We start from the raw sequence: 110,101 nt of genomic DNA, 5'->3' as shown, positions 1-110,101 counted from the left end.
GCGGCCGACGAGTCGGTACGCCGTCGCGGCCGTCAGGAGCGTCGTCACGAGCAGCGCCGTCGCCGACGCGAGAACGACGCTCAAGAGGAGATACCAGCCCTCGGGGCCGACCACGGGGTAGGACTGCGTGCCGGCGACGGGCCCGATCAACTCGAAGACGCGCACGAGATAGCCGAGGCCGGCGAGGACCACGCCGGCGACGGCGCCGATGGTCGCGTTGCGCCGCACCCGCAGGGCGTCGAGCAGGCCGGCCACCGGCGGCCGGTCGGGTGTGTCGTCGCTCACGCTCGGCTCATCGGGACCGACCGCCAAAGCCTCGTCGTTGTGTGTCGGTACGCGGGCGTTCGGTCTGGTGTCGCTCCCGACCGAATCGCTCAAAGGGGATGAGTTCGTGGGTCGAACAATGACTTCGGTGGGAAGCGCGGACGCGTCGCCGGGAACGACCGACACCGGCCGTCTCGAAGTCGGCGAGACACGGGACGGGAGTACGTTCGGGCTGCCGGTCGCGGTCGTGGAGGGCGCCCGCGATGGGAAGACGCTCTATATCCAGGCGGCCAGTGACGGCGACGAGCTCAACGGCGTCGGCGTGGTGCAACGCGTCGTTCCGCGCCTCGACCCCGACGAACTCGCCGGCACGGTGATCGTCGTCGGCATCGTCAACTACCACGCCTTCCAGGTGGCCGAACACCGCAACCCCATCGACGATACGAAGATGAATCGGGCGTACCCCGGCGACGAAACCGGCACGTCGAGCGAGCGCATCGCCGCCGCGACCTACGATGTCGCCCGGAACGCCGACCTCATTCTCGACCTCCATCAGGGATCGACCAGTCGGATGATCGACGAGGTACGGGTGCGGTGTGGCCGCCGACACCGCCTCCACTCCGAGTGTCTGGACCTCGCGAAGACGTTCGGCTGTGGCCACATCCTCGACCAGAAGGGGCCGGACGGCCAACTCGCCCGCGTCGCGCCCGCCGACGGCACGCCCGCCATCGATCCCGAACTCGGCGGTGCCGTCGGGTGGGACGAGGAGAGCATCGCCACCGGCGTCGAAGGCGTGTTCAACGTGTTGCAGGGGTACGGCTTCCTCGACGGTGATCCCGACATCACGGACCAGACGCGCGCCAAGTCGTTCGACCAGTACGGCTCGCCGGTCGGCGGCCTCGTCCGGTTCAAACACGACCTCGGCGACCGGGTGAGCGCCGACGAGATCCTGTTCGAGGTGACCGACACCTTCGGCGAACTGAAGGCCCGGGTCACCGCCGACAACGACGGCATCTTCTGGCGGAGTCGCCGCCTCCCGCAGGTCGCAAGCGGGGAGTACGTCTGCTCCGTCGGCAAGAACGTGGACACCTACTGATGCGGTTTATTGTAAGTCAGAGGGATTATCGGAACGGTCGATAGATTCTCGCCGACCCGTCACGGCGAGAATCTATAGTGACTGCCGATAATTCCTATCAGTACCGGTTGCTCCCCGAACAGTCTTTGCGATCCACCGGTAGACAGTTACAATAATCCGCATGATGTCCGCCTCGCTCATCTGCCCCCGGTGCGGGGAAACGTTCGACGACCGCTGGCGATGTCCCTGCGGCGCGCCGCTCGAGTTCGCCACCACGCCCCTGCCGACCGGTCCGCCGCCCGCGTTCGCGTCGTTCGACTCCCGGCGCGGGATCGGTGCCTTCGATGATTTCCTGCCAGTCCCGCCGCTCGTCACCCTCGGCGAGGGGTTCACGCCGCTGCTCGACGCCCCCGACTGGGACGCGTCGTTCAAACTGGAGTACGTCTCGCCGACGGGGAGTTTCAAGGACCGCGGCGCGGCGGCCGTCATCTCGCGGGCGCTCGAACTCGGCGTCGACCGCGTGATCGAGGACTCGTCGGGCAACGCCGGCGCGGCCATCGCCGCCTACGCCGCCCGCGCGGGTCTCGACGCCGACATCTACGTCCCGGCGTCGGTCACGGCGGCGAAACGGCGAGCCATCGAGGCGACGGGGGCCACGGCCGTTCAGGTCGAGGGCGACCGCGAGGCGGTGGCCGCGGCCTGCCGACAGGCAGTCCAGGACGGCGAGGGCTGGTACGCCAGCCACGCCTGGAACCCCGCCTTCTTCGCCGGGACGGCGACCTTCGGCATCGAACTCGCCGCCCAGCGCGACTGGTCGGTGCCCGACGCCCTCGTCCTCCCCCTCGGCCACGGCACGCTCTTTCTCGGCGCGTACCGCGGCTTTCGCGCGCTCCGCGATGCAGGCTGGACGGACGCGATGCCCCGCCTGCTCGCGGTACAGGCGGCGGGCTACGCCCCCGTCGCGACCGCGCGGGGCGACGGCGACGACGGATCGAACGACCTCGCGGACGGCATCCAGATCCGCGACCCCGTTCGCCGCGACGCCATCGACGCGGCTATCGACGAAACCGACGGCGACGCCATCTCGGTGTCGGCCGACGCCGTCGCCCGCGCCCGTGACGACCTCCAACGCCGCGGCTTCCAGGTCGAACCGACGGCCGCGGCCGCGCCGGCCGGACTCCGCATCTACCGCGAGCGGGGCGTCCTCGACGCCGACGCCGACGCCGACGTGGTCCTCCCGCTGACTGGCGACGCGAAATAAGTACGCTTACCGCTCGGGATGGGTCGGCGCGTCGAACCCGCCGCGAACGAGCGGTTTGGCGATATGCCGGCGGGCACACGGCGGCACCTCGTACCATCCGGGGTCGAGTTCGCGGTCGAGTTCGCGGTCGACACGCCCCGGTGCGCTCGTTCCGCAGTCACGGCACCGGTATCCCTGGTCGCGCCCGGCGCTTTTCATCGATCGCTCGCAGTCGGGACAGGCCGGCACGACGCGTTCGGTCGTCACGTGGTCTCGCAGCGCGAACTTTTCGAGTTTGAGCGTTCCTTGACTCACCTCGCCACAGACCGTCACCCGGTCGCCGGGCCGGAGCGCCCGCACCCGGTCGCGGAAGCGCTTGGTCGGTTCGAACGCCACGCAGGGGAGCGTCGCGTCGTCATCGCGGAGCGTCAGGTGGACGTGCCCGCCCGCGCGGGTCTCGGGGGGGTCGTCGACGGCGCCGTCGACGCGATACGCCCGGTCGTCGCGCACTGTCTCGACCGGCCCCTGCTGGAGGTGGGCGTCGGTCCCCTGGTTGGTGAGATACGTCACCTCGCGCTCGACGGGTTCGCTCTCGATGGCTGCCGCCACCGATCGGACCGTCTCGGCGTCGTCGCCGCGGATGCCGTAGAGGATGGGGCCGGGCGCCGACGGCACGCAGACGAGTTCGTCCTCCGCGCGGTCGACCGTATCCCAGGCGTCTGGATAGGCCGCCTCGGCCGCTGCGAAGACACTCTCGCGGTCGACTTTCCGCGGCGTCCCGCACCGGTCGAGTTCGCGGTACACGATGTGTTCGTAGGTCCAGTCGTCGAACGCCCGGGCGGCGCCGATGGCCGCGAGGGCACCGACACGCCCCCGGCCGCCGTCCCACCCGCGATGCCGGTAGCCCTGGCGCTCGAGACACGTCACTGCCTCGTCGGGGTCGAGGCGGTCGTGGAGCGCCCGACGGGCGAAGTCGACGACCGGGTCGGCCACCGTCTCTGCCGTCGCGTCGGCGACGACCACGCCCGGACTCGTTCGCGGGTCGTCGACGACGGCGAATTGCTCGATTTCGGCGGCGGCGAGGTCGAACGCCCGGGCGGGATCGAGATCCGTTTCGATACACAGCGCTGCGTTGCCGCGCGTCTTGAACTCGACGGCAGGGTTGAGCCGGACGAGGCGCCGTCGCTCGACGGTGCCGCCGCCGGCCGCGATGGCGTCGGCGACGCGGGCCGCCACGTACGTCGTACACATTCCCCGGTCGCGGGAGTCGGTGTCGTCGATGCCGACGAGCGTCACGAGCGCCTTACGCCCACGACGAGGAAAGCGGTTTCGCGTCGCCGGCGCAGCGGGTCGTTGGTCCAATCGCCGGACGGGGAGCGGATCACCGACGCAACCTATATATGTCGCGGAACGCTTACGTTTGGGTATGTCACGGTCAGCACTGGTCGGAAACATCACTGCGATGCTTCAGGACGCGGACTTCGCGGTGAGCGACCGGTGTTCGATTCGGCCGAAGAGTTTCGACCTTGCGGCGCGGCGCGGTGACGACCTCCTGTTGGTGAAGATCCTCGCCAACGTCGACAGTCTCGACGCCGAAACCGGCATGGAGATGCGACGGCTCGGCTCGTATCTGTCGGCGACACCGCTGGTCATCGGCCTTCGAACTCGGGACGAGGAACTCAAACCCGAGGTGGTGTATTTCCGCCACGGCGTGCCGGTCATCAACCCCGATACCGCGTTCGACCAGTTCGTCGAAAACGTCCCGCCGCTCATCTACGCGGCGCCCGGCGGTCTCTACGTCAACATCGACGGCGACCTGTTGGCGGACGAGCGCGAGGAACGCGGCTGGAGTCTGGGCCGTCTCGCGACCGAACTCGGCGTCTCGCGGCGCACCGTCTCGAAATATGAGGACGGGATGAACGCCAGCATCGAGGTGGCGGTCAAACTTGAGGACCTGTTCGACCAGCCCTTCAGCGACCCCGTCGACGTGTTGAACGGGGCCGAGTCGGTCCGCGAGGCCGACCCCACCCCCGAGGACCCCGCGGTCGACCCAGACGAGGACCACGTCCTCGCGGTGCTCGCCCGCGTCGGCTTCACCGTCCATCCGACGACGCGCGCGCCCTTCACTGCCGTCAGCGAGGACGGCGACCGCGGCTCCGAGAGCCTGCTCACGGGGCACTCCGCGTTCACCAGCAGCGCGGAGAAACGCGCCCGCATCATGTCCTCGCTCGGCAGGGTGACGCGCACCCGTTCGGTGTACGTCACCGAAGAGCGTGAGAAACGCGATTCGGTCGCGGGCACTGCCCTGATCAGCGAGGACGAACTCTCCTCGTTGCGCGACGCCGACGACCTTCGGGACCTCATCCTCGAACGGGCCCAGTCGCCCGCCGAGAGCTAGTTATAGAGCTTATCCGGAGTCATGATGGATCCGCACCGGCCCGATCCGGCGCGAATCTATCGACCGTTCCGATAATCCCTAATTCTCGGCGCGAGCGCCGTACGTCTCTTCCAGATACTCGACGATGTCGTCGCTTTCCGGCATCCCCTCGACGCCGTGTTCCGTGTCGACGAGCACCGGCACACCGGTCTGGCCGCTCACTTCTTCGACTTCCGTCCGTTCGTCGTGTGATCGCGGTACTTCGTGGGAGACGTAGTCGAGGCCGAGGTCGTCCAGTTTCGTCTTCACTTTCGCGCAGTACGGACAGCTTGGCAGTTCGTAGAGTTCGAGTGTCATCGAATCCCGCTACGCGCTCCGCGAACTTGAGGGCGGCGGGGCTGTGCGTGGCTATGCCGCGAGCGTTCGCGTCCGCACGACGTAGTACAGCACGAACGCGGCCGCGAGCACCCAGTGCCCGGGGCGCACGTCCGCCCATTCGCCCCGTGCGGCCTTCACGATGGGGTAGGTGACGATGCCCGCCGCGATGCCCGTCGCGATGGAGTAGGTGAGCGGCATCACGAGGATGGTCATTCCCGCCGGAATCGCGTAGGAGAGATCGTCCCACGCGATGTCGACGACGTTGCTCAGCATCACGACGCCGATGACGACGAGCGCGATATGGGAGGCGTAGAGGGGGATGGCCGCCGCCAGCGGGACGACGGCGAGCGACGCCAGAAAGAGGAGCGCGACCACGAGCGCGGTCATGCCGGTCCGGCCGCCTTCCTCGACGCCCGTCGCCGACTCGATGTAGGTGGTGACCGTCGAGGTGCCGAGCATTCCGCCCACGGTGGTCCCGATAGCGTCGGCCATCAGCGGCTTGTCGATGTCGGGGAGGTTCCCCTTGTCGTCGAGAAAGCCCGCGACCTGGGCAACGCCCGTGAGCGTCCCTGCGGTGTCGAAGAAGTCGACGAAGAAGAACGTGAACACGACGAGCGCGAAGGTGAACGCCTCGATGTCGGCGAAGCCGGTGACGAACGCCCCCGCGAGCGGGGTGATGTCGTAGGTGGCGTTCGCGCCGCCGGCGACCAGTTGCGACGCCGCGTCGCTCCCGACCAGCCCCGAGTTAGCGACGACCCAGCCGAGCGCCGTCGTACCGAGGATGCCGATGATGATTGATCCACGAACCCCCCGCGCGTACAGCGCGAAGGTGAAAAACAGGCCGACGGCAGAGACGATGGCGACCGGATCGGAGGCCACCGGTCCCAACTGGACGAGCGTTTCGGGGTCGTCGACGACGATGCGCATCGCCTGCAGGCCGATGACGGCCAGGAACAGGCCGATACCGGTCCCGACGGCGAATTTGACGGGTTCGGGGAACACCCGGATGATATACTCCCGGGCGCCGATGGCGGTGAGAGCGATGAAGATGACGCCCTCGACGACGACGGCCGCGAGCGCCGTCTGCCAGGAGATGCCGAGCGCGCCCACGACGGTGAACGCGAAGAAGGCGTTGAGACCGAGGCCGGGCGCCTGTCCGAACGGTCGGTTCGCGTACAGCGCCATGATGAGCGTCGCCGTCGCCGCCGCGATGATAGTGACGACGGCGAGCATCGAGACGACTTCGCCGTGGCCGTAGCCCGACACCACGATTCCGGGTTTCTCGCCCGGAATCCCGGCGAGGATGCTCGGGTTCACCACGACGATGTACGACATCGTCAGGAACGTGGTGAGTCCCGCGAGCACTTCCGTTCGGAGGTCGGTCCCATGCTCCTCGAACTCGAAAAAGTCCGCTAGCGAGTCACGTAAGGCCATATATGACTGAGCATATCCGCGAAACGCAACTTAACAGTTGGCATGGCGAGTTCACTCGTCCGCGAGCAGGTCGTCCGCCGTGAGCAGCGCCTCGAGTTCGATGCCCGCCTCGGCCAGGCGCTCTCGGGCCCCTTCCTGGCGGTCCACGACGACGAGCACCCGGTCGACGACGGCGCCCGCCTCCCGGAGTGCCCCGACCGCTTCGAGCGCGCTCTTCCCCGTCGTGGCGATGTCTTCGAGGACGATCACGTGCTCGCCCTCGTCGAGTCGGCCCTCGATGCGGTTACCGGTGCCGTACTCCTTGGCCTGCTTTCGCGCGATGACGTAGGGGCGGCCGGTTTCGGCGCTCGTGACCGCGACCAGCGGCACCGCGCCGAGGGCGACTCCCGCGAGTTTCGCGTCGCCGACGCGGTCGGCGAAGGCCGCCGCGATGAGGCGCAGACACTGCGGGTCGGTCTCGAACAGGTATTTGTCCACGTAGTAGTCGCTCGTGCCGCCGTGGGAGAGTTCGAACTCGCCGAACTTCACTGCGTCCGCGGCCCGGAGCGCCTCGATGAGTTCCTGATTCGCCATTAGCGTGTTCGCCGCCGGGAACGACCATAAACGGGACGGTCCGCGCTCACCAGGGTTCGGTCTTCAGCCCAAGGAGGTATGCGCCGGCGTTGGTGACGACGTGCAACAGCGGCGTGGCGACGAGGACGACGACCAGCCGCGCGGGCGTGAACGTCGACAGCGTCCACGACGGCGCGAGGAGAAGCGTGAGGAGGAGCGCGCCGCCGACGAAATCCAGTTGATCGAGTCCCGGCACGGCAGCGCCGCGTTCGCGGCCGATGCGCCGTTTGAGTAGCGAGGCGCCGATGTCGCCGAGCATCGCTCCGAGCGCGAGGCCGACCGCAGCCCGCAGCGGAAAGGACGGCAGGGACACGCCGAAAGCCGTCGCGACGCTCGGCCGGACGGCGTTGAGAACGAGGGCGAGTGCGACGCCCGCGAGCGTGCCCGCGGCCGTGCCCCGCCACGTCTTGCCGTCGCCGAGGAGGCGCCGCCCGCCGACCGTCCGGCCGGCGTCGATGGGGCGGCCGCCGCCGGCGAGCACCGCGACGTTGTTCGGAACGTACGCCGGCAGCATCGCCCAGAGCGCGCCCGCGACGAGCGAGATGACCATACGACGAGTAGATACACGGGGCGTGTTAATAGTGCGTATTCGCGCCACGGAAGGTGTTCCCGTGTCGATCCGCGCGGCTCCCACCGTCCGTCGCGGTGGGTGAACACGCTGAAGGTCCCGGCCCTCGTCCATCTCGACAATGTCCTCGTGGAGACGCGACATCGCAAGCGGGCTGGTGGTCCTCGTCCCGATCCTCGTCACGCTCGTCGTCCTCAACTGGCTCTACTCCCGGGTGGCGGACCTTCCCATCATCGACACGCTTCCGCCCTACTACGGAGTGCCAGTGGCGCTCGTGGTGTTCGTCATGCTGGTGTTGTCGGTGGGGTATCTGATGCGCACCACGGCCGGGCGACTGGTCGAGCGCGGCCTCGACAGCGCGATGAACCGCGTCCCGCTGATCCGCATCCTCTACAACGCGTCGAAACTCGCCGTCGAGACGGCGCTGACGGGTACCGAAGACCTCCAGAAACCGGTTCGGCTGGAGACCTGGCCTGGCATCCGCATGACCGCGTTCAAAACGGGCAAGACCACGCCCGACGGGCAGGACGTCCTGTTCATGCCGACCGCGCCCAACATCACCACGGGGTTCGTCATCGAAGTCGATCCCGACCGCATCGAAGAGACGGGCGAGAGCGTCGAGGAGGCGCTGACGCGCATCCTCAGCGCCGGCTTCGCGGAAGAAGAGACCGGCGCCGTCGACATCGCGGTCGCGGCGGAAGGCGACGGTGGCGGCGCGGACGACGACGGCGACGACGCGCCGTGAGACCTCAGTCGGACTGTTGGAAGTCAGCTCCGGCGATCACCGCTCCCGTGGGCGGCGACCGACGGGACACCGTTACAACGGCCCGTCTCACTCCATCCCGACGAACTCGAACCACTCGGGGTGGTCGTCGGTCCGGCGTTCGACCAGGTCGAAGAAGGCCTGCTGGATCTCAGTCGTCACGGGGCCGCGCGTTCCCTCACCGACGACGACGTTGTCGACCTTGCGGATGGGGGTGACTTCGGCCGCCGTGCCGGAGAAGAACAGTTCGTCCGCGGTGTTGAGTTCGCCGCGGCTGATGCTGACGTCGTCGTGGACGGTGTAGCCCAGTTCGCGGGCCAGCGTGATGACGGTGTCGCGGGTGATGCCGCCGAGGATGCCCTCGGCGAGCCCCGGGGTGTAGATTTCGCCGTCGCGGACGAGAAACAGGTTCTCGCCGGGGCCTTCGGCGACGTTGCCTTGCTCGTTGAGCAGCAGGGCCTCGACGTAGCCCTCGCGTTCGGCCTCCAGGCTCGCCAGCACGCTGTTGACGTAGGGGCCGGCCGTCTTGGCGTTGGTCGGGATCTGGGAGGAGGAGTACTTTCGCCACGACGAAACGGTGACCTCGACGCCCTTCTCGAGGGCGTCTTCGCCCAGGTACGCACCCCAGGGCCAGACGGCGATGGCGACCTGTTCCGGGCAGCTCTCGGGGTTCAGGCCGAGCATATCGTAGCCGTAGTAGGCGACGGGGCGAATGTAACAGGAGGGCAGGTCCTGCCGGCGAATGAGTTCCTTCGTCGCCGCCGTCAGTTCCTCCTTCTCGAAGGGGATATCGAGGTTGTAGGGCTTGCCCGAGTTGTAGAACCGATCCAGATGCTCGTCCCAGCGGAAGATCGCCGGCCCCTCTTCGGTGTCGTAACAGCGAACGCCCTCGAAGATCCCCGTTCCGTAGTGGAGTCCGTGTGTGAGCACGTGGATCTGGGCGTCGTCCCAGTCCACGAACTCGCCGTCCATCCATATCGTATCCACATCCATCTCGTCGAATCCCATACGCTAAATCCGGGAGGAACCACCTAAAAGGGTAAGGATCCGGGCGAATTCGTCGCCGAACGGCGAACCGACCTTTTGCTGCGGTCGGCGCCTTCGGCGCCTCCCTGACAAAAGCTCGATCAAAAGCCTGCGACCCTCCCGGCGGTCGGCTCTTTCCCTGCTCGCTCACTCCGTTCGCTCGCGGCGGGTATATCCTCTGTACTGCCCGATTAGAGCCATGCACGCCCTCCTTCGTCGAGGATTTCATCGGGAGCCGCTACCGCCGGATGCGCTCCCGTTGCACCGCCTTTTCGTCGCCCTCCGCGCGCTCCCGCAGGCGCTCGATCCGCGCGGTCATCGGCGGATGCGACGCCAGCAGATCGGTCCCCAGCCGCTCTTCCTCGCCGTGGATCACCAGCCGAGACAGGAGTCCCCCGGGCGTCGTCGCGCGGTTGATCTTCTCCAGTGCGCTCGCCAGCGCCAGCGGCCGGCCGGTCAGTCGCGCCGCGGTCCCGTCGGCGGCGAACTCCCGGTGACGGGAGTACGCTTGGACCACTGCCAACAGGCCGAACAGACAGACGACGACCAGGCTCGTCACCGCGGCGTCGGCGACGCGGGCCGCCCGGTGGACGGTCCCGGGATCACCGCCCCGAGCCAGCGCGAGGGCGCGAGCGACGCCGACGACGAGCAGGGCGACCGGCAGGAGAACGAGCCAGACGAGGCCCGTCAGGATGCGGACGAGGCTGTAGCCAAGCGTCTTCACCAGACTGTCCCACCGCTGCAGGTGCGCGAGTTCGTGGGCGACGATGGCCTCCAGTTCCGGCGCCGTCAGCAGGCGAAACAGCGACCGGTCGAGCACCACGTCGCCGTCGCGGGCGCCGCCCAGGGCGAGCGCGTTCGGTTGGTTCATCGACGCGACCAGCAGTCGCGGCGACTCGACGCCCAGCCGCTCGGCGAGGTCGTCGACGCGGCGGTGCAGGCGCGGCGCCGCTCGCCGAGGCAGTTCGACCGCGTCGAGCGCGAACCGGAGCCGCGCCGTTCCCACCCGATAGCTCGCGTAGCCGAACACGACCGCGAGGCCGACGACGACGACGGCGGTCGTGAGGGTGGCAGGGCGCTGTGCCCACAGCAGGAGGAGCGCGCGATAGGTGACGAAGGCGAGCGCGGCGTAGACGAACAGAGTGAGCACGGCGACGGCGCTCCACAGGAGCGGTCCGGCCCGACCCACGGTTACGTGATGTCGGTGACAGTGCCGACGCCCTTGCTCCGCCCCTCGCGGAAGACGAACCGCTGGCCTTCCTCGACCAGATACGGCCGGAACTTGAACTCGACGGTCGTGGTGCCGTGGTCGCCGGGCAGGAGGTGGCCGTCCTCGGGCCGGAAGATGGCCGCCTCGCTGACGGTCTCCAGATGCACGACGGGTTCGTAGCCCGTCCCGATGCGCGTCGGATGGTTGAGCACGACGACATCGGCCTCGAACTCGCGGACGGGCGTGGGGTCGGCGTCGGCGGGCAGGAGCACCATCCCCCGTTCCACCTCGGCCTCGTCGACCCCCTTGAGCGCGATGCCGACGATGCGGCCCGCCTCCGCGCGGTCGACGCGGTGGTAATGCATCTCGATGGAGCGAACCTCCACCTCGCGAAAGGAGCCGTCGGGCATCGGGCCGAGCAGGAGGTCGTCGCCCGCCTCGACGGTGCCGGAGTTGACGGTGCCGGAGGCGACGGCGCCGACGCCCGTCACCGCGTACGTGCGATCGATGTACATCCGGAAGTCGCCGTCGCCGCCGTTGGTCTTGGGCAGGCGCTCGAACAGGTCGTCGAGGGCGTCGAGCCCCGTTCCCGTGACGGCGCTGGTCTGCAGGATCGGCACCACGTCGCCGATCTCCTCGGCGGCCGCGTTCACGCCGTGGCGCTCGATGCGGAGCGGCGTCTCCTCGACGTCGCGCAGGAGACGCTCGACGGCGCGTTCGACCTCCTGAACCCGCTCGTCGCTCACCAGATCCGTCTTCGTGATGGCGACCATCGTCGGGAGTTCGGTCGCGAGCAGGATGCCGAGATGTTCGCGCGTCGTCTCGGTCGGGCCGTCGTCTGCGGCGACGGTCAACAGCCCGTAGTCGAGTTTCTGGCCGACCAGTCCCCGGATCGTCGTCCGAAGCCACGGTTCGTGGCCGACGGTGTCGACGAACGACACCAGCCGGTCGGCCTCCTCGACGACCCGTGCGCGGTCGGTCTTGCGGTGGGGGTTGTCCAGGTGGACCGCGCCGTCGCCGTCGAAGCCGTAGACGGCGTAGGAGAGGTCCGCCGAGAGTCCGCGTTCCACCTCGTGGGGTTGGACGTCGAGATACGAGCGGGTCCCGCCCTCGCCGTCGTCGGCCTGGCCGGTGACGAGCGTGCCGACCAGCGTGCTCTTGCCGTGGTCGACGTGGCCCGCGGTGCCGACGACGATGTGGGAGTCGTCGGTGTCGAGGATCGACCCCTCGCGCACGGTGGCGACGCCGACCAGTCCGTCCTCGTCGACGCCCCACGTCTCCACGTCTTCGATATGAGCGCCGGCCTCCTCGGCGAGCAAGGAGAGCACGTCCATCGTCTCGGAGAACGCCGACGCGGAGATGCCGGCCACGCGGCCGTCGTCCGTGACGCCGACGACGTACGTCGCCTCGCCGTCGCCCGAGAGCACGCGGTGGCGCAACTGGGCAGCCAGGCTCTCCATGCGGCCGTCGACCAGGTGGACGTCACGCGAGAGACGTTCCTTGAACTCGATCGGCCCACCTTCCTCTTCGCCACGGTCCAGGGCCTCCTGCAGTACGGCCCGGTCGGCGGTCATGGGGCGTGTTAGGCCGTGACCTGCCAAAACGCTTTCCGTCGTGTGGGTATAGTTGTCACAGTGTTCGTAGCCTGGCAGCGGTCACTCCTGTAGGCGCTCGTACGCCCGGTTCACCCGCTTGAACGCCTCCTCGTCGCCCCCGTCGGCGTCGGGATGGACGTCCTTGACTTTCGCGCGGTACGCTCGCCGTACCGCTTCCTCGCCCGCATCGGAGTCGAGATCCAGCGTCTCGTAGGCCTCGCGTCGAGTCAGCACCGAGTCGCGCGTGCCCGCGCTCCGCTCTCTGGTTCGAGATCCCGTGCCGCCGGCCGTCGCGCCGAATCCGCCCGGCGCCCGTCGCTCTCGGGACGAGGCCCGCCGCGTCCGTCCCGTCCGTCGAGTCGTTCGCCGGGCCCGGTCCGCTAACCGTCCCGTCGCGTGTTGCCACATGATGTACGATGTCGCCCCGAAGGGGAGCGCGAGGAACAGCAGGAATAGCTGGCGGGCGAACGCGAGCACCACCAGTACGACGGTGATGCCGGCGAACACGGCCGACAGCCCAAACACGAGTCGGTCCCGGTCCACGGTCTCCCTCCGTCGTCCACGACTGTAACTCTGATCGTCGGTTCGGTGGGGTGAGTCGCGACTGGTGGAACGCCCGAAGTATCTCGCCCGGACGCTCAAGGCATCGCGCCCCCTACACCAACTATGAGCGTCGCTGGCGTGTGCCAAGTGTGTGAGAACGCAGTCGCCCGCCACACCTGCGACAACTGCGGGGCACTCGTCTGCACCGAGCATTACGACCGCGCGACGGGGCTGTGTTCACACTGCGCGTCCGAGACGCGCCACGGGTCGGACGGCCCGCCCTACCGGTACTGATTGAGGCGTTTCTTGAGCCGTTTGGCCGCCTCGCCTGCGGCGCCGAAGTAGGCGTCCTCACCATCGGGGGCGTCTTCGCCCGCGAAGATGATTCCCCGCGAGGAGTTGACGAGGCCGACGCCGTCGGCGAGGCCGTACTCGACGGCCGCTTCGGCGTCCCCGCCCTGGGCACCCACGCCGGGGACGAGGAAGGGGATGTCCGGCACCTCGGCCCGCAACGCTTCGAGTTCTTCCGGCGCCGTCGCGCCGACGACGAGGCCGACGTTGCCGTGTTCGTTCCAGAGGTCGGCCAGCGCTGCGACCCGTCGGTACAAGGGTTCGCCCGTCTCCAGTTCGAGGTCCTGCAGGTCGGCCCCGCCCGGGTTCGACGTGCGACAGAGGACGAACACGCCCGCCTCCTCGCGCGAGAGAAAGGGGTCGAGCGAGTCCCGGCCCATGTAGGGATTCACCGTGATGGCGTCGACGGTGTCGAGCAGTTCCGCGTACTGGCGCGAGGTGTTGCCGATGTCGGCGCGTTTGGCGTCGAGGAGAACGGGCACGTCCTTCCCGTGGGCGTAGGCCACCGTCTCCCGGAGCGCCCCCCAGCCGTTGGCGTCCTCGTAGAACGCGGCGTTCGGCTTGTAGCAGGCGGCGTGTTCGTGGGTCGCGTCGATGATCCGGCGGTTGAACGCCCACCGTGGCAGGTCGCGGTCGGAAAGGAACTCCGGGAGTCGGTCCGGGTCGGCATCCAGACCCACCGACACGACGCTGTCGACCCGGTCGATGCGCTCGCGCAAGCGGTCGAAGAAGGCGGTCATGGACGGAGTCGGCGGGGCGAGACCTTAAATTCCGTCGTACACCACGTCGCCGTCGACGACGGTCAGCGCCACGTCGATGTCGGCGATGGCGTCCGGCTGCTGCCACGGCGACCGTTCTACGGCGACTAGATCGGCGCATTTGCCCGGTTCGACCGTGCCCAGTCTGTCCTCGTCGAAGCCCGCGTACGCGCTCCCCAGCGTGTACGCCCGCAGCGCCTCGGTCACGTCCAGCCGCTGGGCCGCCGTTGGCGCGGTGACCGCCTGGTGGACGCCGTAGAGTGGATCGAGCGGCATGCAGTCGCTGCCGAACGCGAGGTGGACGCCCGCGTCGGCGAGTCGGCGCAGGCGGTTCGTCTTCGTCCGTCGGTCGCCCAGTCGGTCGGCGTAGAGCCCCGACTCGCCCGCCCAGCGGTGGAAGTTCGGCTGAACCGACGCGACGACGCCGGTCTCGGCGAGGCGGTCGGTGGCGTCGTCGCTCGCGAGCTCCGCGTGTTCGATTCGGTGGCGGGCCGTGCCCGGATCCTCCCGCTCCGCGAACGCCCCGGTGACGATGTCGACGGCCTCGTCGCCGATGGCGTGAGCGGCGACCTGGAACCCCGACGACTCGGCCCGGTCGAGTAGGTCCCGGAACGCGTCGGGGTCGACCGTCCACGCGCCCCGTTCGTCGGGCGCGTCGGCGTAGGGTTCGCTGAGTCGGGCCGTCCTCCCGCCGAGGCTTCCGTCGGTGTACGTCTTGATTGCGCCCACGTCGACCATCCCGCCGCCGTGGTTCGTGCGCAGTCCCGTCTCCTGCAGGGCGGCGAGGTGGTCGGCCCAGTAGTTGAGCCGAACCCGGAGCGTGAGGTCGCCGTCCGTGTCGAGGTCGCGGTAGACGGCCGGCGCCCGGGAGCGCCGCACCATGTCGTGGACGCCCGTCACGCCGCGCTCGTTGGCGTGACGCTGGGCCGCTCGGAGCAGGTCGTCCAGCTGCGACCGCGAGGGAGAGAGCGCGTCGAGGAGTGCCTCGGCTGCGGCCTCCACGACGACGCCCGTCGGTTCGCCGGCCTCGCGCCGCACGTCGGACTCGGGCAACGCGCCGCCGAACCGCTCCAGCGCGGTCGAGTCGAGCGAGGCGACGTGCAGGTCCTCGCGGACGGCGACCACCGGGCCTGCGGCGTCGACGGCGTCCAGCGCGTCCCGGGTGAGATAGCGCCGGTCGTCCCACGCGCTCTCGTCGTAGCCGAAGCCGAGGACGGGTTCGCCCGCCTCCACGGCGTCGGCGCGGGCCCGCAGTCGGCCGAGCGCCTCGTCGCGACTCGTCGCCTCCGAGAGGTCGGCGTGAACGCGCTTCCGACCGAGCAGTTCGAGGTGAGTGTGGGCGTCGACGAATCCGGGGAGGACGACCCGACCCCCCAGGTCGACCGTCCGCGTCCCGACGCCCGCCAGGAAGTCGAGTTCGTAGGCGTCGCCGACGCGGACGATCCGGCCGTCGCGGACGGCGACCGCCTCGTGGGTCTCGTCGGGGCGGGCGAGCGTATGTACCTCCGCGTTCGTCAACAGGAGGTCGGCGGCCTCGGTCATGTCGAATGCCCCGGCGTCGAGCGCGTTAATGGTTGCGAGCGTCCCGCAGTCGCCGCACGCCCCGCGCCCACCCGTTACGGCGTGTAGTAGTACTCGCCCTGCCGTTTCTGCTTGCGGTCGAGCTGGCTGTCGGGCTTGTTGATGCGGGGACGTCCGGTCCGCTCGTCGCGGCGGAACGTGATGTCGAGGTCCGCGAGGAAGTCGTTCATGCCCGAGCGCATGCCCTGTGGTGTCGAGGCGTGGCCGTGTTCGGCGGGTTCGCCGTCGAAGACCATCAGGCGGTCGGCGAGCAGGTCGATCATGTAGATGTCGTGGTCGATGACCATCGCCGTGGCGTCGTGGTTCTCGGCGTAGCGCCGGATGGCCGTCGTGGCCTGCACCCGCTGTTCGACGTCGAGGTGGGCCGAGGGTTCGTCGAGCAGGTAGAGGTCGGCCTCCTCCGAGAGGCAGGCCGCGATGGCGACGCGCTGGCGCTCCCCGCCCGAGAGGTCCGTCAACTGCTGTTCCATGATGCGCTCCAGTTGGAGCGGCTGGGCGATTTCGGTGTTCCAGAACGAGGTGCCGAAGTCGTCGGTGATCGAGGAGAGGAACGTGTCGACGCGCATCGGCTGGTCGACTTCGACGTACTGCGGCTTGTACGCGATATCCAGGCTGAAGTCGAGTTCGCCCTCGTCGGGTTCGAGCGACCCGGCGAACAGTTTCGCCAGCGTCGACTTCCCGATACCGTTCGGGCCGACGACGCCCAGGACTTCGCTCTCGTAGATGGTGCCGCCCTCGACGTCGAGCGAGAACTCGCCTTCGCCGTAGGATTTGGTCAGATCGGGATAGTCGACGAGCGGTGTCCCCGTCGTGGACTCCCGTGGCGCGTGCTCCTCGAACGTGATCTCGTTCGGGCGGATGCGCATGTTTTCGTTGTCGAGGTAGCCCTGGAGATACTCGTTGATGCCGTTGCGAACGGATTTGGGGTCGGTGATGACGCCGTAGGCACCGGGCTCACCGTAGGCGACGTGAAGCGTATCGGCGAGCAGGTCGAGGACGGCCAGGTCGTGTTCGACGACGAGCATCGAGCGGTCCTCATCCTCGGCGAGTTCGCGCACGAGGCGCGCGGCGGTCACGCGCTGGCCGATGTCGAGGTAGGGCGTGATTTCGTCGAGGAAGTAGAAGTCGGCGTCGCGGGCGAGCGTCGCCGCGAGCGCCACGCGCTGGAGTTCACCGCCCGACAGCGTGTCGATGGGCTGGTCGATGACCGGCCGGATCGAGAGGCGGTCGATGAGGTTGTCGACGACGCCGCGCTCGTCGGTCCTCTCCAGCAACGCCCGGGTCTTCCCGTCGAACTGGTCGGGGATGCGGTCGATGTACTGCGGTTTGCGGGCGACGCTCACCTCGCCTTCCTTCAGGCGTTCGAGGTAGTTCTGGAGCGCCGTGCCGCGGTAGCGGTCGAGGACCGCTTCCCAGTTGGGGTCGGTGTCGTAGTTGCCTAGGTTGGGCAGGATTTCGCCGGCCAGGATGTGGACGGCCGTGGATTTCCCGATGCCGTTCGGACCGAGCATCCCCGTGACCGTGCCGGATTCGGGCACCGGCAGGCCGTACAGCGAGAACGCGTTCTCGCCATAGCGGTGGATGGGTTCGTCCTCCAACTCCTGAGGGAGGTTGATGATCTCGATGGCGTCGAAGGGGCATTTCTCGACGCAGATGCCGCAGGTTTCGCCCAGACAGAGCTCCTCGGAGATGCTGATCTGCTCGGGGCCGCCCTCGTAGAGGTCGGGATCGTCGTGGCGCTCCTCCAGCGTGACGATACACTCCTCTCCCGTGCGATTCGGGGGGCAGAAGTTCGCACACTCGTAGTTACAGCGGTCGGGTTGACACCGATCGAGGTCGACGACCGCGATACTGTCCCGGGCCATGATCAGAGGGACGCGCCGGTAGTGAGCAGGATGGCGAACGAGACGAACCAGAGCGAGAACGTCATAAACGCCACGTAGAGGTGGTCTTTCGCGCCGAACTCCGATACGTCGACGCCGACGGCCTTCAGCAGGGGGTACTGGCCGGCGATGGCCGCGACCAGGAACGCGAGCGTCCGCACGCTGCTCGCTGCCTCCGGGCCAGTCCCGACGACGGCGGCGGAGACGACCGCCGCGGCGACGCCGGCGAGACAGGCCAGCGTGGTGACCGTCACCCCGCGAACGTGCCCCGTGAGACCGGTTTGCGTTTCCGTAGCCATACACGACTCTCCGGCACCGGACATGAAAAGGGGTTCGATACGACCAACCCCGTGTCGGTGAAGATTTATGCCGGTGGCCCCGTTCGATCAACGTGATGGCTGGAACTGAAGAGGAGGGTCTGGACGACCTTCCCCCGAGCGCGAAACTGGTTTTCAAGGTCCTCGAATACAACGGGTCACTGACCCAGAAGGGGATCGTGGAGGAGTCGATGCTGTCGGCTCGAACCGTCCGATACGCGCTCGAACGACTCGAGGATATCGGCGTCGTCGACGAGGATGTCTACTTCGCCGACGCACGACAGAACCTCTACCAGCTCGACGAGGCCGCGGTGGCAAAACAGAAAGGCGACACCGACGCGCCCTGCGTCGAGTGCGACTAGGCCGGAACGACGGTGATCCGCTTTTTGTGGTCGATGGCGTCTTCGAGTTCGTCAGCGATGGCGCTCCCGCGTGACACCTGGATCTCGCCGCCGCGACCCACCGTCGCGGTGAAGAGGTAGTCGCCGTCCGCGCGCACTTCGACCGTCTCGCCGATGTCGACGCTGTCGGCCACGTCGATGACGACGTGCCGCGAGGTGACTTCGGGCGTCACGACGGTTTCCTGTGCGGGTCTGGCGCCGCCCGTCTCGCCGCCACTGTCACCGCTACCGCTACCGCCGCCCCCCGGCTTCTCGTCGAGCGTGCGCACGTCGATGCTGAGGCCGAGTCGCTCCTCGACGTCGCTGATGCGGCCGCCGCCCTTGCCGATGACGTAGGAGATGTCGTCTTCCTCGACGTAGACGACGGCCTCGTTCTGGCCCTTGAGTTCGACTTCGACGTGGCCGCGCGCGATCGAGCGAATCTCGCGTTCGACCTCCTTGCGCGCGAGGCGGGAGACGCCCGTCTCGCTCTCCTCGCCGTCCTCGTCGAGGGGAACGGTGACGACCTGCCGGTTGAAGGTGTAGATTTCGTAGGCGGGCTTGCCGGTCTCGAAGTCGGCGATCTGGATGACCGGGCGGGCGAGGTCCTCGGCGGTGAGGCCCTCGGGCACCTTCACCTGCGTCGTCACGTCGTAGACGGTCTCGACGCGGCCGGCCTCGATGTAGATGACCGTGTCGACCACCTGCGGGATCATGCCGAGTTCGACGCGGCCGACGAGTCGCTGGAGGGCGTCGATGGCGCGGGTGGCGTGGACGACGCCGACCATGCCGACGCCGGCGAGGCGCATGTCGGCGAACACCTCGAAGTCGTCGGTCTTGCGCACCTCGTCGTAGATGGTGTAGTCCGGTCGGACCAGCAGCAGCGAGTCGGCCGTCTTGGCCATGTCGCCGCCGAGGGCGGTGTACTGTGTGATGTCCGGCCCGACCTGCAGGTCGCGCGGTTTCTCCATCGTCTTCACCGCGTTGTCGTGACTGGAGAGGAACTCCGCGACGGCCTGGGCGAACGTGGACTTCCCGGCGCCGGGCGCGCCGGAGATGAGCACGCCACGCTGGCGTTCGAGCAGGCGGTCTTTGAGTTCGTCCGCGAACTCGTAGTCGTCGAGTTCGGTCTTGACGATGGGACGGACGGCGGTGATCTCGAACCCGTCGGCGAAAGGCGGCCGGGCGATGGCGATGCGGTACGACCGGAACTGGACGATGGTCATTCCCGGTTCGTCGAGTTCGATGAAGCCGTCCGGACTCGCCCGCGCCGTCTCCTTGACGTCGTGGGCGAACTCCTTCATCTCCGCTTCCGTGGTCACCTCGTCGCCGATGACCTGGTAATGCATGTCGCCGATGTCGCCACGCTTGGCCTTCGGCTTCGACCCGGCGCGGAGGTGGACGCTCATCGTCGTCTCGTCGAAGAAGGACTCGATTTCGAGGCCCTCGGCGTCGCGCCCGCGGGGTTCAACGTACTCGACATCGAGACCCTTCGCCCGACTCACTTCGGCCTGCACCACGTCGCTCGTCAGGAGCGTCGCGTCGAGATCCGAGGCCACGTCGCGGACGATGGCGTCGATCTCGCCCTCGTCGGCCTCGCGTTTCTGCCCGGCACTCGGGCGCTCGCCGTAGTAGTCGATGGAGATGTCGCCGGTCTCGGCGAGTTCGACGAGGCGCTGTAACTCCTCGATGCCCTCCCAGCCGGTGTCGTGGCCCTCGTTGGCCTGCCATTCGAGTTCGCCAACGACGGCCTCGGGGACGGTGATCGTCGCCCCCTCGTAGATCCCCGATTCGACGCGCTCGGAGACGCGTCCGTCGATAACCGCACTCGTATCGGGTACGATGTTCATATCCAAATTCGGGGGGCGAGACGGAAAAGGGTATTCAACTGATTGTCACGGGAGCGGCCTGCCTGGTGCGGATAGCCGGTGGACGGCGGCGTGGTCTGTCCCGTATAAATCGCTCCCGTGAATCGCCAAGACGGATCGGCAACTCACCGGAAGACAGTTACAATACTCCGTATCACGTGGACGCGCCCATGAGCGACGTGGTGGCGCTGACTCGCCGTCTGGTATCGATTCCGAGCCACGAGGACGAGCGCGACGCGGGCGACGCCGTGGCGTCGTGGCTCCGCGAGGAGACGGACGCGACCGTCCACCGTGATTCGGGCGGCAACGTCATCGCGCGGCGCGGCGACGGCCCCCGATCGCTCGCCCTCGTCGGTCACCACGACGTGGTGCCACCGGCCGACGAGCAGGTCGACGGCGACGGCTACGTAGTCGAGGAGCGCGACGGCCGTCTCTACGGCCGCGGTACCGCGGACATGAAGGGGAGTCTGGCGGCCGCGATGGTAGCGTTTCGTGACGCCGCGTTCGACGAGCGGACGCCCGCCGGCGTCGACCCGGTCGACGAACTCGTCTTCGCCTCGTTCGTCGGCGAGGAGCAGGGCGGCGTCGGCGCTCGGGCCGCCATCGACGAGGGTTTCGCCCCCGACTTCGCCGTCGTCGGCGAGGGGTCGACCGGCTACTCCGTGCCGGGCGTGACCGATGTCGCCGTCGCCCACATGGGCCGTCGCGGGAGCACGCTCGTCGCCAGCGGCGAGGGCGCCCACGCGAGCGAACCCGAGGCGGGCGACAACGCGGTGTATCGGGCGTGTGACGCGGTCGATATCGTCCGCGAGATGGACGCGCCCGAGACGACGGTCCTCGGCCAACACCTTGACGGCACCGTCTCCGTCACCGAAATCGAGGGCGGATCGGCGTGGAACGTCGTGCCCGACCGCTGTACCGTCACTGTCGACGAGCGCACCGTTCCGGGCGAGCGCGCGCCGCTCGAACGCACCGAATCGGTCGAGGATGTCGAGTGGGAGGTCGATCAGGACTTGCCGCCGATGGCGTGTGACGACGCAGCCTTCGCCGACGCGGTGCTCGCGGCGGCACGAGAATCGCAGGATGGGACGCCCGAACGGGTGGCCAAACCCCACGCGACCGACGCGGGGTGGCTGGCGGCGGCGGGGACGACGTGTGTCGTCTGTGGCGCCGCCGAACCCGGCGAGGCCCACACCGAGCACGAGAGCGTCAGTATCGACGTGCTGGAGCGGTGCGAACGGCTCTACCGGCGGGCCGCCGAATCACTCGTCCGGTAGTTCGTTCCGGAGGTCCTCGATTTCGGCTTCCAGTGCTGCGATGCGCTCCTCGTCCGCGTTTCGACCGTCCATGAACTGGTAGACGACGAGCGCGACGAACGCCGGGAGTGCGAGCCACAGGCCGAACATGAAGACGATGACGAGCAGTTCGGGCAGGCCGGGTATCTGTAGCGGGACCATACGCCCGCATCGGTCGGTGGGCGGATAGAGATGGGGGTGTCACCCGTCATCCAGGCGAATCACGCGGTCCGCCGCCGACCGGAAGGCGTCGAGGGTCCGCCGCTCGGCCCGCGAGACGGCGTCGTCGCCCACGATTTCGTCCGCCTCCAGCGCGTTCAGGACGGCCATCTCGGCGTCGGCACAGTAGTCGAGCAGGTGCGTCGGGTCGGCGTCCGCGTGCTGGAACGGGATGGTGGCGTCGTTGACGAAGACGGCCCGCGGCGCGTCGGGCGCGGCGTCGAACAGGGTGTCGGCACGGCGGGCGTTGTCGGCGGCGAGTTCGACCGCCTCGGACGGCGAGTCGGCCGTCGTCCGCGGTGCGTGGGCGTCGAGGACACCCTGCCACGCGTCGGCCGGCGGCGTGAGAAAGCGGTCGAGACGGCCGCCGAGAATCCGGCCGTCGCGCTCGAGTTCGGGAGCGAACTCGAGGATGGCGACGCCCGCTGTCCCCTCGTGCTCCACCCACGACTGCAACGCCTCGGCGGTCAGTCGGGTCTTGCCGGCGTTCGACGGCCCGACGACGAGCGTCGTGCCCGCAAGGGGAACGGAGGGGTCGCTCACGACCCGTTCAGACGAGTTCCTCCGCGACGTATTTCACGCCCAGCCCCGCCATCGCGATGCCGAGTGCGATGGCGAACGCGAGCACGGCGCCGGGCAGCGGGTCGATGCTGGCGAGTCCGGCCATGTTTCCGGCAAGCGGGTCGACGCCATCGGGCACCTGTTCGCGGACGAAGTTGGCGGCGAGGTAGACCGTGACGCCCAAAAGCGCCACGCCGCCGACGTTGGCGAGCGTGGAGTTCCGGTCGGGAACGGCGTCGGAGTTCAGCAGGTAGAGCACGATGGCGATGGCGAAGGGCGTGCCGACGGTGCCGAGCGCGAGGACGAGGACGAGTTGGCCCAGCACGGCGCCGCCGATGAACGCCCCTGGGGCGGACAGGAGGGCGACGACGACGAGCAGGCCGCGGTAGCGGGAGTCGTCGATGGTCGTTCCCCAGCCGAGTTTGTCGGCCAGGAGGAAGGGCGGGACGATGGTGTTGCCGCCGAGCGTCGAGACGGCCGCGCCCCAGAGACCGAGCAGGAACAGCCACTTGGCGTTGGCGCCGACCAGCGGGCCGAGCGCTTGCGCCGCGCCGACGGCCGTCAGGGTGTTGTCGGGCGTGAGAACGCTCGCGGTCACGAGGAAGATGGCAAGGCTGTAGATCCCGAACGCGACGAGCATCGACGCGCCGATGTCGAACGTCGCGGTGTCGTAATCGTCACGGGTCCAGCCACGCGAGCGCATCGTGTAGGACTGCATCGTGATGAGCGTGATGTGGACCGCGCCGCCGAGGATGCCGGCGGCGACCAGTGCGCCGCCGGAGGGGATGCTCGGCACGAGGCCGGCGACGGCCGCGCCGTAGTCGACGGGGACGACGAACAGGCTGGCGACGAACGCGACGACGACCAGCGAGACGAGGAGTTTCGCGGCCAGTTCGAGGAAGCGATAGCCACGCCCCGCCAGGCCGACGGCGAGGATGAGCGCCCAGGCGACGCCCCAGACGCGCGCGTCGACGCCCGTCACCGTCGCCGACACCGTCGCGACGGTCTTCATGATGACGAGCTGGGCGACGCCGGACGCGATCACGGCGTCGGCGACCAGGAGCCACGCCCAGGTTTCGCCGAGGTGGTCCTCGACCACGGCGACGATGCCCCGCTCGGTCAGCAGGCCGAGCCGCATCGATAGATACTGGACGAGTGCGCCGGCGCCCGCCGAGAGCACGACCACCCAGAGGAGACTGTAGCCGAACAGCGCGCCCCCAGTCACCAGGCTGGCGATGGTCGCCGGTCCGGCCGCGATGGCCCCAGCGACCCACGACGGTCCCATCTCGGAGAAATACGCCTCGAATCGCGCGGTGAGACTCGGCGCCGAGCCACCCGCGTTCGTATCGGTCATGCCCACCGGTCGACGCCTCGCCCTCAAAGGTGTTACCACTCCGTGGTAGGATCCGGTGGCGCGCACCAGCGGCCCCGCACGGACGACACCCGTATTACGGCGCGGGTCCACGTCCGGCTATGAGCGATACGCCGGCCACGTACGACGACTTGCTCGACCGCATCGGACGGATCACCACCGTCTCGAACGCCTCGGACCTGCTCTCCTGGGATCAGCAGGTGATGATGCCCGAGGAGGGAACCCCCGCTCGCTCGCGCCAGCTATCGGCGCTGTCGGCGGTCCACCACGACCTGCTCACCGCCGACGAACTCGACGACCTCCTCGATACACTGGCGGCCACGGACCTCGACGACGACCAGGCGGCCGTCGTCCGCGAGGTGCGTCGCGAACAGGAGCGCGCGGTGCGCGTGCCGACGGACTTGGTCGAACGCATCTCTGCGGCGTCCTCGGAGGCCCTGCCCGCGTGGCGTGACGCGAAGGAGAACGACGACTTCGACGCCTTCGCGCCCCATCTCGAAGAACACCTCGCGCTCAAGCGGGCGTATGCGGACCACATCGACCCGGACCGCGACCCCTACGCCGTGCTGTTCGAGGAGTACGAACCCTGCCTCCCCCTCTCGCACGCCGAGGACGTGCTGACCACGCTCCGCGAGGCGGTCGTCCCCCTCGTCGACGACATCCGCGCCGCCGACGCCGACTTGGCGACGGACGCCTTCGCCGGCACCTACGACACCGACCGCCAGGAGGCGCTGATGCGGGACGCGCTCGACACTCTCGGCTACCCCTGGGAGCGCAGCCGTCTCGACGTCGCTCCGCACCCGTTCTCGACGGGGACGACCTACGACGCCCGCATCACCACCCGTTACGACGAGAGCGATCCGATCGACGCCCTGCTCTCGACGGTCCACGAGTTCGGCCACGCCACCTACACGCTCGGTCTGCCCGACGACGCCTACGGGACGCCGCTGGGGGAAGCGCGGGACCTCTCCGTGCACGAGTCCCAGTCTCGGCTCTGGGAGAACCACGTCGGCCGCTCGCAGGCCTTCTGGGAGGGGTTCCTCCCCCGCGTCGTCGACCACTTCCCCGCGCTCGGCACCGTGAGCGCCGCCGAGGCCTACGAGGCGGTCAACGCCGTCGACCCGACGAACCTGATCCGGGTCGAGGCCGACGAACTCACCTACCACCTGCATATCGTCCTCCGGTTCGAAATCGAACGCGACCTGGTGCGCGGTGACCTCGACGTGAGCGAGGTGCCCGCCGTCTGGAACGACAAGATGGAGTCGTATCTCGGCGTGCGCCCCGAGACGGACGCCGAGGGCTGCCTGCAGGACATCCACTGGTCCCACGGCAGTTTCGGCTACTTCCCCACGTACTCCCTGGGGAGCGTCATCGCCGCACAGCTGTTCGACGCCGCCGCACGCGACATCGACGGCCTCACCGACCACGTTCGGCGCGGCGAGTTCGACCCGCTCCACGAGTGGTTGACCGACCGCATCCACCGTCACGGCAAGCGCTACGAGACGAACGAACTCGTTCGCCGCGCGACCGGCGAGGACGTCGCGGCCGACGCCTTCGTCGACTACGCGACGGCGAAATACGGCGCGCTGTACGACCTGTAGCTTCGCCGTTCGTGTGAGACTTACCCACACCGGTACGCCTAAGTAGTGGTATGCCATACCATGGCGTGTATGGCAGCAGGACCCAGCGAACACGACGACGAACTGTTCGACCAGTTCCTCGAGACCAACGGTCACGAGACGACACCGGTACGCTGGGAGCGTTCCTATAACAAGTTGCAGTGCCCGGACTGTGGAGCACTCCACGACGAATCCGCGACCGACTGCTCGGTCTGCGGCTGGGACCCGGAGTCGGCCGCGTAGGCCGACGCCCGTACAGGGCAAGATTCAGGGTTCCTCGGGGCGTGTAAGGCATTGATGAGCAACGACGCCACGGTCACCCGTCTTTTCGGCGGCCCCGGGAGCGGGAAGACCACTGCCCTCCTCGACCGCGTTGACGAACTACTCGAAGAGGACGACGTGAGTATTCGCGATATTCTGGTCGTCTCCTACACCCGCGCCGCGGCCGCCGAGGTTCGCGAACGCCTGGCCGAGCGCCTCGATAAGTCCCCCCGTGCGCTCAAGGGGAACGTCTGTACGATGCACGCGAAGGCGTACGAACTCCTCGACCTCTCGCGTGGCGACGTCGTCGGTGAGGACGACAAGGAGGCGTTCTGCGAGGAGTACGGCGTCGAGTACGAGGACGAGTACGGCGGTGCCGGCCGCCGCACCGCCCGGTCGACGACGCTCGGCAACAAGATCATCGCCACCAGCCAGTGGCTCCAGCGCACCCAGCGCGATGTCGCCGACTGGTACGACGTCCCCTTCCAGTGGGACGTGGAGGAAGTGCGTCTGCCCCCGGAGATCGACCCCGAGGCCCAGGAAGGGAACAAGTACACGCCGACTTGGCCCACCGGCGACGAACGGATCGACGTGCCGGCGGTCATCCGCGCCTGGCGGTCGTACAAGGGCGAACACGGCCTGGTCGGCTTCGCGGACATGCTCGAACGGGTGGCCCAGCGCTCGCTCGTCCCCCACGTCGACTACCTCGTCATCGACGAGTTCCAGGACATCACTACCCTCCAGTACGATGTCTTCGAGGAGTGGAAACCCCACATGGAGGGCGTGCTGATCGCCGGCGACGACGACCAGGTCGTCTACGCGTGGCAGGGTGCCGACCCCAACATCCTGCTCGATGCGGACGTCGACGAGGACGTGGTGTTGCCCAACTCCTATCGCCTCCCCTCGCGCATCCTCAACGTCGTCAACCGGGAGATCCGCCACATCGACAAGCGCCAGGAGAAAGACCTCAACCCGCGCAAGGAGGGTGGCGTCGTCGAAGGTATCCAGAGTCCGTCGATGTTCGAAGTGGTGCGGAACGTCCAGCACACCGTCGACACCACCGACGAGACGGTGATGATCCTCTTTCGCGCCCGCTACCAGATGTTCCAGTTCATCGACGACTTCCTCCCGAAGGGCATCCCCTTCTCCGCGATGACGGACCAGCGGATGTGGACCGACCGCCTCACCCAGTACGTCCGCGCCATCGAGAAACTGGACGCCGACGACCCCATCACCGGGTTGGAGGCGCGCCGCCTCGCCGACATGCTCCAGGATTCGGCGTTCGGGACGAACGACCGCGACGACTTCTACGACTACCTCGACGACCGCGAGGAAGAGGCGGATGTCGACGACATCGCCCAACTCGAGGTGCCGCCGGCGGCCGTCATCGACCACGCGCCGTTCCTGCCCGGTGTCGAGTCCGCGGGAGACATGGTGCGCAAGGTAACGAGCTTCCAGCGCAACTCCGTCGACGCCTACTTCGACGCCGACTACCACGGGATGGATCCGAGTCGCGTCCGCGTCGGCACCATCCACTCCGCGAAGGGTCGCGAGGCCGATCACGTCTTCGTCTGTACGGACCTCACGGAGAAGGTGGTCGAGCAGATGGCCGCGAGCGTCGACGATCCGACCGCCGTTGAGGGCGTCGAGGAGTTCACCGCCCACACAAGTCCCGTCCCGATTCTCACCGACAACGAACGCCGCGTGTTCTACGTCGGCATGAGTCGGGCACGCGAACGGCTGGTGCTGCTGGAGAACCTCATCGGCGGCGCGCCGACCCTGCCGGTCAGCGTCCTCCTCCACAACGAACTCCGCGACGAAGACGTCGAGGAGATGCTGGAGGAGGCTCAGGCGACGCCGGTTCCTGAACCGTGACCGCCGGTGCGGCGGCCGAACCGGCGCTCGCGGCCGCCAGCGCGGGCGTCGTCGCCGTCGCGACCCGTCTCGCGGACGCGACGGTGACTGACGACCGTCTCCACGACGCCGAGAGCGACCCGCTCACGGCGGCCGACCTCGAACGCGTCGCCGACGCGGCCGTCGCTCGACACGGCGGCGACGCCGCCGACACGACGGTCGAACCCGCTGGGACGCTCCGGGCGGGCACGCCCATCATGGTCTCTCTCACGCCCCGCGTCGACGGGGTGACTACGCCCCTCTCGCGCACGTTCGTCGTGGACGGCGCGGGTGGCTGGGAACGGCGCGCGGCCGTCGCGGTGGGGATGGCCCACGACGCCGTCCGGCGGGTCGTCGAACCCACCCTGCCGGCGCGGCGGGTCGTCGAGGAGGCCGTCGCCGAACTCGGTGCGTACGGACTGACGGCCGCGGGCGACGTGGCGCGGGGGGTTCGCGTGGCCGACGGGGATCCGCCCGACTTCTCCACGGACGATTCGCTCGCCGCCGGGCAGGTGTTCGCGCTCGCGCCGACGGCGACGGCCCCGGCCCCGGACCACGGCCACGTCCGCATCGGCACGTGTTACGCCGTCACGGAATCCGGCTGTCGCGTTCTCGACGCGACGCCGACATCCCTGTCGCCGGTGGCGTACTAGTTCTCCTCGTCCGGGTCTTTCACCGCGCGGCCGACCACGCGCTCCGCGATGGCCCCCGGCAGATCAGCGGGCGTCGTGAGCCGTCGGGGCAGGACGACCATCAACACCGCGACGACGACGAGGCCCGTCCCGAGCGCCGTCTGCCCGGCGAGCAGCGTCTCGATGCCGAACAGGCCGACCGGGATGGCGAAAATCAGCGTCGCCGCGAGGCCGACGGTCTCTAGAATGCCGAGTCGCATCGGCCGTCAGTACGGGTCGCCCGCCCATATCGTCTTCGTCCGGCAGATCCGTTCGCGACGCGTGCGGCGTATCGGAACCCCTTACTCCGGCGACCGCCAACGAGCGGTATGTTCACGGGCATCGTCGAGCAGACGGGCACGGTCGTGGCCGTCGAGGAGAGCGCCGACGGCCGACGGCTTCGCGTGCGCCACGAGTTCGATGCGGTCGACCACGGGCAGTCCATCAGCGTCAGCGGCGTCTGTCTCACCGTCGAACGCCACGCCGATGACTGGTTCGAGGTGTTTCTCGCGGAGGAGACGGTCGCGAAGACGTATCTCGGCACGGTCGACGGTGGCGACGAGGTCAATCTGGAGCGGGCGATGCCCGCCGACGGCCGGTTCGACGGCCACATCGTCCAGGGCCACGTCGACGGCGTGGCGACCGTCGACGCCATCGAACGCGTCGGCGACGACTGGCGTTTTACCTTCGCCCTCCCGGACGACCTGCGGCAGTACGTCGTCGCCAAGGGGTCCATCGCGCTCGACGGCATCAGCCTCACCGTGGCCGAACTCGACGACGACGCGGGGACCGTGTCGGTCGCCATCATCCCGACCACGTACGATCTGACGACGCTCTCGGCGAAATCGCCCAGCGATCCGGTTCACGTCGAGGTCGACGTGGTGGCGAAATACGTCGAGCGGCTGGTCTGATAGGGGCAGATACTCCCCGGATCGTTCTATCGAGAACTCCGTTACGCCTACTCGAACTCGGTCGACTCGACGTCGAACGACGACTCGTCGCGCTCCTCGGCCGCGTGGGCCTGGCGATACGCCGTGCTGTACCGCCGGATCTTTCCGACGAGCAGCAGGCCGAAGATCCCGTCGTAGAGCAGGACGTACACCAGGAAGGCGGGGAGCTGCGACAGGCCGGTCGCGAACGCGATCAGTCCCGTTCCGATGCCGACGGTGGCGTTGTAGGTGGCGTGGATGAGCGCGGCGACGAGGAGGCCCTTGATGACGATCGGGCCACGATTTTGCGGGTTGAACTTCGCCAGGCCGAGATAATACCCCGCGAACGCGGAGTAGATGACGTGTCCCGGGCCAGCGAGCGCGCGGATGGCGGTGATGCCCCCCCCGGCACCGATGAGACCGAGGCCGGCCGTCGTCGCCGTCGGCGCGTCCAGGTTCTGCGTGATGTAGAGGGCGTTCTCGATGGTGGCGAAGCCGAGTCCGGCGACGGCGCCGTACACCGCGCCGTCGACGACCGCCTCGAAACTCTCAGTGCCGTACGCGTACAGGCGCACCGCGAGCAGTTTCACCGTCTCCTCGACGGGGCCGACGACGAGGTAGAAAAAGAGGATGGTGCCGACGAAGCCGAGCGTGGAGAAGACGCCTTTCAACGCGGAGTTGAGCACCGCCGCGAAGTTGGCCGTCAGGACGCCGAGGAGGAAGGTCGCGACGAGCAGGGAGAGGGGTTCGTTGCTCGTGATGTCGGAGCGGCGGACGTAGATGGCGAGGCCGAGCGCCGGGAGTGCCGAGAGAAGCGTCAGCGCCCCGATCTGTGGGTCGGTCAGGGCGCTCAACCCGCCGATGCCGACCAGGATGAGCAACGCGACTACGACGATGAACAGTCGCGCCGAGGCGACCAGCACGCGATAGATTCCGGACGCGATGCCGTCGATGACACCGCGGCGCTCCCAGGTAGCGATGTCGTAGAGGTCGACAGCGTCGTCGGCGCGTTTCTCGACCGGGTCCCGTCTACGCGACATGAACGTGGGGTGGGTGGCCAGCGATTAAGTTCTTGGCCCGACCGGAACGCCTCGCCCCGGCATTCCGTCCCCACTCGGTCTCTTTTTATAGCTCTGTCCGGTCCTCTCATCCATGTACGATTTCGTCGTGGTCGGCGTCGGGCCGGCGGGCGCCCGTTTTGCCCGTCGGGCGGCCGAGTCCGGGTACGACGTGCTCGCCCTGGAGAAGGGGACGGTCGGAACGCCGCTCGCCTGTTCCGGCCACGTCAGCACCGACATCTGGGACTACGTCCCCGGAGACGCGAAAGCCGCCCTCCTCCAGAACCGGGTGTACGGCGCGAACTTCCGCCTCGGCGGGCCGGACTCCCGAGCCTACCCCTTCTACAAGTCCGAAGAGGTGTCGAACGTCATCGACCGGGTCGAACTCGACCGCATCCTCGCCGACGCCGCGCGGGCGGCGGGCGCCGACGTGCGCGAGGGACACACCGTCACTGGCCTCGAGGAACACGCGGATGGCGTGACGGTGACCGCCAGCACGGAGGGGGAGACCCGAACGTTCGAGGCGCGGCTGGTCGCCGGCTGTGACGGCCCCGTCTCGCGAGTACGCCGAGAGGTCGGACTCCCCGACTCCGACGAGCGCCTCCACGGCGTCCTCGCGTTCGCCGACGACGCCGACCACGGTGACTTCGTCGACGTCCACCTGACGGTGCCGCGCTTTTTCGCCTGGCGCATCCCCCGGGGCGAGGCGGGCGTGGAGTACGGCCTCGCGGCGCCGCCGGGTACCGACGTGACCGAGCGGTTCGACCGCTTGCTCGACGACTACGGCGCCGACACGGGGCGGGTCTGCTCCGGCGCCATTCCCATCGGCCCGCCGGACACCGTGACGAGCGACCGGGCCTTTCTCATCGGCGACGCCGCCGCCCAGACCAAGCCCTTCACCGGCGGCGGCATCCTCTACGGGATGACGGCGGCCGACCGAGCCGCCGAGACCATCGATCCCACACGGCCGTCGACCCTTTCCGACTACGAACGGGCGTGGCGTGACGACCTCTCCCGGGAGATTCGACTGGGCCACATGATACGGCGAGCCTACTCGCTCCCAGCGCCGATCCAGCGCCTCGGCCTGCGCGCCCTCGACGGCGAGATCGGCGTCCACATGGACCGTCCCAGTTCCTTCCTGTCGATCGAGCACCTCCGCGCGCTCGTCTCGGGATGGGTCGACAGCGACGACGCCAAGCGCCCCGACGGACGCGACGACGCGCCGCCGGGGAGCGCCGACGGCGACCGCGGTCAGTCGTAACGCGGGACGCGCGCCGACCGGCCGCTCCCTTCCACGAACGGCAGGGTGGTGACGCTGGCGTCGATGTCCGTCCCGTCGACGCGCACGGCGAGTTCGGTCGCCGCTGTCGTGCTGTCGACGTACGCCATCGCGATGGGTCGCGAGAGCGACGGGCTCTCGGCGCCGCGGGTCACCTCGCCCACGGCGTCGTCGCCGTCGAACACCGCCGCGCCGGGCGCGGGGACGGCATCGAGCGTCAGGCCGACGAGACGCTTGCTCGGTCGCCCTTTGTTTTCGACGCGGGAGACGACCTCCTGGCCGACGTAACACCCCTTGTCGAAATCGAGGGCGTTGCGCACGCCGGCGACGTTCGGAATCCGGCCTTCGAGTTCCGACTCGAACAGCGGTGTGCCGGCTTCGAGCGTCAGCGTGTTCCACGTCCGGTGCCCGACGGGCGTCGTTGGCGTGCCGCGAGTGAGCAGCGAGTCGAACACGTCCACGGCGTCGTCGCTGGCACACACGATTTCGTAGCCCGTCTCGCCCGTCGGCTCGTCCGTCGCGATGGCGGTCACGCCGGCGTCGGCGATGGCGCCCCGAACGAAGGTGAGCGACGCCTCCGGTATTTCAGCGCCCGCAAGCAGCGTCCCGGCCGTCTCCGTCGCGTTGGGGCCGTGGACGCCGAAGACGGCGAACTCCGCCGAGGCATCGCGAACGGTAACGTCTTGGATGAACACCTTGTCGCTCCAGTCCTCGGCGAGGGGTTCGGCGCGGTCGGGTGGCGTGAAACAGAGCAGTCGCTCACCCGCGTTGTAGACGTAGAGGTCGGTCTCGATGCCGCCCTGGGCGTCGAGCAGGAGGGCGTAACAGCCCTCGCCGTCGGCCTCGGGTACGCGGTTCGAGACGGTGTTGTCGACGAAGCCGACGGCGTCGGACCCCTCCACGACGACGACGCCGTAGGCCATCTCGATGACGCCGACGCCGTTGCGGATCGCGAGGTGCGTCCGCTCGGGGCGACCGTAGTGAGCGACGATCTCTCGGCCGCTCCGCGTCTCGAACTCGGCGCCGTAGTCGGCGTGGAGACCCCGTGTCATCGACGGGACTACGCGGGCGGTGGGAAAAAGGGACGCGGTCGCGGCGGGGGCAACCGGACCGTTTTGTTCCAGTGGTCGGCGACTACCGGTGAACGGTACCCTCCGTCTCATACGGATCGTTGTAACTGTGTACCGGTTGTTCGCCGAGACGGGCCGGCGGATCGGCGGTGCTGACTCACAAGAACCGTCTCAGAGACCGAGGCGCTCGCGCACCGCGTCGAAGAGGCTCTCGTCCTCGTCCGGCGCCTCTCCGGGGTCGGGAACCACGCGGTCGTCCGGGAGCACGACCGTCCGCCCGTCTTCCGTCTCGACCGAGATGAGCGAATCCGATTTCAGTTCCGAGAGCGCGTCCTCCAGCGTGTCGATATCGACGTCGGCGGCCGCCCGGAGTTCGAAGACGGTCATCCCCTCGCTACCCCGGTCGACCAGCGCATCGAGGATGTCCACCTCCACGTCCTCGCGGTCCCGGAACTCCCGTTTGGCCTTCATAGGCGGGGGTAACGGCCGCGGACGGTTTACCTGTACCGCCCGGCCGTGGCCGCGTCGGACGTGCGTCTGACGGACGCTTTTGGTGTAGCGGTCCCCTACCTTCGCGCAATGGGACTCAGGTGCCTGCTGGGACACGAATACGCGAACCGCGAGGTGGAGCGTGAGCGGGAGGAACGCGGCAATGAGGTGGTCGTAACCTACCGGACCGTCGAAACCTGTGATCGCTGTGGGGAACGCCGGACCGTCAGCGAGAACAAGGAAGTGCGACCCGTGCGGACCTCCGAGGAAGAGTCGGTGTCGACGGGTCTCGGCGGCGGTGGCGTGACGCCCGACCCCGGTGACGGATCGCCGGACGAAACCGCCGCGGCCGACGCCGAGAGCGACACGCCGGGCGACGCGACCGCCGACGCACCGTCGCCCGACGCGACCGCCGATGCCGCGCAATCACCCGATGCTGTCACCGCTTCCGAGACCGATCCTGTCGCCGCCGAGGGCGATGCCCCGGTCGAGACGGACGACGGCGTCGACGACGCGATCATCCTTGACGACTCGGACGACGCCGAACCGGAGCGCTCCCGCGGCGAGTGGCCTGACGCGGATGTCGAGGACGCCGAAGCGGCCGCCGACACGGCGGAGACGGCGCCGAGTGCTGACGCCGACACCGTCGACGACGGCGCCACGGTCGTCAGCGACGACGACGACTGGCCCACGCCCGACGGGACGGACGAGGGGTTCGACGCCGAGGCGGCCGACGGCACTCCGGCCGATGTCGACTTCGGCGGCGGCCTGGCGCCGGAGTCGGCGGGCGACGCGGAGGCCGACACCGCGGCCACGAACGGGGCCGCGGCCGACGGCCAGGCGGCGGGTAAGCAGTTCGTCGCCGCCGAGACGGTCGAACGCGTCGGCGACGACAGCGCTGGCGAGACGGAGTTTTTCTGTCCGAACTGCGAGTACGTCCGCACCGCCGGCGAGTCGTCGATGCGTGCGGGCGACATCTGCCCCGAGTGTCACGAGGGGTATATCGCCGAACGCGAGCGGTGACACTGCCGGCGATCCCTGTCTCACGATAGTCGCCACTCCGAGTGGCGACCAGCGGTATCGACGGACAGCCAGACGTATGCGTCGCGTCCCCCGACTCCGAGGACGAAACTCGTAAACCGTCGCCTTCCGAAGCGGTGGCCATGAAGGAGTACAAGATGCGTCGCGGGGAAACCTTAGACGAGAACGCCCCCGATCTCGAGGGCACTATCGAGGAGTATTTCGGCCCGGTGACCGGAACCGAGGAGTATGAGGGCAACGACCTCTACGTCGTCGGGGACCCTGACAATCCCGTCTTCGAACGCATCGTCGCCGGCGCCGCCGAATACAGCGGGAAGAAGGACCGCCTCGCGGTCCACTTCGAAGAGAAAGACGCCGCGCAGGTCATCGAGGAGGGCAACGCCGATGCCGCCGAGGACGCGGTCAGCGCGAAAAACGACTTCCTGCTCGAAGTGACGAAGCGGGACGCCAAATCCCGCCGTGACTCCATGAAACGGTCCGTCGAGGACGACCCCGACGACGTGCCGTCGGCCTAGAGCGCCTCGGGAATCCACCCGCCGTCTACTTCGACGTTCTCCCCGCTCACGTAGTCGCTGTCGGCGTCGAGGAAGAAAAAGAGCACCTGCCGCAGATCCGCGAATGAGGCCCATCGGCCACGCGGCGCCTCCGCCGGGAACTCGTCGGAGTTTTCGACCACGTACGGCGAGATGCAGTTGACGGTGATGCCGTCCTCGTTCGTGTCGTTCGCGAGCATCCGCGTGAACATGATGACGCCCGTCTTGGCCACGAGATAGGGGAAGTTCTTCGGGTAGACGAGCGCCTTCTCCGTGCCCGCGTAGCCGATGTTGACGATGCGGCCGTCCCCCGCCTCGCGCATCTCGGGCAACGCCCGCTTCGAGCAGAGATACGTGCCGTTGAAGTTCGTGTCTAGCACGCGGTTCCACGTCTCGACATCGATATCCTCCCAGTGTTTGGGTGCGAAATCGCCCACGTTGTTGACGAGCACGTCGACGGTGCCGAGGTCGGCCTCGACGGCGTCGAACATCGCGTCGACCTCGTCGGGGTCGGTCACGTCGCCCTGCACCGTCGTCGCCTCGCCGCTCGTCTCGCGAGCGACCGCGGCCGTCGCGCGGGCGGCCTCCTCGCTCGTGTGGTAGTGGACGGCGACCGACGCCCCCGCCTCCGCCATCGAGAGGGCGAGTTCGCGGCCGATGCCCGTCGCGCTCCCCGTCACCAGCGCGACGCGGTCGGAGAGGTCGGTAGTGAGCATACCGTGCTCTCGGAGCGCCCGCGCAAAGAGATGGGTGGTCCGGGACCGAGCGTATAACTGCCGCGGCGACGAACACGGATCGATGGCGACGTATCTCGGTGTCGACCTCGGGGCGACATCGGTTCGAGCGGTCGTCGGCGACCGCGCCGGCAACGTGGTGGGCACGCACCGCGCCGCGACGCCGCGGACGGCGAGCGGGGCCGCGGTCACCGAGGCCGTCGTCGACGCGGCCCGCGAGGCATGTGCCGACGCGGGCGTCGCGCCCGAGTCGGTCGCCGCGGCGGGCGTCGGCGCGGTCGGACCGATCGACCCCGCGGAGGGGGCGGCGGTCGCCCCCGCGAACCTGCCCGCCGGCGTCGGTCGCATCCCGCTCACCGGACCGCTCGAAACCCTGTGTGCGACCGGGCGCGTCTTCCTCCACAACGACGCCACGGCCGGCGCCATCGGCGAGCGCTTTTTCGCCGACGCGCCCGAGGATATGGTGTATCTCACGCTTTCGACGGGTATCGGTGCGGGGGCGGTCGTCGACGGGGCCGTGCTGTCCGGCTGGAACGGCAACGCGGGGGAGGTAGGCCACGTCACCGTCGACCCCGACGGACAGCGACCCTGTGGCTGTGGCGGTGCGGGTCACTGGGAGGCGTACTGCGCTGGCGCGAACATCCCGGACTACGCCCGTTCTCTCCACGCGGGCGAGCCGACGGCGCTCCCGCTTGACGACGATGATTTTTCCACCGCCGACGTGTTCGCCCACGCCGAGACCGACGATCTCGCCGCTCGCGCCGTCGAGCGCATCGCTCGCTGGAACGCCATCGGCGTCGCGACGGTCGTCCACGTCTACGCGCCGCAGACGGTGGTCGTCGGCGGCGGCGTCGCGAGACACAACGCCGATGGTGTGCTCGAACCGCTCCGCGAGCGACTTCCCGAGCGGGTGACGACCGACGTTCCGACGGTCCGCCTGACCGACCACGGCGACGACGCCGTCGTTCTCGGGGCGCTGGCGAGCGCGATAACCGGTGGGACGGGCGACCGCCGGAACTGACGCACAACGGCCGTCTCAGACCGCGTTCTCCAGGCTCGACGCGATGGCGCGGGCTTTCTCCGCCAGCGCCGGTGAGACGTAGCCAACGTCGACCGCGGCGTCGAGTTCGTCGTCGTCGACGCGGCGCACCTCACCCGACGGGCCCTTCACCACGTCGACGTGGAGGTCGACGTAGCGGACGGCGTCCGGGAAACATTCGACGGGCGTGCAGACGTTGACGTAGGTCCCCTTGCGCTCGCCGTCCTCGTCGCGGTAAACGGTCGGATACCACCACCGGCCTTCGCGGAGTTTCGTGATGGCGACATCGCCGTCCTCGCGGTCGACGGGAAGGGCGTCGTAGGTGCCGCCAGCCGTCATCTCGCGGCGGACGGTCAGCGTGCCGTCGGCGCCGCGGTCGATCACCTCCGCCCGGCCGAGGACGATGCGCCGTCCGTCGGGTTTGCCGTGATCGAGACGAACGTGGTCGCCCACGTCGGGGCCGAACGTCTCCGTCACCGCCTCGAAGGGGAACTCCGACGAGCCGGCCTGGAGCGCCTCCGCGAAGTCGACGGCGCGACTCGCCTCGCTCGATGCCGCCTTGATGCGGTGGTGGCCAGTCATCGTCTCGGTCACGCGCCGACGGTCTTCGTCCAGCGCAAAGCGGGATTCGCGGCCGAACCAGACCCAGGTCGTCGCCGTCGGCGCCGCCAGTCGCCGCGTCGGCTCGACCGGTTCGTCGAGCGTCACTTCGATGTCGGCCACTTCGTCTACGGCCCGTTCCAGCGCCGCCGCGAGCGTATCCATGTCCGCGTCGGTCGCCGTCTCCGTCCACCGCAACCCCCACCCGTCGGGCACGTCGACGCCGAGGAGGTCGGTCATGCCGGCGAGTTCGCGCCCGGCGGCGTCGTCGCGGGTGTCGACGGTCACGCCCGAGCCGCCGTGGACGAGCGTCGCGGGACCGGCCCGCATCTCGATGTCGGTGTCGAGGACCGGCCGGCGGTTGGCCCACGGGGGCATCGACGCCGCGACTCGAACCCGGACTCGATCGCCGACCTCGACGTGCGTGTCGACGTTGTCGTAGGGGAGAAAGCCGTCGCCGTCGCCGAGGTCACACACGGCGCCCCGGCCGAGCGTCTCGGTGACCCGTGCATCGAAGAGGGCCCCCTCCGGGGCCGGCGACGGCCACGCGAACGCGTCGCGGGCGACCGTCGTGAGTCGGTCGACGGCCGTCGGCACCGCGTCCGGGTCGCCGCCGACGCGCACGCCCTGTCGGTCGTCGCTCGTCTCGATGTCGATGTCGGCCGGGCCGGTCGAGAGGGCCGCGTCGAATCGCTCGCGGATGGGTGGCGACGCGTCGACGACGCGGTGGTCGGCGTCCAGAAATCGGCGCGTGAGCGCTGTCGTGTAGATGCCGCGGATGCGGACGTTCATGCGGGTCGACCCGCGTCGTGGGCGGCGGGACCAGTCGGGGGTTCGACGTACATCATACCCGGGGTTGGGCCCCGGGGGATTTTATTGCGACGGAGACGGCTAGTCGTCGCTCGCGGCTTTCGCGGGTTTCTTCCGGTCGTCGCGTGGGCCCGCGAGATCCACGTCCGGCAGCAGGTCGCGCAGATAGCGCCCGGTGTGGGAGCCGTCCTCGCGGGCGACCGCTTCGGGCGTCCCCGTCGCGACGAGTTCGCCGCCGCCGTCGCCGCCCTCCGGACCGAGGTCGACGACGTGGTCGGCGTTTTTCACTAGGTCGAGTTCGTGTTCGATGACGACCACCGTGTTGCCGGCGTCGGCGAGGCGGTGGAGCACCTCGATCAACTTGCGCTCGTCCTCGGAGTGGAGGCCAGTGGTGGGTTCGTCGAGCAAGTAGAGCGTCTCGCCCGAGTCCTTCTTGCCCAACTCTTCGGCGAGTTTGACGCGCTGGGCCTCGCCGCCCGAGAGCGTCGTCGAGGGCTGGCCGAGTTTCATGTAGCCCAGGCCGACGTCCTTGAGCAGCTGGAGTCGGCGGCGGATGCCGGGGTTCGCCTCGAAGAACTCCAGGGCTTCGTCGACTTCCATCTCCAGTACGTCCGCGATGGTCGCGCCCTTGAACGTCACGTCGAGGGTTTCGTCGTTGTAGCGGTCGCCCCCACACTCCTCGCAGGGGACGTGTACGTCCGAGAGGAAGTTCATCTCGATTTTGACCGTGCCCTGGCCCCCGCACTCCTCGCAGCGGCCGCCCTTGACGTTGAACGAGAAGCGACCCTTCTCGTAGCCGCGCTGGTTCGCCAGCTTCGTCTCCGCAAAGAGTTCGCGGACGTGGTCGAAGACGCCGGTGTAGGTGGCGGGGTTCGAGCGCGGGGTGCGCCCGATGGGCGACTGGTCGATGAGGCGCACCGTCTCGATAGCGTCGTCCCCTTCGATGGCGTCGTGATCACCGGGGTCGACCGAGGTGTTGTCGTTCATCTCGCGCGCCAGGCCCTTGTAAAGCACGTCGTGCATCAGGGTGGACTTCCCCGATCCAGAGACGCCCGTGATGGCGACGAACTGGCCGATGGGGATGGCCACGTCGAGATCTTTGAGGTTGTGCTGGCGCGCGCCGCGGACGACGAGTTCGCCGTCGTCGGTGTCGCGGCGGTCGTCGGGCACCGGGATTTCGGTGCGCCCCGCGAGATAGTCGCCGGTGACCGACTCGTCGCTCGCGACGATGTCCTCGAAGTCGCCCTGGGCGACCACCTCGCCGCCGCGCCGGCCCGGCCCGGGCCCCATGTCGATGATGTTGTCCGCGCGGCGCATCGTCTCCTCGTCGTGTTCGACGACGAGGAGGGTGTTGCCCAGGTCACGGAGGCCCTCCAGCGTGTCGAGCAGGCGGTCGTTGTCCCGCTGGTGGAGGCCGATGGAGGGCTCGTCGAGGACGTAGAGCACGCCCACGAGGCCGGACCCCACCTGCGTCGCCAGGCGGATGCGCTGGGACTCGCCGCCCGAGAGCGTCGACGCCTCGCGGTCGAGGGTGAGGTAGTCGAGGCCGACCTCCTGCATGAAGCCCAGACGGGCGCGGATCTCCTTCAGAATCTCCTCGGCGATGGTGCGTTCGCGCTCCGTGAGCGACGCCTCCAGCCCCTCGAAGTGGGCGAGCGCGTCGGCGATACTCATGCGACTCACTTCGGTGATCGAGGTGCCGTCGACGCGGACGCCTCGCGAGGCGGGTTTGAGGCGCGTGCCGTCACAGGCCGGGCAGGTGGTGACGGCCATGAACTCCTCGATGTGCTCGCGCGTGTTCTCCGAGTCCGTCTCGACGTGGCGGCGTTCGAGGTTGCCGATGACCCCCTCGAACGGCTGTTCTTTCCGGCGTACGCCGTTTTTGGTCGTCCACTTGAACAGCACTTCTTCGTCGGTGCCGTGAAGGAAGGCGTCCTGCACCTCGTCGTCCAACTCCTCGAACGGTGTGTCCAGGGAGACGCCGAAATGCCGCGCCATCGAGTCGAGTTGGCGCTGGTAGTACGACCGATTGTAACTCCAGGGCTCGAAGACGTTCTTTAGCGGTTTGCTCGGGTCCTGCACTACGAGGCTCGGGTCGACCTCCTTCGTGTTGCCGATGCCCTCACACTCCGGACAGGCGCCGTGCGGGCTGTTGAAGGAGAAACTACGCGTCTCGATTTCGGGCATGTCGATGCCGCAGTGCGTACACGCCAGGTCCTCGGAGAACTCGACGACGAGGCGGTCGGGGGCGTCGTCGTCTTCCGCGTCGCCGTCGGCCAGGTCGCCCGTCGACCGGGCGGTCGCCCCGCCGAGCTCGACGCCGGCGGGCGGATCGGGGAGGACGACCTTGAGGACGCCGCCCGCCTCTTCGAGCGCCGTCTCGACGGAGTCCGTGATGCGAGAGCGGGCGTCGGGGTCGATGCGCACCCGGTCGACCACCACGTCGATGGTGTGGTCGTAGTTCTCGTCCAGTTCGGGGCGGTTCATCGTGAGGTCGTACGGTTCGCCGTCGACCTCGACGCGGCTGTAGCCCTGGCTCACCAGGTCGTCGAAGCGGTCCTCGAAAGCGCCTTTCTGGTCGCGGACGATGGGCGCACAGAGCTTGGCCCGCGTCCCCTCGGGGAGTTCGAGGAGGCGACGCACCATCTGTCCGGCGCTCTGCTCGCCCACCTCGCGGCCACACTCCGGGCAGTGTGGCGTGCCGACGCGGGCGTACAGCAAGCGCAGATAGTCGTGGAGTTCGGTGACGGTACCGACCGTCGACCGGGGGTTGTTGGCGGCGTTCTTCTGGTCGATGGAGATGGCCGGTGAGAGCCCTTCGACGCTCTCGACCTGCGGTTTGTCCATCTGACCGAGAAAGTTGCGGGCGTACGCGGAGAGGGATTCGATGTAGCGGCGCTGCCCCTCGGCGTACACCGTCTCGAACGCGAGCGACGATTTGCCCGACCCGGAGAGGCCGGTGACGACGCTGAACTCCTCGCGGGGAATGCGGACGTCGAGGTCCTTGAGGTTGTGTTCCTCGGCCCCGCGAACCTCGATGTAGTCCTTGCTCATCTACGCCCGACTGGGGGCTTGACCGCTGAAACCCTGTCGGTTTCGGGGGTATCGTAACTGTCGATAGATTCTCACCGACTCGGGTGAGACTCGCTGCTGGCTTCCGATACCCTCTCAGGACAGCTTCTCTCGGCTGATCTTCACGCCCGTCGGCACGATGATGATCTGGTCGTCGCCTTTCTGCACCACGTCGCCGTCGACTTCGCGCGCCACCTGCCGGAGGTCCTCGAGGATGCGGTCGACCACGTTGTCGCTCGGACTCATTCGCGTGATGTCCGCGATGACGAGGTCGCCGTCGTAGACGGCGTCTTTGATCGCCATGGCGTCACGCTGTTCGCTGATTTCGGCGATGTGGACCTGCATGCTCGCTTCGGCCCGCGCCGTATCGAAATCGTCCAGGTTCAGTTCGACGTAGTCGTCAGTGCTGTGCGTGCCGCCCCCGCCGAGGATCTTGCTCATGATGCCCATACTATCTACAGCGACCACCGTCTCATTAGTTCTTACGTCAGACATCCGCCCTGTGCGACGCCGGTGAGCGGGCTTTTCAGGATCGCCCCCGTGGAGCCACCGTGACCTACAGTCTCTGTGTCCGTGAGCAGGTCGCTGGCGCCGACGCGCCGCGGTTCGGCGTTGCCGCCGCGACGCGGCTCCCGGCGGTGGGAAGCGTCTGCCCGCACGTGAGCGAGCAGGGTGCCGTTGCGACCGCCGGCGTCACCGACGCCGACCTCGGTCTGCGGTCCCTCGCCGACCTCGCGGCGGGGCGGCGCATCGACGACGTGGTGGCGACCCGCGCCGCCGACGCGCCGACCCTCCAGATTCACGGCGTCGACGCTCACGCCACGGCGGCCCACACCGGCGCCGACTGCCGGCCGGTCGCGACTCACGCCTCGGGGGATGGCTACAGCGTCGCGGGCACGTCGCTCGCCGACGACGAAGTCCTTGCCGCCCTCGCTCAGGGCTACCGCGACAACGAACGCGACGCCCCGCTCGTCCGCCGTCTGATCACGGCGCTCGCGGCCGCGGAGCGGGCGGGCGGCGATCGACGGACCGATCTCCCGGTGGGGAGCGCCGCCGTCGTCGTGACGACGCCCGGCTCCGAGCCGGAGCCGCTCTATCACGATCTCCGCGTCGACGCGAACGAGTCGCCGGTGGCGGAGCTGCGAGAGACGTACCGGCGCGCGAAACACGGCTACGAGGCCGCGCTCGACCGCTATCAGACCGAAAACTCGTAGAGGTCGTCGCCGACGTGGTGGACCGACTCCACGACTTTGCCCGAGTCACCGACCATGTCGTCGCCGGGTTCGCGCGCGCGACCGACCGCCAGCGCCTTGTCATGGGTCTCTTCGACGATGACGACTAAGTCGCCGGGATCGATATCCTCGTCGGCGTCGACGATGCCCGGGCGCATCACGTCCGCGCCGTCGCTCACGAACTGGACGGCGCCGGCGTCGACGGTGACGACCCGTCGTTCCGGCGGGTAGGCGTTGGCCCCGCGAACCGTCAGGAACGGCTCGCCCTCGAAGACGAAGACGGCCGGGACGCCGTCGACGAGCACCAGATCGAACTCCGTCCCCACGAGGTCGACGCGCTCGTAGGTGTCGCCGTCGAGGTCGACGCCCAGCGCCTCGGCGAGCGTCGTCTCCAACTCCCGTATTTCGTCGCTCCGCAGGTGGTGGCGTGATTTGACCTCCATACTGGTGGCGTGGGACCGCTCGGCGGATAAGTCGCCCGGATGGACCGCCAACCGCGACCGGAACAAACGCTAAGTGGGCGTGGTACCTGCTGTCGGACATGTGGCGCTCGGGACCGGATGGCTCCGGGGATGAAACGACGGTCGTCTGCATCGCGTGCGGTGGATCGCTCCCCCGCGCCGACGCTCGCGAGTACGACAAGGAAGGCGACCGCTGGAGCCGTCGCGGCAAGGACTTCGAACACCTCTGTAAGGAGTGTTACCGCGGTCTCTGTCACCAGCCACGCGACGACCTCGAAGCCATGCTCGTCGACATCGCGGACGACGACATCTCGCAGGAGGCGTTTCTGAAACGCTACTACGGCGCCGTCGAGGAACGCGACGAATCGCGAGAGGAGCCGGAGTCCTGAGACGGCGGTGCCCTCGGTGCCTCCGCCGCCGACCGCTGCATCCCTCGCGACGCTTTAACACGCAGCGTCTCGTGAGCCCCAGCGTGTCCCGAAACGACTACGAAGCCGAATGGATCGCCAGTCGCGAGGCCATCGCCGCCGTGTTGAGTGGCGTGGCTGACGGACTGCTCACCGGCGCCATCCAGTTGGGCGAGGGGGCGGACGCCATCACCGTCGACGCGCCCGCCGAGGCGACCTTCGAAATCGAGTTCGAGACCGACGCCGACGGGTCGAGCCTGGAACTCGAACTGGAGTGGCCAACGGACGGGGATTCCGAAGCGACGACCGAGGCAGCGGCGTCACCGGACGAGGAGGCGGCAGAGACGGCCTCCACACCGGCGACGACGCCGGACGGGGAGGCGTCGGATGCAGCCCAAGTCCCGGACGAAGAGGTCGCGAATGCAGCCCCAGCGCCGGGGGGTGCGGCCGACGGGTCGCAGTCGCTTGCCCGGTTCGAGGTCTTCCGTGACCGGAGCGGGGAGTGGCGCTGGCGACTCCGCCACCGCAACGGCAACGTATCGCTACCTCCGGTGAGGGGTACAGCCGCAAACACAACGCGTGGAAGGGACTCCGGAGCGTGATGGCGAACTCGTCGAACGCGGAGATCGTCAACGAGCCGTCCGGCTGACTGACCCGACCCAACCATCGCGCCGGCGTTCACAAGCCCTATACGGCTTCGCGTCGCCGCCCGACACGTCTAACTACCCGTCACGTGTAGTGTACGCCATGACGAACGACGCGGAGGCGCAGGCCCAGGCCGGGACGGCCGAGGGCCAAGGTCCGGTCGAGGTTTCGCCGGCCGAAGCGCGCCAGTTGCAGGAGAAGCGCGAGGAACTGTTCGAGGAGTTCGAGATTCGCGACGAGTTTCCCCCGGAGGTGCTCCGGGAGGCACGCGAACGAACTGAGGGCGTCCAGCAGGAGATCGAGGACGAACTCGACGAGCGTCGCGACCTGCGGGATCTGACGGCCTGGACGACCGACCCTATCGACGCGCAGGACTTCGACGACGCTATCAGCGTCCGCGAGGAGGACGACGCCTACCGCATCTGGGTCCACATCGCCGACGTGACCCATTACGTCCACCCCGACTCCACGATGTGGGAGGAGGCCGTCGAGCGCGGGAACACCGTCTATCTCCCGTCCTACACCATCCACATGCTTCCGCCGACGCTCGCGGAGACGGTGTGTTCGCTCGTGCCCGACGAGGACCGTCTCGCCCACACCGTCGAGATGGAACTCGACCCCGAGACGCTCTCCTTCGAGACCATCGACATCTACAAATCCGTCATTCGGAGCGACGAGCGCCTCACCTACAGTCAGTGTGAGAAGCGTCTCGAGGACCCCGAGGCGCCGCTGCACGAGGAGAACACCCTCGCGTTCGAACTCGCCGACCGGATGCACGAACAGCGTAAGGAGGACGGCTCGCTCGTTCTCAACCCCCGACGGGACCGCGCTCACACCATCATCGAGGAATGCATGCTAAAGGCCAACAAGGCCGTCACGCACGAACTGATGTGGAACCGCGGCGTCGAAGCGATGTACCGCGTCCACCCACAGCCGACCCCGGACCAGTGGAACGACGCCCTCCGCGAGATTCAGGAGCTCAACGGCGTCTCCATCCCCTCCGACAAGTGGGACGACCCCCGGAAGGCCGTCAACGGCGCGCTCGAAACCGCGCCCGACCGGATGCTCTCGAAGATTCAGCGCGCCGTGTTGAAGGTGATGCCCCGCGCGAAGTACATGAACGACCCCTTCGGCGGTCACCACGCCCTCAACTTCGACATCTACGGCCATTTCACCTCGCCGATCCGGCGGCTCTCCGACCTGATCAACCACTGGATCGTCCACGAGAACGACGTGCCCGAGGACTTGATCGCGCTCTGTGACCGCGCCTCGGACCGGCAGAAGGACGGGGAGACCGTCGAACGCCTGTATAAAGGGTTCATGGAGGAGATCGGTCTCGATCCCTACGCGGTGAACAACCGCGGTATCGTCACTGTCGACGAGGACGGGACGGTGCTGGACGAGAACGGACTGCCGCCCGAAGAGGACTGACCGCGGTCATCACGTCGGGGACGGTTTGGGGCCACCTTTTACTCCCTCCGTCCGTGCCCTCCGGTATGTCTCGGACCATCGAAGTGAGCGACGACCTGGCCGACAGACTCGAAGACCACCGTGCCGAGGACGAAACCGTCGAGGAACTCATCGAGGAACTCGTGAACATCTACGAGCAGGAAGGCCGGTTCACTGATCGCGGGCTCTAGCCACCTACCGTGCCGGGGGTCGCTCCGTCCGACCCTGCGGGAGGCTTACGGGCTCTCCGCGCTCGTGGGGGCGATAGCCGCGCTGCTCGTCGTCGTCTTTTTTGAGTACCCATCGGCGGCGCACGTCGCCTTGCTGCGAGCGGTCGCGATCGGACTCGCTATGGGCTACGTCGCGGTGATGGTCGTCCGCTGGTGTCGACTCGACGCGTAGAAAGGGAGACGGCCCATCGTGGCCGCGGACTCTCCCAGTGGTGGAAGGGGTCCCAGTGGGACGATGGTACAGGGAGTGTTCGGGACCCATCCCCACGGACGTGTGGGGGTGTTGAATAGTTCATGACTGGTGACAATATTTTCGAGCGGTGGGAGCGGATTCGCGGGGAGCGAAGCGTGGGGGGCATCGAGTGTACCTGCTGGGCGGGAGTCTCCTTTGTTGGCGACGGCTCGGCCGAAGGCTTATCGTCGATGTCGGCCCCATCTCACGGTAATGGCGAGCGCGACGCGTGGCCACGACGAAGCGGCGGGCGTCGTCTTCACCAAAGAAGACGACGGGGGTATCACCGCTACGGACCTCGAAACGGAGCTGACCCGCGGTGGCAACACCCGTGCTGCGGCGCTCGCACAACTCGCCGAGGTTCTCGCACTTCACGAAGGCGGCGGCGAGAGGATCTCCGATCCGGACACCTTCCTGCGGGACGAACTCGGTATCGAGCCGAGCGACGAAGAACGAGAACTCCCCGACTTCCTGCAGTAGTCGATGGGTCAGACGACATTTTCCGGCCGTGAGATCATTGCTGTCCTGCGAATATTCTGAACGAGGCGCTATACCGGCGCCTAACCGGATAGTTCGGAACGGCCCGCAGTTAAATGGACTCGCGGGGTCCCCACGAGCGCAGCGAGTGGGGGCACGCGAGGGAACGAGACGAACGAAGTGAGTCGAGTGGACTCGCGGGGATTTGAACCACGCCGAGACGGTCCTGCTCGCTTCGCTGCGCGGGCTGCGACTCGTCTACTTCAATCCCGCTCGCCATTCTCGCTCCCTCGAAAAACTCGGTCGCTCCGATGGACTCGCGGGGATTTGAACCCCGGGCCTCTTCCTTGCGAAGGAAGCGATCTACCGCTGATCTACGAGCCCGCAGTTAGATACAGCCGACGGGCACACTTGTACCCTTCTGTTCGCGACGGAAAAGCGTGGAACGCCTTAGCGCCGTGTCGAAGGCCGGACGATGCCCGTCAGTCTTCGAGGACGATCTCGATACTGACGTCGTTCGGCACCTGGATGCGCATGAGCTGGCGAAGCGCGCGTTCGTCGGCGTCGATGTCGATCAGACGCTTGTGGACGCGCATCTCCCAGTGCTCCCAGGTCGCGGTCCCCTCACCGTCGGGGGACTTCCGGGACGGGACTTCTAGGGTCTTGGTCGGCAGCGGGATCGGCCCACTGAGGTTGACCCCCGTCTTGCCCGCGATGTCGCGGACTTCGTCGCAGATGTCGTCGAGGTCCTCGGGGCTCGTACCCGCCAGGCGGACGCGTGCTTGCTGCATCTATCGCTCGTTGACCGAGAGCACTTTGCCGGCCGCGATGGTCTGACCCATGTCACGGATGGCGAAGCTCCCGAGTTCCGGAATCTCCGAGGACGGCTCGATGCTGAGCGGCTTCTGCGGTCGCACCGTCACGACAGCCGCGTCGCCGGACTTGATGAAGTCCGGATTCTCCTCGGCGACTTCCCCGCTGGCGGGGTCGAGCTTCTGGTCGATGGACTCGATGGTACACGCGACCTGCGCCGTGTGGGCGTGGAAGACCGGCGTGTAGCCCGCCGTGATGACGCTCGGGTGCTGCATGACGACGACCTGTGCCTGGAACGTCTCGGCGACCGACGGCGGGTCGTCGGCCGGGCCACAGACGTCGCCACGGCGGATGTCGTCCTTGCCGACGCCACGGACGTTGAACCCGACGTTGTCGCCGGGGCCCGCGGAGTCGACTTCCTCGTGGTGCATCTCGATGGTCTTGACCTCGCCACCGACATCAGACGGCTGGAAGCTGACGTTGTCGCCGGCGTGCATCGTCCCGGTTTCGAGACGGCCGACCGGGACCGTCCCGATGCCGGAGATGGTGTACACGTCCTGAATCGGCAGGCGGAGCGGCGCGTCCGTCGGCGGCTCCGTCGCCGGCAGGTCGTTCAGGGATTCGAGCAGCGTCGGCCCGTCGAACCAGTCCATGTTGCCGGACTTCTCGGCGACGTTGTCGCCCTCGAAGGCCGAAATCGGGATGAAGGACGCGTCCTCCGTTCCGAACTGGACCTGCTTGAGGAGCTTCTTGACTTCACCGACGACTTCCTCGTAGGTGTCCTCGCTGTAGTCGACGATGTCCATCTTGTTGACGCCGATGATCAGTTCGTTGATCCCGAGCGTCCGCGCGAGGAAGACGTGCTCTCGCGTCTGGGGCGCGACGCCGTCGTCGGCCGCGACGACGAGCACCGCGTTGTCGGCCTGGGAGGCCCCCGTGATCATGTTCTTCACGAAGTCACGGTGACCCGGACAGTCGACGATGGTGAAGTAGTATTCGTCCGTGTCGAACTCTTGGTGGGCGATGTCGATGGTGACACCACGCTCTCGCTCCTCGGCGAGGTTGTCCATCACGTAGGCGAACTCGAAGCCGCCCTTGCCCTTCTCCTCTGCTTCTTCGCGGTACTGTTCGATGACGTGCTCCGGTACGGACCCCGTTTCGAACAGGAGTCGCCCGACGAGCGTGCTCTTGCCGTGGTCGACGTGGCCGATAATGGCCAGATTCTGGTGCGGTTTGTCACTCATGGTGGAATCACGCGCTAAGGCGCTTGGTGAGGAATAATTCGCTTGATTCACCTAAAACCATTTCGATACGCGTTACAGAGCATCCCCGCGCCGTCCGGGGGTTTGTGAGAGGTCACCGCACGGTCACCCCCGTCGAGCGGGCGGCCGCTACTCTAGGCGCCCGACGTCCGAGAGGATGGCCGTCGCGGTCTCGGGGCCGCCGGCCCCCCGTCCGCTGAGGTGCAACTGTCCGGCGTTGACCGTCTCGAACTGGACGATGTTTCGCGTGCCCGTGACCGAGAGGGCGTCGTGCTTCGGGACGAGCCGCGGGCCGACCCGGACGCCGTCGGCGGTCGCCTCGCCGATCAGGCGAACCGTCCGGCCGTCTTCGGCCGCCAGATCCAGCGCGCTCGCGGGGATGTCGCGGATGCCCTCGACTCGCGCATCGTCGAGGCTGTACACTTGGTCTCCGTCGCTGAGCACGTTCGCCAGGATGACGAACTTCAGCGCCGCGTCGGTCCCCTCGACGTCGAAGGCGGGGTCCGCCTCGGCGACGCCCAGGTCCTGGGCCTCGGCGAGGACGTGTTCGTACCCCAGCCCCTCCGCAGCCATCCGCGAGAGGATGAAGTTCGCCGTGCCGTTGAGGACGCCGCGGGCCGCCGTGATCTGATTCGGCCCGAAGTCGCTGATGGTCGAGAGGATGGGGATAGCGCCGCCGACAGCCGCCTCGAACTGCACTGCCCCCTCGCTCTCGCGTTCGAGTGCCATCAGGTCGGCGTACCGCTCGGCGACCGGCCCCTTGTTCGCCAGGACGACGTGGCGGTCCCGCTCCAGCGCCGCCTTGACGTGTGAGAACCCGGGTTCGGCGTCGCCGAGCGTCGTCGGCGTCGCCTCCACGAGGACGTCGTAGTCGGCCGCGAGGGCGTCCGCCGGGTCGCCGTCGCCGACGACGCCCTCCCGGTCCTTGCGCTCGAACACCGCGTCGGCGTCGAGGCCGTTCGGATCGACGGCCGCCGAACTGGAGTCGGCGACTGCCGTCACGCGATGCCCGTACTCCGGCGCGAGTTCGACGACGGAACGACCAACTGCGCCGACGCCGATGACGGCGAGTCGAAGGCTCATTCCGCCACCTCCAGGAGGGGTTCGATCACGTCGAGGTCTTTCTCCTCGGCGATGTCGCGGACGTGGGCGAACACCTCGTCGGTGCGCCCGGTTCGCGTCGCCAGTCGCAGGCGGGCGCTCGACGCGCCGTCGCGTCCTTCCGGCGCCGACAGCGACAGGTCCGCGAGCGTCGCGTCGGTACTCGATTCGATGCGTCGGAGCGTATCCGACAAGTCGGTATCGACGATGTCGCCGACCAGTAGGAGCGCCATCTCCTCACCGAATCGCTCGGCACCGGCTTGGATGACGTTCACGCCCTCGTCGCGGAGCGCCTCCACGATGGTGTCAAAGCGGTCCGGCGGACACTCCACGTCCACCTCGACCGGGATGTGACCACGTGGCGTGAGGTTCCCCCGCTCGTGGAATATCGAGAGCAGGTTGCCGCCGTTGTCGGCGATGGGACGCAGCGCCGACAGCAGTTCGCCCGGCTTGTCCTGTAGCTCAAGCCGTATAGTGTGGGTCTGGGGGCGCTCACCGCCGTCGGTGCGCTCCTCCTCGAGTTCGTCGGTGGTGACGGCGTCGTCAGCCATTCAGGCCGTCACCCCCGCGGCACGACCCGTCGGAATAATTGTGATCGGCGACGGGGAGGGGCCGCGGGGTAGCTCCGTGCCGACACGTCGACTGTCGGTAGTCGTGCCGCGAGGCATACCATACACTGTGGAAAGAAGGTATATGATTGCATCGGTCGTCGCTCGCACCGAACGCTCGGTCACTTCGCGGATGTCCATCACGGCGTGCGGGAGAACGTCTGCGGAAACGGAGCCGCGCCGGGTTAGATGTAGTCGACCGACGGCGGCAGTTCCAGCTTCATGCCCTTGCGCTCGCGGATCTCTTTGATCTTCTCCGGCTGGAGGTTGTCAGCGAGCACGCGGAAGCCGGCGTTCTCGGTGTTCCAGGAGGCACGGCCTTCCGTGGCGCTCCGGATGTCCGAGGAGAAGCCGATCATCTCTTCGACGGGCGCGATGCCCTCGATGACCATGAGGTCGCCCTCCTGGTACATGTCGTCGACGCGGCCACGGCGGCCCTGGATCTCGCCAGACGCCGCACCCATGTGTTCCGAGGGAACGTCGATGCGGACGTTCTGGACGGGTTCGAGCAGGCGGATCTCGCCGTCGATCAGCGCGCGGTGGACGGCCTCTCGGACGGCGGGGATGACCTGTGCCGGGCCACGGTGGATGGTGTCTTCGTGCAGACGCGCGTCGTGCAGGCGGATGAGTGCGCCCTGGACGGGTTCGGCCGCCAGCGGGCCGTCGTCGAGCGCCTCTTCCAGCCCTTCGACGACGAGTTCCATCGTCTCGTTCAGGTGCTGAATCCCCTTCGTGTCGTCGATGAGGATGTTGGTCCCGTGGATCTGCTCGACGTTCTGGGAGGTGTCCTTGTCCATGCCGGCCTCCTGCAGCGCCTCACGGCGCTCCAGTTCGGGCATGTCCATCGAGACGTTCCCCATCTGGATCTCGTCGACGATGTCCTCGTCGAGGGGATCGACCGTGATGTAGAACTTGTTGTGGCGGTTCGGCGAGACACCCTCGACTTCCTGTGAGGATTGCTGCGGGGCCTCGCGGTAGACGACGATGGGTTCGCCGGTGTTGATCGGGATGCCCTGATTGCGCTCGATGCGCTGCCCGATGACTTCGAGGTGGAGTTCACCCTGCCCGGAGATGAGGTGCTCGCCCGTCTCCTCGTTGATCTCGATCTGGATGGTCGGGTCTTCCTTGGCGACCTGCTGGAGCGTCTCGATGAGTTTCGGCAGGTCGTCCATGTTCTTCGCCTCGACGCTTTTCGTGATGACGGGCTCCGAGATGTGCTCGATGGACTCGAACGGCGTCATCTCGACGCTCGACACGGTGGAGCCGGCGATGGCGTCCTTGAGACCGGTGACGGCGGCGATGTTGCCGGCGGGCACGCGGTCCACTTCCTCGCGCTCGCCACCCATGTAGATGCCGACGCTCTGGATGCGATTCTTGCCGGCCGTCCCGGAGACGTAGAGTTCCTGGCCCTTCTCGATGGTGCCGGAGAAGACACGTCCAGCGGCGATTTCGCCCGCGTGGGGGTCGACGCCGATGTCGGTAACCATCATGACGACTTCGCCGTCCTCGTCGACCAGTCGCATCGTGTCGGCGATGTCGGAGTCCGCGTCGCCACGCCAGATGCGCGGGACACGGCGGGGCTGGGCGTCGACGGGGTTCGGGAAGTGCTCACAGACCATGTCGAGCACGACGTCCGAGAGCGGCGTCCGCTCGTGGAGTTCCTGGCGCTTGTCCGCGCGCTCGAGGTCGATGATGTCGCCGAAGTCCATGCCCGTCCGCTGCATCGAGGGCATCGAGACGCCCCACTTGTACAGCGCGGATCCGAACCCGACGGTGCCGCCTTCGACGGAAACCGTCCAGTCCTCGTCGATGTCCTCCATCTCCTCGGTCATGCCACGGATGAGTTCGTTCACGTCGTGGATGACCGAGAGGAGTCGCTCCTGCATCTCCTCGGGGCCTTCCTGCAGTTCCGAGATGAGGCGGTCGACCTTGTTGATGAACAGCGTCGGCTTGACGCCCTCGCGGAGCGCCTGCCGGAGCACCGTCTCCGTCTGGGGCATCGCGCCCTCGACGGCGTCGACGACCACCAGCGCGCCGTCGACGGCGCGCATCGCTCGGGTCACGTCGCCACCGAAGTCGACGTGGCCCGGCGTGTCGATGAGGTTGATGAGGTGGTTGTCGCCCTCGTACTCGTGCGTCATCGAGACGTTCGCGGCGTCGATGGTGATGCCGCGTTCCTGCTCGTCCTGTTCCGTGTCCATCGCGAGCTGTTCGCCCGCGGTGTCCTGCGAGATCATCCCTGCCCCGGCCAGCAGGTTGTCCGTCAGCGTCGTCTTGCCGTGATCGACGTGAGCGGCGATGGCGATGTTCCGGATGTTCTCCGGTTTGTCCATCAATCGCTCACATTCTTGTACGATCTTCTTTCGTCGGCCCATTACTGACGTGTACCGCCAGGAGGGTCAAAAGGGTAGTGTTTTGCCGGAGGCGAAACCGCCGATTTCCGGCGGCTGGTGCCGTGTGGTACGCGATACCACGACTGTGGCGTCGATCCTGACGGACCACAACCGTCTTACGCGCTTGCACCGTGGTAATGATAAGCATGGATGTTCGCGTACAGGGCGGTGCCCCACCGGATCCGTTTCTCAGCGCCGCCGATCTGCTGTCGACGGAACACGACCTCGACCGTCCGGTCCGCGTTCAGGTTCGGGACGACCCCGACGAACGGACCTGGGTCGCTCACTACGACGACCACCACGTCCTCAACATCTCCCGCCAGGCTGCGACGAGCGCGATGGCCCGCGAACTCGCCCTCCACGAACTCGCGCACATGGCCCGCTACGAGGAGGGCCACGCCTCTCACACCCAGTCGACCGACGAGGCGCTCTTTCTCGCGCTCTCCGGCCAGAGCGTCGAACGCCGCAAACTCACTCATTGCTATCAGATCGCCAACCACATGCGCGACATCTACGCCGACGACATCACGCTCTCGGTCGCGCCGGCCGCGAAACTCGTCCAGTTTCTCGAATCCCAACTCGCGGCCGCCGTCGCCGACACGCCCGACGCGGACACCCGCCCAACCGACCCCAACTCCCGCCGAGTCTCGGTCGGTGCCGACCCCGACATCACCGCCGTCAACGCCGCCTTCGCCCTCGGCCTCGCTGAACGGCACGGTCTCATCGACGCCGACCACCGCCTGTACGATCTGGGGCGAGCCGCCGCGGCCGACGCGCCCGATGTCGGTCTCGACACGTTCAAACGCCAGTTCCGCTCGCTGGCCGAGGAGCCAACTGAGAGCGACTTCCGGCGTGACCTCGTCGCCGTGACGCGGGCCTACGCCATCGACGATCGGCAGGCGGCCGACTAGCGACCCGCCGCTGCCGATTCGAACACGCTCACCACGTCCCCGCGGTCCATCCGCCGCGGGTTCGCCGCGATGTTGTGCGCGGAGTGTTCGAACGCGATGTCCGCGAACCGCTCGAACGTCGCCCGATCGAACTCGCCGTAGGCCGCGATGCTCGTCGGCACGTCGACGTCGGACAACAGGTCGAAGACGGCGTCGACGCTCCGCGACGCGAACGCCCGCGTCGACTCGCCGGGGCGACGCTCGGCGCCCAGCAGGGACGCGACGCCGGCGAACCGCTCGATTTCGGCGGGCACGTTGTACGCCATCACGTGCGGGAGCAACACGCCGTTCGCCAGCCCGTGACCCAGGTCACACTCCATCCCCAGCGGATAAGTGAGCGCGTGAACCGCCCCCAGCCCCGAGTTGATGAACGCCTGGCCGGCGAGCGTGGCCGCGAGACTCATCCGGGCGCGGGCCGCGTCGTTGTGCTCCCCCTGTGCGACGGCCGGCCGGAGGTTCTCGGCGACGAGTTCGACCGCCCGCCGAGCCAGCGTGTCCGTGTACGGCGTGCGGTCGAGACTCACGTAGCTCTCCACGGCGTGTGTCAGTGCGTCCAGTCCCGTCGCCGCCGCGACGCTCGGTGGCATCGTCTTCGTCAGGTCGGGATCGACCGCCGCCAGGTCCGCGAACAGGTGCGGCGAGAACGCGACCTTTTTCGCCCCGCCGTCGCGATCGTCGGCGAACACGCCGACATCGGTGACTTCGCTCCCCGTCCCCGCCGTCGTCGGCACGAGAGCTAATGGGACGCTCCGGCCGGAGACGTTGTCCCGCCCGAGCAGTTCGCGCGGCGACTCGTCGGCCGTCGCGGCGGTGGCCGCGAGCTTGGCCGTATCCATCGAACTCCCGCCGCCGACGCCGACGACGAGGACGTCGCCCGCGTCGCGGATTCGCGCCGCTGCGGACTCGACCATCGAGAGCTTCGGTTCCGGCACGACGCCGTCGTACACCGCCACGTCCAGCCCCGCCGCTTCGAGGCGGGCGCGTGGCGCGTCGATGACGCCACTCGACGACAGATGGTCGTCCGTGACGAGCAGTGCGGTGTCGGCAGCGTGATCCGTCGCGAAGGATTCGAGGGCTGCGACGGCGCCCGTGCCGTATTCGACGTGGCCGGGGCTCCGAACTGTATGCGTGTCGGCGAGCGAACCGGGAGCAGACATAGTCCCCCGCTCGCCCGGCACCGACGTAGGTGTTTGGGGAAAAAGGACGTTACCGCGCGGCGGCGGCGACCCGCTCGGCTTCCTCTTTCTGGTTGATGGCGTACGCGCCGACATCGTAGTCGGCGGCGCCGGTCAGCTGCGTCGCGAGCGCCTCGGCGGCGCTGTTCGGCGTCTTGTAGGAGCCACGCTGGGTCCCCTCGGCGAGGAACTTCAGCGCCTGGTCGACGCGGCGCTGGGGCGCCACGTCGACGGCCTGCGGGACGGAGATACCGCCGTATTTCAGGCGGACGGTCTCTTCACGCGGGGCGGCGTTCTCGACGGCCGTGACGAGCACCTGCACCGGGTTCTCGTCGGTCTGCTCGTGGACGAGCTCGAAGGCCTCGCGCACGATGCGCGTCGTCTGCTGTTTCTTGCCCGTGTTCTCGTCCGTCTGCATCAGGCGGTTGATGAGCCGCTCGACGATCGAGATTTCGCTCTTCTGGAACTGCTTCGATGCGTGGCGACCCATCGTGTTCGCGATGGGCGTCACGTTGATGTAGCGCTTGGTGCTCGGGTCCGAATACGCGATGTCGTCGGTCTCCCAGACGCCGAAGAGGAGCGCGTCGGTCTCCTGCTCTTCGCTCCCGGCGGGGGCGTCGGGTTCGGGGGTGTCACTCTCGGACATTATCGGACGGGTTTCTCCGCGTTACCGCGCACGAGTTCGATGAGCGACACGCCGTTGACCTTCTCGACCTTGTAGTTCACACCGGAGAGGTCGCCCATCGCACGACCCTTCGCGCCACCGATGCCGGCGATGGTGACCTCGTCGTGCTCGTCGATGAAGGAAATCGCACCGTCACCGGGACAGAACGCCGTCACCTGCTTGCCGTTCTTGATGAGCTGGACCCGGACGCACTTCCGGATCGCGGAGTTGGGCTGTTTCGCTTCGATACCGACCTTCTCCAGGACGATGCCCCGAGCCTGGGGCGCGCCCTCGAGCGGGTCCGACTTCTTCCGGAGACCGCGCTCGCGTCGCGCGTACTCCGAGTCGGACCACCGTCGGGTCTGGCGGTCCTTCTTGAGTTTGCGGGCCGCATACTTGCCGTTCGCCATAGTGCAACTTCGTTCCCGGCGGAGCTACTTAAGCCTCCCTCTTCGGACTCGACGAGACCGTCTCAGAACGCGTTAGGGCCCCCGCTAATCCGATCTGAGCGACTTTCCCCCACTGAGCGGCGCCCGGAGAATGGCGCTGAGCCCCGAAGGACCGCCGAGAGCGCGTGAGAGGCGGTTCCCTCTGCAGAAGGCTTATTCCGTCGCCGCCGGGACCGCTGGCTATGGTCTCCCGCCGCCGCGCTCTCGTCCTCCTCGGTAGCGCGCTGCCCGCCGCTCTGACCGGCTGTCTGTTCGGTGGCTCCGGATCCGACACATCCGACTCGCCGCCGACCGTCTCGAACCGCCCCGTCGACGCCACGGGGTCGATCCCCCAGTATCAGGTCGACGCCGCCAACGCCGGCCGCCTCGCCGGGTCGGCGCCGTCCGATCCCTCCGTCGCCTGGCGCCGGACGCCCGCCCGCTACGACGCCGCCCAACCCGTCATCGACGACGGGACGGCCTACGTCGCCTTCGACGGCGACCTGGTGAACCTCGCCCTCGCCGACGGCGACACGAGGTGGACGGTCGACGCCGGCCACGCCTCCGAGTCCGCACCGGCCGTCCACGACGGCGTCGTCTACGCGACGGTCTGGAACGGCGGCGACTCCGTCCCCCGCGGCCTGATCGCCGTCGATGCCGACACCGGCGACGTGCGCTGGCGCGCCCTGACCGACAACGACGTGAACGCCGCCCCCACGCCCACCGACGACGCCGTCTTCGTCGGTGGCGGCTACGAGAACGAGGAGGTCGCCGCGGTCAACCACGACGGCACCGTCAGATGGCGACGCACTCTCGGCGAGTACGCGGCCGCGCCGGCCGTCGCCGACGGCCGCGCGATTTACGCCACGGGCGAGTCGGCGTCGGTCGTCGCCTGCGACACCGACACCGGCGAGACCGTCTGGGAACGGTCGGTCGACGACCGAACCCTCGCCGCCCCGACCGTGGTCGAGGATCGCGTCATCGTTGCCGACGCCACGGGAACCGTCCGTGCGCTCGACCCCGCGACCGGCGACGTGCAGTGGGACGCTACGGTCGACGGCCGTGTCCGCCACTCAGTTGCCGTCGATGCGGCAGACGCCGGTGATGTCGCCGTTGCTCATGACGGCGGCGTCACGGCGCTCACGCCGGCAGGGGACGAGCGGTGGTCGACGGCGCTCGACGGCACGCCGACTGCGCCGGTCCTGACCGCGGACGCACTCCTCGTCGGAGCCGGGCGCGATGTGGTCGCGCTCGCCCGCGACGGTGGGAGCGAGCGCTGGCGCGTGACGACGCGCGAGCGCACCGACACGGATGTCGTTCTGCAAGGAGTGACGGGATCGCCGGTCGCCGTCGACGGGGCCGTCATCGTCGCGACGCAGGCCGGCGATGTCTACGCGCTCGACGACGCGTAATCAGGTCAACTGCACGTCGTCGACGTCGTAATGCCGCTCCGCGAGGCGGCGCGCCGTCTCGATATTTCGGCCGTCGCGGCCGATGGCGGCCCCGCGGTCCGCCTCGGGCACTTCGGCGTAGGCGATCCGGTCGCCCTGGTCGCTGATCGTGACGTGTTGGACCGCGGCCGGCGCGAGCGCGTTCGCGACGAACGCCTCCGGCGTGTCCGCGTCCTCGACGAGTTCGACCGTCCGACTGAGCGACTCCTCGACCGCCTGAACGCGGCGGCCGTCCGGGCCGACCGCCTGTCCCATCTCGCCGGCCGCGACCAGGAAGACGACCCGGTCGTCGTCCTCGAAGACCAGACAGTCGCGGGCCGTCGCGCCCGTCTCGTCCTCGAATCGGGCGATGTATCGGCGGTCACGATCCGACAGGGTGACACGCATCTAGTCGTCCGAAGCCTGGCCCACGTCGGGGCTGAACGACCCCATCCGGAGGTCGACGTCGCCGGTGCCGAGCGCGACCGGCTTGCCGACGATGACGTTCTCGATGACGCCGTCCAGACGGTCACGCTCGCCGTGGATGGCGGCGTCGAGCAGGTGGTTCACCGTCACCTCGAACGCGGCGCGGGCGAGCACCGACTCCTTCGACCCCGAGATGCCGTGGCGGCCGATGGATTCGATGGTGCCGCGGTTCGTCATGATGTCCGCAACCAGCATCAGGTGGCGGACGTTCACGTCGTCGAGGCCCTGTTCTTCGAGGGTGTCCATCGTCTCGTTGATGATGGCCTCGCGGGCCGCCTCGACGCCGAGGTTGCGGTAGATCTCGTGGATGTTGTTACACGTGGTTCGCGAGGCGTCGACGCCCTCGATTTCGATCACGTCGCCGAAGGCCGATCCCTCGGTGTAGAGGACGAACTCCTCCTCGCCGTCGTCCAGCGTCTCCTTGCGGATGACGACGCGGGAGACCTCTTCGATCCCCTTGAAGACGACTTCGCGAAGCTCCTCCACGAGCTGGAGCAGTTCGCGGTAGCTCGGCTCCGAGGGGCCGAACTCGATCAGCGTGCCGTCGCGGCGGGTCTGGACGCCGAGAGCGTCCTCGATGGTCTCCGCGATCTGGCTCGCGATGTCGCCGACGTTGCCGACCGTCGGCCACCGCTCCAGCAGCGTCTCCTCGTTGAGGTCGACCTGCACCAGCATGTCCGCGACGTTCGTCGAGACGTCACCCAGCGAGAGGATCTTCGTCGACTCGATCGACCATACGACCTCGTGTGCGCGGTCGCGGTCGGTCGCGTGCTCCTCGTCGAGATACACCGTCATCATCGGCGTATCGGGGGTCTTCCGCGCGTCGACCAGTTCGATCAGGCGCGGTAGTCCCTGGGTCACGTCGATCTCGGCGACACCGGCGTAGTGGAACGTGTTCATCGTCATCTGCGTTCCGGGTTCGCCGATGGACTGTGCCGACACCGTGCCGACGGGGTCGAGGGGGTCGACGCGCGTGTCGATATACTGCGACTCCGTCGCCTGAGCGATGTCGTCCGCCTGCTCGACCGTCACCGGACCCCGCTCCTCGATGGTCTCGTAGATGTCGGTCTTCAGCCGCTTGGGGAGTTCCGTATCCTCGACGACGGCTTCGATGTCCTCCGTGACGTGTTCGTAGTCGGCGTCAGTCATCGGATTCCACCTCCATGCCCTGGGCCTTGTTCAGGCCGGGCCCGGCGTACTCCGAGAGGTTGGTCGGCGGCTCTTCGCGCCCGAGGAACCGCTCTTTGTCGATCTCCGAGTCGAACTCGGCCTCGATGACGCGGTCCGCGATCCCTTCGACGTCGATGGGACTCTCGTCGTTCGAGGACACCTTCACCGGACTGGTGCCGTCCTCGCCGTACTCGAACTGGACGATGGTGTCCGACGTGTCGCGGACAGTGCCGTCGTACTGCGCTTCGAGTTCGGAGAGGGCGTTGATGAGCCGGCGCTGCAGGTAGCCGGACTTCGAGGTTCGGACGGCCGTGTCGACCAGGCCCTCGCGGCCACCCATCGCGTGGAAGAAGAACTCCCGGGGCGTGAGCCCGCCACGGTAGGAGTTCTCGACGAAGCCGTGTGCCTCCGCGGAGAGGTCGTTCGGCTCGTAGTGGCTCAGGGTGCGATCCTCGTAGCCGCGGTTGATCCGCTCGCCGCGGACTGCCTGCTGCCCGACACAGCCGGCCATCTGGGTCAGATTGAGCATCGACCCACGGGCGCCGGAGCGGGCCATGATGACCGCCGGGTTGTCCTCGCTGAAGTGATCCTCAGCGATCTCACCCGCGCTGTCACGCGCTTTGCCGAGCGTCTGCATGATCTTCATCTCCAGCGTCTCGTCGACGGTCCGACCCGGCAGGGATTCGAGTTCGCCCGCCTCGTAGGTCTCGATGAGGTCGTCGATGCGCTCGTAGGCGCCGTCGATGGCCTCGTCGACCATCTCGTTTGCCTCGTCCGGGATCGACTCGTCGTCGATACCGAGCGAGAAGCCGAAGTGCATGATGGCGCGCATCGCCAGCGCCGCCACTTCGTTGACGAACACGCGAGCGCGCGTCTTGGAGTACACCTTGGTCAGCGTGTCGACGATTTCGCCGCCGAACGCGCCGACCGCGTCCTCGTCGACGGTGCCCGAGATGAGCTGGCCGTCCTCGATGACGACGGTGTCGCCCGCCGAGGACGTGAACTCCAGGTTGAGGTCGTCGGGCAGGAGTTCGGAGAAGACCGTCCGGCCGGTCCAGTAGGGTTCGCCGTCCTCCTCCCCGTCGGGTTCGGGCAGTTCGTCGACGCTCGTCGCGCGAAGCAGGTCGAGCGCCTGCGTCTCGGTGAACTGCGGGTTCTCGTGGGTCAGCAGGTAGGTTCCGCTGATGTGGTCCTGGATGGCGCCGATGATGTTCTCCCCGAACCGGGGGCTGAGCATCTGTTCTTGCACGCGCATCAGGACGCGCGCTTCGGCACGGGCCTCCTCGTTCTGGAGGGCGTGCATGTTCATCTCGTCGCCGTCGAAGTCAGCGTTGTACGGCGGACAGACCGTCGTGTTCAGCCGGAACGTCTTATACGGCATCACAACCACTTCGTGGGCCATGATGGACATCCGGTGGAGGGACGGCTGGCGATTGAAGATGACGATGTCGCCGTCGACGAGGTGGCGGTTGACCTCCCACCCCTCCTCGACTTTCGTCGCGAGCTCCTCGCAGTTCTTCTCGGTCACCTTCAGGCGACGCCCGTCCGGCCGGCGCACGTAGTTCGCGCCCGGATGGCCCTCGGGACCGTTCGCGACGTACTGTCGCGCCTCGTCGACGTTGCGCTCGGTGACGTTCAGCGTCTGGGTCATCTCCTTGGCGACCCGGTCGGGGACACCGACCTCGTTCAGCGAGAGGGTCGGGTCGGGACTGATGACCGTCCGTGCCGAGAAGTTGACGCGCTTCCCGGACAGGGAGCCACGGAAGCGTCCTTCCTTGCCTTTCAGTCGCTGGGAGAGCGTCTTCAGCGGGCGGCCGGAGCGGTGTCGCGCCGGCGGCGTCCCCGAAATCTCGTTGTCGATGAACGTGGTGACGTGGTACTGTAGCAGTTCCCAGAGGTCCTCGATGATGAGCTGGGGCGCACCGGCTTCGCGGTTCTCCATGAACCGCTGGTTGATGCGGATGATGTCGACCAGCTTGTGGGTCAGGTCGTCCTCGGACCGCTGGCCGTTGTCGAGCGTGATAGAGGGCCGTGCGGTCACCGGCGGCACCGGCAGCACGGTCAGGATCATCCACTCGGGCCGCGAGCGCGAGGGGTCGATACCGAGGACTTCGATGTCCTCGTCGGGGATGTCCTCGAACCAGTCGCGGATGTCCGAGGGCATCAGCTTGTTCATGTCCTCCTCGGTCAGGTCGATGCCGAGGACCTTCTCGATCTTCTTCCGCGTCTCGCTTTTCGGCCGGAACTCGCCCGCCATGATGTCGTTGATGCGGTCGAGGTCGACGCCGACGGCTTCGGCGAGTTCCTGGGGACTGGTCCCCTCGTCGTCCTCGTCGGGATCGGGCTGCATCGCTTCCGCGATGAGCTCCGAGTACTCGCCCGAGAGCACGTCCTGCACCTCGTAGTAGGTGGTCGGTTTCTCGTGTTTGATGTCGTGCATCACGCCGTCGCAGTCCGGATGCGGGCAGTAGTTCTGCTTGCGCGCCTGCCGGACCGCGGCCTTCAGCACGTCGTTGGGGTCCTCGCCGAGTTCCTCCGCGCGAACCAGGTTCTCCTGGTACTCATCGCGTTCCTCTTCGGTGAGTGCGAGCCGTCCGCACTCCCGACACGTCGAGCGGAGTAGCCGCCGGATGAGCTTCGTGAAGCCGACGTGGATGACGGGCGCCGCGAGTTCGATGTGGCCGAAGTGGCCGTTACACGATCCGGAGTGCTGACCGCAGGTCCGACACTCCAGCCCGGGGTCGATGACGCCCAGACGCGGGTCCATCAACCCCATGTCGATCGGGTAGCCGTCGTCGTCGTAGGTGTCCGCAGTGATGACCTTCGTCGCGGACATGTCGCGATACGTCTCCGGGTCCATCAACCCGAACTGAATGCCGCCGATCTCCTTTGGTGTCTGCATTGACATGGTTATACTGCGTCCTCGAGTTCCAGTCGCGGTCGGATGCCGAGCGCGATCATCTCGTCGAGGAGGAGTTTGAACGCGTAACTCACCTCGAGTTCGTGGATGTCGTCCTCGTCGCCGGTGACGGGGTCGTACACCCGGCGCTGGTCGACGTCTTCGACGGCGACCATGCCCGTTTCGGCACTGATGTAGACGTTCTCGCGGTCCGAGGAGTCGAGCAGGCGCTCTTTCAGCGCCATCGCCGCCCCGTGACCGATCAGCACCTCACGCTCCATCTCGCCCACGCGGAGGCCACCCTCACGGGCGCGCCCCTCGGTGGGCTGGCGGGTGAGCACCTGCACCGGCCCGCGGGAGCGGGCGTGCAGTTTGTTGCTCACCATGTGGTAGAGTTTGTGATAGAAGATGGTGCCGACGAAGATTTCGGCCTCGATCTTCTCCCCGGTCACGCCGGAGTACATCACTTCCTTGCCGGAGGACTCGAAGCCGTTCTCTTCGAGTGCGCCCCGGAGTTCGTCTTCGTCTTCGCCCTGGAAGGCCGTCCCGTCGACGCGCCGGCCCTCGATGGAGCCGACCTTGCCGCCCAGCATCTCCAGCACGTGGCCCACCGTCATCCGCGACGGGAGGGCGTGTGGGTTGAGCACCAGGTCCGGCACGACGCCTTCCTGCGTGAACGGCATATCTTCCTGGGGCGCCAGGTGACCGATGACACCCTTCTGGCCGTGGCGGGACGCGAACTTGTCCCCGAGTTCGGGGATTCGCTCGTCGCGCACGCTCACTTTCGAGAGCTTCGAGCCGTCCTCGCCTTCCATCAGCGTGACCGTGTCGACGACGCCGTCCTCGCCGGACCGCATCGTGACGCTCGTCTCGCGGCGCTTCTGGGGCGACAGGCCGCCCATATCGTCCTGCTCTTCGAGGAACCGGGGCGGGCTGGTCTTGCCCAGCAGCACCGAGTTCTCGTCGACTTTCGTCTCCGGGTTGACGAGGCCGTCCTCGTCCAGATGGGTGTAGGCGTCCTCACCGCGGGCGCCGCGCACGTCCTGACTCGGCACCTCGAAGCGGTCCTCCTGACCGCCCGGATATCGGCGTTCCTCGCCCTCGTAGGTCCGAAAGAAGTGAGAGCGGGCGAGCGCGCGGTCGACCGACCCCTTGTTCATCACCAAGGCGTCCTCGATGTTGAACCCCTCGTAGCTCATGACGGCGACGACGAAGTTCTGTGCGGCGGGTCGCTCGTCGAAGCCGATCTGCTCGGTGGTCTGGGTCTTGACCATCGCGAGCTGGGGGTAATGCATCAGGTGCTGGCGCGTGTCGGGGCGGATGCGGTAGTTCGCCGCCGGCAGCCCGAGCGACTGCTTCATCATCCCCGCGCCCATCGTAATCCGGGGCGACGCGTTGTGTTCGGGGTACGGAATCATCCCGGCGCCGATGCCGAAGATGAGCTGCGGGTCGATTTCGAGGTGGGTGTGGCGCTCGTTGAGTTCGTCCTCGTCGACGGCGACGTAGATGTCCTCCTCCTCCTCGGCGTCGATGAACTCGATGTAGCCGCGGTCGACGAGCTGTTCGAAGCTGAGTTCGTCATCCTCGACCGCCTCGATCTCCTCGTCGGAGACGAGTGGTTCGCCGTCCTCGACGACGATCAGCGGGCGGCGAGCGCGCCCCGCGTCCGCGTTGATGATAACCTCTCGCGTGCGCTCCTTGATGGAGACGTTCACCATGTCGCTGACGTCGCCGCGACGCCGCGCTTCGCGGATCTGTTCTGCGAGCTGTTCGGGGTCGGGGTGGGTACCGACCAGACTGCCGTTGACGTATACTTTCGCCTCGCGTGCCTGAGCCATGTTAATCCGCCATCGAGTCGACGCCTTCGATTCCGGGGATCCCCTCGACCCCCATCGACGCCAGTTCGCGTTTGAGTCCCTGTTCGTCCTCCACGTTCTGGGAGAGCTCCATCGCCTGCGCGAAGTTCTTCACCAGGCCACAGTTCGGCCCCTCCGGCGTTTCGGAGGGACAGATGCGACCCCACTGGGTCGCGTGGAGGTCCCGCGCCTCGAAGTGGGGCTGGGAGCGGGAGAGCGGGCTTCGCAGCCGTCGCAGGTGCGAGAGCACGCCCATGTAGTCCGTCCGGTCGACCAACTGGGAGACGCCGGACCGGCCGCCCACCCAGTTCCCCGTCGCGATGGGGTGTTCGAGCCGCTCGGTCAGCACGTCGGAGCGAACCACCGTGTTGACCGTCAGCTGACGGTTGCGCATGTTCGCGCGTTCGAGCTGGTATTTCACGTCGCGGGCCAGCTTGTTGAGCGCCGTCCGGAACAGGTCACGCATCAGGTCGCCGCTGACCTTCAGGCGCTTGTTCGCGTAGTGGTCCTTGTCGTCGGCTTCGCGGCGTTCGAGGGCGAGTTCGAAACACGCCTCGGCCATCCGGCAGAGATAGTAGGCCTTGTTGATGCGGACTTCCTCTTCCTCGACGCCTTCCTCGTGGAGATGCGGCAGGAGATAGCGATCGATGACGTAGTTGGCGCGTTTGAGCTGGTAGTTCTTCCCCTGGCCGCCGGCGACGCGTTTGCCGAGCGTCTCGATGGCCTCTTCCTCCGTCTGGACCTCGGCCATCTCCAGGTTCTCCAGCATGAACTTCACGATCTCGGGGTCGTCACTGACCCGGTGGACGATCTCCTCGTCGGATTCGAGCCCCAGTGCGCGGACCAGCGTCACGAAGTCGACGCTGCCCGACACCGAGGGGAACGAAACTTCGAGGATCCCCTCGCGGTTGCGCTCACAGAGGACGAGCGCGCGGTACCCACGACGCTGCGAGAACGTCTTGGCGACCTGGATCTCGTCGCCGTATTTGGTGTCGTACTCCGCGAGGATCTTGTTCGGCGCGAGGTCCTCGCTCGTCATCAGCACCCGCTCGGAGCCGTTGACGATGAAGTAGCCACCGGGGTCGACGGGGTCCTCGCCGATGTCGATAAGCTCCTCGCGGGTCAGATCGCCGATGTTACACTTGTGCGATCCGACCATGATCGGCATCCGACCCACCTTCGTCTCGGTGGAGTCGACGACGACTTCCTCTTCCTCTTCGCCGCCGCGGACGATGGCCATCTCCATGAACACCGGCGCGGCGTACGTGATGTTGCGTAGGCGTGCTTCCTGCGGGTAGAGGAGCTCCTCGCTCCCGTCGGCCTCGCGGACGCGCGGCGTCTCGACGCGCACGTCGCCGAGTTCGACGAAGACCGGTTCCTGCCCCTCTTTGTCACCGATGTCCGTCTCGATCCGCTCTTTCTCGTCGACGACTTCCTGCATCCCCCGGTCGAGGAAGGCGTTGAACGAGCGGAAGTGGTGCTCTGCGAGTCGTTCCTGCGAGAAATACTCCCGTGAAATGGTGCGTCGGCTCTCTCGGTTCATTCGACCACCAGTCGGTATACGGTTGCTTGATCCGTGGTGCGCGAGTCGCGGACGATCTCGACGACGTCGCCCCGTTCGGCCTCGTCGGGGAGCGCCGGATCGCTCACCTTGATCTTCGGCAGATTCGTTTTGCTGACGTTGTACTCCGCCAGTACCTCATCGACGCGCTCCGGGTCGTCGAGGACTGTATGCTCCGGAACCAGTTCGTGTTGGCTTACGTCTACCATGGATGTTCGGGTGGAGAAGTTATCACGAGATACTACGGCGCCCTTGTCGACCCATCCATTTAACGCTTGCCAAAGAGCCGCGACGCGACGCTAATCGACCCGCCAAAACCGCCGGCGGGAGCGGATCGGTACGGGTTGCCACACGCTCTCCCAGTACAAAGCCGTTTCGGCGACCCCACCACGCTACACCCACCCACGGCGCCGCCATATGGTAAGTCTTATTCCCATGACCCCGGTTTGTGTAGATGCGTTGGCCCGGATGGTGTAGTGGCCCATCATACGACCCTGTCACGGTCGTGACGCGGGTTCAAATCCCGCTCCGGGCGTTCTTCCGTCTTCTACGCCACGAGCGGGGAGCATAGCGACGAGCGAGTGATCGAAGACGGCGATCGTCGCACGGGAGTTCGAACCCGGGAGTGACGCGTCGCGGAACGACCGTGGTTCACATCCCGCAAGTCCGTCCTCTCGTAACGCACCTGCGGGGACTCCCTGCTCCACTGACTCGTTCCGTCGGCCTCGCCTGTTTCAAGATGACGAGGAGTCCCCCGCATCCATATCCCGATGTCTCGCGGGGATCGTCCGCGAATCCGGCTGAGTCGCGTTCAGGAGCGCCACGTACAGCCGTTGGCTCCGCTGGAGCCACCCCAGTTCGACCGCGACGTGGCCGACGACGAACAGGCCGAGCAACGCCCAGTGAGCGGCCGACATTTCCATCGGTGCGTGGACCAGCGGAACGTCATGCATCAGCCCCGACACCGCGTTGTAACACAGCGCGTAGAGCGCGATCGCGGGGAGCGCGACCACCGGCAACCCGAACAGGCGGACCAGCGGCGAGAGCGACCGGTCGGCGAGCACCTGCGACGCGCCCTGGAACAGGGCGATGACGACGACGACGGTCAGGAAGATGCCCGTACTCGTGGGATCGAGCCCTTTACCGGAGAGGATGGCGAAAACGGCGCCGCCGGCGATGGCCGTCACGAGCGCGACCGCCCGTGGACCGAGGTCGATGCCGTCGTGGTTCGTGGTCGTTGGCACCGTCGCCTCGACCTGCGACCCGGTCGACAGGAACAGGTACGCCTTGTAGAAGCCGTGGACGATCAGATGCGTAACGGCGGCGGCGAAAAAGCCGAGGCCGCACTGGAGGATCATGAATCCCATCTGCGCGATCGTGGAGCAGCCGAGCCGGCCCTTGTAGGTCGGCTGGACCAGCATCATCGCCTGCGCGACGAGCGAGCTACTCACGCCGGCGACGACGATCAGGAGCATGAGATTCGTCTCGCCCGCGAAGAGGGGGGCGAACCGACTCAGGAGGACGCCGCCCGCGTTGACGAACCCGGCGTGCATCAGCGCTGACGACGGCGTCGGCGCGGTCATCGAGGAGAGGAGCCACCGATGGAAGGGCAGGAGCGCCGACTGGACGAACGCCGCGGCGAGGACGAACCCCGTGGCGAGTACCGATGGCGCCGCGGAGACCGCGTCGAGCCCCTCGACCACGCCCGTGATCGTCGTCGCGTTCGTTTCGACGACGAGGAGTGACACGCCGACGGACAGCAGCACGCTCCCGGCGAGGAAATACCGCCGTGCGATCCGCCCTGCTTCAGTGGCTTGCTCCCACCGCTCGACGTGCCCGATCAGCCTGGCCATGACGAGTCCCATCGCCGTCCACGCCCCGAGAAAGAGCGCGACGTGGTTCGCGGCCGTCATCACTAGCACGGCGACGGTGAACAGGAGGATCCGGCCGAAAAACCGAGCCTGGTGCCGGTCTGCTGCCATATATCGACGGGAGAAGCTCTGAACGATACCGCTGAAAAACGTCACGGCGATCCACATGACCTGTGCCAGTCCGTCGACGTGGAGCACGCCTCCCTCGGTCGGTCCGAAGTCGCCCAACCCGACACCGGCGACGACGAGGATGAACAGCGTCCACGTCAGGTACGTCGACACAGCGGGGACGACATCTATCCAAGATCTGTGTTCTACCATGCGATTTTGGAGGACGAATATTGTCTATTTGGGATAAGTATTCTGTATACATCCGAAGAGTAGTGATATAATACCTAAAACGTCTATTTTTATCGAACCGAGTATGTAACGCGGCTTCGCCGATGTCTCTCCACCACTCGCCGCTCCTCTCTGTATTCACTTTGTTTTAGGAATACGCCATACTTCAGTACATATGTAGGGAAGAATTAAGAATAGAGTCGAGAGAAGTCCACGCATCTGCGGAGAAAACGACTATGGGTGCATTCGATTCGGTGACGGTTCGAGCCAAGATCGACAGTGCGGCCGAACGCATCGGCCGGGTGTGGCCGCTGTACTCCGATGTCGGCGCGAATCCGCTCTCCGGATTCGAAGACCGCCCGTTCCACCGCGCGGTCACGGAAGCCGAGGCGCTGTTCGACGGTCGCGGCTATCCGACGCCGGAACAGTTTCGGACTGCCTGGGAGGACGGGCGGATCGACCCGGAGATACTGCGGGCGGTGCTCGACGCCCACGGGATCACTGACGATCCGCAGACCCTCCTCGACCGGATGGCGTCGACGACCGAATCACGAGGCCGCGAGTACGACGAGACGCTCAACCGACTGCTCGCGAAGTGGTTGGCGGCGTTTCTCGATCAGGGACAGGCGACGTGGCCGATGCCGAACCGTGAGCGTGGTTTCTACGAATCGTGGCGGGCGGTGGCACCGTACGACACGGAGGTTCCGGCGTCGGTGACGCCGGTCGCGTCACGCTACCACGAACGGTTGGACGACCTCCCCGAGACGGCGTCGGAGGCGGTGTACGCCGTTCTGAGCGACTACTCCGAAGCGGAGTGGGACGCCATCTTCGAGTATCATCTGGCCGCGCTGCCCGGATGGGTCGGATTCATCAAGCAGCGCATGGACGACGAGGTCAACCTCTGGCAGGAGCAGCACCCCGTGACGCTGCTCGATTACGTCGCCGTTCGGCTGGTTCTGGCGAAACATCTGGACACGCCGATCAAGCCCGACGCGATGGCGGTCGACACCCGGACGGACGACCCCGTTCTGGCGGAACTCTGGTTGACCGCGTGGGAACGAAGCTATCGACAGACCCTGGTAGACGAGATACAGCAGGCGATGCCGGTGTCGGCGGACGAGACGCCCGATCCGGACGCCCAACTCGTCTTCTGTATCGACACGCGTTCGGAGATCATCCGCCGTCATCTCGAGCGTACGGGGCCGTACGAGACGTACGGCTACGGCGGGTTCTTCGGTATTCCCATGGAGTACCAGCCGTACGACTCGAAGACCCGCACCGAATCCTGTCCGGTGATGGTCGACCCGACCCACCGCATCACCGAGCGACCGCGGACCGACCGGCGTGACGACGCGACGGCCTACGACCGATGGTCCCGCCTCTCGCGCTCGGGGACGAAACTCCTGAAGTCGCTCAAAAACGACGTGGCGGCGGCGTTCGGATTCGTCGAGGCGTCCGGCGGCCTGTTCGGCGCGGCACTTGCCTCTCGGACGCTGCTTCCGGCCGGTGTTCGCACGCTCCGGGAGCGACTCACGCCGCCGCGACCGGCGTCGTTCTGTACGCCGACCGCCGACGCGGCGGACACCGACCGGGACGGCATGTCGACCGACCGGAAGGTCTTCTACGCGGAGGCAGCGTTCGATCTGATGGGCTGGACGGAGTTCGCTCCCGTCGTCGTCATCACGGGGCATCAGAGTCAGACTGCCAACAATCCCTACGAGTCGAGCATCGACTGCGGGGCCTGTGCGGGTAGTCCCGGGACACCCAACGCCCGGACGCTCGCATCGATCTGTAACGACTCCGAGGTGCGCGCTCGCCTCCGCGAGTCCGGCATCGACATCCCGTCGGAAACGGTGTTCATCCCCGCCGAACACAACACTACGTCCGACGATGTCACTCTCTTCACCGACGGCGTGGACCTTTCCGAGACCCACCGAGCCGTGATCCGGCGTCTGCGTGACAACCTCGACAGCGCCCAGGCCGCAGCGACCGAGGAACGACTCCGGACGATGGGCGTCGACGACGTGGCTGACAGCGTCCGCGCGGCGGAGACACGGACGGCCGATTGGGCTCAACCCCGCCCCGAAATCGGCCTCTCGGGTAACGCCGGCTTCGTCATCGGCCCCCGCCGACTCACGGACGCCGTCGACCTCGACGGACGCTGTTTCCTGCACTCGTACGACTGGACCACCGATCCGGACGGTGACGCCCTCGAAAACATCATGTCGGGGCCGATGATCGTCTGTCAGATGATCAGCGCGCAGTACTACTTCTCGACGGTCGACAACGAGGTCTACGGCAGTGGCTCCAAGACCACGCACAACGCGGTCGGCAACCTCGGCGTGGTGCAGGGCAACGGCGGCGACCTGCTGATGGGACTCCCCTTCCAATCGCTGTACGACGACGACGCCACCCCGTATCACGCCCCGCTCCGCCTCTCCGTGGTGATTCACGCGCCGATCCAGCGAGTCACGGCGATCCTGGCCGACGACGAACGACTCGCCGGCCTGTTCGACAACGATTGGCTGGCGCTGACGGTGCTCGACCCGGAGCAACAGGGGCGAGCGTTCCAGTACCAGGAAGATCTCGACTGGGCGCCGACGCCGGTACCGTCCGACGAGTCGTCTACTCCGACTACGGGCGGAGAGCGCTCCGTCTCGTCGCCCGGGAACGTTTAGACTCTCGGCGGCCAACGGTCGCGTATGGGCGATCCCGCCTGCTACCTCGACTACTGTCCCGAGTGTGCGGCCCCGGTCCCCGTGGTCGACGGCGAGTGCCCCGACTGTGGCACGTCGCTGGACGACTGACGGGCGCTCACCCGTGGGTCGGCTCCGTGATCCGGCGTCTCCCGTTCCCGCACCTGTATACCGTGTACCGACTCCGTCACGTCGTCGACGACGACGGCCGCACCGGGATCGCTCGGCAGTCGTTCTCTGAGCGACCCGGAGAGATACGTGGGCGTCGCTGCGGCCAGTCCTTCGATATCCTCGTCGGCGGTCAACCGGTGGGCGAGCAACAGATCGGCTTGAGAAACTGTCACCGGCGGGAGCGCACGCGGGCGCTGCGTGGCGACGACGAGCGAGACGCCGGGCGACCGTCCTCGTGTCACCACCGTCTCGAGGGCCGGTTCCGCGACGCCGCCGACGAACGCGTGTGCCTCGTCGATCAGGAGCCACGGCAACCGGGGCGGATCCTCCTCCACACAGGTTTCGTACAGCCCCGCCGCGACGGCCCGAACCAGCACGGCAGTCGCCCGGTCGTCGAGTCCCGCGCAGTCGAGAACGGTCGCTTGGGTGGACAGTAACGCGTCAGCGTCGAGTCCGGCGGCGTCGAACACGCCCCACGAATCCGCGAGATGAAGGTGGTTCCGCGCGGCGCGACGCACGTCGGCGTCCGCACCGGAATCGTGGACGTACGTCGTCATCGCGCCGAGGGACGACGCGTGGCTTGCTGCCTCCCATAGCAAGGCGCCGACGGGGTCCGTCGACGAGAGATCGAACAGTTCCGGCCACGACGCTGGCGGCAGGGTGTCGGCGGGAACCGTCGGCGCCTCGACGACGGTAGCGGGGACCGCCCCGTCCGTCGCGGCAAGACCACCGAACTCGCCCATTGGGTCGACGATCACGGGGGCGACGCCGGCAGTGCGGGCGGCATCCTCCGCGAGGACGCCGAGCGTGTGGGATTTGCCGTAGCCGCGCTTTCCGACGACGACCGCTGCGTGGGGGTGTTCGAGATCGAGTCCGACCGCCGCTCCGTCGCTCCCGTCGGCGGCGCGATATGCGCCGAGGTGGACGGCCGGTCCTGTCTCGTCGGTGCGTCCGAGTACGTGCACGGCGGGGCTGGCCGCGGCTTGCGATATAAACCTGGATCCGGAGGTTCAAGTACGGACACGGCGCCAGGCCGGCCCATGTTCGATGCGTTCCGATCCGACACCCGCGCCATCGAAGGACTGCCGATCAGGTTGGTCATCGCGCTCGTCATCGGCGTCGCCAGCCTGAGCGTGATGATGAACATGCTGACCGGTATTCAGGGCCTATCGACGACGGAACTCGACGTTCGTCCGGAACCCGAAGTGATCGGCCCCGGCGAGCAGTCCATCGAGCTGACCGTCGTCGGCGCCGACGGGTCGTCGGTCGCGGACGCAACGGTACTCGTGAAAGCCGGGAGTGCCGACCTCGACGGCGTTCGCTCCGCGACGACCGATGAGGACGGGACGGTCACCGTCTCGCTCTCGCCGGCGTTACGGCCGAATCAGGACGAAGGAACGCTGTTGATAACCGTCAAGCCGCCCGCTGGGAGCGGATACGTCGACCGCCGCGGCAACGCCAAGGTGCTGGTCGTCCGCGGGGGCTAGCGCTGCCGGTCCCAGTCGATCCAGTCTTGCTCCCACCCGGTCGGGGCGAAATAGCCCTGCTGGGCGAACTCGCGGTCCTCGCGCTCGGTGCGGTTGCGCGTGACCCCGCCGGCCTGTTCGCCCTCGACGAGCAACGGCGCGAGCGTCGTCGTCCCGAACTCGTCGACGATCGTATACCCTCGGCCGTCCGGTTCCACGGCGACGAGCGTCTGCTCGGGCGTCCCCATCGGCAACACGAGGCGGCCATCGGGCACGAGCTGGTCGACGAGCGCGGCCGGTGGCTCGACCGCCGCCGCCTCGACGAGGATGCGGTCGAAGGGGGCGTACTCCGGCAGCCCCTCCGCGCCGTCGCGTCGGTCGACGAGTACCCCTTCGTATCCTGCGGTCCCCAGATTCCGACGGGCGTCGAGAACCACGCGGCGCGAGATGTCGACGGCGTGGACGCGGCGCTCCCCGACGAGTTCGGCCAGGAGCGCGGCCGTATAGCCGACGCCCGCGCCGATCACGAGCACGGTGTCGTCCTCCTCGACGGCGAGGGCTTCGAGCAGGCGAGCCACGGTTCGGGGGGCGAGCACCACGGTCCCGGCGTGTTCGCTCGACCGGTTGTCGTAGGGCCGGTCCTCGACGAAGGCGTGTCGTGGGACCGACCGCATCGCCGTGCCCAGCGACTCGTCGAGGCTGCCGAGGGCGTGTTCGAGGCCATCGACCATGTCCTCGCGCAGTACCGCGGGATCCATAGCCGGGGCTTGGCGCTGATACGTATAAATGATGCGCGCATGCCGAACGGCCGACCGTTTCATACGGTTTATTCTAAGTCAGTACCGGTGGGTCGCTGCCCCGTCTTGGCGACCCACCGGTAGACAGTTACAACAATCCGTATCAGTCGTCCACGCCCGTCGCCCGCATCGGGACGAACCGGACGCTCCCGTGCCTCTCCCGTTCGACGCTGCCGTCGGCCCGCCGCGTCAGGCGCAGTAGTTCCTGCTGGCCGCGGCCGACGGGAGCGACGACGGTCCCGCCCGGCCGCACCTGTTCGGTAATCGCTTCCGGAACCGTCTCGGGAGCGCAGGTCAGATACGCGCCGTCGTACGGCGCGTGCGCGGCCCATCCCTCGTGGCCGTCGCCGACGCAGACGCGCACGTCGTAGCCGAGTCGCGCGAACCGCGCCCGGGCGGCGCGCGCCAGTTCGGGTTCCGCCTCGACGCTGAACACCGTCCCCTCGTCGAGCGGTTCGCTCGTCACGGCGGCGTGGTAGCCACACCCCGTTCCGATCTCTAGAATATCGTCGTCGGGAGCCGGTGCGAGCAGGTCGGTCATCACTGCCACCATATGCGGCGCGCTGATGGTCTGTCCCGCACCGATCGGCAGCGGCCGGTCGCGGTACGCGGCCTCGCGGCGCGGGTCCGGGACGAACGCGTGGCGCGGCACGGCGCGCATGGCGCGTTCGGTCGCCGGGCGGTCGATGTAGCCGCGCTCGATCAGACGGTCGACGAGCGCCGCGCGGGCGTCGTCGAACCCCGTGTTCGGATCGGAGGCCATTCCCTGCTCACCACGCCGACCACGCGGTCGAGGTGACGTCCCGGGCGTACACCCGCTTGGTGTCTTTCGCGAACACCATGTCGCCGTCCTTGTCGAACTTGTCGAATCGGTAGCTGTCGACGTCGCTACGGATCTGCACGCCGGTGATCTCGAACTCCTCGTCGGCGAACTCGGCCGTCTCGCCCACCGTGAACTCGTAGTCGCCCGGGACCGACACCGCGATGCTCCGGGAGGCGTCTTTCGTCCCGTCGTTCGGGTGCACGGTCACGTTGACGCGAACGTTATCCACGGCGCGCGTCCAGATGGTTTCGATGTCCTCGATGGTCGCCTCGTCGACGCGACGGTCCCCGTCGAGTTCGATAGACGTGACCCGCACCTGCATGAGGGCGTCGGCGGTGTCGACGACGAACTCGTCGCCCGTTTCGATCGTCTCCTCGACGGGAGCGTCGACAGTCGCGGCCAGCGATTCGTCGCCCTGCGAGACGATGACATCGACGGTCGTTTCGCGCGGCGGGTCGTACCGTTCCTTGTGGACGTGGTCACACTCCGTACAGCGGACGGTGAGCTGTCCGCCGGGTTTCAGTACTTCGTGGACGGTCGTCCCCGCGTCCGAACACGAGGGACAGGCGAGTGCGACGCGGTCGCCCGCGTCGGGTCCGGAATGAGTCATGTCCGCCTCTAACCGGTCAGGCGATAAAAACCCGTGTTTCGACGCGTCGAGCGGTGTGTGAGGGTGGCACGCGGCCGTCCGACGGCCGATGGCCACTCAGTCTCGGTCGACCGTCGGGAGGTCTACGACCTTCCCGTCTCGCGGCCTTACGTCCGCTCGACTGTTGGGAGATTGACGATCTCCCCATCCGCGTGGACAGTCGGCTCTCGAATGATCCCGTCGAGGTGCAGCGGTGCTTCGGTGTCGCCGCCGATGCTCGCGTCGTCGCCGATGGCGACGTGGACGGTTCCCGCCGCCTTCTCGTCCAAGAGGACGGAGCCGACGAGTTCGGTCACGCCGACGTTCGTCCCAATGCCGAGTTCGGCGAGGTTGGCGGCGTCGCGTCCCACCTGTTCTCGGCCCGCCTCGACCTGTTCCCGAACGCCGTCGTCGGAGATGTCGGTCACGTAGCCGTCTTCGACCTCGAACCGAATCGGGTCGTCAAGCAGGCCGTGGGGCATCATCGTCCCGTCGACGACGTACGTCCCGTCGGCTGTCTCGGGGCTGACGAACACCTCGCCCGCGGGCAGGTTCGAGAAGTCGCCGGCGTCGTGGACCATGCCGGTGTCGGTGTGCCACTCTCGGTCCCCGGGTTCGACGGTGAGATCGGTTCCGGCGGGGGTCGTCACCCGAATCGTCTCCGCACCAGCGACCTGTCCGAGGACATCCTGACAGTGGCGCTCGATGGCTGCGTAGTCCGCGTCGAGCCCCGCGATCATCACGTCCTCGGTGATGCCGGGGAGGGTCGCGGCGCGGGCGCCGGCGTCGGTCGCACGCTTGCGGGCACGCGTATGACTCAAACTCTTGGTCGTCGGGGCGAGCACGACGTCGGCCTCGGCCATCGCCGCCGCGACGGGCGCGGGCGGCTCCGTCCCGTGCTGTTCGCCCGGCGGATAGCGCAGGAGGACGGCGTCGTCGGTCACGTCGCTCGCCACGTCGTAGAGCGTCTCGCCGATCGGGAGGCGCTCGTCGTCGGTGACGACCGCACAGGACTCCCCGGATTCGAGCGCCATGCACTGGTGGACCGCCGTCTCGGCGGCCTCGCGAAGCGCGTCTGACATGGGTGGGGAGAGGGCCCCGTTTGGGTTAGCCCTTCCCCTCCGTGGCGCCTCGCTCGAAACGATTATGCCCGTCCACCGTCGACTCCGCGATATGACACAGGTCGGCGTCAACGGGTACGGAACCATCGGCAAACGCGTCGCGGACGCGGTCGAGGCCCAGCCGGACATGGACCTCGTCGGCGTCGCCAAGACTCGGCCGAACTTCGAGGCCGAGACGGCCGTCCGGAAGGGCTATCCGCTCTATGCGGCCATCCCGGAGCGCGCCGACCAGTTCGCCGAAGCGGGTATCGATGTCGCCGGCGACGTCGCGGACCTGGTCGCCGCATCCGACATCGTCGTCGACTGTACGCCCTCCGGCATCGGCGCCGAAAACAGCGCCCTCTACGCCGAACACGACACGCCCGCCATCTTCCAGGGCGGCGAGGACGCCGACGTGGCGGACGTGAGTTTCAACGCCCGCGCCAACTACGACGAGGCCGTCGGCGCCGACTCCGCCCGCGTCGTCTCGTGTAACACCACCGGCCTCTCACGCATCCTCGCGCCCCTGGGGGAGGCCTACGGCGTCGAGAAAGCGCGCGTCACGCTGGTTCGACGCGGCGGCGACCCCGGCCAGACCGGCCGCGGCCCCATCGACGACATCCTCCCCGACCCGGTGACCATCCCCTCCCATCACGGCCCCGATGTCAACACCGTCTTCCCAGATCTCGACATCGACACGCTCGGGATGAAGGTGCCGGCGACGCTGATGCACACCCACAGCGTCAACGTGACCCTCGAATCCGAGGCGGACGCCGCGGAGGTCCTCGACCGCTTCGCCGACGAGAGCCGCCTCTTCTGTATACCATCCGACGCCGACATCGACGGCGCCGGGAAACTCAAGGAGTTCGCCGACGACGTCGGCCGCCCGCGCGGTGACCTCTGGGAGAACTGCATCTGGGCCGAGTCGGTCACCGTCGAGGGACGCGACCTCTATCTCTTCCAGGCCATCCACCAGGAGAGCGACGTGGTGCCGGAGAACGTCGACGCCGTCCGAGCGCTTCGCGGCGACGCCGACGGGGCCGAGAGCGTCGCGACCACCAACGACGCGCTCGGCGTCGGCCTGGACTACTAAGCGGGAGCCCCGTTCCGGCGACGCGCCGCCTTACCGGAACTGCAAGGGAACAGCCCCGTGCTTTAGCGCGGGGAGGATGTCAAAGCACTTCGATCGCCGGCAGCGACTGCCCGGTGAGCGCGCGGACGTAGGCGCCGCCCGCGATGGAGACGTGTGAGAAGTAGTCCTCGTCGAGGCCGTACAGTTCGATGGCACGAGAGGTGTCGCCCCCGCCGACGACCGAGAAGCAGTCCGTGGTTGCGATGGTTTCTAGGACGCCGACCGTGCCGTCGGCGAAGCGCTCGTCTTCGAAGACGCCGAGCGCACCTTTCACGAACACGGCCGCCGACTCCTCGATGACGCTCCCGTACCGGTCGACGGTGAGCGAGCCAACGTCGAGAAACGGCTGTTCTTTTTCGACGTCTTCGACGGGGAACTCCACGCGCTCCCCGTCGCGTTCGCCGGCCAGATCCGAGGGCAGACGGATGCGGTCACCACGCTCTTCGAGCAGTTCTCGAATGCGTTCCTCGTTTCGCTCCCACTGGTGATCGTACAGTTCGGTCCCGCCGACGTCGTAGCCGACGTCGTAGCCCGCCGCGCGCAAGAAGAGTTCGCCGACGATCCCCCCGAGCAGGTAGGTGTCGATGGCCTCGTCGAGCGCGGTCATGACGTCGATGACGTCCGTCGCCTTCGCGCCGCCGAGTACCATCGTCACCGGGCCGTCAAACTCCCGGCTGGCGATGCTGGTGTTGGCCTCGTACTCCGCTTCCATGACGCGCCCGGCGTAGGAGGGGAGCACGAGCGGGAAGCCGACGAGCGACGCGTGCGAACGGTGGGCCGCCGAGTAGGCGTCGTTGACGTAGCAGTCGAACTCCGGGGCGAGCGCCCGGACGAACTCGCTTTCGGCGTGTTCCTCCGGCGGCTTTTCGGGCAGTTCGTCGTCGGTCATGCGGACGTTCTCCAGAAGGAGCACCTCGCTGGTGTCGACCGATCGGATGGCGTCGATGGCCGCCGATCCGTACACGTCGTCGACGAACTCGACGGGGGTGCCGACGTGTTCCGCGAGAATATCGGCGTGTTGCTCGAGCGAGACGAAGGAGTCCCGCCCCGGTCGGCCCTGATGGGCCATGACGACGACACGGTGCCCGGCGTCGACCAGTTCGCGGATGGTCCGAGCGTGGCGAGAGAACCGCCGGTTGTCCTTGACGATGCCGTCCTCGACCGGGGAGTTCAGATCCACCCGGACGAGGACGCGTTTCCCGGACCCGATGTCGTCGAGCGTCTTGAACATATGCCTCGTCTCCCCGATAGCGAGTCGAGTATTTCAAACGGGCGATTCCCCACCGGTCGTGAGGGTGTGTGGCGCGGTCAGAAAGCTTTTGCCCGGGAGCGGCGTACGGCCGCGTATGAGAGGCGACGACCGCGACGACCCGTTCGGCGACATCTTCGACGAGATCGAACGGATGATGAACGAGATGACCGGTCCCGGCGCCGGCACCGGCCCCGTCGGCGACGGCTCCGGGTTCACCACCGAGACCCACGTCGATGTCTACGAACACGACGAGCAGGTGCGTCTCGTCGCCGACCTTCCGGGCGTGGAGAAAGACGCCATCGAGCTGAAATGCGACGGCAAGACCCTCACGATCAGCGCGTCTTCGCCCCACCGCGAGTACGACGAGCGCGTCCGCCTCCCCACGCGCGTCGACGAACACTCCGCATCGGCGAGTTTCAACAACGGCATCCTCGAGGTCACGATGGACAAGATCGACGACTCCGCCGCCATCGACGTCGAATAACGCCGCTCACACGCGTTTCTCCGCCGTCTCCCGAATCAGCGCCGCGAGTCGATCGTAAAAATCGGAGACGTACTTCGTCTCCGTGTCGACCGTCGGGCGAGCGTTCGTCTCCGCGACGACCGTGCGGTCCTCGGTCACGAGGAGGTCGACGCCCAGATACGCCACGTCGAGCGCCGATGCAGCTTGTTCTGCGAGTTCCCGGAGCTCCGATGGGAGGCTGATCCCTCGGGCGTCGGCGCCGCGGTGGACGTTGTGTTTCCAGCGCCCCGCTGCCCGGTCCTCGTCCGAGAGGCGGCGCTCGACCGCGCCGGCGTAGTCGCCGTCGACGACCATCACCCGGTAGTCGCGAGCGTCGGGCAGGTACTCCTGGAGGAGAAAGGTCTTGTCGCCCGTCGCGCGGTAGTCGTGGATCAGATCGAGGTAGTCCGCGACTCCGAGCAGGGAGTCGATATCGGACGCTTTCGCCACGCCGACGCCCCGCGTCGTCGCGTTCGGCTTGACGACGACGGGCCAGGCGAACTCCTCGACGGCGGCGACGAGGTCGGCCTCGTCGACGGGGCTCGACACCATCGTCGTCTTCGGCACCGGCAGCCCGGCGGCCGCGAGCGTCGCGATGACGCCCCCCTTGTTGCGCGAGGTCCGAACGGCGTCCCGGCCGTTCACCCAGTCCAGATCGTGCCGCGCCGACAGCGCGGTTCCCTCGGGGGTGCGCGACGGGAAGACGTAGCCGACGTCGAAGCGCTCGGCGGGCGGCGTCGTGAGGTCGATCGTTCGCCCCTCGGTTGCGAGGTGACCGACCTCGATGCCGCGCTCGCCGAGCGGTTCACGCAGGCGGTCGAACGTCTCGGCCTGGGTCGTCACGGCGAGACGGAGCATACGCTCGCTGGGGGTGGATCGGGGAAAAATGCGTGGGTACGTCGCCCGCCGAAGGCTGGGAGCTGACTTATAGGGCGTATCGTAACCGTCCAGAGATCCCGGTGGGTCGTCCCGGCGAGAATCTCCGACGACTTCCGAGAACCCCTATTACGCGACCAGCAACTGCTCGCCTTTCTCGACGACGATGCGGCACGGCGGCGAGATCTTGTTGTACGAGCGGCGGAAGGCGTCTTTCACCGTGTCGGCGTCCTCGGGGTTGCAGTAGCAGGTGAAGACGGTCTCGTTGGTGTTGATGCGGGCGGCGGTGCCGACCGGCTTGCCGAACGCCTGACGCATGCCGTCGGAGACGCGGTCCGCACCCGCGCCGGTCGCCTGCTTGTTCTCCCGGATGACCTGGTGGGGGAACTTCCGGAGCACCATCTTGTAGTTCTCCTCACCGATCTCCTTCAGGAGACGGCGGTTGGCCGACAGGCGCGAGGCTTCGAGGGCGCCGTGACGAATCTGACACTCTTCCTCGACTTCGAGGCTGATGTGGACCGGGTAGTCCTGGGGGCCAGTCTGCAGGTTGCCCATGTTGTGCTGTGCGATCTTCGAGCCGGGAACGCCCGTGATGTACTCACGCCGGGTGTACGACGGCTTGTCGATCTCCCGGTACATGGAGGCGGGTTTATCTGTCATGGTTACTTGTCAAAGCCGACGCCGAGGCGGCGAATAAAGCCTTCGATGCCGTACGGCCCCGTCAGCACCCGTCTCGACGGGGTGCAGCCTGCGAACCTATCCCGTGCTTTTCATCCCCGCCGCGATGCCTTTGACCGTCAGCCGGAGCGTTCGCTCTTCGGACGGCGTCCGGTCGTCGCGGGCGAGCAACCGCGTCTGCAGGTGGTTCAGCGGGTCGATGTAGGGGTTGCGACGGTCGAGGCTCTCCTGTAACCACTCCCGTCGGAGCAGGTCCTCGCGATCGGTGATCGTCAACACGAGTTCGCGCGCCCGCTCGTACTCGCCACGGATGCGCGGGAAGAACCGCTCGCGGGCCTCCGCGGGGGCGAGGTCGGCGTACTGGGCCGCGATCTCCATATCCGTCCGCGCGATCGACTGCGCCGCGTTGTCGAGGGTGGTCTTGAAGAAGGGCCACCGCTCGTACATCATTCGGAGCGTCTCCATCGATCCGCCGTCGTCGAGGTAGGCGTCGATGCCGGTCGCCAGGCCGTACCACCCCGGGATGATACACCGCGACTGCGTCCACGAGAACACCCACGGAATCGCCCGAAGGTCCTCCACGGTGCGCTCGCCCGACCGCGACGCGGGCCGCGATCCGAGGTTGAGGTCCTCGATGACCGTGATCGGCGTCGCCGTCTCGAAGTAGGGGATGAAGCCCTCGGTGTCGAGCAGGTCCCGATACTCGGTTCGGGCGGCCGCCGCCATCGTCTCCATCGCGCCCGTCCAGGTGTCGGGCGTCGGTCTGACCGGCCCGACCATCGACTGGTAGCGGGCGCGTGTCTGCGCGTCGAGCATCCGTTCCAGGTGGCGCTCGGCGATGCGCGGGTTGCCGTATTTCTCGGCGATGGCCTCGCCCTGTTCGGTGAACTTGATCTCGCCCGTCACCGTCTCGATGGGCAGGGCCAGCATCGCCTCGTGCATCGGCCCGCCACCCCGCGAGATGGACCCGCCGCGGCCGTGGAACAGGCGCATCTGCACGCCGAACTCGTCGGTGATGCGGGCGAGACGGCGCTGGTTCCGGTAGAGGTCCCAGTTGGCCGCCAAGAACCCGTTCTCCTTGTTCGAGTCGGAGTAACCCAGCATGATCTCCTGGGTGTCCTCGCGGCAGTCGAGCGCCGCCGCGTACGCCTCGTTCTCGAACAGCGTGCCCATGATGCGCCGGGCGCCGTCGAGGGCGCGTTCGGTCTCCAGCAGGGGGACCACGTCGAGGCCGCTGTATTCGGGCAGGGAGACGACGCCCGCCTGGTCGGCCAGAAACAGCACTTCGAGGACGTGACTCGGCTCCTCGGTCATGCTGATGCAGTACGTGTCGATGGCGTCGGCGCCGAACTCCCGCTGCCAGTCGCGAAGCGCCGCGAACCGCTCGCAGACGCGCTCGGCGGTGTCGCTCACGTCACCAGGGGCCTCGAGGTCGGCCACCGGCGCGTCCTGCATGATCGCATCGGTGAGCACGTCGATTCGTTCGTCTTCGTCGAGGTCGCGGTACGCGACGCCCTGTGCTTCGAGCAGTTCGCCGACTGCCTCGGTGTGGTTCTGCTGGTGGTCCCGCAGGTCGAGGCTCGCCAGCGCGAAGCCGAACGTGTCCACCGTGCGAATCAGGGGTGCGACGTAGGCGTCCGCGACGGATTCGGCGTCGTTGCGGCGGAGACTCTCGTCGATGGCTTCGAGATCGGCGACGAGTTCGTCGGCGTCGTCGTAGCCACCGGGACGGACGTCGCCAATCCGTTCCAGACGCTCGCGCATCAGCCGCAGTTTCTGCCGGTAGAGTTCGTGTGGGTACCGCTCTTCGGCCTCGGCGGCCACGTCGGGGAAGCGGTCCCGGTCGGCGAGCAGCGACTCCTCGAACCGCTCCCCGGGATCGATCCAGGCGGCGTCCTGGCTGAGGATGCCCGACAGGCGCTTGCATTCGTCCCGGTATTTCGAGAGGACGACCGACCGCTGGCGTTCGAGCGTGTCGGTCGTCACGTCGACCGTGACGGCGGGGTTGCCGTCCCGGTCACTCCCTGCCCACGACCGGAACTCGAACAGCTTGGGCACGTCGACGTCGGGGTACTCCTGCCCGAGCGTCTCCTCTAAATCGGCGTACACGTCGCCGACGACGTCGAAGAGCGTGTTCTCCAGATACCACTGGACGTTCCGTGCCTCGTCTTCGGGCTCCGGCGGGCGGTCGCGGACCTGTGGCGTCTGCCAGAGGCTCGTGACTTCGGCTTCCAGTTGGTCCCACGACTTCCGGCGCTCGCGGTCGGTCAACCGGCGCTCGTCGAGCGATTCCAGGAGCGTGGTGATCGTCCGCAATTTCGCCTTGATGGTCTTGCGGTGGGCCTCCGTCGGGTGGGCGGTGAACGTCGGCTGAATGTGGACGTCGTCGAGGACGCGCTGGACCGTTTCGGCGTCGGCGTCCTCCTCGACGAGCGACGCGACCGTCTCGGTCTGGCTGTCTTCGAGCGTCCCTTCCTGTGACCGCCGGCGGATGGCGCGCACCCGCTCGCGCTCCTCCGCGAGGTTGATGAGTTCGAAATAGACGGTGAACGCGCGAGCGGTCGCTCCCTCGAGGTCGGAGTCGAGCGAGTCGAGCGCCGTCCGGAGCGAGTCGCGAGACGGCGCCTCCCCCTCGCGGTAATCGATCGCTGCCGTGCGGAGTGCTTCGACCGCGTCGAACGCCGCCGTCGACGACTGTGCCTCCAGTACGTCCCCGAGGAGTTCCCCGAGTTCGCGGACGTCCTGGCGGATCGTCCGTTGGTGTAGATCCATTTCCTCGGTGTACTGCCACGGCGTACATCAAACGTCCGGATGGTGCAGAGTTGGCGACGGCCGGTCGGAATTACTGGTCGCCGTCCGGCGGCCGTCCCGTCGTCGGATCGAGCGCGACGAACTCCAGGTCCTCGCGGTCGAGCAGCGTCGCCGCCCGGTCGGTGACCGAGGGGGCGACGAGGATGCCCCGGATGGGCTGTCCGTCGCCGAGTTCCCGTCCCAGCGCGTCGACGTAGCGCCGGAGTTGCCCCACGGCGTCGGGGCCGACGCGCCGCCGCTTCAACTCCACGACGACGGGCGTTCCCTCGCTGTCCTCGCCGAAGATGTCCATCGGCCCGGCCGCCGTCTCGCGTTCGGTCGCCAGCGGTTCGAAGCCGGGTTCGATCCGCTCCGGGTGGTCGACGACGTGGTCTTTGAGGTCGGCCTCGCTTCCCTGGAGGTCGAGTTCGTCGGGGTCGGTCACGTCGTACGCCGCGAGGTGGTGGACACGATCGAACCGCACGTCGAGGAGTTCGTCGGGCGAGCGTCGCACGCTCCGCACCCGCAGGCGACCGTCGCGGACGCTGGCGAAGTGGTCACACCCCGGCGGCTGCCAGTTGACCGGGGTGCGTTTCTCGTCCGTATGGACCAGCGCCGAACCGTCGGGTTTGAGCACGAGCAGTCGGTCGCCGGGGCCGAGGCTGCTCGACGCCCGACCGTCGTATTCGACGGTACACCGTCCGAAGACAGTGATGAGGTCGCCTCGCTGGAAGGCGGTTTCGAGCTGCGCGAGGGCGTCCCGATGGGCGGGGCGATGGAGCGTGGTGACCGTCATCGGTCGTCGTCGACCGTAGGCCGTCGGCGTACAAAAGGCACGCGTCACGCGGGCCAAAAGCACAAATAGCGGCCGCCCGTCTACCCGGCCGAATGGGGCTGTTCGAACTCATCGCCGCGGTCGACGCGGCGGAGAAGACGCTGACGGTGTTCAACCCCGAAGCGGGCGTTCCGGCCGCGCTCCGCGACCATTTCGCCGACCGCAATCTCCGCATCGAACGGGCAGACGCCGCGGCCGGTCCCAGCAACTACGCGGTGTTGAGCCGCGACGACGAGTTTCTCGCCGCCATCGACGTGAGCGATGTCCTCGCGCCCGCCCGCGGTGTCGAGCCAGGATTCACCCCCGAGACGTACGAGGCGGTGCTCGACGAGCTCGACGAGACGATGTTCACCTCCTACGACACCGAGCGGATGATCGCCGCCTCGAAGGAGATCGAGGACCGCGCCTGGCGGAGTGCGGCCGGCGAACTCCACGCCGGCTTCCAGACCTGTGCGCGGTTCGCCTCCCAGGCCGATGTCTACGATCACCTCGCCGACCGCGGCGAGCTCGACGTCCACGTCTACGCCCGTCCGGAGGGTCGCGACGCCCTCTCCCCGTCGCCCGAACCCACGTTTCACCTCTCGACGGCCACGGAGATCCGCGACTCGTGGTTCGTCGCCTACGACGGCGACGGCCTCGACGCCGCGAAATGTGCCCTGCTGGCCGAGGAGCGCCAGGAAGGCTCGTTTTACGGGTTCTGGACCTACGACCCCGGGACGGTCGACGACCTGCTCGACCACCTCCGTTCCACCTACGCGGTGCCGGAAGCCGACGGTACGGCCGCTGACGGCGGCTGACGCGCCGATTTCGGTCTCGCCCCACGCCGAAGGATTTTAGCGGGGGCTAACCAGTGGCGGTGTATGGACGAGACTGACGACGACGTTGCCGACCGCATTCTCGAAGATATCACAGTTGTCGATCTGACGACGTTCGTCACCGGCGGGTTCGCGACGCTGATGCTCGCCAACCAGGGCGCGGAGGTCATCAAGGTCGAGCGCCCGAACGTCGGCGACGACAACCGCCACTCTGGACCGCCCTTCGTCGAACCGAACCCCGACTACGACGGCCCGGGAAAGACGGCCGCCGAGAACGGCGAGTCGCCCTACTTCTGGACGATCAACTACGACAAGCTGAGCGTGGAGTTCAACCTCAAGACCGAGGCCGGATTGGAGGCGCTGTACGACCTGGTCGCGGAGGCCGACGTGGTCGTCGAGAACTTCCGCCCCGGCACGGCAGAGCGCCTCGATGTCGGCTACGGCGACCTCCGCGAGGTGAACGAGGACATCGTCTACTGCTCCATCTCGGCGTTCGGCGAGACGGGTCCCTGGAGTGACCGCCCCGGCTACGACCTGCTCGTGCAGGGAACGAGCGGCATCATGTCGGTCACGGGACCGGAGGACGGCGACCCCGTGAAAGTCGGGCTTCCCCAGACCGACCTCATTACGGCGATGTGGGCGGCCTTCGGCATCGTCGGATCGCTGTTTCGGCGAGAACTCACCGGCGAGGGCGACCGAATCGAGATCGGGATGCACGACGCCTCGCTCCCGTGGCTCACCAAACAGGCCGGCAAGGCGTTCGTCGGCGAAGAGCCCGAGCGCATGGGAACCAAAGACCCCGTGCTCGCGCCGTATCAGTCGTTCTCGACGGCCGACGGCTACCTCAACGTCGGCTGTGGCAACCAGAAACTCTGGGAAGAACTCTGCGTGGCGATCGACCGCGAGGACCTCCTCGAGGACGACCGCTTCGAGTCCAACCCCGACCGGGTGGAGCACATGGACGAACTCGAAGCGGAACTCGAAGCCGTGTTCCGCGACCGGCCGACCGAGGAGTGGGTCGACCTGCTCGCGGAGGAACACGGCCTGCCCGTCGCGCCGCTCTATGACGTGCCGACCGCCCTCGACAACGAGCAGACGGCGGCCCGCGACGTGATCCGCGAGATCGAACACCCCGCGCTCGGCACCGTCCCCGTCATCGAGCATCCGCTCAACTACGAACACGCCGAGGCGGGCTTCTCGGGCGCGCCGCCGCTGCTCGGCGAAGATACGGAGGCGATCCTCGGCGAACTCGGCTACAGCGAGGACGAGATTGCGGCGATGCGCGCCGACGGCGCGATTCCGGGCGAGCGGTAGTTAGAGTCGCGTACGGAGGTCAGCCGCGACGGCTTCTGTCGTCGACTCGCCGCCCAGATCCGGCGTTCGGGGCGCGTCGCCGTCGGCCAGCTGTTCGGCAACGGCGTCCCACAGCGCCTCCGCGGCCGCGGGTTCACCCAGTTCGTCGAACATGAGCGACCCAGAGAGCACCGTCGCCAGCGGGTTGGCGACGCCCTCGCCCGTGATGTCGAAGGCGCTGCCGTGGACAGGTTCGAACAGCGCCGGGTGGTCGCCGCCGGGATCGATGTTCGCCGACGGCGCAAGCCCCATGCTCCCCGTGACGATGGCGCCGATGTCGGTGAGGATGTCGCCGAAGAGGTTCGAACAGACGACGACGTCGAACTCGTCGGGCCGGCGGATGAAGTCCATGCTCGCGGCGTCGACCAGCAGGCGTTCCACCTCTACGTCGGGGTACTCCACGCTCACCTCCCGCACGATGTCGTCCCAGAAGACCATGCTGTGGGCTTGCGCGTTGGACTTGGTGATGTTCGTGAGGTGCCCGTCGCGTTCGCTCGCGGCCTCGAACGCCGCCCGGACGACGCGCTCGGTGCCGCGGCGGGTGAACACCGCGCTCTGAACCGCCACCTCGTTGTCGAATCCTTTGTGCTCGCGCCCGCCCACGTTGGCGTACTCGCCCTCGGTGTTCTCTCGGAACACCAGGATGTCGATGTCGCCGCCGGAGTAGTCCTGAAGGGGGCTCTCGACACCCTCGAACAGCACGGCCGGTCGCTTACAGACCGACTGATCGAAGCCCTTGCGGATCGGCAAGAGGAGCCCGTTGAGCGTGACGTGGTCCGGCACGTCGGGGTGCCCCACTGCGCCGAGCAGAATGGCATCGGCACGCCGCAGTTCGTCCAGGCCGTCCTCGGGCATCATCGCTCCGTCGGCGAGATAGCGGTCGGTGCCCCAGTCGTAGCGGGTGGTTTCGATGTCGAAGCCGTGGGCTACCGCGGCGTCTTCCAGTACGGGCAGGGTGGCCTCTACGACCGCCGGTCCGATCCCGTCGCCCGGGATGAGCGAGATGTCGTACGACATGCTCGGTGGATCGAGAGGCGCATACAAAAATGTACGATACTCACCAGCGACTCCGGCCCGGCCCGCGGCGGCGACCACCGGAGTAACTCCGACGCCGTATCAGGGCGGCGCATCGGCCGCGGGGTTCGGATCGCTCCCGTCGGGACGGAGTCGGCGGAGATACGGGTCGTCGACGTGGTGCCCGTCGAGCTGGCTCGCCATCCGCGAGAGCTCTTCCTCGAACGCCGTGTACGTCGGATCGTTCCGCAGCATGCTGCACGACTTCGACTCCAGCAACGCGGCACGCTTCGAGAGGTTCACGACGTACCCCTCGACCGCCTCACAGAGCGTCTCGCGCTGCAGGAGTGCCCGAATGAGGCCGACGAACTCCTCGCATTCGACCGGTTTGGTGAGGTAGGCGTCGATCTCCAGCTCGACGATTCGAACGTCCGGTTCCGCCGCCGTCACGAAGGCAACCCGCGGACGCGTCTGCCGGTCACACAGCGTCTCGAGGACTTCGTCGCCCGAGAGCCGGGGCATATGCCGGTCGAGTATCGCCACGTCGACGGCGCCGTCCTCACAGTGCGACAACGCCTCCGCGCCGCAGCTGGCTCGGACGAGTTCGACATCCATCCCCTCGAGCCACGCGCTGTAGAGGTCGAGCAGCCCCGGTTCGTCGTCCGCGAGCAACACCCGTGGCGGCGAGTCCACTAGCGTCCACCACCGCGGTTCGACCTGTCGCCGTTGTCGGAGTTGCCGTTGCCGTTGCCGTTGGGATCGCCGCTACTGCCGGCGTTATCGCCGTCATTCGAGCCACCGCCGCCCGCGTTGCCGCTGTCGTCGGCGTTCCCTCGATCGTCCGGGCTATTCCCATTTCCCGAACCAGCACCGTCGGACCCGCTGTCGGCACCGTCGCTCGCTCCTCGGTCGCCGGACTCACCGTCGCCGTCGGCGCCGTTTCCTGGGGTGTCGTCCGTCTCGTTGGCTCCGGCGTCAGATGGTGGCCCGCGTGTTGATCGGTTGGCCGACTGGGTCCCCGCGTCGGCGGGTGGACCACGTGTTGATCGATTGCTCGCGTTTGCAGACCGGTCGGTCGACTGGTTGCGCGCAGTCGCGGGCGGGCCGGCGTTCACCGGGATGTCAGCAGGACGTTCGGACTGGCCGGCCGTCGCCGATGCGTTTCGCGGGCCGCGATTGGCGGGCGGGCCGGCGATCTGTCGGGCGAGCGCTGCGACCTCTGGGCCCTGCAGTTCGTTCGTTTCGTTCCGCAACCGATCGAGTTCGGTGCGGTTCACGCCTCGCGCTTCGAGCGCCGCCTCGGGGAGGTCACGGGCGACCCGTTCGTTGGAATCGATCTGATTCCGAACCGTGCGGAGTTCGGCGCTCGTGACCGCCATTCGGGCGTGATACTCTCCCGTGGAAATATTCCCGGACTGATACGCCTCGCGGAGCCGTTCCTGACGCTCTCGGAGCGTCTGTAACCGATCCCGGATGTCGTTGACTTCCGTCGCGACGACGGCCGCCTTCGACGCGTTCGACCGCGCTCGCGAGACGCGGGCCTCGAACGTCCGTTCTTCGAGTTCGCCGTCGATTTCGGCGCCCTGCACACCGACGACGCCGGCCAGCCGTTGACCGGGTGCGAGCGACTCGTTACTGGCCGACTCGTTGCCTCCCGCTTCGGCTGTCGCCGTGGTCTGCGGCGCCACGCCCGCCCGATCCGTCGTCAGGGCCGACACCGGCGCCGCTACCATCCCGACCGCAACGGCGACGACGAGCGCGAACACGACGACGTCCGGAACCTCTCGATTCATCTCGATTTTCGCTATGAGAGTGAGCCCAATAAACTACGACGAACCTGAAGGTCGATTAATCCGGATTAAACGGGGTTTGGTCCGGTGCGACCGGCTACCGCCCGCTGATTTGGTGCCGGAACGGTCAGTCGGTCGTCTCGTCCTCGTCGGGGAGTTTCAGCACGTTCTCGCGGCCGAGACGGAACCCTTCGAGTTTCCCCTCATCACGCAGGTCGCGGACGATCTGACTCGTTCGTGCCTCCGTCCAGTCGAACGCCTCGACGATCTCCTGTTGTTTCACCCGACCACCCTGATCCCGGACGAACTGGACGACCCGTTCCTCGTTGCTCAGGAGGTCCTCCCGGGTGGCGGTCGTCTGACCCTCGGCCGCGGTCTCACCCCCGGTGGCGGTCGTCTGACCCTCGGCCGAGGGAGCCGCAGTTCCCTGCTTCCGCTCGCCGCGGAAGCGGTCGCGATAGGTCCAGGCCGCGGTGACGAGCAGCGCAATGGCGAGTCCTGCCCCGAGCAGGGGGAGTGCCGACCCGCTGTCGTCGGACGGCGGGGTCGTAGTGTCGCCGCCCCCGTTGCCGCCGGCGACCGTCGTGCCCGCAGCGCTCGGCTGGAGGACGACGCTCGGCTCACCGGAGACGAAACTCGTCTCGGCGCCACGCCAGACCACGGCTTCGGACCGCCGCTCGTCGGGTTCGGGCCGTACCTCGGTCGGCGTATACCCGCTCGGCCACTCGATGACGAGGCGCGTGCGGTCATCGAGGAAGATGCCCTCGATGGCGTCGCCGATCCGGAGGGTGTCGTCCTGGACTGCGGCGAAGCCATCCCACTGGAAGGTGTAGGTGACGACGCCGTACTGCGGCGGGGTACGCGTCTCGGCCTGGACGTCGAACTCGCTGGCGCTCATCTCCCGGCCCGTCGCGTTCTCGGCCGAACTGACCGTCGAGCGCATCCGCGTGGCGAACCGGTCGGAGTAGTTCGACGGGTTCGCCTCGATGTCGCTCTGCAACGACTCGAACGCGTCGGTGGTGTTCTCGTCGTCGAGTCGCGTCCAGTACTGGACCGTCCAGTTCGAACTGCCGTCGGGCTGCACCGAGACGATGAGCCGAACCGAGTCGGTTTCGACCCCCTGCTGGTGGACCGGTCCCGACGCGAGCTGTGCCGGCGACGACGCCGGTGTCGACAGCACGGCACCAGCTCCCGGAACGACCGCCGACAGGATCAACACGGCGGCGACGATGGCGACGAAGCGGCCGGACGAGCGCTCCCACATCTGCGTGGCCATTGTTTCCCTCCCGTCGTAGATAGGTCTTGCCGCTTGGATCGACCGCTCCCACCCTCCGTCCATCACCGATAAATATCAGGTCGTAATACGCGTACGCATGGACTCGTCAGTGACGCCGAGCCAGCACCCGATCGAGGAGGACACCCTGTGAGCCGCCGTCGTGCGCCCGTCTCCCCGCCCGTCGCGCTCACCGTCGCCGGCAGCGACTCCGGGGGCGGGGCGGGGATCCAGGCCGACCTCAAGACGATGGGGGCCCACGGCGTCTTCGGCACGTCCGTCGTCACGGCCGTCACGGCTCAGAACACCCTCGGTGTCGACCGATCACACGTCTTGCCGATCGAAGAGATCGGTGCCCAGTACGACGCCGTCGCGTCGGATTTCGACCTCGGCGCGGTGAAAACGGGCATGCTCGCGACCGAGCCTGTTATCGACCTCGTCACTGACCGTCTCGCCGCTGTCGACGCGCCGGTCGTCGTCGATCCAGTGATGGTGGCCGCGAGCGGCGACCGCCTGCTCGATCCGGCGGCCGAGGACGCCTACGCCTCGCTGATCGAGGCGTCGACACTCGTCACGCCCAACGCCGACGAGGCGGCGGTGTTGACGGGCATCGACCCCGACGACCCAGAGCGCGCCCGCGCGGCCGGGGAAGCCCTGGTGGAGATGGGCGCCGACGCCGCCCTCGTCACAGGCGGTCACGTCGGTAGCGACACCGTCACGGACACGCTGGTGAGCGAGACGGACGACGAGGCTGGCGTCGACACCCGCGTTCGCACCTTCGAACACGCGCGCATCGACACCGACGCGACCCACGGCTCCGGCTGTACCCTTTCGAGCGCTATCGCGAGCCATCTGGCCCACGGCGAAACCCTCGGCTACGCCGTCGAGGCGGGCACGGCGTTCATGGAGCGGGCGGTGCGGTACAGTCTCGATGTCGGCGCGGGGCCGGGATCGGTCCACCATCTCGCCGCCCTGCGCGAGGCCGCCGACCGCCACCGGACGATGACCGACGTGGCGACGGTCGTCGAGGCCTTCGTCGACCGCGACGTCTCCCGACTCGTTCCCGAGGTCGGGATGAACGTCGTCGGCGCGACGGCCTACGCCGAGGCGGTCGGCGAGACGGCCGCCGTCGAGGGGCGCATCACCCGGACGCTCTCTGGCGTCGCTCCCAACGGCGGCGTCAGACTCGGCGCGTCGAGTCACGTCGCCCGCTTCCTGCTCGCGGCCCGTGAGTTCGACCCCGACCTCCGGTTTGCCGTCAACTGCCGGTTCGACGACGAGACGGAGGCCGCGACGGCCGCCCTCGACGGCCCCGTCACGGAGTACGACCGCGCGGCCGAACCCGAGGACGCCGCGGGCGGCACGATGGGATGGGGCGCCCGCCGCGCGTTCGGAAGCGCCGTCGACGAGACGGGAGAGACCCCCGTCGCCGTGCTCGACCGCGGCGATGTCGGGAAGGAGGCCATCGTGAAGGTGGTCGCCGAGACGCCCGAGCAACTCGGCGACCGCGTGTTCACGCTGCTGGACGAAGTAGAGATATAGACCCACAGCGTTTTAGCCACCGACGGCCGGACTCCGGGTATGACCGCCGATGGGATCGTCGAGGAGTTCCTCGCCCTGAAGTCGGAGACGGATGCCGATCTGCTGGCGATGCAGTGCGGCGATTTCTACGAATTCTTCGCAGAGGACGCCGAGTTCGTCGGCGACGAACTCGACCTGAAAGTCTCGGAGAAATCCTCGCACGGGTCGACGTATCCGATGGCCGGGGTACCGGTCGACGACCTGACGCCGTATCTGAAGGCGCTTGTCGAACGCGGCTACCGCGTCGCCGTCGCCGACCAGTACGAAACCGCGGACGGCCACGCCCGCGAAATCACGCGCGTCGTCACGCCGGGGACGCTGCTCGAGACCACCGACCCGACGGCGCAGTTCCTGGCCGCCGTCACCGTCGTCGACGACCGCTACGGCCTGGCCTTCGCCGACGTGACGACCGGCGAGTTCCTCGTGACGACGGCCGATTCGGCCACCGACGCGAGCGCCGAACTCCACCGGTTCGACCCCGTCGAGATACTTCCCGGGCCGACCCTCGATGACGACTTCCGCGACCGGATCCGGGAGCGCACGGATGCGGCGGTGACCGACCACGACGACACTGCCTTCGGCCCCGGCCGGGCCGAGCGCACCCTCCGTGATCAGTTCGGCGACGCCGCCCTCGACAGCGTCGGCCTCGACGACCGGGCAGGTATCGCCGCGGCCGGCGCGGTCCTTGCGTACGTCGAGGAGACGGGTGCGGGCGTCCTCGAAGCTATGACGCGCCTCCAGTCCTACGACGGCGGCGACCACCTGAATCTCGACGCCACCACGCAGCGCAACCTCGAACTCACGGAAACGATGCACGGCGAGCGGGACGGCTCGCTCCTGGCGACGGTCGATCACACCGTCACCAGCGCCGGCCGCCGCCGCCTCCGCGAGTGGTTGCTCCGCCCTCGACGCGACCGGACCGTCATCGACCGACGCCTCGACAGCGTGGCGGCCTTCGCCGACGCCGCCCTCGCCCGCGACCGAGTGCGGGAGATACTCGACGACGCCTACGACCTCGAACGCCTCGCGGCACGAGCGACGAGCGGGAGCGCCGACGCCGACGACCTGATCGCGGTCCGGGAGACGCTCGGCCTGGTGCCGGCGCTGGTCGACGCGGTGACCGACTCTCGACTCGCCGACTCGCCGCTCTCGGCCATCGTCGACCGCCCCGACCGAGAACGGGCGGCCGACTTGCGCGCGGAACTCGACGCCGCCCTCGCCGAGGACCCGCCGGGGACGGTCACGGAGGGCGGCCTCTTTCGCCGCGGCTACGACGACGAACTCGACGGCCTGCTCGACCAGTACGAGGAGGCCCGGGAGTGGCTCGGCGGCCTCGCCGACCGCGAGAAGGAGCGGACGGGAATCACCCACCTGCAGGTCGACCGCAACAAGACCGACGGCTACTACATCCAGGTGGGGAAGTCCGAAACCGACGCCGTTCCGGACGACTACCGCGAGATCAAGACGCTGAAAAACTCCCGCCGGTACACCACCGACGAACTTGACGAACGGGAACGCGAAATCCTGCGACTGGAGGAGGCCCGCGGCGACCTGGAGTACGACCTCTTCCGTGACCTGCGTGACCGCGTGGCGGCCCACGCCGAACTCCTGCAGGACGTGGGGCGGACGCTGGCGACGGTCGACGCGCTGGCGTCGCTTTCGACCCACGCTACGAGCAACGACTGGACGCGGCCGGCCGTCGTCGACCCCGGGCCGCTCGTCGTCGAGGCCGGTCGGCATCCCGTCGTGGAGACGACGACGGACTTCGTGCCCAACGACGTGGAACTGGGCGACGACCGGGGCTTCCTGCTCGTCACCGGCCCCAACATGTCGGGGAAGTCGACGTACATGCGCCAGGCGGCGCTCATCGTCCTGCTGGCGCAGGCGGGGAGTTTCGTCCCCGCGCGGTCGGCGACGGTCGGTATCGTCGACGGTATCTACACCCGCGTCGGCGCCCTCGACGAACTCGCGGGCGGGCGGTCGACGTTCATGGTCGAGATGCAGGAGTTGAGCAACATCCTCCACTCGGCCACCGAGGACTCGCTGGTCGTCCTCGACGAGGTGGGGCGGGGGACGGCGACCTACGACGGCATCTCCATCGCGTGGGCGACGACGGAGTACATCCACAACGAACTCGGCTGTAAGTGTCTGTTCGCTACCCACTACCACGAACTCACGGCGCTGGCCGACCACCTCCCGCGGGTCGAAAACGTCCACGTCGCCGTCGCTGGCGACGACGGTGACGACGGCGACATCACGTTCCTCCGGACCATCGAGGAGGGGCCGACCGACCGGAGTTACGGCGTCCACGTCGCCGACCTGGCCGGCGTTCCCGCGCCCGTCGTCGACCGGTCCCGGGACGTCCTCGACCGACTTCGCGAGGACCGCGCCATCGAGGCGCGCGGGTCCGGTGATGGCGAAACGAAACAGGCCGTCTTCGACCTGCACGACGGCGAGTTCCGGGCGAGTGACGGGGCCGACGCCGACGACACGGACGCCGGGGAGTCGGCCGCCGCCGCGCTCGACCCGGCCGCCGAGTCGGTGCTCGAGGAACTGCAACGCGCGAGCGTCGCCGAGACGTCGCCGGTCGACCTCATGGCGCAGGTTCGGGAGTGGCAGGAGCGCCTCGACGGCGCAGATGCGGAAGAGCATCCGGGGGAGCAGTAGACCTATCCGCCGCCGTGCCGATACGTGAGGTATGACGTCCGTAGCTATCGTCGGCGGCGGTCCCGCCGGACTGAGTGCCGCACTGTTTGCAGCCAAGAACGGTCTCGACGCCACGGTGTTCGACACCGACGAGACGTGGATGCACAAGGCACACCTGTTCAACTACCCCGGCCTCGGCTCCATCGGAGGCAGCGAGTTCATGGGAGTGCTTCGTCAGCAGGTGGACGACTTCGACGTCGACCGCCGGCAGGGCGAGGAAGCGACCGCCGTCGCGGCCGACGGCGACGGGTTCACCGTAACGACCGCGGACGGCGAGCACGAAGCCGACTACCTGGTGCTGGCGACGGGCGCCGACCGGAGCCTCGCCGAGGATCTGGGCTGTGAGATGACCGACGACGGCACCGTGGACGTGAGCGTCGAGATGGAGACGAGCGTCGAGGACGCCTACGCCACGGGGGCGATGGGTCGGGCCGAGGAGTGGCAGGCCGTCATCGCCGCCGGCGACGGCGCGGCCGCCGCGCTCAACATTCTGAGCAAGGAGAAAGGCGAGCATTACCACGACTTCGACGTGCCCGCCGACGCCGCCGACGTGTTCGGCTCGATGGCCGAGGACTAATACGCCGTCGGCCGTAGCGTCGCGTATGTCATCCCTTGCCGACGACCCATGCGAAGCCTGCACCAGCGACGACGAACCGCTCACGAACGGCGAGTACGCGTCGTATCTCGACGACCTCCGCGGCGACGTGTGGTCGGTCGTCGACGATCACCACCTCCACGGCGAGTACGACTTCGACGACTTCCGCGACGCGCTGGAGTTCACCTACGAAATCGGCGAACTCGCCGAGGAGGAGTGGCACCACCCTGACATCGCCCTCGCGTGGGGCGAAGTCGAGGTGGAGATGTGGACGCACAAAATCGACGGCCTCCACAAGACGGACTTCGTGATGGCGGCGCGGATGGACCGCATCTACGCGGGGTACGAACCGGAGGATTAGGAGAGCGCGCGGACGAGCGCTGCGCCCTCGACGAAGGGCAGGTCGCGGCGCTCGGCGTAGGCCCGTGCGTCGGCCGTCGAGAGCGCGCCGCCCGTTTCGTCGTCGAGCATCTCACAGCCAGCGACCGCGGGGGCGACCCCCGCTTCGCGGGCGAGCGCGAGACCGAGTTCCGTGTGCCCGTGACGCTCGTCGAGCAGTCCCGCGGCCGCTCGCAGGAGGTGGACGTGGCCGGGCGTCCGGAACTCGGCGGCGAAGTCGTCGACGCCGTAGGTGTCGTCGTCGCTCACTTCGCCCAGCCGACGGATGGTCAGCGCGCGGTCGTCGTCGGTGACGCCGGTGAAGCCGTCGCGGTGGTTGACCGTCAGCGAGAACGAGGGGTGGGCGTCGTAGCCGAGATCCGTGTGGTCGTTCGCCGGGTGATCGATCGCCTCGTGGAGGAAGGGGAGGTCGAACCGGTCGGCCACCGCGGCGGTCAGGGCGACGAAGATCAGGCCGCCGCCGTCGTTGCGCAGGCGCGTCACGGCCTCGGCTGTCACCGCACCCGCGGGGTAGAGGAGGTCGGTCTCGCCCTCCCGATCGGCGGCGTCGTGGACCAGCACCGGGTCGCCGGCGCGGAAGGCGGCGACGGCCCGGTCCAGCGCCCCCGTCGATTCCCCCTGCATCGTCACCGCGCCTCCAGGTGAACGGTCAACGTGTCGCCGTCCGAAAGGCCGAGTTCCCCTCGGAGTTTCACCGGGGCGATGAGTTCGAGTTGCGTGGCGTCGTGGTGGGTGCGGTCGGGGACGATGATGTGGGCGCCGTCGTAGGACTCGCTGCCCGCCTCCACGCGGGCGGCGTAACACGTCGCCGATCCGAACGTCCGGTCGTCGTCCTCCCAGCCGTCGATGGGCGTCGCGTCGATGTCGGCCGTCTCCAGGGCGCCTCGCTCCCGGACGCTCTCGGCCGTGAGTTCGACGTTGAGCGTGCCGGGGTAGGGCTCGTAGCCCAACCGCTCCCGGAACTGCGACATATACCCCGACAGCGAGATGTAATGTTTTCCTTCCCCCATCCCGCTCGTGACCGTCCCGTCGAGCGAGAGGGTGTCGCCGTCTTCGAACAGGCGTCGATAGCTGGCGTATTCGCGGCGGAGGGCCGCCTCACCGGCCTGCGTGACGCTGACGCGTTGCCCGTCGGCCAGCACCTCTCGGTCGAGCAAGCCGCCGTCTTCCAGTCGTTGGAGGCGTCGTGAGGCCGTCTGGGCCGACGTGTCCAGGCGCTCGGCCAACCCGGAACACGAGAGTTTCGGCCGGCCCGTGAGCCCGCCGTCCAGCGCGATCCGCTTCAGGGCGGCGAGTTCGTCGTGGCCGACGGTCGACGCCGCTACGGTCTCTGCCATACCTATCCCTCGTCGTCCGGGCGTAAAAGCACACCGAATATGAGATACATAACGAAATTGTGATGGGATCCGACCGGTGACGCCAGTGGAGTCTCAGACGAAGTACTGTAAGTCGGTTCCACGACGACCGCCCAGTCGGACAGTCGACGTGGCGAACAGCTACAGCGCTCCGTATCAGACCGGGAGGACGACACTGGCGATCAGCGACCCGCCGATGGCCGACACCGCGAACGCGCCCAGGCCGAGCGCGAGCAGTAGGAACAGCAGTATCCACCAGCGCGGGATCGCGTTCGACTCTGCCATAGTGGATCGTGTCGTGGCTCCTTCAAAGAACTTCCCGTTCAGGGCAGCAGCCAGCGGAGGAAGCCACCGCCCCCGTCTTCGTCGTCACTCTCGGCCTCGGGGTCGCTTTCGCCGTCGGTATCATCCCCGTCGCTGGCTTCTGCCGTGTCGTCAGTGCTCTCGGCCTCGGAATCGGCTTCCGTGGATTCGCCACCTTCTTCGTCGCCTGCGGGTTCGTCACTCTCTGCTGGTTCGAGCGACTCGTCTCCAGTCAGTTCGGCCGCGAGGCGACGGTAGGCCGCCGTCGCCGGTGCGTTGGGGGCGCTGGTGAGCAGCGGTTCGCCCGCCTCGGCGGCGACGCCCACCGACGGGTCCTCCGGGATCGTCCCCCGGACCGGGACGCCGAGTCGGTCGGCGAGGGCGTCCGGATCGACGTCGACCGTCGCTCGCGTCACCACCGCGCCCGCCACCGGCGTCTCGATGCGTTCGGCCACCTCTCGGGTCTTCACCGTATCACCGATCGCCCCCTGTTCGGGGGTCGACACCAGCAGCACCTCGTCGGCGACGCGGAGCGGTTCGACACTGTCGTGGCTCAACCCCGCCGACGTGTCCAGCAGGACGACTGTCGCGTCTATCGATTCGAGCAGGGCCTCCAGATTCGCCGGAGCGGCCGGTCCGAAGTCGTCCAGGTCGTTCGACGCGGGGAGCACCGACAGGCCGGCTGGGCCCTCCCGCATGGCCGCCTCGACCGTCGTCTCGCCCGCGAGGACGTCGTTGACGGTCGGGCCCGCCTCGGGGTCGACACCGAGAGCACCGCTCAGGTTCCCCATCCCGAGATCGGCGTCCACGACGACCGTCTCGTGACCGCCTGCGGCGAGCACGGCGCCGAGATTGGCGACCGTCGTCGTCTTCCCGACGCCGCCTTTCCCGCTAGCGACCGCGTACACCCGTCCCATAAGTCGTCAGAAACGTCCGGGGACGCGCATATAACTTTACCCCTGAGACACCACCAGTCAAAGATTACTTAGCGCCGACGGAACTAGTGGCGCTAATGAGTACCGACACGCAGGACGCCGACGATGACCGTCGGAAGTACGAGTTCCGGAAGGTCATCGAGGATCTGAAGGAGTACGAGGGCTCCGGCACCCAACTCGTTACCATCTACATCCCGCCGGACAAGCAGATCTCTTCCGTCGTCGCCCACGTCACGCAGGAACACTCTGAAGCGAGTAATATCAAGTCCAAGCAGACCCGGACGAACGTTCAGGACGCACTCACCAGCATCAAGGACCGCCTGCGCTACTACGACACCTATCCGCCCGATAACGGCCTGGTGATCTTCAGCGGCGCCGTCGACGCCGGCGGCGGCCAGACCGACATGGTGACGAAGGTCCTGGAGAGCCCGCCCGACCCCATCCAGTCCTTCCGCTACCACTGTGACTCCGATTTCCTCACCGAGCCGCTAGAGGAGATGCTCTCCGATAAGGGCCTGTTCGGCCTCATCGTCCTCGACCGACGCGAGGCCAACGTCGGCTGGCTCAAGGGCAAGCGCGTCGAACCGGTCAAGAGCGCCTCCTCGCTCGTCCCGGGCAAACAGCGCAAAGGTGGCCAGTCCGCCCAGCGATTCGCCCGCCTCCGTCTCGAAGCAATCGACAACTTCTACCAGGAGGTCGCGGAGATGGCCAATGATCTGTTCGTCGCCCAACGCCACGAGCTCGACGGTATCCTCGTCGGTGGCCCCTCGCCCACCAAGGACGAGTTCCTCGACGGCGACTACCTGCACCACGAACTCCAGGACCACGTCGTCGGTAAGTTCGACGTGTCCTACACCGACGAGTCGGGTCTCTACGACCTGGTCGACGCGGCACAGGAGGTCCTCGCCGATCAGGAGATCATGAAGGACAAGGTGCAGATGGAGGAGTTCTTCGAGAATCTGCACTCCGGCGACCTCGCCACCTACGGCTTCGAGCAGACGCGGCGCAACCTCGTCATGGGCTCGGTCGATCGCCTGCTCATCAGCGAGGACCTCCGCGAGGACGTGGTGATCTACGACTGTGACGGCACCGAAGAGTTCGAGGTCGTCGACCGCCGGAGCGACACGCCCGACCACCAGTGTTCCGACGGGAGCGAGGCCGAGGTGAAAGACCGCGAAGACGTCATCGAACACCTGATGGCCATCGCCGAACAGCGCGGCACCGAAACGAAGTTCATCAGCACCGACTTCGAGAAAGGCGAGCAGCTCTACGACGCCTTCGGCGGCGTCGCCGGCATCCTGCGGTACTCCACCGGAATCTAACCGGACACTTTTTCACCCGCCGGCGTGCGATCACCGTCTATGTCCGCCCTCCGCCGACTGGTCGCTCTCCGTGACGACCGCCCCGCGTTCGTCGCCGTTGCCCTCCTCACGTTCGCGGCGCTCGCCACCTACCCCGCCGTCGACTGGTATCTCCGCGCCATCGATGTCGCCCCGCCCTTCCGCTTCTGGGACTGGGGCGTGTACACCAACGCCGTCGACCGCTGGCTCGGCGACGGCGCGATCTACGTCGAGGCCGAGGAGGGCGGCGGCTACCACGGCGGCTATCTCTACCCGCCGATCGTCCTCCTTGCGTTCGCGCCGTTCGCCCGCGCGTTGCCCTTCGCCGACGCCGCGCTCGCGTGGCAGATCTGTACGGTCGTCCTCCTCTGGATCGCTCTCCAGCGCCTCGCGACCGCACTCGGTCTCTCCGTGCACCCCCTCGAACGCCTCGCCTTCCTCCCCGCCGTCGTCGGTTTTCAGCCGCTCCTCCTCTCGGTCAAACTCGGGCAGACTGCGGCTGCGCTCGGGGCGCTGCTCACCTTCGCCGCGTCGACCTCGTTTCGCGGGCGAGCGTACGCCAGCGGCGCGCTCACCGCGTGCTGTGGCCTGATCAAACTCCCCTACGCCCCCGCCGGCGCCCATCTGCTCGCGAACCGGGATCGGTTCGTCGGCGCCGTCGCCGGGGGTGTCACCCTCCTCGCACTCTCGGTGCTCGCCTTCGGCCCCGATCCGCATCTGGCCTATCTCGATGTCCTCGCGTGGGGTATCGAGGAGGGGAGCAACGCCCGGTCGCCCCGAATCTGGCTCCCGCCGTACTACCGCCCCCTGTACAGCGTGCCGTACAGCCTCCCGATCCGGCTGCTCGCGTGTCTCGCGATCATCGGCGCCGTCCTGCGCGCCGCCCCGCGTATCACCCGCGAGATCACCGCGCTCGGCTTCGCCGCGGTGCCCCTGCTCGCGCCGCTGACGTACGCCTACTACTTCGTCGCCGCTCTGCCCGCGGTGGTCCTGCTGGTGGCGGCGGAACTCGACCGCGTCGACGGCCGACCGGCGCTCCCGCTCGTCGGCCTGCTCCTGTTACAGGTCCACTCCTACGGCCTCCGGACGCTCGTCGAGACTGTGCCCGCGTGGATGCCGGCCCTGATCCTCCAGCCCGGTCTCTGGGGGAACCTCCTCCTCGTCGGCCTCGCGTTCGTCCGCGTCGTCGCCGTCGGTGGCCCGCTCTCGCTTCGGGCGCTCCCCTCGGTCGGGGAGCGATAGGCGTCACTCCAGCATCTCGGCCAGTTGCGGCCGCCGGCGGTCGATATCGAAGTGTGGGTCGACATCCGGCTCGTCCGCGAGCCGATCGAGCGTCAAGAGCGCGTCCGTGCCCGCCCGCTCCGCGTACGAACAGCAGTCGTCGATGGCGTCACGCTCCAGGGCGAGCGAGTCGAGGTGGCCGAGCGCAAGCGCGAGCGCCGCCCCTGCCTCCCCCGTCGGAAACGCCGGCGCGACGGCGTCGAGCGACGCGTCGTCGCTGCCGTCGGCTGGGACCGTTCGAAGACAGGTGGTACAGAGCGCGGCGTCCGCCCCCGATTCGGGGGCGTGCGATCGGAGCGCTGCCGGCACGGCAAAAGAGACGGTGCGCCCACCACAGACCGGACACGACATCTAGTCGTCTGCCGTGGCGGTTTCCACTTCCCCTTCGGCCTCTTCTTTCTCCTCTTCTTCCTTCTTGGCCTTGATCTTCTTCAGGCGGAAGATCTCCTCGCGCTCCTGCTCCTCGAGTTTCTGCTCGATGTACTCCTTGTTCTCGTGGAGGTCGGGCAGCAGTTTGAACTCCAGGGCGTTGACTCGGCGCTTGGTGGTCTCGATCTCGCTCAGCATCTTCTTCATCGCCGTCTCCACCTCGGCGGCGAGGATGATGGTTTCGAGGAGTTCCTCGTAGGCGTCGGCCGCCTCGTCGATGCGGGCCGACGAGCCGAGGAGGCCGTAGCCCCGCTGATCGAGGCTCTTTCGCACGCGCGAGGACTCGATCTGGGGGACGACCACGCCCATGATGTTTTTCGACTGGGTCGTGATCTCCGGATGTTCTTTGAGTGCCGCCGCCGCCCCGCGGACGGCCACGTCGCCTTCCATCGCCCGCGCCATGTTGATCTTGCGCTGGGCGGTCTGGTAGTTCTCGTCGAGATCCGCACGGATGTCCTGGGCCTGGTCCAGGATGTCCATGAACTCCATGATGAGCCCGTCTCGCTTCTGTTCGAGCGTGTCGTGCCCCCGCTCGGAGAGTTCGATCCGGTCCTCGATCGCCATGAGGTTCTTGCGAGTGGGTTTGACGTCCTCGGCCATTACCGGACGGTTGTGTACCGAGCCTGTTAACCTTTTACTGTTCGCGCAGGCCGGTCTCGGTGGGTGACGGCTGGAAGGTGCGCAGTGCGGGCGCTAGTCCGTTGACAGCGCGGAAAGAGAGGCGGGATTCCCCCGCGGAAGAGAGTGCGGACATCATAGGAACTATCGGAAGTCAGCAGAGATTCTCGCCGGACCGTCCCGGCGAGAATCTCGGGACAGTTACGATAACCCTATCAGTCCGCGGTGACTTCTTCGGCGACGTCTTCGCGGTAGTACTTCTCGATGAGCTCCTCGTCGATCCGGTTGAGCTCCTCTTTCGGCAGCTGTGAGAGGAGGTCCCAGCCGATGTCGAGGGTCTCGTCGATGTCGCGGTTGGTGTCGAAGCCCTGATCGACGAACTCGGACTCGAAGTCGTCCGCGAAGTCGAGATACTTGTTGTCACGGTCCGACAGCGCCTCGCGACCGACGATGTTCACCAGGTCGCGCAGGTCCTCACCCTCCGCGTACGCGGCGTACATCTGGTCGGAGACGTCGGCGTGGTCCTCGCGGGTGAGGCCTTCGCCGATGCCGTCGTCCATGAGCCGCGAGAGGGAGGGCAGCACGTTGACCGGGGGCTGGACGCCCTGACTGTTGAGGTCGCGGTCGACGTAGATCTGCCCCTCCGTGATGTACCCCGTCAGGTCGGGGATCGGATGCGTGTCGTCGTCGCCGGGCATCGTGAGGATCGGAATCTGCGTGACCGATCCGTCACGGCCCTGGATCCGGCCGGCGCGCTCGTAGAGCTGGGCCAAGTCAGTGTACATGTACCCGGGGTAGCCACGGCGCCCCGGCACCTCTTCGCGGGCGGCACCGATCTCTCGGAGCGCCTCGCAGTAGTTGGTCATGTCCGTCAGGATCACCAGCACGTGGTAATCCTTGTCGAAGGCGAGGTATTCGGCGGTGGTGAGCGCCATCCGCGGCGTGACCGTCCGCTCGACGGCGGGGTCGTCCGCGAGGTTCATGAAGACGACCGAGCGTTCGAGCGCGCCGGTGCGCTCGAAGTCGTCCATGAACTCGTTGGCCTCTTCGGCGGTGATGCCCATCGCCCCGAAGACGACGGCGAACTCGGAGCCGTCGCCGCCCTCTTCCTCTTCGGGCACGCTCGCCTGTCGCGCGATCTGCAGTGCGAGCTCGCTGTGGGGCAGCCCCGAGCCGGAGAAGATGGGGAGCTTCTGCCCCCGAACGAGGGTGTTCATGCCGTCGATGGCGGAGACGCCGGTCTGGATGAACTCCTCGGGGTACTCGCGGGCGTAGGGGTTGATCGCCTCGCCGACGATGTCGCGCCGTTCCTCGGGTTCGATGGCCGGGCCACCGTCGATGGGTTCGCCCGACCCCGACAGCACGCGTCCGAGGAGGTCCTCGGTGAGCTTCATCTTCAGCGTCTCGCCCTGGAAGCGGACGAACGCGTTCTTGTCGATGCCCGAGGTGCCTTCGAACACCTGGATGGCGACTAGGCCGTCCTCGGATTCGAGCACCTGCCCACGGCGGATTTCGCCGTCGGCGGTCTCGATTTCGACCATCTCGTCGTAGCCGATGGGTTTGTCGACCTCGGCGAACACCAGCGGGCCGCTGATCTCGGTGATGGTTTTGTACTCTTTCATGATCAGTACAGCTCCCGGAGCTGTGCCGTGATGTCGTCTTTCAATTCGTCCATGTACTCCTCGTACTCCTCCTGCACGCCGATGCGGTTGATGCGCGGCAGGGCGTCGATGTCCGTGATCTCCTCGACCGGGACACCGGCCTCGAGCGCGTCGAACGCCTCGTCGTTGAACGTCTTGATCGTCGTGAGGATGAGGTACGTCTTGTCCGGTTCACAGTAGGTGTCGACGTCGTGGAACGCGTTCTGCTGGAGCCACGCCTCGCGGATGTACCGCGCGACCTCGAGGGTCAACTGCTGGTCCTCCGGCAGCGCGTCCTTGCCGACGAGCTGGACGATCTCTTGGAGTTCGCCCTCCTCGTCGAGCACGTCGATCGCCCACTGGCGAACCTCGGGCCAGTCCTCCGCGACGTTGTCCTCGAACCACGGGTCGAGCTGCTCGCGATAGAGCGAGTACGACTCGTTCCAGTTGATCGAGGGGAAGTGTCGGCGCTCGGCCAGGTCGGCGTCGAGCGCCCAGAAGGTCTTCACGATACGGAGGGTGTTCTGCGTCACCGGCTCGGAGAAGTCGCCGCCGGGCGGGCTGACCGCGCCGACGACCGAAATCGACCCTTCCGTGCCGTTGATGTTGTCGAAGTAGCCCGCGCGCTCGTAGAACTGGGAGAGCCGCGCCGCGAGGTAGGCCGGGTAGCCCTCCTCGCCGGGCATCTCCTCGAGTCGCGAACTGATCTCGCGCATGGCCTCGGCCCACCGCGAGGTGGAGTCGGCCATCAGCGCCACGTCGTACCCCATGTCGCGGTAGTACTCCGCGATGGTGATGCCCGTATAGACGCAGGATTCACGCGCCGCGACGGGCATGTTCGACGTGTTGGCGATGAGCGTCGTCCGGGCCATCAGCGGGTTCCCCGTCTGCGGGTCGGGCAGTTCCGGGAAGTCCTCGATGACCTCGGTCATCTCGTTGCCGCGCTCGCCACAGCCGATGTAGACGACGATGTCCGCGTCGGACCACTTGGCGAGCTGTTGCTGGGTGACGGTCTTCCCGGACCCGAACGGCCCCGGAATCGCGGCCGTCCCGCCTTTCGCGATGGGGAACAAGCCGTCCTGCACCCGCTGCCCGGTCAGGAGCGGTTCCGTCGGCGTCTGCTTCTCGCCGGCGGGGCGCGCCTCGCGCACCGGCCACTCCTGGCGCATGCGGATCTCTTCGCCGTTGTCGAGTTCGGCCACCGTCTCCTCGACGGTGAACTCGCCGGACTCGATAGCGACGACTTCGGCGGTTTCGCCCTCGTCGAGGGCGCCCGGCGGGACGAGCACTTTGTGCTCGATGGTCACCGTCTCGGGGACGGTTCCGATGATCCCCCCGCGACCGACTTCGTCGCCCTCTTCGACCTCGGGAGTGAACTCCCACTCCTTCTCGAGGTCGATTCCCGGGGCGTCGACCCCGCGGTCGAGGAAGGCGCTGTCCATCTTCTCTTGGAGCACGTCGAGCGGGCGCTGGACGCCGTCGTAGATGGTGTCCAGTAGTCCCGGTCCGAGGTCGACCGTTAACGGGTCGCCCGTGTTCTCGACCGGTTCGCCGGGCGCGACGCCCGACGTCTCTTCGTACACCTGAATGGTCGTGATGTCGCCTTCGATCTCGATGACTTCGCCCATCAGCCCTTCGTCGCCCACGTAGACGACGTCGTTCATTCGGGCGTCGAGATCGACGGCGGTCACGACCGGACCACTCACGCTGTCGATGATGCCGTCCTCTCGGACGGTCGTGTCTGCCTGACTCATGTTAGTCTTCCTCCATCAGGTCGATACCGATGGCTCGCTTGATCTGCTCTCGCAGGCCGCCACTGCCGGCACCGCCACCGAGGGTGACGAGCACCGGTTCGATGCTGCCCTCGACGGCCTCCCGGGCCTCCCGGGAGAGATGCGACATGTCGTCGTCGTGCATCACGACGATGCCGACATTGTCGTCGTCGAGCGTCCGCATGACGGCGTCGTCGAGGTCCTCGTCTTTTTCGTCGTCCGGTACGTTCTCGAACTTTCGCACGCCAGCGAGTCGAAAGCCCGTCGTGAAATCCGGGCTCCCGATGACGGCGATTTCCTGGCTCATAGGATCACCAGTTCGCTTTCGATCTCCGCTTCGCTCAGCCCCGCCTCGCGTCCCCGAGCGATGGCACGGATGTTGTCGACCTCGCGCTCCTTGGCGAGGACATAGGAGATGACCGGCGCCACCGACAACGGGTGGACGACGCCGAGTCGCTCCGAATACTCGAGCAGCGCGGCGTCGAGCGCCCGTTCGAACGCGATGAGGCTCTCGGCCTGTTCGAACTCGTCGAGCGCGCTGTCGAGTTTGTCGCCGTAGCGACTGTCGCGGATCGTCGCGACGAGTTCGTCGAGGTTCGACGCCAGCGCGTTCAGTTCACTCGCCGTGAACAGCGTGCCGCCCTCGATGTAATACTCCGAGGGGTCGACGTCGGCGCCGCTCCGGGCCAGACGGAGCGCGTTCCGGGCGTTCCGGAAGTCGATCTCCGCCTGCAGGAACTCGTGGTAGGTTTCGGTTGCCTCGTTGACGACCAGGTCTTCGAGCAACTGCTCGTAGAAGACCCGATCGATCGCGTTCTCCAGCGGCACGAGCACGCCGCCCTCCTCGAACGCTTCGAGCGCATCACGGAGCGGATCGGCGAACATCGTCCCGTCGAGCAGGTCGATGGCCTCCTCCATCGTGTCGGCGTCGAGCAGCCGGTCGAGCAACCGATCGGAGAGCTCGCCGGCTCGGATGAGATCCGTTTCGACGTCGTCGCGCTGGGCGTCGGAGTAGATCCCACGCAGGATCGTCTTGACGTTCCACGCGTCGAACTTCCGGAGGTAGCGCGCGATCAGATCGTAGAGCCGACCGTCGGCCCAGTCCAGCAGGTCGTTGAAGTGTTTCGCGAGGTTCCGGTTGAGCGCGTACTCGATGAGGTCGACCCCCGAGTATCGCGCGCCGAGCGCGTTGATCTCGCGCTCGTACTCCGACTCTTCCATGAACCGAGCGATCTCCGACGGCCCCATGCGGATCAGTTTCCGGTAGTCGTCGTCGCTGAACAGGGCCGCGCGGCGCGACCGAACGCGAGCCGTGACGTACTCCGGGTTCGAACTGCCGGGGCTTGCGCTCATTGCTCGAACAGTCGGTTACTCAGTTCTTTCAAGTTGTTCTCCCAGACCGTCTCGAGAAGCGAGTCGAAGGTGTTGTTCACGCGAACGCGAGACTCCTCGCTCTCGACGACGACGCCGCCCAGGCAGTCGTACTCCCCGGCGACGCTGAAGCCGTCGTACTCCTCGAGCAGGTCTTCGAGCAGCTCCTGGTCGTCGGCCCGTCCGTGGACCGAGACCGATTCGCCCTCGTCGAACTCCTCGGCGGCGGCGTCGAGCAGCGCCTTCGTCAGCGAGCGACGACGCTCACCGTCGATCTCCGTCAGCGCGGTCTCGACTTCCTCTCGCACGTTCTCGAGTGCGTCGCGTCGGGCTTCCAGACGGGCCTGCTTGGCCTCGAGTTTCGCGCTCGAGATCGTCTGCTCGCGCCGCTGTTCGATTTCGCGCTCGACCTCGGCCTCACGCTCCTCGCGGATCTCTTCCGCGTCGGCCTCGGCGTCCTCGATTATCTCGGCGGCGCGCTTCTCGCCCTCTTCGCGGATTTCCTCCGCACGCGCGCGGGCCTCGTCTCGAATGTCCTCGGCGACTGTTTCTAAACTCATGATGAGAGGGGAAGGAGGTGTTCAGACCAGGAACACGACGACCAGGGCGAGGATCACCAGGGTCTCCGGCAGGACGGTGAAAATCAGGCCCTGCACGAAGAGGTCCTCGTCCTCGGTGACGGCGCCGACGGCGGCCGCACCGATCCCGCGCTCGGCGTAGCCCGCGCCGAGCGCTGCGAGCCCGACGGCGAGTGCCGCGGCGGCCGAGGCCGGAATGGCCGGTGCGGCTGCCCCTTCTCCCTGCAGTACAACGGATGCCAGCTGCATTGCAATTTCGTACATTGTGTGTAGTGGTGTGGAGTCCGTTTATGTCTCCGAACAATGCGTAGTTGCCTCTACGACCATCATAAACCTTCCCAAAAAGAGTCGTGAGAATTGCCGAATCGCCACGATAGCGGCGGCTCACCGGGATGGACTGTGAACGCTGAGACGGATCGCTGGAACTGTTTTTCGGCGGTCACCCGGGGCGCGACCGCCGGAACTGACGTACAACGGTCCGTAACCGCTGCGGCGGGTTACTCGTCGGTGGTGTACGTCCGTTCGTAGCCGAACGGTTCGTACGCCTTCCCGCCGCCGCCGTAGAACTTGCCGAAGAACTCGACGTACTCGAGACGCACCGCCTGCAGACCGGCGCTCGTCACGCCGAGCGCGAGGACGAGCGCGTGGCCGAGCACGAGCACGAGGAGGCCGACGATCAGCATCGCCGGGCCGAAGTGAACCAGCCCGCCGAACATGATCTCTGTCACCTCGTAACCGTGGTACATCGTCCCCACTTCGGGCATGTGGCCGAGACCGAAGTGATAGGCCGCGTCCGAGCCGTCGCCGGTGACGTACACGCCGAAGAAGAGCAGGTTGACCGTGAAGGCCATCCCTGCCTTCGCGAGCAGGACCGCTGCGATCCGGGTGTACGACAGCGCGTTCACCAGCACGTTCAGGAACTCGATGGCTTCGACCGGTTCGCCGACGACCAGCAGGAGCAGGCCGACGGCGAACGCGGCGATGCCGAGCAGTCCGAGGGCTTCGGGGAACCCGTTGAAGCCGAGCGCGTAGGTGGCGTGGATCGCCTCGCCCGCCTCCGGCGCGGCTCCCGTGCCGTCGAAGATGGTGAACAGGAACTCGGGGGTGACGCTGACGACGTCCGGCGAGAGGATGCCGACCCACAGGCCGTTGAGCATGAGGAGCCAGGAGCCGCTCTCCGTGACCGCGTGCTTGAGGTCGTGGTGTTCTAGGTTCTCGACGAAGTCGAAGATGTAGCCGACGTTGAGATGCAGGATGCCGACCAGGATGCTCACGACGAGCCACGTCAGGGCGTAGGACTGCCCCGACGGCGAGAGGCCCTTCTCCATCGGCGCGTGCGCGAGGCCGACAAGGCCTTCCCAGAGATACGTCGAGATGAGGTGGAGCCCGAATATCTCGCCGTAGAGGATGCCAAAGAGCATCGTGAACAGGCCGGCGAAGATGGTGACCCCGCCCATACTCTTGAACGCCTCACTGTCGAAGTTGGTGTAGAGGAAGTAGCCGATGAGGGTGTAGAGCGCGCCGTAGCCCAGGTCACCGATCATGAACCCGAAGAAGGCCGGGAAGGTGAGGAAGACGACGACCGTCGGGTCGAACTCGTCGTACTTGGGCCGGCTCACGGCCTCGGTGAGCACTTCGAACGGTTTGACGAGGCCGGGGTTGTCCTGGACGACGGGCGGGGAGTCATCGCGCATGACGACGTTGTCGCCGCCGTCGGCCCGCACCGCCTCGTCGCCGCCGTCTGCCGCCGTCGCCTCGGCGGGCACCTCCTCTCGGTGTTCGGTGCCGTCGGACTTGAACGACGCCTGCTCGAGCTCTTCGACCTCGGCGTGGTCGCCGACGGCGTCCGTGACGGTCTCGGCGAGCGTCGAATACTTCTCGGTCGGAATCCAGCCTTCCGCGACGAACGCGTTCGCCGTCGTCGCGAAGGAAAGCGGTGCTTCGCGCTTCTGGACGTCGATAGAGAGCTTCTCCTCGGCGGCCAGCAGGAAGCCCGCGGCGTCGAGTTTCGTCGCTTCGAGTTCGTCCTCGACGCTCTGGAGTTCCGCTTCGAGTTGCTGTTTGCGCTGTTCGAGTTCCGCGACGTACTCTTCGGGCGAGCCCTCGGCGTCGGGCACCTCGAGGGCCGCGAAGTCGACACCGACCAGCGCGTCGCCGAGCGGGTCGTCGGCGCCCTCCGCCGGCCGCGCGAACACGGCGACCACGTCGTCCTCAGCGAGCACCTCGAACGCGTCGATACCGTCGGCGTCCGCGACCGCGCGTTCGACGGCGTCGGCCTTGCCCTCGCCGACCGTCACGTCGAGCGTGTCGTACCCCGACAGGAGGTCGAGGTCGATGCCGAGCGTCGCGAACGGTTCGACGGGCGAAATCTTCTCTTCGACGGTCCCGAGTTCGCTCCGGATCTCGTCGTGCTGGTCTTCGAGGTCGTTGACCTGCGTGCGGATCTCCTCGAGTTCCTCCTCGAGGGCCTCGTCCGTGACGATCCGCGTCGGACCGGCGTCCTCCCCTTCGACGTCGAGGATGCTCTCGATGGAGCGGACGGTCACGAGCTTCTCGGAGGCGTCTTCGGCGCCGTCGATCGGGTTACCCGGTTCGAACCCTTCCCAGGACCCGTCGTACTCGGTGACGTGCAGGAGGTTGCAGTCGTGGACCGCCTCGATGACGTCGTCCATGACTGACTTCGATCCCGTCACCGACACTTTGCTCATCCGTTCAGGTCTGAGCATGCACCGCCTCCTCGAACTGATCGATGGCGTATTCGACGGCCTCGTCCATCTGGGCCTCGGCCTGGGCGATGAGTTCCTCGCGGGACGCCTGCCCCTCCTCGCGGATCTCGGTCGCCCGGGCCTCGATCTCGGATTCGGCCTCGTCGAGACGCTGCTCGGCCATCTCGTCGGCTTCGGTCTCTGCTTCGGCGCGGATTTCGTCGGCCCGTTCCCGCGCCTCGGCGATCCGTTCCTCCCGGTCGGCCTTGGCTTCCTCGACGATCTCTTCGGCCTCTTCCTCGGCCGCTTTGATCCGTTCGAGAACCTCTGGTCTCGGCATACTACTGATCGGTCGAAAGTTGCGTAATGGGCATATAAGGTGTTTGCGGAACGGTTCCGCGACGAACGCTCGGTGTTATTCCGTCAGCGGGAGCAACACGCCGAACACGAGCGGCGTGACAAGAAACAGCAACACGCCGATGAGCTCCGCGTTGAACAGGAGCGCGGCTTCCCAGGCCGGGAGTTGCAGCCCCGCGGCGTGGACCGTGAGCTCTCCGAGGGCACCGACGGCGAACAGACCCAGGCCGAGCAGCGTTCCTCGTTTCGTCCAATTCGAGTAGTCGATGTCGCCGTATCGTCCCGTCATGAATACAGCTCTGTCCGGCGGGACGCGCCAAGAGAATTCCGCTTCGCTCGACCGAAAGAGCCACAACGCGAAGCGACCTCCGGCCGACCATGACCTCGGAACTGCTCGCACTCCTGCCCGAACTCTTCGAACTCCTCGCGTTCGGTGTCGGGAGCCTCGGCCTCTCCGTCGCCGGCCTCTACATCGAACGGTTCGCGATCGCCGTGTTCGAAAGCGGCAACGCCAAACTCGGGGCGTGGATCGCCCTGCTGGGCGCGATGGCGTTTTACTTCGCCTACCTCATGGCGACCGACAAGTTCCGTCCGAAACTGGCGTCTCTCCGGCGGCGTCACGCCGAATAAACCTACGCCAGCGGCGTCCGCTCGACAACGGTGCCGTCGACGGTGGGGTACTGCTCGACGATTTCGCCCTCCGGCACGTCGCCCTCGTCGACCATCTCCTCGAGGAGCCACCACGCGAGTTCCACGTGGTCGGATTTGACGGTGTAATACTCCTCGGGGATACCGAGGTTGCGCAGGCGCTCCTCGGTCACCCACGTCTTGCCGTAGACGAGGGTGCCGTCGTCGGTCACCTCGTCGAACTCCCGCTGGATCTTCCGGGCCATCCGCTTCAGCCGCCGCCGGTGCTGGGCCGCGTCCTTGAAGACGGAGGTACAGAAGTAGACCTTGTCGTGGTCGCCCATCACGTCCAGGATCTCCTCGGTGGGCGATTCGACGGCGCTCATGTGGTCCTCCTTGAGTTCGAACCCGCGCTCCTGCATCCGGCGGTAGTTCCCGTCGGACATCTCGAACTCGTTGATGTTACAGAAGTCGGCCGCGCCCTCGTCCAAGAACTCCATGAACTCGGGTTCCGCGCGGATGCCGGGGATCTCGAACGCCGGCGTGAGTCCTTCTTCGCGCGCGACGTACAGAATATCCTCCCACTCCGTGCCGTGGAGGTCGCCCCACTG

The 110,101-nt window shown here is 67.4% G+C and carries 110 protein-coding genes, 2 tRNA genes and 1 pseudogene (1 of these 113 cut by a window edge); 40 read left to right on the top strand and 73 right to left on the bottom strand.

Annotation, left to right across the window (positions count from 1 at the left end; genetic code table 11):
* On the bottom strand, positions 1-285 hold the 5' portion of the coding sequence (locus tag MXB53_RS00560) for a DUF7536 family protein (RefSeq protein WP_248895270.1). Its footprint begins 15 nt before the window's first position; only the first 285 of its 300 coding nucleotides appear in the window; the start codon lies at positions 283-285; the stop codon falls past the left edge of the window.
* A 118-nt stretch (positions 286-403) separates the two neighbouring features.
* On the opposite strand from MXB53_RS00560, the gene MXB53_RS00555 reads away from it, so the two are divergent.
* A complete protein-coding gene (locus MXB53_RS00555) occupies positions 404-1,360 on the top strand; it encodes a succinylglutamate desuccinylase/aspartoacylase family protein (RefSeq protein WP_248895269.1) in 957 nt (318 codons plus the stop codon).
* 163 nt (positions 1,361-1,523) lie between these two features.
* Positions 1,524-2,600, top strand: coding sequence for a pyridoxal-phosphate dependent enzyme (locus MXB53_RS00550; RefSeq protein ID WP_248895268.1), 1,077 nt, complete (start codon positions 1,524-1,526; stop codon positions 2,598-2,600).
* 6 nt (positions 2,601-2,606) lie between these two features.
* On the opposite strand, the gene MXB53_RS00545 is transcribed toward MXB53_RS00550, so the two are convergent.
* Complete coding sequence (locus tag MXB53_RS00545) at positions 2,607-3,875, bottom strand: TiaS agmantine-binding domain-containing protein (protein ID WP_248895267.1); 1,269 nt, start codon at positions 3,873-3,875, stop codon at positions 2,607-2,609.
* 130 nt (positions 3,876-4,005) lie between these two features.
* Between MXB53_RS00545 and MXB53_RS00540 the strand changes: the two genes are divergently transcribed.
* Complete coding sequence (locus tag MXB53_RS00540; protein WP_248895266.1) at positions 4,006-4,977, top strand: transcriptional regulator; 972 nt, start codon at positions 4,006-4,008, stop codon at positions 4,975-4,977.
* A gap of 78 nt (positions 4,978-5,055) precedes the next feature.
* Here the strand turns inward: MXB53_RS00540 and MXB53_RS00535 are convergent, their stop codons facing one another.
* Genes MXB53_RS00535 through MXB53_RS00520 form a run of 4 tightly spaced genes read right to left on the bottom strand, consistent with a single transcriptional unit; the run spans position 5,056 to position 7,930 of the window.
* Complete coding sequence (locus MXB53_RS00535; protein WP_248895265.1) at positions 5,056-5,313, bottom strand: glutathione S-transferase N-terminal domain-containing protein; 258 nt, start codon at positions 5,311-5,313, stop codon at positions 5,056-5,058.
* 51 nt (positions 5,314-5,364) lie between these two features.
* Complete coding sequence (locus MXB53_RS00530; RefSeq protein WP_248895264.1) at positions 5,365-6,768, bottom strand: NCS2 family permease; 1,404 nt, start codon at positions 6,766-6,768, stop codon at positions 5,365-5,367.
* 51 nt (positions 6,769-6,819) lie between these two features.
* Positions 6,820-7,341 carry an orotate phosphoribosyltransferase gene (pyrE, locus tag MXB53_RS00525; protein WP_248895263.1) on the bottom strand — a complete coding sequence of 174 codons (522 nt, stop codon included), beginning with the start codon at positions 7,339-7,341 and terminating at the stop codon, positions 6,820-6,822.
* Positions 7,342-7,387: 46 nt separating this feature from the next.
* Positions 7,388-7,930 (bottom strand): CDP-2,3-bis-(O-geranylgeranyl)-sn-glycerol synthase, encoded by a 543-nt coding sequence (locus tag MXB53_RS00520; protein WP_248895262.1) that lies wholly within the window; start codon positions 7,928-7,930, stop codon positions 7,388-7,390.
* A 139-nt stretch (positions 7,931-8,069) separates the two neighbouring features.
* Between MXB53_RS00520 and MXB53_RS00515 the strand changes: the two genes are divergently transcribed.
* The gene (locus MXB53_RS00515) at positions 8,070-8,693 is read left to right on the top strand and encodes a DUF502 domain-containing protein (RefSeq protein WP_248895261.1); all 624 of its coding nucleotides are present in this window, start codon (positions 8,070-8,072) and stop codon (positions 8,691-8,693) included.
* A gap of 87 nt (positions 8,694-8,780) precedes the next feature.
* On the opposite strand, the gene MXB53_RS00510 is transcribed toward MXB53_RS00515, so the two are convergent.
* From MXB53_RS00510 to MXB53_RS00495, 4 genes are all read right to left on the bottom strand, one after another.
* Positions 8,781-9,719 (bottom strand): branched-chain amino acid transaminase, encoded by a 939-nt coding sequence (locus MXB53_RS00510; RefSeq protein WP_248895260.1) that lies wholly within the window; start codon positions 9,717-9,719, stop codon positions 8,781-8,783.
* A gap of 256 nt (positions 9,720-9,975) precedes the next feature.
* On the bottom strand, positions 9,976-10,926 hold the full coding sequence (locus MXB53_RS00505; protein ID WP_248895259.1) for a M48 family metallopeptidase: 951 nt from the start codon (positions 10,924-10,926) through the stop codon (positions 9,976-9,978).
* 2 nt (positions 10,927-10,928) lie between these two features.
* Positions 10,929-12,521 carry a GTPBP1 family GTP-binding protein gene (locus MXB53_RS00500; protein WP_248895258.1) on the bottom strand — a complete coding sequence of 531 codons (1,593 nt, stop codon included), beginning with the start codon at positions 12,519-12,521 and terminating at the stop codon, positions 10,929-10,931.
* Between the two features lie 81 nt (positions 12,522-12,602).
* Positions 12,603-13,085, bottom strand: a complete 483-nt coding sequence (locus MXB53_RS00495) for a J domain-containing protein (RefSeq protein WP_248895257.1) — start codon at positions 13,083-13,085, stop codon at positions 12,603-12,605.
* Between the two features lie 123 nt (positions 13,086-13,208).
* Here MXB53_RS00495 and MXB53_RS00490 point away from each other — a divergent pair, with 123 nt between their 5' ends.
* Positions 13,209-13,379 carry a hypothetical protein gene (locus MXB53_RS00490; RefSeq protein ID WP_248895256.1) on the top strand — a complete coding sequence of 57 codons (171 nt, stop codon included), beginning with the start codon at positions 13,209-13,211 and terminating at the stop codon, positions 13,377-13,379.
* Here MXB53_RS00490 and pyrF read toward each other — a convergent pair.
* From pyrF to MXB53_RS00470, 4 genes are all read right to left on the bottom strand, one after another.
* Positions 13,367-14,176: an orotidine-5'-phosphate decarboxylase gene (gene pyrF, locus MXB53_RS00485; RefSeq protein WP_248895255.1), complete on the bottom strand. Its 810-nt coding sequence runs from the start codon at positions 14,174-14,176 to the stop codon at positions 13,367-13,369. The two genes, MXB53_RS00490 and pyrF, sit on opposite strands and share 13 nt — an antisense overlap.
* A 24-nt stretch (positions 14,177-14,200) precedes the next feature.
* The gene (locus MXB53_RS00480) at positions 14,201-15,736 is read right to left on the bottom strand and encodes an amidohydrolase (protein ID WP_248895254.1); all 1,536 of its coding nucleotides are present in this window, start codon (positions 15,734-15,736) and stop codon (positions 14,201-14,203) included.
* 74 nt (positions 15,737-15,810) lie between these two features.
* Complete coding sequence (locus MXB53_RS00475; RefSeq protein ID WP_248895253.1) at positions 15,811-17,640, bottom strand: ribosome biogenesis/translation initiation ATPase RLI; 1,830 nt, start codon at positions 17,638-17,640, stop codon at positions 15,811-15,813.
* 2 nt (positions 17,641-17,642) lie between these two features.
* Positions 17,643-17,957, bottom strand: coding sequence for an EMC6-like membrane protein (locus tag MXB53_RS00470; RefSeq protein ID WP_248895252.1), 315 nt, complete (start codon positions 17,955-17,957; stop codon positions 17,643-17,645).
* Positions 17,958-18,052: 95 nt separating this feature from the next.
* Here MXB53_RS00470 and MXB53_RS00465 point away from each other — a divergent pair, with 95 nt between their 5' ends.
* Positions 18,053-18,337 carry a winged helix-turn-helix domain-containing protein gene (locus tag MXB53_RS00465; RefSeq protein WP_248895251.1) on the top strand — a complete coding sequence of 95 codons (285 nt, stop codon included), beginning with the start codon at positions 18,053-18,055 and terminating at the stop codon, positions 18,335-18,337.
* Here the strand turns inward: MXB53_RS00465 and MXB53_RS00460 are convergent.
* Complete coding sequence (locus tag MXB53_RS00460) at positions 18,334-20,205, bottom strand: PINc/VapC family ATPase (RefSeq protein WP_248895250.1); 1,872 nt, start codon at positions 20,203-20,205, stop codon at positions 18,334-18,336. The genes MXB53_RS00465 and MXB53_RS00460 overlap by 4 nt on opposite strands.
* 188 nt (positions 20,206-20,393) lie before the next feature.
* Here MXB53_RS00460 and MXB53_RS00455 point away from each other — a divergent pair, with 188 nt between their 5' ends.
* Entirely contained in the window at positions 20,394-21,500 is a 1,107-nt protein-coding gene (locus tag MXB53_RS00455) for a M20 family metallopeptidase (protein WP_248895249.1), read from the top strand.
* On the opposite strand, the gene MXB53_RS00450 is transcribed toward MXB53_RS00455, so the two are convergent.
* The 3 genes from MXB53_RS00450 to MXB53_RS00440 are packed head-to-tail and all read right to left on the bottom strand — an operon-like array spanning position 21,486 to position 23,583.
* Positions 21,486-21,680 (bottom strand): hypothetical protein, encoded by a 195-nt coding sequence (locus MXB53_RS00450; protein ID WP_248895248.1) that lies wholly within the window; start codon positions 21,678-21,680, stop codon positions 21,486-21,488. The genes MXB53_RS00455 and MXB53_RS00450 overlap by 15 nt on opposite strands.
* A 39-nt stretch (positions 21,681-21,719) precedes the next feature.
* Entirely contained in the window at positions 21,720-22,280 is a 561-nt protein-coding gene (locus MXB53_RS00445; protein WP_248895247.1) for an ATP-binding protein, read from the bottom strand.
* Positions 22,281-22,287: 7 nt separating this feature from the next.
* A complete protein-coding gene (locus MXB53_RS00440; RefSeq protein ID WP_248898046.1) occupies positions 22,288-23,583 on the bottom strand; it encodes an NRAMP family divalent metal transporter in 1,296 nt (431 codons plus the stop codon).
* Positions 23,584-23,771: 188 nt separating this feature from the next.
* Between MXB53_RS00440 and MXB53_RS00435 the strand changes: the two genes are divergently transcribed.
* The 4 genes from MXB53_RS00435 to MXB53_RS00420 all read left to right on the top strand — a co-directional run bounded on the left by MXB53_RS00435 (position 23,772) and on the right by MXB53_RS00420 (position 28,096).
* On the top strand, positions 23,772-25,271 hold the full coding sequence (locus MXB53_RS00435) for a carboxypeptidase M32 (RefSeq protein WP_248895246.1): 1,500 nt from the start codon (positions 23,772-23,774) through the stop codon (positions 25,269-25,271).
* 69 nt (positions 25,272-25,340) lie between these two features.
* Positions 25,341-25,532, top strand: coding sequence for an HVO_0416 family zinc finger protein (locus MXB53_RS00430; RefSeq protein ID WP_248895245.1), 192 nt, complete (start codon positions 25,341-25,343; stop codon positions 25,530-25,532).
* A gap of 54 nt (positions 25,533-25,586) precedes the next feature.
* Positions 25,587-27,425 carry a UvrD-helicase domain-containing protein gene (locus tag MXB53_RS00425; protein ID WP_425601185.1) on the top strand — a complete coding sequence of 613 codons (1,839 nt, stop codon included), beginning with the start codon at positions 25,587-25,589 and terminating at the stop codon, positions 27,423-27,425.
* Positions 27,422-28,096 (top strand): M24 family metallopeptidase, encoded by a 675-nt coding sequence (locus MXB53_RS00420; protein ID WP_248895243.1) that lies wholly within the window; start codon positions 27,422-27,424, stop codon positions 28,094-28,096. Before MXB53_RS00425 ends, MXB53_RS00420 begins: the two co-directional genes overlap by 4 nt.
* Here the strand turns inward: MXB53_RS00420 and MXB53_RS00415 are convergent.
* The gene (locus MXB53_RS00415) at positions 28,093-28,335 is read right to left on the bottom strand and encodes a DUF7533 family protein (RefSeq protein WP_248895242.1); all 243 of its coding nucleotides are present in this window, start codon (positions 28,333-28,335) and stop codon (positions 28,093-28,095) included. The two genes, MXB53_RS00420 and MXB53_RS00415, sit on opposite strands and share 4 nt — an antisense overlap.
* 108 nt (positions 28,336-28,443) lie before the next feature.
* Here MXB53_RS00415 and MXB53_RS00410 point away from each other — a divergent pair, with 108 nt between their 5' ends.
* On the top strand, positions 28,444-29,025 hold the full coding sequence (locus tag MXB53_RS00410) for a riboflavin synthase (RefSeq protein ID WP_248895241.1): 582 nt from the start codon (positions 28,444-28,446) through the stop codon (positions 29,023-29,025).
* 47 nt (positions 29,026-29,072) lie between these two features.
* Here MXB53_RS00410 and MXB53_RS00405 read toward each other — a convergent pair whose 3' ends face one another.
* Complete coding sequence (locus MXB53_RS00405) at positions 29,073-30,083, bottom strand: PrsW family intramembrane metalloprotease (RefSeq protein WP_248895240.1); 1,011 nt, start codon at positions 30,081-30,083, stop codon at positions 29,073-29,075.
* 112 nt (positions 30,084-30,195) lie between these two features.
* On the opposite strand from MXB53_RS00405, the gene MXB53_RS00400 reads away from it, so the two are divergent.
* Positions 30,196-31,362, top strand: a complete 1,167-nt coding sequence (locus MXB53_RS00400) for a geranylgeranyl reductase family protein (protein ID WP_248895239.1) — start codon at positions 30,196-30,198, stop codon at positions 31,360-31,362.
* On the opposite strand, the gene ygfZ is transcribed toward MXB53_RS00400, so the two are convergent.
* Together ygfZ and MXB53_RS00390 are read right to left on the bottom strand one after the other, a co-directional pair.
* Positions 31,353-32,432 (bottom strand): CAF17-like 4Fe-4S cluster assembly/insertion protein YgfZ, encoded by a 1,080-nt coding sequence (gene ygfZ / locus MXB53_RS00395; protein ID WP_248895238.1) that lies wholly within the window; start codon positions 32,430-32,432, stop codon positions 31,353-31,355. The two genes, MXB53_RS00400 and ygfZ, sit on opposite strands and share 10 nt — an antisense overlap.
* 189 nt (positions 32,433-32,621) lie before the next feature.
* Entirely contained in the window at positions 32,622-32,921 is a 300-nt protein-coding gene (locus tag MXB53_RS00390; RefSeq protein ID WP_248895237.1) for a DUF6432 family protein, read from the bottom strand.
* 108 nt (positions 32,922-33,029) lie between these two features.
* On the opposite strand from MXB53_RS00390, the gene MXB53_RS00385 reads away from it, so the two are divergent.
* Together MXB53_RS00385 and MXB53_RS00380 are read left to right on the top strand one after the other, a co-directional pair.
* Positions 33,030-33,962 (top strand): DUF7093 family protein, encoded by a 933-nt coding sequence (locus MXB53_RS00385; RefSeq protein ID WP_248895236.1) that lies wholly within the window; start codon positions 33,030-33,032, stop codon positions 33,960-33,962.
* 140 nt (positions 33,963-34,102) lie between these two features.
* Complete coding sequence (locus MXB53_RS00380; RefSeq protein WP_248895235.1) at positions 34,103-34,495, top strand: DUF5611 family protein; 393 nt, start codon at positions 34,103-34,105, stop codon at positions 34,493-34,495.
* On the opposite strand, the gene MXB53_RS00375 is transcribed toward MXB53_RS00380, so the two are convergent.
* A complete protein-coding gene (locus MXB53_RS00375) occupies positions 34,492-35,229 on the bottom strand; it encodes an SDR family NAD(P)-dependent oxidoreductase (protein WP_248895234.1) in 738 nt (245 codons plus the stop codon). The two genes, MXB53_RS00380 and MXB53_RS00375, sit on opposite strands and share 4 nt — an antisense overlap.
* An 82-nt stretch (positions 35,230-35,311) precedes the next feature.
* Here MXB53_RS00375 and MXB53_RS00370 point away from each other — a divergent pair, with 82 nt between their 5' ends.
* Positions 35,312-36,268 carry an ROK family protein gene (locus tag MXB53_RS00370; protein WP_248895233.1) on the top strand — a complete coding sequence of 319 codons (957 nt, stop codon included), beginning with the start codon at positions 35,312-35,314 and terminating at the stop codon, positions 36,266-36,268.
* A 15-nt stretch (positions 36,269-36,283) separates the two neighbouring features.
* On the opposite strand, the gene MXB53_RS00365 is transcribed toward MXB53_RS00370, so the two are convergent.
* The 3 genes from MXB53_RS00365 to MXB53_RS00355 form a co-directional block, all read right to left on the bottom strand.
* Entirely contained in the window at positions 36,284-37,678 is a 1,395-nt protein-coding gene (locus tag MXB53_RS00365; protein ID WP_248895232.1) for a ribonuclease FAU-1 family protein, read from the bottom strand.
* Positions 37,679-37,777: 99 nt separating this feature from the next.
* Positions 37,778-40,750, bottom strand: a complete 2,973-nt coding sequence (gene uvrA / locus MXB53_RS00360; RefSeq protein WP_248895231.1) for an excinuclease ABC subunit UvrA — start codon at positions 40,748-40,750, stop codon at positions 37,778-37,780.
* A 114-nt stretch (positions 40,751-40,864) separates the two neighbouring features.
* Positions 40,865-41,218, bottom strand: coding sequence for a cell division protein SepF (locus MXB53_RS00355; protein ID WP_248898045.1), 354 nt, complete (start codon positions 41,216-41,218; stop codon positions 40,865-40,867).
* A gap of 101 nt (positions 41,219-41,319) precedes the next feature.
* Here MXB53_RS00355 and MXB53_RS00350 point away from each other — a divergent pair, with 101 nt between their 5' ends.
* Positions 41,320-41,982 (top strand): DUF1028 domain-containing protein, encoded by a 663-nt coding sequence (locus tag MXB53_RS00350; protein WP_248895230.1) that lies wholly within the window; start codon positions 41,320-41,322, stop codon positions 41,980-41,982.
* On the opposite strand, the gene MXB53_RS00345 is transcribed toward MXB53_RS00350, so the two are convergent.
* A complete protein-coding gene (locus MXB53_RS00345; protein ID WP_248895229.1) occupies positions 41,964-42,443 on the bottom strand; it encodes an RNA-binding protein in 480 nt (159 codons plus the stop codon). The two genes, MXB53_RS00350 and MXB53_RS00345, sit on opposite strands and share 19 nt — an antisense overlap.
* Positions 42,444-42,541: 98 nt before the next feature.
* Here MXB53_RS00345 and MXB53_RS00340 point away from each other — a divergent pair, with 98 nt between their 5' ends.
* The 7 genes and pseudogenes from MXB53_RS00340 to MXB53_RS00310 all read left to right on the top strand — a co-directional run bounded on the left by MXB53_RS00340 (position 42,542) and on the right by MXB53_RS00310 (position 45,904).
* Complete coding sequence (locus MXB53_RS00340; protein WP_248895228.1) at positions 42,542-42,850, top strand: DUF7562 family protein; 309 nt, start codon at positions 42,542-42,544, stop codon at positions 42,848-42,850.
* 71 nt (positions 42,851-42,921) lie between these two features.
* A pseudogene (locus MXB53_RS15725) lies at positions 42,922-43,110 on the top strand (amphi-Trp domain-containing protein); the annotation flags it as partial.
* Positions 43,111-43,370: 260 nt separating this feature from the next.
* Complete coding sequence (locus MXB53_RS00330; RefSeq protein WP_248895227.1) at positions 43,371-43,517, top strand: DUF1508 domain-containing protein; 147 nt, start codon at positions 43,371-43,373, stop codon at positions 43,515-43,517.
* Positions 43,518-43,615: 98 nt separating this feature from the next.
* Positions 43,616-44,944, top strand: coding sequence for a ribonuclease catalytic domain-containing protein (locus MXB53_RS00325; RefSeq protein ID WP_248895226.1), 1,329 nt, complete (start codon positions 43,616-43,618; stop codon positions 44,942-44,944).
* Between the two features lie 65 nt (positions 44,945-45,009).
* Positions 45,010-45,153, top strand: coding sequence for a DUF7557 family protein (locus MXB53_RS00320; protein ID WP_248895225.1), 144 nt, complete (start codon positions 45,010-45,012; stop codon positions 45,151-45,153).
* Positions 45,154-45,217: 64 nt separating this feature from the next.
* A complete protein-coding gene (locus MXB53_RS00315) occupies positions 45,218-45,364 on the top strand; it encodes a hypothetical protein (protein WP_248895224.1) in 147 nt (48 codons plus the stop codon).
* A 273-nt stretch (positions 45,365-45,637) separates the two neighbouring features.
* A complete protein-coding gene (locus MXB53_RS00310) occupies positions 45,638-45,904 on the top strand; it encodes a type II toxin-antitoxin system HicB family antitoxin (protein ID WP_248895223.1) in 267 nt (88 codons plus the stop codon).
* Positions 45,905-46,213: 309 nt separating this feature from the next.
* Here MXB53_RS00310 and MXB53_RS00305 read toward each other — a convergent pair.
* The 6 genes from MXB53_RS00305 to MXB53_RS00280 form a co-directional block, all read right to left on the bottom strand.
* Positions 46,214-46,285: transfer RNA gene (locus MXB53_RS00305), tRNA-Ala, on the bottom strand.
* A 98-nt stretch (positions 46,286-46,383) separates the two neighbouring features.
* The gene (gene rpsJ / locus MXB53_RS00300) at positions 46,384-46,692 is read right to left on the bottom strand and encodes a 30S ribosomal protein S10 (protein WP_248895222.1); all 309 of its coding nucleotides are present in this window, start codon (positions 46,690-46,692) and stop codon (positions 46,384-46,386) included.
* Entirely contained in the window at positions 46,693-47,958 is a 1,266-nt protein-coding gene (tuf, locus tag MXB53_RS00295) for a translation elongation factor EF-1 subunit alpha (RefSeq protein ID WP_248895221.1), read from the bottom strand.
* 147 nt (positions 47,959-48,105) lie between these two features.
* The gene (locus MXB53_RS00290) at positions 48,106-49,059 is read right to left on the bottom strand and encodes a homoserine dehydrogenase (RefSeq protein WP_248895220.1); all 954 of its coding nucleotides are present in this window, start codon (positions 49,057-49,059) and stop codon (positions 48,106-48,108) included.
* Entirely contained in the window at positions 49,056-49,628 is a 573-nt protein-coding gene (locus tag MXB53_RS00285; RefSeq protein ID WP_248895219.1) for an amino acid-binding protein, read from the bottom strand. Before MXB53_RS00285 ends, MXB53_RS00290 begins: the two co-directional genes overlap by 4 nt.
* Positions 49,629-49,870: 242 nt before the next feature.
* Positions 49,871-52,060: an elongation factor EF-2 gene (locus tag MXB53_RS00280; protein ID WP_248895218.1), complete on the bottom strand. Its 2,190-nt coding sequence runs from the start codon at positions 52,058-52,060 to the stop codon at positions 49,871-49,873.
* Positions 52,061-52,224: 164 nt separating this feature from the next.
* Here MXB53_RS00280 and MXB53_RS00275 point away from each other — a divergent pair, with 164 nt between their 5' ends.
* Positions 52,225-52,989 carry a DUF5781 family protein gene (locus MXB53_RS00275; protein WP_248895217.1) on the top strand — a complete coding sequence of 255 codons (765 nt, stop codon included), beginning with the start codon at positions 52,225-52,227 and terminating at the stop codon, positions 52,987-52,989.
* Here MXB53_RS00275 and MXB53_RS00270 read toward each other — a convergent pair.
* From MXB53_RS00270 to MXB53_RS00260, 3 genes are read right to left on the bottom strand one after another with little or no spacing between them, the layout of a single operon-like run.
* Complete coding sequence (locus MXB53_RS00270; RefSeq protein WP_248895216.1) at positions 52,986-54,185, bottom strand: iron-containing alcohol dehydrogenase; 1,200 nt, start codon at positions 54,183-54,185, stop codon at positions 52,986-52,988. The genes MXB53_RS00275 and MXB53_RS00270 overlap by 4 nt on opposite strands.
* Positions 54,186-54,234: 49 nt before the next feature.
* Positions 54,235-54,849: a 30S ribosomal protein S7 gene (locus tag MXB53_RS00265; protein ID WP_248895215.1), complete on the bottom strand. Its 615-nt coding sequence runs from the start codon at positions 54,847-54,849 to the stop codon at positions 54,235-54,237.
* Positions 54,849-55,277 (bottom strand): 30S ribosomal protein S12, encoded by a 429-nt coding sequence (locus MXB53_RS00260; protein WP_092635289.1) that lies wholly within the window; start codon positions 55,275-55,277, stop codon positions 54,849-54,851. Before MXB53_RS00260 ends, MXB53_RS00265 begins: the two co-directional genes overlap by 1 nt.
* A 221-nt stretch (positions 55,278-55,498) precedes the next feature.
* On the opposite strand from MXB53_RS00260, the gene MXB53_RS00255 reads away from it, so the two are divergent.
* Positions 55,499-56,707: an outer membrane protein assembly factor BamB family protein gene (locus MXB53_RS00255; RefSeq protein WP_248895214.1), complete on the top strand. Its 1,209-nt coding sequence runs from the start codon at positions 55,499-55,501 to the stop codon at positions 56,705-56,707.
* Here the strand turns inward: MXB53_RS00255 and MXB53_RS00250 are convergent, their stop codons facing one another.
* From MXB53_RS00250 to MXB53_RS00225, 6 genes are read right to left on the bottom strand one after another with little or no spacing between them, the layout of a single operon-like run.
* Positions 56,708-57,133 carry a NusA-like transcription termination signal-binding factor gene (locus MXB53_RS00250; RefSeq protein WP_248895213.1) on the bottom strand — a complete coding sequence of 142 codons (426 nt, stop codon included), beginning with the start codon at positions 57,131-57,133 and terminating at the stop codon, positions 56,708-56,710.
* A complete protein-coding gene (gene rpoA2 / locus MXB53_RS00245; RefSeq protein WP_248895212.1) occupies positions 57,134-58,360 on the bottom strand; it encodes a DNA-directed RNA polymerase subunit A'' in 1,227 nt (408 codons plus the stop codon).
* Entirely contained in the window at positions 58,353-61,283 is a 2,931-nt protein-coding gene (locus MXB53_RS00240) for a DNA-directed RNA polymerase subunit A' (RefSeq protein ID WP_248898044.1), read from the bottom strand. Before MXB53_RS00240 ends, rpoA2 begins: the two co-directional genes overlap by 8 nt.
* 8 nt (positions 61,284-61,291) lie before the next feature.
* A complete protein-coding gene (gene rpoB / locus MXB53_RS00235; protein WP_248895211.1) occupies positions 61,292-63,118 on the bottom strand; it encodes a DNA-directed RNA polymerase subunit B in 1,827 nt (608 codons plus the stop codon).
* Between the two features lies 1 nt (position 63,119).
* Complete coding sequence (locus MXB53_RS00230; protein ID WP_248895210.1) at positions 63,120-64,679, bottom strand: DNA-directed RNA polymerase subunit B''; 1,560 nt, start codon at positions 64,677-64,679, stop codon at positions 63,120-63,122.
* Positions 64,676-64,906 (bottom strand): DNA-directed RNA polymerase subunit H, encoded by a 231-nt coding sequence (locus tag MXB53_RS00225; protein WP_248895209.1) that lies wholly within the window; start codon positions 64,904-64,906, stop codon positions 64,676-64,678. Before MXB53_RS00225 ends, MXB53_RS00230 begins: the two co-directional genes overlap by 4 nt.
* Before the next feature lie 253 nt (positions 64,907-65,159).
* Between MXB53_RS00225 and MXB53_RS00220 the strand changes: the two genes are divergently transcribed.
* Positions 65,160-65,232 (top strand) — tRNA-Asp (locus tag MXB53_RS00220).
* 199 nt (positions 65,233-65,431) lie between these two features.
* Here MXB53_RS00220 and MXB53_RS00215 read toward each other — a convergent pair.
* Positions 65,432-66,850: a proton-conducting transporter transmembrane domain-containing protein gene (locus MXB53_RS00215; protein ID WP_248895208.1), complete on the bottom strand. Its 1,419-nt coding sequence runs from the start codon at positions 66,848-66,850 to the stop codon at positions 65,432-65,434.
* Between the two features lie 293 nt (positions 66,851-67,143).
* Between MXB53_RS00215 and MXB53_RS00210 the strand changes: the two genes are divergently transcribed.
* On the top strand, positions 67,144-69,585 hold the full coding sequence (locus tag MXB53_RS00210) for a DUF2309 domain-containing protein (RefSeq protein ID WP_248895207.1): 2,442 nt from the start codon (positions 67,144-67,146) through the stop codon (positions 69,583-69,585).
* Between the two features lie 50 nt (positions 69,586-69,635).
* On the opposite strand, the gene MXB53_RS00205 is transcribed toward MXB53_RS00210, so the two are convergent.
* On the bottom strand, positions 69,636-70,739 hold the full coding sequence (locus MXB53_RS00205; protein ID WP_248895206.1) for an ATP-binding protein: 1,104 nt from the start codon (positions 70,737-70,739) through the stop codon (positions 69,636-69,638).
* A gap of 75 nt (positions 70,740-70,814) precedes the next feature.
* Here MXB53_RS00205 and MXB53_RS00200 point away from each other — a divergent pair, with 75 nt between their 5' ends.
* Entirely contained in the window at positions 70,815-71,261 is a 447-nt protein-coding gene (locus MXB53_RS00200) for a carboxypeptidase-like regulatory domain-containing protein (protein ID WP_248895205.1), read from the top strand.
* Here MXB53_RS00200 and MXB53_RS00195 read toward each other — a convergent pair.
* From MXB53_RS00195 to MXB53_RS00180, 4 genes are all read right to left on the bottom strand, one after another.
* Positions 71,258-71,998, bottom strand: coding sequence for a protein-L-isoaspartate O-methyltransferase family protein (locus MXB53_RS00195; RefSeq protein ID WP_248895204.1), 741 nt, complete (start codon positions 71,996-71,998; stop codon positions 71,258-71,260). The genes MXB53_RS00200 and MXB53_RS00195 overlap by 4 nt on opposite strands.
* 142 nt (positions 71,999-72,140) lie before the next feature.
* On the bottom strand, positions 72,141-72,800 hold the full coding sequence (locus MXB53_RS00190) for a protein-L-isoaspartate(D-aspartate) O-methyltransferase (RefSeq protein ID WP_248895203.1): 660 nt from the start codon (positions 72,798-72,800) through the stop codon (positions 72,141-72,143).
* A 7-nt stretch (positions 72,801-72,807) separates the two neighbouring features.
* Positions 72,808-73,470 (bottom strand): HVO_0476 family zinc finger protein, encoded by a 663-nt coding sequence (locus MXB53_RS00185; RefSeq protein ID WP_248895202.1) that lies wholly within the window; start codon positions 73,468-73,470, stop codon positions 72,808-72,810.
* 146 nt (positions 73,471-73,616) lie between these two features.
* Entirely contained in the window at positions 73,617-74,570 is a 954-nt protein-coding gene (locus MXB53_RS00180) for an aminopeptidase (RefSeq protein WP_248895201.1), read from the bottom strand.
* A 91-nt stretch (positions 74,571-74,661) separates the two neighbouring features.
* On the opposite strand from MXB53_RS00180, the gene MXB53_RS00175 reads away from it, so the two are divergent.
* Positions 74,662-75,681 (top strand): type II glyceraldehyde-3-phosphate dehydrogenase, encoded by a 1,020-nt coding sequence (locus tag MXB53_RS00175; RefSeq protein ID WP_248895200.1) that lies wholly within the window; start codon positions 74,662-74,664, stop codon positions 75,679-75,681.
* Between the two features lie 79 nt (positions 75,682-75,760).
* Here MXB53_RS00175 and MXB53_RS00170 read toward each other — a convergent pair whose 3' ends face one another.
* Positions 75,761-76,951: a phosphoglycerate kinase gene (locus MXB53_RS00170; RefSeq protein ID WP_248895199.1), complete on the bottom strand. Its 1,191-nt coding sequence runs from the start codon at positions 76,949-76,951 to the stop codon at positions 75,761-75,763.
* 115 nt (positions 76,952-77,066) lie between these two features.
* On the opposite strand from MXB53_RS00170, the gene MXB53_RS00165 reads away from it, so the two are divergent.
* On the top strand, positions 77,067-77,456 hold the full coding sequence (locus MXB53_RS00165; RefSeq protein WP_248895198.1) for an Hsp20/alpha crystallin family protein: 390 nt from the start codon (positions 77,067-77,069) through the stop codon (positions 77,454-77,456).
* A 6-nt stretch (positions 77,457-77,462) separates the two neighbouring features.
* On the opposite strand, the gene MXB53_RS00160 is transcribed toward MXB53_RS00165, so the two are convergent.
* The 4 genes from MXB53_RS00160 to nucS form a co-directional block, all read right to left on the bottom strand.
* Complete coding sequence (locus tag MXB53_RS00160; protein WP_248895197.1) at positions 77,463-78,332, bottom strand: ATP-grasp domain-containing protein; 870 nt, start codon at positions 78,330-78,332, stop codon at positions 77,463-77,465.
* A 147-nt stretch (positions 78,333-78,479) separates the two neighbouring features.
* Entirely contained in the window at positions 78,480-79,010 is a 531-nt protein-coding gene (locus MXB53_RS00155; protein ID WP_248895196.1) for a 50S ribosomal protein L16, read from the bottom strand.
* A 96-nt stretch (positions 79,011-79,106) separates the two neighbouring features.
* Complete coding sequence (ppc, locus tag MXB53_RS00150; protein ID WP_248895195.1) at positions 79,107-81,800, bottom strand: phosphoenolpyruvate carboxylase; 2,694 nt, start codon at positions 81,798-81,800, stop codon at positions 79,107-79,109.
* 70 nt (positions 81,801-81,870) lie between these two features.
* Complete coding sequence (gene nucS / locus MXB53_RS00145; protein WP_248895194.1) at positions 81,871-82,614, bottom strand: endonuclease NucS; 744 nt, start codon at positions 82,612-82,614, stop codon at positions 81,871-81,873.
* A 92-nt stretch (positions 82,615-82,706) separates the two neighbouring features.
* On the opposite strand from nucS, the gene MXB53_RS00140 reads away from it, so the two are divergent.
* Together MXB53_RS00140 and MXB53_RS00135 are read left to right on the top strand one after the other, a co-directional pair.
* Complete coding sequence (locus MXB53_RS00140; RefSeq protein ID WP_248895193.1) at positions 82,707-83,450, top strand: DICT sensory domain-containing protein; 744 nt, start codon at positions 82,707-82,709, stop codon at positions 83,448-83,450.
* A 63-nt stretch (positions 83,451-83,513) separates the two neighbouring features.
* The gene (locus tag MXB53_RS00135; protein ID WP_248895192.1) at positions 83,514-84,782 is read left to right on the top strand and encodes a CaiB/BaiF CoA transferase family protein; all 1,269 of its coding nucleotides are present in this window, start codon (positions 83,514-83,516) and stop codon (positions 84,780-84,782) included.
* On the opposite strand, the gene MXB53_RS00130 is transcribed toward MXB53_RS00135, so the two are convergent.
* The 4 genes from MXB53_RS00130 to MXB53_RS00115 all read right to left on the bottom strand — a co-directional run bounded on the left by MXB53_RS00130 (position 84,783) and on the right by MXB53_RS00115 (position 88,901).
* The gene (locus MXB53_RS00130) at positions 84,783-85,838 is read right to left on the bottom strand and encodes an isocitrate/isopropylmalate dehydrogenase family protein (RefSeq protein ID WP_248895191.1); all 1,056 of its coding nucleotides are present in this window, start codon (positions 85,836-85,838) and stop codon (positions 84,783-84,785) included.
* 99 nt (positions 85,839-85,937) lie between these two features.
* Positions 85,938-86,528: a response regulator transcription factor gene (locus MXB53_RS00125; protein ID WP_248895190.1), complete on the bottom strand. Its 591-nt coding sequence runs from the start codon at positions 86,526-86,528 to the stop codon at positions 85,938-85,940.
* Positions 86,528-87,628: a DUF7096 domain-containing protein gene (locus tag MXB53_RS00120; protein WP_248895189.1), complete on the bottom strand. Its 1,101-nt coding sequence runs from the start codon at positions 87,626-87,628 to the stop codon at positions 86,528-86,530. The genes MXB53_RS00125 and MXB53_RS00120 overlap by 1 nt, the downstream gene beginning before the upstream one ends.
* Positions 87,629-87,752: 124 nt before the next feature.
* Positions 87,753-88,901, bottom strand: a complete 1,149-nt coding sequence (locus MXB53_RS00115) for a helix-turn-helix transcriptional regulator (RefSeq protein ID WP_248895188.1) — start codon at positions 88,899-88,901, stop codon at positions 87,753-87,755.
* A 147-nt stretch (positions 88,902-89,048) separates the two neighbouring features.
* On the opposite strand from MXB53_RS00115, the gene thiD reads away from it, so the two are divergent.
* From thiD to MXB53_RS00095, 4 genes are read left to right on the top strand one after another with little or no spacing between them, the layout of a single operon-like run.
* Entirely contained in the window at positions 89,049-90,440 is a 1,392-nt protein-coding gene (gene thiD / locus MXB53_RS15720) for a bifunctional hydroxymethylpyrimidine kinase/phosphomethylpyrimidine kinase (protein WP_248895187.1), read from the top strand.
* Between the two features lie 39 nt (positions 90,441-90,479).
* Positions 90,480-93,146, top strand: coding sequence for a DNA mismatch repair protein MutS (gene mutS, locus MXB53_RS00105; protein ID WP_248895186.1), 2,667 nt, complete (start codon positions 90,480-90,482; stop codon positions 93,144-93,146).
* A 31-nt stretch (positions 93,147-93,177) separates the two neighbouring features.
* Entirely contained in the window at positions 93,178-93,762 is a 585-nt protein-coding gene (locus MXB53_RS00100) for an NAD(P)/FAD-dependent oxidoreductase (protein ID WP_248895185.1), read from the top strand.
* A 25-nt stretch (positions 93,763-93,787) separates the two neighbouring features.
* On the top strand, positions 93,788-94,141 hold the full coding sequence (locus tag MXB53_RS00095; RefSeq protein ID WP_248895184.1) for a 4a-hydroxytetrahydrobiopterin dehydratase: 354 nt from the start codon (positions 93,788-93,790) through the stop codon (positions 94,139-94,141).
* Here MXB53_RS00095 and ribB read toward each other — a convergent pair.
* The 4 genes from ribB to MXB53_RS00080 form a co-directional block, all read right to left on the bottom strand.
* Positions 94,138-94,803 (bottom strand): 3,4-dihydroxy-2-butanone-4-phosphate synthase, encoded by a 666-nt coding sequence (ribB, locus tag MXB53_RS00090; protein ID WP_248895183.1) that lies wholly within the window; start codon positions 94,801-94,803, stop codon positions 94,138-94,140. The genes MXB53_RS00095 and ribB overlap by 4 nt on opposite strands.
* A 2-nt stretch (positions 94,804-94,805) precedes the next feature.
* Positions 94,806-95,516 (bottom strand): CTP-dependent riboflavin kinase, encoded by a 711-nt coding sequence (locus tag MXB53_RS00085; protein ID WP_248895182.1) that lies wholly within the window; start codon positions 95,514-95,516, stop codon positions 94,806-94,808.
* A 174-nt stretch (positions 95,517-95,690) separates the two neighbouring features.
* Positions 95,691-95,819, bottom strand: coding sequence for a hypothetical protein (locus tag MXB53_RS15550; protein ID WP_283102212.1), 129 nt, complete (start codon positions 95,817-95,819; stop codon positions 95,691-95,693).
* A 38-nt stretch (positions 95,820-95,857) separates the two neighbouring features.
* Complete coding sequence (locus MXB53_RS00080; RefSeq protein ID WP_248895181.1) at positions 95,858-96,754, bottom strand: nucleotide-binding protein; 897 nt, start codon at positions 96,752-96,754, stop codon at positions 95,858-95,860.
* A 95-nt stretch (positions 96,755-96,849) separates the two neighbouring features.
* On the opposite strand from MXB53_RS00080, the gene prf1 reads away from it, so the two are divergent.
* Both prf1 and MXB53_RS00070 read left to right on the top strand, forming a co-directional pair.
* Entirely contained in the window at positions 96,850-98,094 is a 1,245-nt protein-coding gene (prf1, locus tag MXB53_RS00075; protein WP_248895180.1) for a peptide chain release factor aRF-1, read from the top strand.
* A gap of 39 nt (positions 98,095-98,133) precedes the next feature.
* On the top strand, positions 98,134-99,354 hold the full coding sequence (locus tag MXB53_RS00070; protein ID WP_248895179.1) for a glycosyltransferase family 87 protein: 1,221 nt from the start codon (positions 98,134-98,136) through the stop codon (positions 99,352-99,354).
* A gap of 3 nt (positions 99,355-99,357) precedes the next feature.
* On the opposite strand, the gene MXB53_RS00065 is transcribed toward MXB53_RS00070, so the two are convergent.
* From MXB53_RS00065 to MXB53_RS00015, 11 genes are all read right to left on the bottom strand, one after another.
* Positions 99,358-99,744, bottom strand: a complete 387-nt coding sequence (locus MXB53_RS00065; protein ID WP_248895178.1) for a DUF6276 family protein — start codon at positions 99,742-99,744, stop codon at positions 99,358-99,360.
* On the bottom strand, positions 99,745-100,422 hold the full coding sequence (locus MXB53_RS00060; protein WP_248895177.1) for a V-type ATP synthase subunit D: 678 nt from the start codon (positions 100,420-100,422) through the stop codon (positions 99,745-99,747).
* Between the two features lie 233 nt (positions 100,423-100,655).
* On the bottom strand, positions 100,656-102,062 hold the full coding sequence (locus tag MXB53_RS00055) for an ATP synthase subunit B (RefSeq protein ID WP_248895176.1): 1,407 nt from the start codon (positions 102,060-102,062) through the stop codon (positions 100,656-100,658).
* A gap of 2 nt (positions 102,063-102,064) precedes the next feature.
* Entirely contained in the window at positions 102,065-103,834 is a 1,770-nt protein-coding gene (locus tag MXB53_RS00050; RefSeq protein ID WP_248895175.1) for an ATP synthase subunit A, read from the bottom strand.
* Between the two features lies 1 nt (position 103,835).
* Positions 103,836-104,159 (bottom strand): V-type ATP synthase subunit F, encoded by a 324-nt coding sequence (locus tag MXB53_RS00045; protein ID WP_248895174.1) that lies wholly within the window; start codon positions 104,157-104,159, stop codon positions 103,836-103,838.
* Complete coding sequence (locus MXB53_RS00040) at positions 104,156-105,205, bottom strand: V-type ATP synthase subunit C (RefSeq protein ID WP_248895173.1); 1,050 nt, start codon at positions 105,203-105,205, stop codon at positions 104,156-104,158. Before MXB53_RS00040 ends, MXB53_RS00045 begins: the two co-directional genes overlap by 4 nt.
* The gene (locus MXB53_RS00035; protein WP_248895172.1) at positions 105,202-105,783 is read right to left on the bottom strand and encodes a V-type ATP synthase subunit E; all 582 of its coding nucleotides are present in this window, start codon (positions 105,781-105,783) and stop codon (positions 105,202-105,204) included. Before MXB53_RS00035 ends, MXB53_RS00040 begins: the two co-directional genes overlap by 4 nt.
* A gap of 21 nt (positions 105,784-105,804) precedes the next feature.
* Positions 105,805-106,065 (bottom strand): F0F1 ATP synthase subunit C, encoded by a 261-nt coding sequence (locus MXB53_RS00030; protein ID WP_248895171.1) that lies wholly within the window; start codon positions 106,063-106,065, stop codon positions 105,805-105,807.
* A gap of 233 nt (positions 106,066-106,298) precedes the next feature.
* Complete coding sequence (locus MXB53_RS00025; protein WP_248895170.1) at positions 106,299-108,527, bottom strand: V-type ATP synthase subunit I; 2,229 nt, start codon at positions 108,525-108,527, stop codon at positions 106,299-106,301.
* Positions 108,514-108,846, bottom strand: coding sequence for an ATP synthase archaeal subunit H (gene ahaH, locus MXB53_RS00020; RefSeq protein WP_248895169.1), 333 nt, complete (start codon positions 108,844-108,846; stop codon positions 108,514-108,516). The genes MXB53_RS00025 and ahaH overlap by 14 nt, the downstream gene beginning before the upstream one ends.
* A gap of 75 nt (positions 108,847-108,921) precedes the next feature.
* Entirely contained in the window at positions 108,922-109,152 is a 231-nt protein-coding gene (locus MXB53_RS00015) for a DUF7860 family protein (RefSeq protein ID WP_248895168.1), read from the bottom strand.
* An 89-nt stretch (positions 109,153-109,241) separates the two neighbouring features.
* Here MXB53_RS00015 and MXB53_RS00010 point away from each other — a divergent pair, with 89 nt between their 5' ends.
* Complete coding sequence (locus MXB53_RS00010) at positions 109,242-109,493, top strand: DUF8151 family protein (protein ID WP_248895167.1); 252 nt, start codon at positions 109,242-109,244, stop codon at positions 109,491-109,493.
* 2 nt (positions 109,494-109,495) lie between these two features.
* Here MXB53_RS00010 and MXB53_RS00005 read toward each other — a convergent pair.
* On the bottom strand, positions 109,496-110,101 hold a 606-nt coding region (locus tag MXB53_RS00005), incomplete at its 5' end, for a DUF8061 domain-containing protein (RefSeq protein ID WP_486606371.1).

Origin of the sequence: Haloplanus sp. XH21, from assembly GCF_023276355.1 — an archaeon.
Lineage (GTDB): Archaea > Halobacteriota > Halobacteria > Halobacteriales > Haloferacaceae > Haloplanus > Haloplanus halobius.
The sequence above is the reverse complement of the archived record's forward strand: the minus strand, read 5'-3'. Positions and strand labels throughout refer to the sequence as shown.

Excerpts from the sequence above, each read along its gene's own strand:
- MXB53_RS00065 (WP_248895178.1), bottom strand. The coding sequence starts at position 99,744 with ATGTCGTGTCCGGTCTGTGGTGGGCGCACCGTCTCTTTTGCCGTGCCG.
- MXB53_RS00450 (WP_248895248.1), bottom strand. The coding sequence starts at position 21,680 with ATGGTCCCGCTACAGATACCCGGCCTGCCCGAACTGCTCGTCATCGTC.
- MXB53_RS00425 (WP_425601185.1), top strand. The coding sequence starts at position 25,587 with ATGAGCAACGACGCCACGGTCACCCGTCTTTTCGGCGGCCCCGGGAGC.
- MXB53_RS00240 (WP_248898044.1), bottom strand. The coding sequence starts at position 61,283 with ATGCAGACACCAAAGGAGATCGGCGGCATTCAGTTCGGGTTGATGGAC.
- rpoB (WP_248895211.1), bottom strand. The coding sequence starts at position 63,118 with ATGGCTCAGGCACGCGAGGCGAAAGTATACGTCAACGGCAGTCTGGTC.
- MXB53_RS00185 (WP_248895202.1), bottom strand. The coding sequence starts at position 73,470 with ATGACTCATTCCGGACCCGACGCGGGCGACCGCGTCGCACTCGCCTGT.
- MXB53_RS00280 (WP_248895218.1), bottom strand. The coding sequence starts at position 52,060 with ATGGGCCGACGAAAGAAGATCGTACAAGAATGTGAGCGATTGATGGAC.
- MXB53_RS00415 (WP_248895242.1), bottom strand. The coding sequence starts at position 28,335 with ATGCGACTCGGCATTCTAGAGACCGTCGGCCTCGCGGCGACGCTGATT.
- MXB53_RS00290 (WP_248895220.1), bottom strand. The coding sequence starts at position 49,059 with ATGAGCCTTCGACTCGCCGTCATCGGCGTCGGCGCAGTTGGTCGTTCC.
- MXB53_RS00490 (WP_248895256.1), top strand. The coding sequence starts at position 13,209 with ATGAGCGTCGCTGGCGTGTGCCAAGTGTGTGAGAACGCAGTCGCCCGC.
- nucS (WP_248895194.1), bottom strand. The coding sequence starts at position 82,614 with ATGACGGTCACCACGCTCCATCGCCCCGCCCATCGGGACGCCCTCGCG.
- MXB53_RS00390 (WP_248895237.1), bottom strand. The coding sequence starts at position 32,921 with ATGAAGGCCAAACGGGAGTTCCGGGACCGCGAGGACGTGGAGGTGGAC.
- MXB53_RS00210 (WP_248895207.1), top strand. The coding sequence starts at position 67,144 with ATGGGTGCATTCGATTCGGTGACGGTTCGAGCCAAGATCGACAGTGCG.
- MXB53_RS00130 (WP_248895191.1), bottom strand. The coding sequence starts at position 85,838 with ATGTCGTACGACATCTCGCTCATCCCGGGCGACGGGATCGGACCGGCG.
- MXB53_RS00540 (WP_248895266.1), top strand. The coding sequence starts at position 4,006 with ATGTCACGGTCAGCACTGGTCGGAAACATCACTGCGATGCTTCAGGAC.
- MXB53_RS00500 (WP_248895258.1), bottom strand. The coding sequence starts at position 12,521 with ATGACCGCCGACCGGGCCGTACTGCAGGAGGCCCTGGACCGTGGCGAA.
- MXB53_RS00015 (WP_248895168.1), bottom strand. The coding sequence starts at position 109,152 with ATGACGGGACGATACGGCGACATCGACTACTCGAATTGGACGAAACGA.
- mutS (WP_248895186.1), top strand. The coding sequence starts at position 90,480 with ATGACCGCCGATGGGATCGTCGAGGAGTTCCTCGCCCTGAAGTCGGAG.
- MXB53_RS00120 (WP_248895189.1), bottom strand. The coding sequence starts at position 87,628 with ATGAATCGAGAGGTTCCGGACGTCGTCGTGTTCGCGCTCGTCGTCGCC.
- MXB53_RS00510 (WP_248895260.1), bottom strand. The coding sequence starts at position 9,719 with ATGGGATTCGACGAGATGGATGTGGATACGATATGGATGGACGGCGAG.
- MXB53_RS00260 (WP_092635289.1), bottom strand. The coding sequence starts at position 55,277 with ATGGCGAACGGCAAGTATGCGGCCCGCAAACTCAAGAAGGACCGCCAG.
- MXB53_RS00455 (WP_248895249.1), top strand. The coding sequence starts at position 20,394 with ATGAGCGACGTGGTGGCGCTGACTCGCCGTCTGGTATCGATTCCGAGC.
- MXB53_RS00325 (WP_248895226.1), top strand. The coding sequence starts at position 43,616 with ATGACGAACGACGCGGAGGCGCAGGCCCAGGCCGGGACGGCCGAGGGC.
- MXB53_RS00115 (WP_248895188.1), bottom strand. The coding sequence starts at position 88,901 with ATGGCCACGCAGATGTGGGAGCGCTCGTCCGGCCGCTTCGTCGCCATC.
- MXB53_RS00365 (WP_248895232.1), bottom strand. The coding sequence starts at position 37,678 with ATGAACGTCCGCATCCGCGGCATCTACACGACAGCGCTCACGCGCCGA.
- MXB53_RS00475 (WP_248895253.1), bottom strand. The coding sequence starts at position 17,640 with ATGGCCCGGGACAGTATCGCGGTCGTCGACCTCGATCGGTGTCAACCC.
- MXB53_RS00225 (WP_248895209.1), bottom strand. The coding sequence starts at position 64,906 with ATGGTAGACGTAAGCCAACACGAACTGGTTCCGGAGCATACAGTCCTC.
- MXB53_RS00030 (WP_248895171.1), bottom strand. The coding sequence starts at position 106,065 with ATGTACGAAATTGCAATGCAGCTGGCATCCGTTGTACTGCAGGGAGAA.
- MXB53_RS00040 (WP_248895173.1), bottom strand. The coding sequence starts at position 105,205 with ATGAGCGCAAGCCCCGGCAGTTCGAACCCGGAGTACGTCACGGCTCGC.
- MXB53_RS00175 (WP_248895200.1), top strand. The coding sequence starts at position 74,662 with ATGACACAGGTCGGCGTCAACGGGTACGGAACCATCGGCAAACGCGTC.
- MXB53_RS00190 (WP_248895203.1), bottom strand. The coding sequence starts at position 72,800 with ATGGCCTCCGATCCGAACACGGGGTTCGACGACGCCCGCGCGGCGCTC.
- MXB53_RS00520 (WP_248895262.1), bottom strand. The coding sequence starts at position 7,930 with ATGGTCATCTCGCTCGTCGCGGGCGCGCTCTGGGCGATGCTGCCGGCG.
- MXB53_RS00470 (WP_248895252.1), bottom strand. The coding sequence starts at position 17,957 with ATGGCTACGGAAACGCAAACCGGTCTCACGGGGCACGTTCGCGGGGTG.
- ahaH (WP_248895169.1), bottom strand. The coding sequence starts at position 108,846 with ATGCCGAGACCAGAGGTTCTCGAACGGATCAAAGCGGCCGAGGAAGAG.
- MXB53_RS00555 (WP_248895269.1), top strand. The coding sequence starts at position 404 with ATGACTTCGGTGGGAAGCGCGGACGCGTCGCCGGGAACGACCGACACC.
- MXB53_RS00050 (WP_248895175.1), bottom strand. The coding sequence starts at position 103,834 with ATGAGTCAGGCAGACACGACCGTCCGAGAGGACGGCATCATCGACAGC.
- MXB53_RS00195 (WP_248895204.1), bottom strand. The coding sequence starts at position 71,998 with ATGGATCCCGCGGTACTGCGCGAGGACATGGTCGATGGCCTCGAACAC.
- MXB53_RS00165 (WP_248895198.1), top strand. The coding sequence starts at position 77,067 with ATGAGAGGCGACGACCGCGACGACCCGTTCGGCGACATCTTCGACGAG.
- rpoA2 (WP_248895212.1), bottom strand. The coding sequence starts at position 58,360 with ATGACTGACGCCGACTACGAACACGTCACGGAGGACATCGAAGCCGTC.
- pyrF (WP_248895255.1), bottom strand. The coding sequence starts at position 14,176 with ATGACCGCCTTCTTCGACCGCTTGCGCGAGCGCATCGACCGGGTCGAC.
- MXB53_RS00465 (WP_248895251.1), top strand. The coding sequence starts at position 18,053 with ATGGCTGGAACTGAAGAGGAGGGTCTGGACGACCTTCCCCCGAGCGCG.
- MXB53_RS00405 (WP_248895240.1), bottom strand. The coding sequence starts at position 30,083 with ATGTCGCGTAGACGGGACCCGGTCGAGAAACGCGCCGACGACGCTGTC.
- MXB53_RS00045 (WP_248895174.1), bottom strand. The coding sequence starts at position 104,159 with ATGAGCCAGGAAATCGCCGTCATCGGGAGCCCGGATTTCACGACGGGC.
- MXB53_RS00275 (WP_248895217.1), top strand. The coding sequence starts at position 52,225 with ATGGATGTTCGCGTACAGGGCGGTGCCCCACCGGATCCGTTTCTCAGC.
- prf1 (WP_248895180.1), top strand. The coding sequence starts at position 96,850 with ATGAGTACCGACACGCAGGACGCCGACGATGACCGTCGGAAGTACGAG.
- MXB53_RS00255 (WP_248895214.1), top strand. The coding sequence starts at position 55,499 with ATGGTCTCCCGCCGCCGCGCTCTCGTCCTCCTCGGTAGCGCGCTGCCC.
- MXB53_RS00435 (WP_248895246.1), top strand. The coding sequence starts at position 23,772 with ATGAGCGATACGCCGGCCACGTACGACGACTTGCTCGACCGCATCGGA.
- MXB53_RS00515 (WP_248895261.1), top strand. The coding sequence starts at position 8,070 with ATGTCCTCGTGGAGACGCGACATCGCAAGCGGGCTGGTGGTCCTCGTC.
- MXB53_RS00230 (WP_248895210.1), bottom strand. The coding sequence starts at position 64,679 with ATGAACCGAGAGAGCCGACGCACCATTTCACGGGAGTATTTCTCGCAG.
- MXB53_RS00550 (WP_248895268.1), top strand. The coding sequence starts at position 1,524 with ATGTCCGCCTCGCTCATCTGCCCCCGGTGCGGGGAAACGTTCGACGAC.
- ribB (WP_248895183.1), bottom strand. The coding sequence starts at position 94,803 with ATGCAGGGGGAATCGACGGGGGCGCTGGACCGGGCCGTCGCCGCCTTC.
- MXB53_RS00340 (WP_248895228.1), top strand. The coding sequence starts at position 42,542 with ATGTGGCGCTCGGGACCGGATGGCTCCGGGGATGAAACGACGGTCGTC.
- MXB53_RS00285 (WP_248895219.1), bottom strand. The coding sequence starts at position 49,628 with ATGGCTGACGACGCCGTCACCACCGACGAACTCGAGGAGGAGCGCACC.
- MXB53_RS00375 (WP_248895234.1), bottom strand. The coding sequence starts at position 35,229 with ATGCTCACTACCGACCTCTCCGACCGCGTCGCGCTGGTGACGGGGAGC.
- MXB53_RS00200 (WP_248895205.1), top strand. The coding sequence starts at position 70,815 with ATGTTCGATGCGTTCCGATCCGACACCCGCGCCATCGAAGGACTGCCG.
- MXB53_RS00035 (WP_248895172.1), bottom strand. The coding sequence starts at position 105,783 with ATGAGTTTAGAAACAGTCGCCGAGGACATTCGAGACGAGGCCCGCGCG.
- MXB53_RS00265 (WP_248895215.1), bottom strand. The coding sequence starts at position 54,849 with ATGTCCGAGAGTGACACCCCCGAACCCGACGCCCCCGCCGGGAGCGAA.
- MXB53_RS00400 (WP_248895239.1), top strand. The coding sequence starts at position 30,196 with ATGTACGATTTCGTCGTGGTCGGCGTCGGGCCGGCGGGCGCCCGTTTT.
- MXB53_RS00060 (WP_248895177.1), bottom strand. The coding sequence starts at position 100,422 with ATGGCCGAGGACGTCAAACCCACTCGCAAGAACCTCATGGCGATCGAG.
- MXB53_RS00460 (WP_248895250.1), bottom strand. The coding sequence starts at position 20,205 with ATGAACATCGTACCCGATACGAGTGCGGTTATCGACGGACGCGTCTCC.
- MXB53_RS00160 (WP_248895197.1), bottom strand. The coding sequence starts at position 78,332 with ATGCTCCGTCTCGCCGTGACGACCCAGGCCGAGACGTTCGACCGCCTG.
- MXB53_RS00480 (WP_248895254.1), bottom strand. The coding sequence starts at position 15,736 with ATGACCGAGGCCGCCGACCTCCTGTTGACGAACGCGGAGGTACATACG.
- MXB53_RS00410 (WP_248895241.1), top strand. The coding sequence starts at position 28,444 with ATGTTCACGGGCATCGTCGAGCAGACGGGCACGGTCGTGGCCGTCGAG.
- MXB53_RS00440 (WP_248898046.1), bottom strand. The coding sequence starts at position 23,583 with ATGGGACCGTCGTGGGTCGCTGGGGCCATCGCGGCCGGACCGGCGACC.
- rpsJ (WP_248895222.1), bottom strand. The coding sequence starts at position 46,692 with ATGCAGCAAGCACGCGTCCGCCTGGCGGGTACGAGCCCCGAGGACCTC.
- MXB53_RS00140 (WP_248895193.1), top strand. The coding sequence starts at position 82,707 with ATGGGGCTGTTCGAACTCATCGCCGCGGTCGACGCGGCGGAGAAGACG.
- MXB53_RS00320 (WP_248895225.1), top strand. The coding sequence starts at position 45,010 with ATGTCTCGGACCATCGAAGTGAGCGACGACCTGGCCGACAGACTCGAA.
- MXB53_RS15550 (WP_283102212.1), bottom strand. The coding sequence starts at position 95,819 with ATGGCAGAGTCGAACGCGATCCCGCGCTGGTGGATACTGCTGTTCCTA.
- MXB53_RS00345 (WP_248895229.1), bottom strand. The coding sequence starts at position 42,443 with ATGGAGGTCAAATCACGCCACCACCTGCGGAGCGACGAAATACGGGAG.
- ppc (WP_248895195.1), bottom strand. The coding sequence starts at position 81,800 with ATGGATCTACACCAACGGACGATCCGCCAGGACGTCCGCGAACTCGGG.
- MXB53_RS00310 (WP_248895223.1), top strand. The coding sequence starts at position 45,638 with ATGGCGAGCGCGACGCGTGGCCACGACGAAGCGGCGGGCGTCGTCTTC.
- MXB53_RS00100 (WP_248895185.1), top strand. The coding sequence starts at position 93,178 with ATGACGTCCGTAGCTATCGTCGGCGGCGGTCCCGCCGGACTGAGTGCC.
- ygfZ (WP_248895238.1), bottom strand. The coding sequence starts at position 32,432 with ATGACACGGGGTCTCCACGCCGACTACGGCGCCGAGTTCGAGACGCGG.
- MXB53_RS00370 (WP_248895233.1), top strand. The coding sequence starts at position 35,312 with ATGGCGACGTATCTCGGTGTCGACCTCGGGGCGACATCGGTTCGAGCG.
- MXB53_RS00385 (WP_248895236.1), top strand. The coding sequence starts at position 33,030 with ATGGGACTCAGGTGCCTGCTGGGACACGAATACGCGAACCGCGAGGTG.
- MXB53_RS00070 (WP_248895179.1), top strand. The coding sequence starts at position 98,134 with ATGTCCGCCCTCCGCCGACTGGTCGCTCTCCGTGACGACCGCCCCGCG.
- MXB53_RS00025 (WP_248895170.1), bottom strand. The coding sequence starts at position 108,527 with ATGCTCAGACCTGAACGGATGAGCAAAGTGTCGGTGACGGGATCGAAG.
- MXB53_RS00010 (WP_248895167.1), top strand. The coding sequence starts at position 109,242 with ATGACCTCGGAACTGCTCGCACTCCTGCCCGAACTCTTCGAACTCCTC.
- MXB53_RS00250 (WP_248895213.1), bottom strand. The coding sequence starts at position 57,133 with ATGCGTGTCACCCTGTCGGATCGTGACCGCCGATACATCGCCCGATTC.
- tuf (WP_248895221.1), bottom strand. The coding sequence starts at position 47,958 with ATGAGTGACAAACCGCACCAGAATCTGGCCATTATCGGCCACGTCGAC.
- MXB53_RS00380 (WP_248895235.1), top strand. The coding sequence starts at position 34,103 with ATGAAGGAGTACAAGATGCGTCGCGGGGAAACCTTAGACGAGAACGCC.
- uvrA (WP_248895231.1), bottom strand. The coding sequence starts at position 40,750 with ATGAGCAAGGACTACATCGAGGTTCGCGGGGCCGAGGAACACAACCTC.
- MXB53_RS00530 (WP_248895264.1), bottom strand. The coding sequence starts at position 6,768 with ATGGCCTTACGTGACTCGCTAGCGGACTTTTTCGAGTTCGAGGAGCAT.
- MXB53_RS00135 (WP_248895192.1), top strand. The coding sequence starts at position 83,514 with ATGGACGAGACTGACGACGACGTTGCCGACCGCATTCTCGAAGATATC.
- MXB53_RS00155 (WP_248895196.1), bottom strand. The coding sequence starts at position 79,010 with ATGACAGATAAACCCGCCTCCATGTACCGGGAGATCGACAAGCCGTCG.
- MXB53_RS00055 (WP_248895176.1), bottom strand. The coding sequence starts at position 102,062 with ATGAAAGAGTACAAAACCATCACCGAGATCAGCGGCCCGCTGGTGTTC.
- MXB53_RS00080 (WP_248895181.1), bottom strand. The coding sequence starts at position 96,754 with ATGGGACGGGTGTACGCGGTCGCTAGCGGGAAAGGCGGCGTCGGGAAG.
- MXB53_RS00095 (WP_248895184.1), top strand. The coding sequence starts at position 93,788 with ATGTCATCCCTTGCCGACGACCCATGCGAAGCCTGCACCAGCGACGAC.
- MXB53_RS00270 (WP_248895216.1), bottom strand. The coding sequence starts at position 54,185 with ATGTCTGCTCCCGGTTCGCTCGCCGACACGCATACAGTTCGGAGCCCC.
- MXB53_RS00355 (WP_248898045.1), bottom strand. The coding sequence starts at position 41,218 with ATGGGCATCATGAGCAAGATCCTCGGCGGGGGCGGCACGCACAGCACT.
- MXB53_RS00180 (WP_248895201.1), bottom strand. The coding sequence starts at position 74,570 with ATGTCAGACGCGCTTCGCGAGGCCGCCGAGACGGCGGTCCACCAGTGC.
- MXB53_RS00170 (WP_248895199.1), bottom strand. The coding sequence starts at position 76,951 with ATGTTCAAGACGCTCGACGACATCGGGTCCGGGAAACGCGTCCTCGTC.
- MXB53_RS00430 (WP_248895245.1), top strand. The coding sequence starts at position 25,341 with ATGGCAGCAGGACCCAGCGAACACGACGACGAACTGTTCGACCAGTTC.
- pyrE (WP_248895263.1), bottom strand. The coding sequence starts at position 7,341 with ATGGCGAATCAGGAACTCATCGAGGCGCTCCGGGCCGCGGACGCAGTG.
- MXB53_RS00535 (WP_248895265.1), bottom strand. The coding sequence starts at position 5,313 with ATGACACTCGAACTCTACGAACTGCCAAGCTGTCCGTACTGCGCGAAA.
- MXB53_RS00085 (WP_248895182.1), bottom strand. The coding sequence starts at position 95,516 with ATGGCAGAGACCGTAGCGGCGTCGACCGTCGGCCACGACGAACTCGCC.